Source organism: Burkholderia lata, assembly GCF_902499335.1.
GTDB classification, from domain to species: Bacteria; Pseudomonadota; Gammaproteobacteria; order Burkholderiales; family Burkholderiaceae; genus Burkholderia; species Burkholderia lata_B.
Genome location: NZ_CABVQK010000012.1, coordinates 56,091 through 170,184 on the forward strand (window position 1 = coordinate 56,091; position 114,094 = coordinate 170,184).

Sequence of the window (114,094 nt, forward strand, 5' to 3'; positions counted from 1 at the left end):
GTATGTCGTTGCGCGTTCGTGCAACTACCTGTTCCGCCACATGACCGCGACGATGCGCGACGAGCATTCGTTCGTTGCGTTGTTCGGGCTCGTGATGCTCGCGATCGCCGTCGCCCAGGCACTGAAGCTGTCGACGCTGCTCACGCTGCTGCTCGCCGGCATCATCGTGAAGAACCTCGAAGCACGCCCGCAACTGTGGCCCGAGCATTTCGGCACGGCCGGCTGGCTGCTGACGGTGGTCCTGTTCGTGCTCACGCTCACGTCGTTCACGTGGGGCGATATCGCGCTCGGCGGTCTGCTTGCAATCGTGCTGATCATTACGCGGCTCGTCGCGAAGCTGGCCGGCGTCGTCGCGTTCGCGAAGCCGAGCGGCATCGGGATGAAGCAGGGCATCGCACTCGGCATCGCGCTCACGCCGATGTCCGCGCTGTCGTACCTGCTCGTCGACGACACCTACCAGCTCTATCCGAATTTCGACCCGCACCTGCGCGCGATCGTGATGTGCACGATCGTGATCCTGCAGCTCGTCAGCCCGTTCATCGTCTACCGCTGCCTGTCGGCGGTCGGTGAGCGCAGCGACAGCAACTGATTCCGGAACCTGCCATGGCACTCGAAACCTTCGTCAATTCCGAGCCGTTCACGTTCGGCGTCGAACTGGAGATCCAGGTCGTCAACACGCACAACTACGACCTGACCAAAGCGGCATCCGACCTGATGCGCCTGATCCAGGGCGAGACCTTTCCGGGCAACATCACGCCGGAAATCACCGAGAGCATGATCGAGCTGTCGACTGGCATCTGCCATTCGCACGAGCAGGCGGTGAACGAGCTGCACGCGATCCGCGACGTGCTCGTGAAGGCGGCCGACCAGCTCAACGTCGGGCTGGCCGGCGGCGGCACGCATGCGTTCCAGCAATGGAGCGACCGGCAGATCTACGATGCGCCGCGCTTCCAGTACATCTCCGAGCTGTACGGCTATCTCGCCAAGCAGTTCACCGTGTTCGGCCAGCACGTGCACATCGGCTGCCCCGATCCCGACAGCGCGCTGTTCCTGCTTCACTCGATGTCGCGCTTCATTCCGCATTTCATCGCGCTGTCCGCGTCGTCGCCTTTCGTGCAGAACGTCGACACCGGTTTCCATTCGGCACGCCTGAATTCGGTGTTCGCGTTCCCGCTGTCGGGCCGCGCGCCGTTCGTGCTGACCTGGGACAGCTTCGAGGAGTACTTCACGAAGATGGTGAACACCGGTGTCGTCAACTCGATGAAGGACTTCTACTGGGACATCCGGCCGAAGCCCGGCTACGGGACGATCGAGGTGCGCGTGATGGACACGCCGCTGTCGGTCGACCGTGCGGCGGCGATCGCCTGCTACATCCAGACGCTCGCGCGCTACCTGCTGACCGACCGGCCGCTGAAGCTGTCGGAGGACGACTACCTCGTCTACACGTTCAACCGTTTCGAGGCGTGCCGCTTCGGGCTCGAGGGCACCTGCGTGAATCCTCAGACGGGTGAGCGCCGCACGATCGCCGAAGACATCCTCGACACGCTCGACCGGATCGCGCCGCATGCGGCCGCGCTCGGCTCGCGGGCGGCGCTCGACGAGATCGGCGCGCTGGCCAAGGCGCGCGTAAACGACGCATCGTGGTTGAGAACCGTTTTCAAACAGGAAAAATCGCTCAATGAGACGGTCCGCCAGCAGTGCTTACGTTGGCGCGAGTGAAAAAATGTTTTGCAGATTACGGGCTCGACCGAGTCGCGATTCACTGAACGACCGGCGGCCCCGATTGCGGCCGAAATCGTTGCCGGTTGTCCTGAAAATCTGTGGATAACCTGATATTCCGCTGCAAAGTCAACGATCTGTGCGCGGGATAACCCGGTGGATCATTGCGGTCGTCCCGATGGCCGATCCGAACAGGAAAATGCCCATACGCACCGTTTGGCGGGCGTTCGGCATTGCAGGCACAACGAAAAATTTTGGTTATCCAGTGATTTTCCACAGAATGAAGGGGATAACTTAGCTGTGCGATTTTCCGCTCTCGCTTAGAATGTCGGCTTTGCGGACACCGGAACGATGAGTGTCTTACCGGTCGCCGCGAACGCGACCGCCGCGTGTGCCCTCGCGACGGCCGTGCTGACGCACTCGCAAGAGCGTGTCTGTTTTGAGATAGACATTCGATCTCCACACTACGGCCGCTCGGCAAACCGGGCGGCGGCAAAGCGAAAAGACTATGAGCGAAGGCGTTTACGGGAATCAGGCTTCGGGACGTGTGACCCACAGCCTGCTGCGGTTGAGTACGGCCATGCGAAGCCAGGCATGGGATTGGGCGGAAGGCGCTGGCCTGACGCCGACGCAGGGCGAGATTCTCGTGCTGCTGCTGCAGCGCAAGGGCCCGATGCGGCTCGGCGAGATCGCGCGCGAGACGCAGCTGACCGCGGCGACCACGAGCGATGCGGTGAGCACGCTCGAGACCAAGGGTCTCGTCGAGAAGCGCCGTGCGCTGGACGATGGCCGTGCGCTGGCCGTGCGCCTGTCGGCCCGTGGCCGGACGGCCGCGAAGAAGGCGCTGCAATGGCCTGAATTCCTGACGAAAGCGGTCGGCAAGCTCGGCGCGGACGAGCAGGGCGCACTGTATCGCGCGCTGCTGAAGACGCTGCGCGAGCTGCAGGTGGCCGGTGCGACGCCGCCGCAGCGCATGTGCGTGACGTGCGCCCATTTCCAGCCGGGCAAGCTGTCGAAGAAGACCGTGCATCACTGCGCGGCGCTCGACATCTCGATGTCGGACAGCGATCTGCGTCTCGACTGCTCGGTGCAGGAAGAGGCCGACGCGGCGACGCAGAAGAAGACCTGGAAGATTTTCGCAGGCTGACGTCCGTCGATCGACCGGGAGGCCGATGATGAACGCTGAAGTCGTGGCGATCCGCCACGTGCATTTCGAGGATCTCGGGAGCTTCGAGCAGGTGCTCGGCGAACGGGGCCGGCGGGTGCGCTACGTCGACGTCGGGTCATCGCGGGTCGAGGTGCTCGACGTGCTCGAGCCTTCGCTCCTCGTGGTGCTCGGCGGGCCGCTCAGCGTGTACGACGATGCGCAGTATCCGACGATCGCGCCGCTCGCGGCACTCGTGCGCAAGCGCATCGACGCCGGGTTGCCGATCCTCGGGATCTGCCTCGGCGCGCAGTTCATCGCCCGGGCGCTCGGTGCGCGCGTCTATCCGGCCGCGCAGCACGAACTCGGCTGGGCGCCGCTGACGCTCACCGACGCCGGCCGCGCATCGCCGCTGCGCCATCTCGATGGCACGGCAACGTCGATGCTGCACTGGCATGGCGACACGTTCGATCTGCCGGGCGGGGCGATGCATCTCGCATCGACACCGGCCTGCCGTCACCAGGCATTCGCATGGGGCCAGCACGTGCTGGCGCTGCAATGCCATCCGGAAATCCGCACCGATCGCTTCGAACCGTGGCTGATCTCGAACGCCGGCGAAATCGCGGCGACGCCGGGCATCGACGCGCGCCAGTTGCGCGCCGATACCGCTCAGCACGGCCCCGCGCTCGAGGCGGCCGCGCGACGCATGTTCGCGGAGTGGCTCGACAGCGTCGGACTCTGACGCTGCCAGCGGCGGCGCCGTTCGCCGCGAAGGCGGTGCCCGGCCCGCATCCGTTGCAGGCCGGCGCATCGCCGTATGCGCTACCTTTTCCCCATTGCCGGCAACCGGCCGCCGGCCGTACCTGACCATCCGCTTACTGCCGGGTGCGCCTTCTGCACGCTTGCAGCCTGCGTGCTACGCTCGTTCGCTCTTTCCTTTCCTGGCGAGCGGCCTCCATGACTGCGCTGTTTTCCCCGTTCACGCTGCGCGGCGTGACCCTTCCGAACCGGATCGTGATCTCCCCGATGTGCCAGTATTCGGCCGAACGCGGCGAGGCGACCGACTGGCACATGATTCACCTCGGCCATCTCGCACTGTCGGGCGCGGGGCTGCTCTGCATCGAGGCGACCGCGGTGGAACCCGACGGGCGCATCACGCATGGCGACCTCGGCCTCTGGGACGATGTGACCGAAGCTGCGCTGAAGCCGGTGCTGGCCGCGATCCGCAAGCATTCGCCGGTCCGCGTCGCGATGCAGTTGTCGCATGCGGGGCGCAAGGCATCGAGCAACGTGCCGTGGCAGGGCGGTCAGCTCGTGTCGGTTGCCGACGGCGGCTGGTTGCCGCATGCGCCGTCGGCCGTGCCGCACAAGGATGGCGAAACGCCGCCGCTCGCACTCGATGCCGCGGGCCTGAACCGGATCCGCGAAGCGTTCGCGGCGTCGGCGAAGCGGGCCGCACGGCTCGGTATCGACGCGATCGAGGTGCATGCGGCACACGGCTACCTGCTGCACCAGTTCCTGTCGCCGCTCGCGAACCAGCGCACCGACGAATACGGCGGCTCGCTCGAAAACCGCATGCGCTTTCCGCTCGAGATCTTCGAGATCGTGCGCGCGGCGTTTCCGGAGGACCGGCCGGTCGGCGTGCGCGTGTCCGCGACCGACTGGGTCGAAGGCGGCTGGGAGCTCGACGATACGATCGCATTCGCGCACGAACTGAAGCGCCGCGGCTGCGACTGGATCGACGTGTCGTCCGGCGGCGTGTCGCCGCTGCAGAAGATTCCGCTGTCGCCCGGCTACCAGGTGCCGTTCTCGCAGGCGGTCAAGCGCGCGGTCGGCATGCCGACGATCGCCGTCGGCCTGATCAACGAGCCCGCGCATGCAAACCGTCTCATCGAAGCCGGCGATGCCGATTTCGTCGCGATGGCGCGCGCGATGCTGTACGACCCGCGCTGGCCATGGCACGCGGCGGCCGAGCTCGGCGCGCAGGTGACGGCGCCGCCGCAATACTGGCGCTCGCAGCCGCGCGAGCACAAGGCGTTGTTCGGCGACATCGCATTCGGCCAGCGTTGAACACCGCGCGCGCAATATTGCGCGTGATGTTGAACGAAGCAATCGTGAACGTGTAGGATGCGGGTGATTCGCCGCATGCCCCGACGCGGCACCGACCGGTGCCGCGTTTTCGTTTTGCGCGACGCCAGGCCGCGATCGCGGCCGCCTTTCATTCAAGTCGTCTTCACAAGGATTCGTTCGATGAGTTCACGCAGGATCGCGGTGCGCCGCTCGGGAGTACACGGCAAGGGCGTGTTCGCCGTGGCGCCGATCAAGGCCGGCGAGCGCGTAGTGGAATACAAGGGCGAGCGAATTTCGTGGAAGGAAGCACTGCGTCGCCACCCGCACGACCCGAGCGAACCGAACCATACGTTCTACTTCGCACTGGACGAGGGCGGGGTGATCGACGGCAAGATCGACGGCAACAGCGCGCGCTGGATCAACCACTCGTGCGCGCCGAACTGCGAAGCCGAGGAAGTCAAAGGCCGCGTGTTCATCCACGCGCTGCGCGACATCGGGCCGGAAGAGGAGCTGTTCTACGACTACGGCCTCGTGATCGATGCGAAGCTGACGAAGTCGCTCAAGCGCGAATACGCGTGCCATTGCGGCGCGGCGTCGTGTCGCGGCACGCTGCTCGCGACGTCCGACGACGGCGGAAAGAAGAAAAAGAAGAAGGACAAGAAGGACGGCAAGTCCGAGTCCCGATCGAAGGACAAGAAAAGCAAGAAGTGACGCAGGCGGCAGCGCATCGTGCGCTGCCGCTACCGTTTCAGCGGATGGCTGCCGCGTCGCGCAGCCGTGCTTTCCACCTTCCTCATCCGGCGTGCGGCCCGATCAACGGCCGCCCGCCGCGAATCGCTCAGTGTGTCGACGCGGCGGCCGGCGTCTCGCTGGCCGGCTTCTCGGTGCGCGCGATCAGCGGCACCCTCACCACGAAGCGCGAGCCGCCTTCCGATGCATCCTCGTACGATACGGTGCCGCCGTGCATCGCGATGATGTCGTGGACGATCGCGAGGCCGAGCCCGGCACCCGTCTCGACACCGTTGCCGCTTTGCGCGTCGCCGCGGAAGAAGCGCTTGAACAGGTCGGCCTGCTGGTTGGCGGGCACGCCGGGGCCGTTGTCCTCGACGACGATCTCGGCGGCCGGCTGGCCGTCCTCGAGCGCACCGCGTGCGACGTTCACCGTGATGCGCGCGCCGTCCGGCCGCGCGAGCGGCACGTACTTCAGCGCATTGTCGAGCAGGTTCGCGATTACCTCGCGCAACAGCACGGGGTTGCCGCGCACGACCAGCTTCTCGTCGTCGCCAGGATCGTCGGTGCGCTGGAAGCCGAGGTCGACGTGCGACGCGAGGGCGCGCGGCACCCATTCGGCACCCGTCTCGAACGCCATCGCCGCGAGGTCGACGTCGACGAATCGCGCGGCCTGTTCTCCCGGTTCCGCACGGGCGAGCGACAGCAACTGGTTGGACAACCGCACCGCGCGGTCGGCGGCCGCGCGCAACTCGCGCACCGCGGCGAAGGTCTGGTGCGGGTCGCGCGCAACGGCCGCCTGCTCCGCGTGCAGCTTCACGGCCGTGAGCGGCGTGCGCAACTGGTGCGCGGCGTCGGCGATGAACTTGCGCTGCGCGTCGAGCGCGGTCTTCAGGCGGCCGAGCAGTGCGTTCATTGCACTCGTCAGCGGCCGGATTTCCAGCGGCACCTCGGTTTCGTCGACCGGTTCCAGCGACGTGTGGGTTTGCCGGTTCAGCGAATCGGCCAGATGCGTGAGCGGGCCGAGCTGCTGGTTCACGACGCGCCACACGATGCCCCAGCCCGCGAGCAGCAGCAGCAGGAGCGGCATCATGATCGCGACGAGGAATTCGGCGGCGATCCGGTAGCGGTGCCGCACCGGCTGCGCGACCTCGACGACCATCGGCTTGCCGCCATCGACGTCGTCCACGCGCACCTGTGCAACCCGTACCGCGCGGTTGTCGTATTCGGCCTCGAACACGTACGCGTGATGCATGCGGCGCACGTTGATGCCCTGCAGCGGCAGTTTCGGATCGCCGGCGAGTTCCTGCTCGCCGTCGCTGATCCGGTAGATCAGCGCTTCGGCGGGATCGGAGAACATCGCCTGCGCGAGCGGCGGCACCGTGAACGGCGCGTCGGGGCCGGCGATCTGGATCTGTTTGGAAATGGCGGTCGCGAGATCGGCGAGCGAGCGGTCGATCACGTGCTGCGTGTATTGCCACGCGAGCCAGTAGGCGATCAGGCCGCTCATCAGCGCGAGCATCGACAGCGGGGCGGCGAGGCGCCGGAGCAGCGAGCGGCGCAGGCTGGTGGTCACAGCCGGATCAGGAGACATTTCGACGGGCAAATGGATAAGCGCCGCTCACGAGGAGCGGCGCGGTCTTGCGCCGGGCGGCGACGCGAAGCAGCACGCGCACGCGGACGGCACGTGGCCGCCCCGTGCGCGGCGCCGCTCAGACGCTCGCCGTCTGGCGGATTTCCTGCAGCAGGTAGCCGAAGCCGCGCACCGTGACGATTTCGACACGGCACTGCTCGAGTTTCTTGCGCACGCGGTGCACGTAGACTTCGATCGCGGTGTCGCCGAGATCGCCGCCGAAGTGCGTGAGGTGATCCTGCAACTGGGCCTTGCTGACGACGCGGCCGTGACGCAGCAGCAGCATTTCGAGCACCGCGAATTCGCGCGGCGACAGTTCGAGCGGCTTGTCGTCGTTGAAGATGCGGCGGTCGACGCCCGACAGGCGGACACCGCCGAGCGACACTTCCGGACGCGGCATGTCGCTGTGCGGGCCGCTGCGGCGCATCACCGCGCGGATGCGCGCTTCGAGCTCGGCCGGCTCGAACGGCTTGAGCATGTAGTCGTCGGCGCCCGAATTCAGGCCCTGGATCCGGTCGTTCAGCTCGTCGCGTGCGGTCAGCACGATGACGGGCGTGTGGCGGTTGGTCTGGCGGAAGCGCGTGAGCAGCGTCATCCCGTCGATGCCCGGCAGGCCGAGGTCGAGGATCACGAGTTCGTGGCGGTTCTGTGCCAGCGCCTGTTCGGCAAAGATGCCGTCATGCACCATGTCGACGGTGAAGCCAGCCTGCTCGAGGCTGCTCTGGATACCGCGTGCGATGGGGCGGTCGTCTTCAATCAGAAGGAGTCGCATGAAGTTCGCTCAAGTACAATGGGTTGGCGGTTCAGGCACGCGGACAGCACGACGCCGTTTCCACAGGGGCGCCGCAACACCTGACATCAAGCATGGCGGCCAGCGAACGATTAAATCCAAACATGTCCGATATTTCGATCAACGACCTAGAAGCCGCGATCAATTTCTGGCGCGCCCGCTCGCCGTCGAGCGGCGACGAACTCAAACTCTGCGAAGAGGCCAGCGCGCTTTCCAAGCCGTATGCGCTGCTGATTGTACAGCGCGAAAGCGCGCTACAACTGGAAGGTTTGGACCCCAAGGCGCGGAATGCGTACGAGACTTACGTGCGCCTTAAGGATGGCTTGGAAAGCTGAAGGCTTTCGCTGACTACATCCTAGAAAACGTTCATCGAAATGAAAAGTTGACGCGCCGCGCATCGAAAGACACGCGGCGGTAGAGGAAGGCCTCAGGCGGCCGGGTGCGCGTGCGCGCCGGCACGGTCGATAAACAGTGCCAGTTCGATGTCGCGTTCGGTCAGGCCGTCGGCATCATGGGTCGACAGCGTGACGTCGACGCGGTTGTACACGTTGAACCATTCCGGATGGTGGTTCATTTCCTGCGCCTTGATCGCCACGCGCGTCATGAAGCCGAACGCTTCGTTGAAATCGGCGAAGCGCAGGCTGCGCTGGATCGCGTCGCGGCCCGGTACGGCCGTCCAGAGCGGCAGGCCTTCGAGCCGGGTCTTGCGTTCTTCTGATGTGAGCTTGTGGATCATCTTGCACCTCTCTGTCGGTAACGGCGCCCGCGCGCGGCTGAGCCGCGCGGCGAAGCCGGCACCGGTCATTGTTTCATAGTTGTGCGACGGGCACCCGGGGACGCCCATCCGGGGACGGCGATCGGGAGACCGGCAGCGGCGCCCTCGAGCGTCACGCGTCGGCGTCGTCGGGCCAGCCTTCGCCCGTGCCGCGATGCAGCACGCGATCGGAATCGAGCACCGCGCCGGCCGCGAATTCGGGCAGCGCGGCGAGCCGGTCGGCCAGCGCACGGCCGTCGACATCGGCGAGCGCGAACAGCTGCGCGAAATCGTCGATCACGAAGTAGGTCTTCTGGAACGTGTCGATCCGGTACTTCGTGCGCATCACGCGCTCGAGGTCGAAACCGAGCCGGTTCGGCGCCGCGCTTTCGAGGCTGTACAGGCTTTCGCCCTTGCTCGACACGATCCCGGCACCGTAGATCGACAGCCCGTTCGCGCCGCGCGGATCGCGGATCAGCCCGAATTCCACCGTATACCAGTAGAGCCGCGCGAGGCGCGCCAGCGCTGCTTCGTCGTCGGCGACCGCGAGCGCGCTGCGGCCGTACGCCTGCATGTAGTCGGCGAACACCGGGTCGATCAGCAGCGGCACGTGGCCGAACAGGTCGTGGAAGCAGTCGGGTTCCTGCAGGTAGTCGAGCTGGTCGGGGCGGCGCATCCACCACGTGACGGGGAAGCGCCGGTTCGCGAGATGCTCGAAGAACACGCGGTCGGGCACGAGGCCCGGCACCGCGACGATTTCCCAGCCCGTTGCCGGCTTCAACTGGCGGTTCACGTCGGCGAACGACGGCACGCGATCGGCCGGCAGGTCGATCTTCCCGAGCCCCGCGACGAACGCATCGCACGCGCGCCCGCGCAGCAGTGCCGACTGGCGTGCATAGAGCTGCTTCCACACCGCGTGGTCGACCTGGCCGTAACGCGCGAGCGGCTGGTCGATGGTGAAATCGGCGCGGGTTTCGAGGCCCGCATCGAACTGCTCCTGCAGTTTCGCGGTGACGACGGTGGACATGATCTGGCTCTGCACGTAGCGGTTGGGAACCATGCAAGTGTAGAGCGGGGTGCGCGCGGAATGGGCGCAATATTGGCGTTGATTTGCCTATTGATGCGATAATCGCGCATCAAATCACGAATCAATGCGGAGAATGCTCATGCTGGAACTCGATCACTTCGATCTCGCGCTGCTGGACGTGCTGCAGCGCTTCGGCCGCGCGACGCATCAGCAGCTTGGCGAGGAGGTGCCGCTGTCGCCGTCGCAGATCGGCCGGCGGCTGCAGCGGCTCGAGGCGGCCGGCGTGATCGAAGGCTATCGCGTGATGCTGCGCCCCGAAAAGCTGGGGCTCGGCGTCACCGCGTTCACGAGCCTCAAGCTCAAGCATCACGGCGATTCGATCATCGAGCAGTTCCAGCAGCAGATCGACGTGCTGCCCGAAGTGCTCGAATGCCATGCGGTGGTGGGCGATGCCGACTACCTGCTGCGGATCGTTGCGCCCGACCTGAACGCGCTGTCGCAGTTCGTGATGAAGAAGCTGATGCGCGTGCCGGGCGTCGACAGCGTGCGCTCGAACATCGTGCTGACGACCTTCAAGCGCAACGGCGCGCTGCCGCTCGCGCACCTGGCGCCCGGCGCCGCATGATGCCGCGATAGGGCGGCGACCGGGCGGCGGCAGGGTTGAAGGCGGCGCGGGTTGCGCCGCCTTGGGGCAGGGCCGGATCAGGCCGTTTCGTGCTGCGTGTCGGCGTTCAGCAGGTCGACGTACGCGACCGCGACGAGATCGTCCTGCGATACACCGAGCTTCGCGAACACGTCGTGTGCTTCGGCCTCGCCGCCGGCTTCGTCGTCGTCGGGGCCGAGCACGACTTCCAGTTCGATGAAGTCACCGAGGCCGTCGACGCGGTCGAGGTGGATGCGGGTGCGGCCCGCGAGGTACACGTGCCGTTCCTTCGTCACGATTCCGCGCGTGGTCAGCGCGGTGGCGAGCAGCGCGTGCATCGCGTCGGGGTTCGTCACCGGGCTGCGCGTGTAGTACGACGCCTTCGGGCCGTCGCGATCGTCGCGCTGGTAGAAGATCAGTTCGGCGGGCGTGCCGTCCTCGAAGCGGCGCAGCTTCAGCCGGCCGCGCGGCACGTCATAGAAGAAATCCTGCTGGCGATAGAACAGCGGCGCTTCGGTCGCGAGGGTCGCCGCGCGTTCGCGCAGCTGGTCGAATTCGCGGGCGCGGGCTTTGATCTCGATGTTGCGGGCCATGCGGGTCTCCTTCAATCGGGGTCTCGCGGTGTGCGAACGCACAATCTAGCAAAAAGCCCGCGAAGGTGGCGTGACGACCGGCGGGACGCGGCGACACGACGCGGCCGGGAGGGTTGGCCCCGTGATTTCCCCGTTCACCCACACGCGATGGCCCGCACGGTCGCCGGCTGCCGACCGGCGATGTGTCAGGCGCTGACGCCCGGTGCGCGGCCAGCCGCGGCGCTATCAGCGGCACTCATATCGTCCACTGTGCTTCGATCAGCCGCAGCGCGGCCGCGATCGCCGGTTCGTCGCACCGCTCGGCGAGCGTCACGAACGTCAGTTCGGTCGGCACCGTCACGGGTTCGACGATCGTCAGCGCATGCGCGTGCGCTTCGGCCAGCGCCGTCGAGTCGCGCGCGAGCGTCAACCCGATTCCCGATTTGACGAGATCCAGCATCGACTGCTCCTGGTCGACCTCGGCAACCTTGAGCGGCTGCGCGCCGGCGTCGGCGAAGCGCCGCGACAGCAGCCGGTTGTGCGCGGACGCCGCCGGCGTCCAGATCCACGGCAGCGTGGCAAGCGAGCGCCAGTCGTGTGCGCGCTGCACGCGCTCCTTCCAGCCGGCCGGTGCGAGCACGCGGTACTGGAAATGCGTGAGCGTGACGGTGTGGAACAGTGCGCCGTCGAGCGGATCGTCCTCGCCCGGCCGGCCAATGTAGTAGCCGACGTCGAGCGCCTGCGAGCGCACCTGTTCGATCACCCAACCCGACATCCCGTGCCGCAGCGCCGTCTCGATCTGCGGATGGGTTTCGACGAGCGCGCGCAGGAAGCCGCCGAGCCGCAGGAAGCCCGGATCGAGGATCGTGCCGATCCGCAGCCGGCCGCGTACCTCGTGCCGCAGCGCAGCAGCGGCGCGCTGCACGTCGGCGGCCGCGGCGAGCGCGCGTTCGGCGTGCGGCAGCAGCGTCTGGCCGTCGCGCGTGAGCGCGAGCCCGCGCGACGTGCGCGTAAACAGCGTGACGCCGAGCGTTTCCTGCAGATGCTTGATCTGCAGGCTGACCGCCGGCTGCGTCAGGTGCAGCTGCACGGCGGCGCGCGTCAGGTTGCCTTCGCGCGCGACCGTCGCGAACGCGCGGAGCAGGGTGAGATCCATCGTCGTGATATGAGCGCAGCTTATAACGCAGTTCAGCATAACTCATTGGATCGGCGGCCGGCGGCCGGAGTACGCTTCATCGGTCGTGACGCGCGGGGCCGCAGGCGCGGCTCGCGACGCACTATGCTGAAAATGACGCGCGCCGTTGCGCCGCGTGACAGGAGACAAACCGTGACTACACAACGCACGCTAGAAGGCGAATTCGATTACGTGATCGTCGGCGCAGGCACCGCGGGCTGCGTGCTCGCGAACCGCCTGACCGAAGATCCCGACATCCGCGTGCTGCTGCTCGAAGCGGGCGGCAAGGACGACTATCACTGGATCCATATCCCGGTCGGCTATCTGTATTGCATCGGCAACCCGCGCACCGACTGGCTGTACAAGACGCAGCCCGAAGCCGCGCTCAACGGCCGGGCGCTGTCGTATCCGCGCGGCCGCGTGCTCGGCGGCTGCTCGTCGATCAACGGGATGATCTACATGCGCGGCCAGCGCGAGGATTACGACAGCTGGGCGCAGGAAACCGGCGACGCCGGCTGGTCGTGGGACAGCGTGCTGCCGATCTTCAAGCGCAGCGAGGATCACCATGCGGGCGCGAGCGATGCGCACGGCGCAGGCGGTTACTGGCGCGTCGAGAAGCAGCGGCTGCGCTGGGAGATCCTCGAATCGTTCGCGCAGGCCGCGCAGCAGACGGGCATCCCGGCAACCGACGATTTCAATCGTGGCGACAATACCGGGGTCGGCTATTTCGAGGTGAACCAGAAGCGCGGCGTGCGCTGGAATACGTCGAAGGCGTTCCTGCGGCCCGCGATGGCGCGCCCGAACCTGACCGTGATCACCGGCGCGCAGGCGCAGCGCGTGATCTTCGACGGGCGGCGCGCGGTCGGCGTCGAATATCACGGCGGCGGCACCGATTACGTTGCACAGGCGCGCTCGGAGGTGCTGCTGACGTCAGGCGCCGTGAATTCGCCGCAGTTGCTCGAACTGTCGGGTATCGGCGATGGCCGGCGGCTGCAGGCGCTCGGCATCGACGTCGTGCAGGATCTGCCGGGCGTCGGCGAAAACCTGCAGGATCACCTTCAACTGCGGATGGCGTTTCGCGTCGAAGGCGTGCGCACGCTCAACACGCTGTCCGCGCACTGGTGGGGCAAGCTGATGATCGGCGCCGAATATGCATTGCTGCAGCGCGGGCCGATGTCGATGGCGCCGTCGCAGCTCGGCGCGTTCGCGAAATCCGATCCGGACGATCCCGCGCTCACGCGCCCCGATCTCGAATACCACGTGCAGCCGCTGTCGCTCGAACGCTTCGGCGAGCCGCTGCACAGCTTCAACGCGTTTACGGCGTCCGTGTGCCATCTGCGGCCGACGTCGCGCGGCAGCGTGCATATCGCGAGCGCCGATCCGGGCGCGGCCCCCGCGATCGCGCCGAACTATCTGTCGACCGATCACGATCGCCACGTCGCCGCGAACGCGCTGCGGCTCACGCGCCGGATCGCGTCCGCGCCAGCGCTCGCACGCTATCGTCCCGAGGAAATCCTGCCGGGCACGCAGTACCGGAGCGAAGCCGAGCTGATCGAGGCGGCCGGCGCCGTCGGCACGACGATCTTCCACCCGGTCGGCACCTGCCGGATGGGGCGTGCCGACGATGAGCGTGCGGTGGTCGACAGCCGGCTGCGCGTACGCGGCATCGCGGGGCTGCGGATCGTCGATGCATCGGTGATGCCGTTCATTACATCGGGCAACACCAATTCGCCGACGCTGATGATCGCCGAGCGGGCGAGCGACATGATCCGTGCCGATCGCCGCGCGGCGCGCGAAGCAACGCCGGTGCGCACGGAGGCCGCGACGACGGCCGCGTGACGGGACGCTGACACGCACGACAGCGGGCCGTCATGATGACGCCCGCTGATTCGCTATGCGAAACAAGCTGCTGTTGCAGCACCGGTGCCGATGGCGCCGATTGTGCCGGATTGCCGGCAAGATCCATGCAAGCCGTGCAGCCGCACGGCTTTTTTGTTGCGTGCTTGCCGGGCCGTGCGGAGGGCAACGGTCGATGATGCACGTGTCAAAAAATCGTGGCGAAAAGCCGTGCACAGCCGCACGCGACATGGCGGCCAGCCCTATAAGTGCAAATCCCGATGATTGCACTGCACCAACGGCGAGACAATGTGGCGCAGTGTGCATACGCGTCGGCGCGGGAGACCACCCTCGAGGCGTAACACGGCGCCCGGGGCAGCCTGCTCATCCGCTGACCTGTTTCGCGGACGCTTCTCGCGGATCTTCCCGGTGCTTCGCCTGACTTCGTACGGAAGGGAACATGATTCTCGGCGACACGATTCTGGAAACACGCGGACTGACAAAGGAATTCAGGGGTTTCACGGCCGTCAACGGCGTGAACCTGCGTGTGCGTCGCGGTGCGATCCATGCGCTGATCGGACCGAACGGCGCGGGCAAGACCACCTGCTTCAACCTCCTCACCAAATTCCTCACGCCAACGGCCGGCCAGATCGTCTTCAACGGCATCGACATTACCGACGAGCGGCCCGCGCAGGTCGCGCGGCGCGGCATCATCCGCTCGTTCCAGATCTCGGCCGTGTTCCCGCACCTGACCGCGCTGCAGAACGTGCGCATCGGCCTGCAGCGCGCGCTCGGCACCGAATTCCATTTCTGGCGCAGCGAACGCACGCTGAAGCGGCTCGACGATCGCGCGATGGACCTGCTCACGCAGGTCGGCCTCACCGATTTCGCGCAAGTGCCGACCGTCGAGCTCGCGTACGGTCGCAAGCGCGCGCTGGAGATCGCGACCACGCTCGCGATGGAACCCGAACTGATGCTGCTCGACGAGCCCACGCAGGGGATGGGCCACGAGGACGTCGATCGCGTGACCGCGCTGATCAAGAAGGTCGCGAGCGGCCGCACGATCCTGATGGTCGAGCACAACATGAACGTGATCGCGGGCATCTCCGACACGATCACCGTCCTGCAACGCGGCGAGGTGCTGGCCGAAGGCTCGTATGCGGAAGTGTCGAAGAATCCGCTTGTCATCGAGGCCTACATGGGCAGCGCCGATGCGGCGCTCGCGGGGGCGCACGCATGAAGCACAGCGAACGGGAGGAACGCGAATTGAGCGGCGTCGAAAGCGGTACGCCCGCGCTGGAGATCACGGGCCTGGAGGCCTGGTACGGGGAATCCCACATATTGCACGGTGTCGATCTGACGGTGCATCGCGGTGAAGTCGTCACGCTGCTCGGCCGCAACGGCGCGGGCCGCACGACGACGCTGCGCGCGATCATGGGCCTCACGGGCCGCCGCAGCGGGTCGATCAAGGTCGCGGGCAACGAGACGATCGGCCTCGCGACGCACCGCATCGCGCATTTCGGCATCGGCTACTGCCCGGAGGAGCGCGGGATCTTCTCGAGCCTGTCGTGCGAGGAGAACCTGATGCTGCCGCCGCCGATCGGGCCGCGCGACCACGCGATGTCGATCGACGAGATCTACGCGATGTTTCCGAACCTCGCGTCGCGCCGGCAGAGCCAGGGCACGCGACTGTCCGGCGGCGAGCAGCAGATGCTCGCGGTCGCGCGGATCCTGCGCACCGGCGCGAACCTGCTGCTGCTCGACGAGATTTCCGAAGGCCTCGCGCCGGTGATCGTACAGGCGCTGGCGCGGATGATCGTCGCGCTGAAGGCGCGCGGCTACACGATCGTGATGGTCGAACAGAATTTCCGCTTCGCCGCGCCGCTCGCCGACCGGTTCTACGTGATGGAGCACGGCAGCATCGTCGAACATTTCCAGGCGGCCGAACTGGAAAGCAAGATGCCGACCCTGCACGACCTGCTCGGGGTGTGACGCCGCCCCGTCTCTCTGGCCGCTAGCCGTGGCGGCTTCAAACAACCACAACGCATCAGAACAACAGGAGACGTCAATGAAAATGAAGACCCTCGCACACGCCTGTCTCGCGCTCGCGACTGCCGCGTTCACCGCCGGCGCCGCGCAGGCCGCGGATACCGTGAAGATCGGCTTCATCACCGACATGTCGGGGCTTTACGCGGATATCGACGGGCAGGGCGGCCTCGAGGCGATCCGCATGGCAGTTGCCGACTTCGGCGGCAAGGTACTCGGCAAGCCGATCGAGGTCGTCTATGCCGATCACCAGAACAAGGCCGACATCGCCGCATCGAAGGCGCGCGAATGGATGGACCGCGGCGGGCTCGACCTGCTGGTCGGTGGCACGAACTCGGCCACCGCGCTGTCGATGAACCAGGTCGCGGCCGAGAAGAAGAAGGTCTACATCAACATCGGCGCGGGCGCCGATACGCTGACCAACGAGCAGTGCACGCCGTACACGGTCCACTACGCATACGACACGATGGCGCTCGCCAAGGGCACCGGCTCGGCGGTGGTGAAGCAGGGCGGCAAGACGTGGTTCTTCCTGACCGCCGACTACGCGTTCGGCAAGGCGCTCGAGAAGAACACGTCGGATGTCGTGAAGGCGAACGGCGGCCAGGTGCTCGGTGCGGTGCGCCACCCGCTGTCGGCATCGGATTTCTCGTCGTTCCTGCTGCAGGCGCAGTCGTCGAAGGCGCAGATCCTCGGCCTCGCGAACGCGGGCGGCGACACGATCAACGCGATCAAGGCCGCGAAGGAGTTCGGCATCACGAAGTCGATGAAGCTCGCCGCGCTGCTGATGTTCATCGACGACGTGCACAGCCTCGGCCTCGAGACGACGCAGGGCCTCGTGCTGACCGACAGCTGGTACTGGAACCGCGACGCGGCGTCGCGCCAGTGGGCGCAGCGCTACTTCGGCAAGATGAAGAAGATGCCGTCGAGCCTGCAGGCGGCCGACTACTCGTCGGTGACGACCTACCTGAAGGCCGTGCAGGCTGCCGGCACGACCGACTCCGACAAGGTGATGGCCGAGCTGAAGAAGATCAAGATCAACGACTTCTACGCGAAGGGCTACATCCGCACGGACGGCAGCATGATCCACGACATGTACCTGATGGAAGTGAAGAAGCCGGCGGAGTCGAAGGAGCCGTGGGATTACTACAAGGTGCTCGCGACGATTCCGGGCGAACAGGCGTTCGGGACCAAGCAGGAGACGCGCTGCGCGTTGTGGAGGTAAGCAGGGCGTAGCGGCGCGCGCGGGCGCGCCGCTCGGTGGCGGCTGCAGCGATGTGCCCGCTGCGCCGCCCGCGTACGCGACGCACGAAGGTTGCGTGCGCAACGAAACTCATTCTGACGGCTAAGTCGATGGAAATCTTTGGCATTCCGTTGCCGGCGATGCTGAGCCAGTTGCTGCTCGGGCTCGTCAACGGCTCGTTCTACGCGATCCTGAGCCTCGGGCTCGCGGTGATCTTCGGGCTGCTCAACGTGATCAACTTCGCGCACGGCGCGTTGTTCATGCTGGGCGCGATGCTCGCGTGGATGGGCATGTCGTATTTCGGGCTGCCGTACTGGGCGATGCTCGTGATCGCGCCGCTGGTCGTCGGCGCGTTCGGGATCCTGATCGAGCGCTCGATGCTGCGCTGGCTGTACAAGCTCGATCACCTGTACGGGCTGCTGCTCACGTTCGGGCTCACGCTGGTCGTCGAAGGCGTGTTCCGGTCGATCTACGGCTCGTCCGGCCAGCCGTACGACGTGCCGTCGCAACTGTCCGGCGCCACCAACCTCGGCTTCATGTTCCTGCCGAACTACCGCGCGTGGGTCGTCGTCGCGTCGCTCGCGGTGTGTCTCGCGACGTGGTTCGTGATCGAGAAGACGCGCCTGGGCGCCTACCTGCGTGCGGGCACCGAGAACCCGAAGCTCGTCGAGGCGTTCGGCGTGAACGTGCCGATGATGATCACGCTCACCTACGGCTTCGGCGTCGCGCTCGCCGCGTTCGCGGGCGTGCTGGCCGCGCCGGTGATCCAGGTGTCGCCGCTGATGGGCCAGCCGATGATCATCACCGTGTTCGCGGTGGTCGTGATCGGCGGGATGGGCTCGATCCTCGGCTCGATCGTCACGGGCCTGCTGCTCGGCGTGATCGAGGGTTTCACGCGCGTGTTCTACCCCGAAGCGTCGGCCACCGTCGTGTTCGTGATCATGGCGATCGTGCTGCTGTTCCGCCCGGCGGGCCTCTTCGGCAAGGAAAAATGATGCAGAGAAAAGTGCTCTACGGCGTGCTGCTCGCCGCACTGCTCGCCGCGCCGTTCATCGGCGCGTACCCGGTGTTCGTGATGAAGGTGCTCACGTTCGCGCTGTTCGCGGCCGCGTTCAACCTCCTGATCGGCTATACGGGGCTGCTGTCGTTCGGCCATGCGATGTTCCTCGCGACCGCCGGCTATGCGACCGGTTATTCGATCCAGACGCTCGGTTTCACGCCGGAGCTCGGCGTGCTGGTCGGTACCGTTGCCGCGACGCTGCTCGGGCTCGTCGTTGGATTGTTCGCGATCCGGCGGCAGGGCATCTACTTCGCGATGATCACGCTCGCGTTCGCGCAGATGGTCTACTTCATCTACCTGCAGGCACCGTTCACGCACGGCGAGGACGGGCTGCAGGGCGTGCCGCGCGGCCACCTGTTCGGGCTGCTCGACCTGTCGAACGACGTCGCGCTGTACTACGTCGTGCTGGCGGTGGTCGTCGCCGCGTGCGCGTTCATCGTGCGGGTCGTTCATTCGCCGTTCGGCCAGGTGCTCGTCGCGATCAAGGAGAACGAAGCGCGCGCGATCTCGCTCGGCTACGACACAGACCGCTTCAAGCTGCTTGCATTCATCCTGTCGGCGGGCATCGCGGGGCTGGCCGGCTCGCTGAAGGTGCTCGTGCTCGGCTTCGAGACGCTGTCGGACGCGTACTGGACGATGTCGGGCCTCGTCGTGCTGATGACGCTCGTCGGCGGGATGGGCACGCTGTTCGGGCCGCTGCTGGGCGCGGCGCTGATCGTCGCGCTGGAAGACCGGCTCGGTGACATCGGCGAATGGCTCGCATCGACCACAGGCGTCGCGTGGTTCCATTCGCTCGGCGAATCGGCGACGATCGTCACGGGGCTGATCTTCATCGCATGCGTGCTTGCGTTCCGGCGTGGCATCGTCGGCGAAATGGTCGCGCGGATCAAGCCGCTCAGGGCGTCCTGAATGCGTGCGGCGCGCGTCACATCGGGTTGATGCGAAGCACCATCCGGCATGCTCCGGAAGGGCGCCGCAGCGGGCTCGGGCCGGCGCCGCGCGGCAGGCTGGTGCCCCATTTTCGTGCGGCGATGCACCATAGGGGTAAATGCTAAGTTGTCGCAGTGTGAAAGGTCCTTTAATCTTCGTCCTAGTTCTGATGCACCGCGAAACGAATTTGCAGGTGGAGAACGAGGAGACAATCGAGGCACAAAGTGCCCGGACCCCAAAGCGCTGTTGGACGGAATCCAACAGCGCTTTTTCATTTGCGTGCACGGATTTGCGTTGATGGTGCATCGGCCGGCGCAGTGGCCGCATTCCGCGCTTGCGTTCGCACCGCGCTTCTTTCGCGCTTCGCCGCGTCCCCCCGTTTTTCCCGTTTTCCGCTTTCCCACGATTCGTTCGCAGACGATGCGCAGCCGTGCGCTGGCCGTTCGGGCTAACCCGGTTGGCGTGCGCAAAACGCGTCCGTTACACTCAGCTTTCGCCGACCGCACGGTCGGGAAAATCGGTCGGCAGTTCTCCTACAAGCAGAATGCAGAAGAGGGAGTACGGTTGGATGAGCAGCGCAGGACGATGGATCGGGGCAGGAAGGGCGGCTGGTGCCGTTCGTTCGTCGTGGGATTGGTCTGCCGTCGCCGCGGCCTTCCCGAGCCGTTCTGCGGCCTGTAGGCGCATTCCGGCGCCGTCGCCGGTCGTTGCGTGCGCATCCGTATCGGTATTCTCATCCGCATTCGCATGAGCGGCCGGCTTCCCGATCATGTGCCGCTCGCCGGCCTGGCCGCATCAGGCCGGAACGGCGCGCCTTTCCTTGATCGTTGCGCATGCATCGATTGCCCGCACGATTCCGCATTTCTCCGCTTTCTTCATCCTGACGACACCGCTGCTGCGCATCGTGACGGTCGAACGACCGTTTCGACCGCCGGCCGGTGCGTCCGCGCGCGGTGCCGTCCGGGCGCCGTTGAAGGTGAGGTGTTTCACGGGAAAACGAGCGTAGGCGTGGCAAGGCGAGATAGTTAAATTATTAACTTGTTTTGGGGACCGGGAGCCGCCCGAGCGACCCGTGGCTTTTTCGAGCAGCGTTTGGAGACAACGTAAATGAAGATGAATCGATGGATGGAGGCCGTGCTTGCCGCGGGCCTCGTGTGCGCGGCGGCAACGGCGTCGGCGCAGGTGAAGATCGGCGTGACGCTGTCGGCTACCGGGCCGGCCGCGTCGCTCGGGATTCCGGAAAAGAACACGATCGCGCTGCTGCCGAAGGAAATCGCGGGCAAGAGCGTGCAGTACATCGTGCTCGACGACGCATCCGACACGAGCCGCGCGGTACAGAACGTACGCAAGCTGATCGATGAAGATCACGTCGACGCGATCATCGGCTCGTCCGTCACGCCGAACTCGCTCGCGATGCTCGACCCTGTGTCTCAGGGCAAGACGCCGACGATCTCGCTCGCGGCGAGCGCGCAGATCATCTCGCCGATGGATGCGAAGCGCGCATGGATGTTCAAGGTGCCGCAGAACGACCAGCTGATGGCCGACGCGATCGCCGGCTACATGGCGAAGCACGGCGTGAAGACGGTCGGTTTCATCGGCTTCGCGGATGCGTATGGCGACAGCTGGTACAACACGTTCAACGCGGCGGCCGCGAAGAACGGCCTGAAGGTCGTGTCGAACGAGCGCTACAACCGCACCGACGCGTCGGTGATGGGGCAGGTGCTGAAGCTGATGGGCTCGAATCCGGATGCCGTGCTGATCGCCGGCTCGGGCACGCCGGCGGCGCTGCCGGCGAAGACGCTGAAGGAGCGTGGCTACAAGGGCAAGGTGTACCAGACGCACGGCGTCGCGAACAACGACTTCCTGCGCGTGTGCGGCAAGGATTGCGAAGGCGAGATCCTGCCGGCCGGCCCGGTGCTCGTGACCGACCAGCTGCCCGATTCGAACCCGGTGAAGAAGCCGGCGCTCGGCTACAAGGCTGCGTACGAGAAGGCGTACGGCGCGGGCTCGCTGGCGACGTTCGGCGGCCATGCGTGGGACGCGGGGCTGCTGCTGCAGCGTGCGATTCCGGAAGCGCTGAAGAAGGGCCAGCCGGGTACCGAGGCGTTCCGCGAGGCGCTGCGCGCGTCGATCGAGAACGTGAAGGACCTGCCCGTGTCGCACGGCGTGATCAACATGACGCCGACCGACCACAACGGCTTCGACACGCGTGCGCGCGTGATGGTGCAGATCGTCGACGGCAAGTGGAAGCTGCAGGGCGAGTAAGCATCACGTGAAACCGGCATGCGCGGCGCGAATGGCGCCGTGCGTGCCGTCGGCAGGGCGCCGGGCCTGACGGGCCGCGCCCGTGCCCATGTCGTGTGGAACCACCGGGGCTCGCCGCGTGGCGACCGACGCGCCGATCTTGCGGCCCGTGCGCCCCGGCCTTTCCTGTCTTTCGTTTCTCCTCAGCATTCTCGATACACGAAACGTATGGATCTCTCGATTGCAGCGATCCTCGCGCAAGACGGCATTACGACCGGCGCCATATATGCATTGCTGTCGCTGGCGCTCGTACTGGTGTTTTCCGTCACGCGGGTGATCTTCATTCCCCAGGGCGAATTCGTCGCCTACGGTGCGCTGACGCTTGCCGCGTTGCAGGCGCAGAAATTCCCCGCCACCTGCTGGCTGCTGTTCGTGATGGGCATCGCGTGCTTCCTGCTCGAAGTCGGCGGCCTGATCCGGCATCGCGAACGGCGCCATCAGCTCGGTCGCACGCTCGCGACGCTCGGCAGCCGCTACGTCCTGCTGCCGCTGGCAGTGTTCGCGATCACGCGCAGCTTTGCCGCGCAGCCGCTGCCGATGCTCGCGCAGATCGCACTGACGCTCGCGATCGTCGTGCCCATGGGGCCGTTCGTCTACCGGCTCGTGTACCAGCCGATCGCCGAAGGCACGACGCTGCTGTTGCTGATCGTGTCGGTCGCCGTCCACTTCGCGATGGTCGGCCTCGGGCTCGTGATGTTCGGCGCGGAGGGCTCGCGTACCAACGGCTTCTCGGATGCGTCGCTCGCGATCGGCAGCATGACCGTGTCGGTGCAGAGCATTCTGGTGGTCGTGACGGCGCTCGTGCTGATCGGCGCGCTCTATGTGTACTTCGGCCGCACGATCGCCGGCAAGGCGCTGCGCGCGACGTCGGTGAACCGGCTCGGCGCGCGGCTCGTCGGCATCGGCACGACCGAGGCAGGGCGGCTCGCGTTCACGTTCGCCGCGGGGCTCGGCGTGCTGTCCGGGATCCTCGTCGGCCCGCTGACGACGATCTACTACGACTCGGGCTTCCTGATCGGCCTGAAGGGTTTCGTCGGCGCGATCATCGGCGGGCTCGTCAGCTATCCGCTCGCGGCCGCCGGCTCGCTGCTCGTCGGCGTACTCGAATCGTATTCGTCGTTCTGGGCGAGCGCCTACAAGGAGGTGATCGTGTTCACGCTGATCATTCCGGTGCTGCTGTGGCGGAGCTTCGCGACGCCGCACTCGGAAGAGGAAGAGGAGTGACACGATGAAGACGATGGTACGCAACAAGACCTTCTGGGTGTTTCTCGTGGTGCTGTTCGCGCTGCCGGTGCTGCCCGGCGCGCTGCAGGTGCCTGAATATTGGATCACGCTGCTGAACTACATCGGCCTCTATGCGATCGTCGCGATCGGGCTCGTGCTGCTCACGGGTGTCGGCGGGATGACGAGCTTCGGGCAGGCCGCGTTCGTCGGCATCGGCGCCTATGCGACCGCGCTCCTGACGACGCGCTATGGCGTGTCGCCGTGGCTCGCGCTGATCGTCGGTGTCGTGCTGACGGCGCTCGTCGCGCTCGTGCTCGGCGCGGTCACGATGCGGTTGTCCGGCCACTTCCTGCCGCTCGGCACGATCGCATGGGGCCTCGCGCTGTTCTACCTGTTCGGCAACCTCGAACTGCTCGGCAAGTACGACGGGATCAACGGGATTCCGGCGCTGAACCTGTTCGGCATCACGCTCGAAAGCGGCCGCAGCCTGTATTTCCTGATCTGGGCCGTCGTGCTGGCCGCGATCGTGTCGGTGCAGAACCTGCTGAACAGCCGCCCGGGCCGCGCGATCCGCGCGCTGCGCGGCGGCGGCGTGATGGCCGAGGCGATGGGCGTGAACACCGCGTGGATGCGCGTCGTGATCTTTGTCTATGCGGCCGTGCTCGCGGCCGTGTCGGGTTTCCTGTACGCGCACCTGCAGCGCGCGGTGAACCCGACGCCGTTCGGGCTGAACCACGGGATCGAGTTCCTGTTCATGGCCGTGGTCGGCGGCGTGTCGCACGTGTGGGGCGCGGTGCTCGGTGCGGCGATCCTGACCGTGCTGCAGGATTACCTGCAGACGCTGCTGCCGAAGCTGCTCGGCTCGGAAGGCAACTTCGAGATCATCGTGTTCGGCGTGCTGATGGTGCTGCTGCTGCAGTACGCGCGCCAGGGCGTGTGGCCGTTCGTCGCCAGGTTGTTCCCGCGCGGGCCGCGTGCGCATGTGCCCGAGCATGCTGATCCGTTGCCACAGCGTGCGAAGCCGGCGGCCGGCGAGCCGCTGCTCGTCGTCGACAACGCGCGCAAGCAGTTCGGCGGGCTCGTGGCCGTCAACGACGTCAGCTTCGACGTGAAAGCGGGGCAGATCATCGGGCTGATCGGCCCGAACGGCGCCGGCAAGTCGACCACGTTCAACCTCGTGACGGGTGTGCTGAAGCCGACGGGCGGCGCGATCACGTTCCGTGGCGAGCGCATCGACGGGCTCACGTCGCGCCAGATCGTCCGCCGCGGCATCGGCCGGACGTTCCAGCACGTGAAGCTGTTGCCGGCGATGACGGTGCTCGAGAACGTCGCGATCGGTGCGCACCTGCGTGGCCATACGGGCGTATGGCGCAGCGTCGCGCGGCTCAATGCCCATGAGGAGGCGCAGTTGCTGGCCGAGGCCGCACGCCAGATCCGCCGCGTCGGGCTCGAAAAGCACATGTACGACGAAGCCGGCAGCCTCGCGCTGGGCCAGCAGCGGATTCTCGAAATTGCACGGGCGCTGTGCTGCGACCCGACGCTGCTGCTGCTCGACGAGCCGGCTGCCGGGCTGCGCTACCAGGAGAAACAGCAACTCGCCGACCTGCTGTGGCGGCTGAAGACGGAAGGCATGAGCGTGTTGCTCGTGGAACACGACATGGATTTCGTGATGAATCTCACCGACCGGTTGGTGGTGATGGAGTTCGGCACGCGGATCGCGGAAGGGCTGCCGCAGGACGTGCAGCAGGATCCGGCGGTGCTCGAAGCGTATCTGGGCGGGGTGGAGTGATGACGGACACGACGATGCCGATTCTCGAAGTGCGCGGGCTGGCAGTCCGGTACGGGAAGGTGGAGGCGCTGCACGGCGCGGCGATCAAGGTTGGTGCGGGACAGATCGTCAGCGTGATCGGCCCGAACGGCGCCGGCAAATCAACGTTGCTGAACGCGATCATGGGCGCGCTGCCGGTGAACGGGCATGCGTCGGGCGCGGTCGTGTATCGCGGTCACGACGTCGGTGCATTGCCGGTCGAGCAGCGCGTCGCACGCGGGATGTGCCTCGTGCCGGAAAAGCGTGAGCTGTTCAGCACGATGACGGTCGAAGACAACCTCGTGCTGGGTGCGTATCGGCGCAAGCAGGCCGGTGAAGCCAACTTCCTCGACCAGCTCGATCACGTGTTCGCGCTGTTTCCGCGGCTGAAGGAGCGGCGCAAGCAGGCAGCCGGCACGCTATCCGGCGGCGAGCGGCAGATGCTCGCGGTCGGCCGCGCGCTGATGGGCAAGCCCGACCTGCTGATGCTCGACGAGCCGAGCCTCGGGCTGGCACCGCTGATCGTGAAGGAGATCTTTCATATCATCAGCGCGTTGCGCGGTACGGGTGTGGCGACGCTGCTGATCGAGCAGAATGCGCGGGCTGCGCTACAGATCTCCGACTACGGCTACGTGCTGGAGACGGGCGAATTTGCGCTGGAAGGGCCGGCGGCTGAACTCGCGCAGAATCCACGCGTGATCGAAACGTACCTTGGGTTGGTGAAGAAAACGGCTTGACCGGTGATGCAGTTGGCGGGAAACGGGCGGCGTGTTTCACGTGAAACACGCCGTTTTTGTTTTTGGGGCGAGATGTGATGCCGATACATCGGCGGTTGGCAGCCAGGGGATAAGTGCCAGGGAAACAGTCGGAAGCTCTGTGTGGTGGTGGGCGACGTGATCACAGTGCGGGGGACGTATCCTGGCAGCCGCTTGGTGGTAGTTGCCGTTTGTTCCACAGACCGACGATGTGTCGAGCCACCGGGGATAAATGTCGGGCGAACCGACGGAATTTCTGTGGGGAAGAGGGCGGGTGCGGTCGCGCAGGGTGCTCCGTCCGGGATGTTGCGCGGACCACAGGCGTCGAATGGTGCGCGTATTTCACGTGGGTTTCTCGGCGACCGAATATTTACATAGGCACAAGCAGCCATGTGCGGTGGGCCGGTGATGTGTCGAGTCACAGGGGATAAGTGTTGGGCGAACCGATGGAACTTCTGTGAAGACGAGGGCGGGTGTGGTCGCACCGGGGTTCCGTCCGGGGTGTTGCGTGCGCCACAGGCGTCCGATTGGGTCGCATGTTCCGCGTGGGTTTTCCCGGCGGCCAGGACATTTGCACAGGCACAACAATGTGCAGTGAGCGGGCTGGAAGCATTGCAGGAGTGGCTCTGAGCCACAGATTCATCGGTTCATCGCCGAAAAATTGCCGAAATGCACAGACCCTACCATTCGGACGGCATTCGGGTGAAAAGCGAACCCGCTATAATTCGGCCCATACATTTCTCAGATAGGTTCGTGCGCAGCTCTGCGTACGGAATCCACCATGCTTTTTCCCACAGAATTTGACGTCATCGTCGTCGGTGGCGGCCATGCCGGCACGGAAGCCGCGCTGGCGTCCGCCCGCATGGGCGCAAAGACACTGCTGCTGACCCACAACATCGAAACGCTTGGGCAGATGAGCTGCAATCCGTCGATCGGCGGCATTGGCAAGGGCCATCTGGTCAAGGAAGTCGATGCGCTGGGCGGCGCAATGGCAGCCGCGACGGACGAGAGCGGCATTCAGTTCCGGATCCTCAATTCGTCGAAGGGCCCGGCTGTGCGCGCGACGCGTGCGCAGGCCGACCGCATCCTGTACAAGGCCGCGATCCGCCACCGGCTCGAGAACCAGCCGAATCTCTGGCTGTTCCAACAGGCCGTCGACGACCTGATGGTCGAAGGCGATCGGGTGGTGGGGGCGGTCACGCAGATCGGTATCCGCTTCCGCGCCCGTGCGGTCGTGTTGACCGCCGGTACGTTCCTCGACGGCAAGATCCACGTCGGCCTGAACAACTACACGGGTGGCCGCGCAGGCGATCCGGCGGCCGTGTCGCTGTCGTCGCGCCTGAAGGAGCTGAAGCTGCCGCAGGGCCGCCTGAAGACCGGTACGCCGCCGCGTATCGATGGCCGTTCGATCGATTTCTCGAAGCTGACCGAACAGCCGGGCGATCTCGATCCGGTCCCCGTTTTCTCGTTCCTGGGCCGCGCAGAGCAGCATCCGCAGCAACTGCCGTGCTGGGTCACGCACACGAACGAGCGTACGCACGACATCATTCGCGGCGGTCTCGACCGTTCGCCTATGTATACAGGCGTGATCGAAGGCGTCGGGCCGCGCTATTGCCCGTCGATCGAGGACAAGATCCACCGGTTCGCATCGAAGGAATCGCACCAGATCTTCCTGGAGCCGGAAGGGCTGACGACCAACGAGTTCTACCCGAACGGGATCTCGACGAGCCTGCCGTTCGACGTCCAGCTTGAGCTCGTGCACTCGATGCTCGGCCTCGAGAACGCGCATATCCTGCGCCCCGGCTACGCGATCGAGTACGACTACTTCGACCCGCGCGCGCTGAAGGCGTCGCTCGAGACGAAGGCGATCAACGGGCTGTTCTTTGCGGGCCAGATCAACGGGACGACCGGCTATGAAGAGGCGGCCGCGCAGGGCCTGCTGGCCGGCCTCAATGCGGGCCGCTACGTGCAGGAGAAGGACGCATGGTGCCCGCGCCGTGACCAGGCCTACCTTGGCGTGCTGGTCGACGATCTCGTGACGCGCGGTGTGGCCGAGCCGTACCGTATGTTCACGAGCCGCGCCGAGTATCGCCTCAGCCTGCGTGAAGACAATGCCGACATGCGTCTGACCGAGATCGGCCGCGAACTGGGTCTCGTCGACGATGCGCGCTGGGATGCATTCAGCCGGAAACGCGACGCTGTTTCACGTGAAACCGAACGCCTGAAGTCGACGTGGGTCACGCCGAAGACGTTGCCGGCGGAAGAGGCGACCGCGCTGCTGGGCAAGGCGATCGACCATGAATACAGCCTCGCCGAGTTGCTGCGCCGTCCGGGTATCAGCTACGACGGCGTGTGCGGACTGAAGGGCGGTGAATGCGGCCCCGCAGAGCCGTTGGCTGACGATCCGGTGTTGCTCGAGCAGATCAAGGAGCAGGTCGAGATCGGCATCAAGTATCAGGGCTATATCGAGCGCCAGGCATCGGAGATCGAACGCAACGATGCGAACGAGAACACGCGCCTGCCGGACGGCATCGATTACCGCGAAGTCCGCGGCCTGTCGTTCGAGGTGAGCCAGAAGCTCAACGAGTTCCGGCCGGAGACGATCGGGCAGGCGTCGCGCATCTCGGGTGTCACGCCGGCAGCGATCTCGCTGCTGATGGTGCACCTGAAGCGCCGCGGCCTGGGACGCCGTAATGGCACTGCCGAAGCGGCAACGGAGCAGGGGGACGGCGCCGTCCCGACGCAACAATGACGGCGCGTCGCGCGCCGGCGGTTAATCGGGATGTACTGGAAGGGATGCTCGTCGAAGGCACGACGGCGCTCGACCTCGCACTGACGGATGCACAACGCAACCAGCTGCTCGACTACGTCGCGCTGCTCGGCAAGTGGAACGCGGTCTACAACCTGACCGCGATCCGCGACCCGAAGCAGATGCTGATCCAGCACATCCTCGATTCGCTTTCCATCGTTTCGCATCTGCGTGGCCGTGCATCGGCCCGCGTGCTCGACGTCGGCTCGGGCGGCGGATTGCCGGGTATCGTGCTGGCGATCGTCGAGCCGGAGTGGCAGATCACGTTGAACGATATCGTGCAGAAGAAGTCTGCCTTCCAGACTCAGATGCGCGCGGAGCTGAAGCTCGCGAACCTGTCGGTGGTCACCGGGCGGGTCGAATCGCTGCAGCCGGGTGTCGAAGTGCCGGAAAAATTCGACATGATCGTCTCTCGCGCTTTCGCGGATCTGTCCGACTTCGTTAAACTTGCTCGACATCTGGTCGCGCCGGGCGGATCGATCTGGGCAATGAAGGGCGTTCATCCGGATGACGAGATTGCGCGGTTGCCGGAAGGCAGCCGCGTCAAGCAGACGATACGGTTGGCGGTGCCGATGCTCGATGCCGAACGGCATCTGATCGAAGTGGCCGTCGACGAGGCGAATTGAAGGGCAGGCGCGCAGTAGCGCGCCGTTTGTTTGAAGGTAAAGGGAACACACCAACGATGGCAAAGATCTTCTGCGTTGCGAACCAGAAGGGGGGCGTCGGCAAGACGACGACATCGGTCAATCTCGCCGCAAGCCTTGCAGCGCAGGAGCAACGAGTCCTGCTGATCGATCTCGACCCGCAGGGTAACGCGACGATGGGCAGCGGGATCGACAAGGCTGCTTGCGAAGCGACCGTGTACGAGGTGCTGGTCGACGGCGTGTCGGTGACCGACGCGCGCATCCGCCCGGAAGGCGTCACCTACGACGTGCTGCCTGCGAACCGCGAGCTGTCCGGTGCGGAGATCGAACTGATCAGCATCGACAACCGCGAGCGCCGGCTGAAGGCCGCGCTCGAGAGCGTGGCCGACGATTACGATTTCGTGCTGATCGATTGCCCGCCGACGCTGTCGCTGCTGACGCTGAATGGGCTGTGCGCGGCGCATGGCGTCGTGATCCCGATGCAGTGCGAGTACTTCGCACTGGAGGGGTTGTCGGACCTCGTCAACACGATCAAGCAGGTTCACGCGAACATGAATCGCGACCTGAAGATCATCGGCTTGCTGCGCGTGATGTTCGATCCGCGCATCACGCTGCAGCAGCAAGTTTCCGATCAACTGAAAGCGCACTTCGGCGACAAGGTGTTCGACGCGGTGATCCCGCGTAACGTGCGCCTGGCGGAAGCGCCGAGTTACGGGCTGCCGGGCGTCGTGTTCGACCGTAGCTCGCGCGGTGCGCAAGCGTATCTCCAGTTCGGTGCCGAGATGATCGACCGCGTTCGCGCGTTCGAGGTGTCGTGATCCGGACATGAGCGAAGCGAGGAAGAAAGACATGAACGCGGTACCAAAGAAGAAGGGCTTGGGACGTGGCCTCGAAGCGCTGCTCGGCGGCAGTGCCGATATCACCGAAGCGGTGAAGATCGAAGGGGCGCCGAACACGCTCGCGCTCGGCAAGCTGCAGGCCGGCAAGTACCAGCCGCGGACGCGGATGGACGAAGGCAGCCTGCAGGAGCTCGCGGCGAGCATTCGCGCACAGGGCGTGATGCAGCCGATCCTGGTGCGGCCCATTTCATCAGACAAATACGAGATCATCGCAGGCGAGCGCCGTTTCCGCGCGGCGCGCCTGGCAGGCCTCAATGAAGTGCCGGTGCTCGTGAAGGACGTGTCGGATCAGGCCGCCGCGGCGATGGCGCTGATCGAGAACATCCAGCGCGAGGATCTGAATCCGCTTGAAGAGGCGCACGGTATCCAGCGCCTGCTCGACGAGTTCGGTTTCACGCACGAACAGGCGGCCGAATCGGTCGGCCGTTCGCGCAGCGCGGTGTCTAACCTGCTGCGCCTGCTGAACCTGGCTTCGCCGGTGCAGACGATGCTGCTGGCCGGCGATCTCGACATGGGGCATGCGCGCGCGCTGCTCGCCGTCGATGCGGCCACGCAGATCACGCTCGCCCATCAGGTCGTCAACAAGCGCATGTCGGTGCGCGAGACCGAGAAGCTCGTCACGCACACGACGAAGGAAGTGCCGGCCGTGAAGGCGCGCGCGAAGGACGACGGCGGCCGCGATACGCGTCGTCTCGAGGAGGAGTTGTCTGACCTGCTCGCGTCGACGGTGAAGATCAAGCTCGGCCGCCGTGGGCGCGGGCAGGTGACGATCGACTTCGGCAACCTCGACGCGCTCGAGGGCATTCTCGTGCGACTGCGCGGCAACGTCGCAACCGAAGAGTAACGGGCAGCTAATGGAGGAGACGGGCACACCGGCGCCGCGCCGGTGGTTGGGGTGGCTTGCGAAGGAGCCCGTGCTATCGGTGCTCGCGCTTGGCCTGATTGTGCTGCAATGGGTGCGTCCGCAACCATTTTCCGTATTGGCCGATCGCGTCGACTGGCAGACGGTCGCGACGCTCGCGGGCCTGTTGATGCTGACCAAGGCGCTCGAGTTGTCCGGCTGCCTGATGTGGCTCGCACATCGCATCGTGCATCACGTGCACTCCGAACGCGGGCTCGCGATGCTGCTCGTCGGGTTTGCCGCGGTGCTGTCGATGTGGCTCACCAACGACGTCGCGCTGTTCGTCGTCGTGCCGTTGATGGTGTCGCTGCGTGCGCTGACACCACTGCCGTTCCGGCGGCTCGTGATCGTCGTCGCACTGGCCGTCAACGCGGGGTCGGTCGCGACACCGCTCGGCAATCCCCAGAATCTTTTCCTGTGGCAATTGAGCGGCGTGTCGTTCGGCCGCTTCGTGGTCACGCTCGGGCCGCTCGCGATCGCGCTGATGGCGCTGCTGCTCGTGCTGACCGCGTGCGCGTTTCGCGCGAAACCGCTCGACCTGTCCGGCGACGTCGTCGCCATTCCCGTGCAGCGCATGCACGCGTTGATCGCGGCGGTGCTGTTCGCGGCATTCGTGCTGCTTGCCGATGCGCACCATCCGCTGCCGGGCCTGGTTGCCGTCGCGATCATGCTGCTCGTCGTCAAACGTGACGCAGTCCTGAAGATCGACTGGTTACTGCTGCTGATCTTCGTGCTGATGTTCGTCGTGCTGCGCAGCGCGGCTGCGCTGCCCGTCATCCATGACGCGATTGCGCATGCGCAACTTGATTCGTCGCTGCGCGTCTATGCCGCCGGCGCGATCCTGTCGCAGGGTATCAGCAACGTGCCGGCCGCGATCCTGCTGTCGGAGTTCACGGGTGACTGGCGCGCGCTCGCGTTTGGCGTATCGGTCGGCGGTTTCGGTTTCGCAATCGGCTCGCTTGCGAACCTGATCGCGGTGCGTCTCGCGAAGGAGCCGCGCATGTGGCTGCCGTTCCACCTGGTCTCGATTCCGTTCGCGCTCGCAAGCGCGGCACTCGGTGCGTGGCTGCTCGTTCACGGTTGAGCGATGCGGGTGCGTGTGGCACAGGCGTGCCATTCGAGTGGCGGGGAGGGCGCACAGCATTCGCGTTCGTTGCGGGCTGTTGATAAGTGTGGCAATCCACAGTCGCTCGACTGTGGTGGCATGACAACTGATTGGATGATTCGCTGCGTCAGCGTCGGTCTGGAATTCGTGCATCCGGTGCGGCCGGGTGGCCGCAGTGTTTTGCCTGCCTGGGGCTTCGCGCGGCGCGCGGGCCCTGAGCCGCGTCACGGCGAGGATCCTGGGTGGCGATCGTGCCGCTCCGCCAGCGCCCGCACCGGGCATCGATTCCCCGCCATTTCATCCTCGCCGGATTTTTTCGAGCAAGAAATACCGGTGCAAAAAAGCGACCTTACAACTGTCATCGTACGTCGTCGAATCGCGAGTTTTTTCACATGATGAGGCGTCGTTTTACGCAGGTTTTTGTCGCGTCTAAAGCCTTGAATCACTTGCAACTATCGCTTACAATCGCCCGGATTTGTTAGCTAGGCACCCCTGAAAGTTTTCAGAAAGCTTGGGGCCGGGTTCAAGGATTTTGCGGAAGATTGCGATGGCGGGTCAGGCGCCGGACGACAGGCACGATGATCAGCGCACGCAACGCACCGCTTCAGCGGCCGGCGAGCGGCGCGAATTCGATGATGACTGGGATGCCGAGCAGCAAGATAACAACATCGTTCCGCTCACACGGGCAGAAGCCGAAAAGCTGTTCGGCCCGAACGTGAGCAAGCCCTCGCGCGTAACCCCCTATAAGGTGGTATTCGCGCAAGTGGTTCTGTCCCTGGTTGCAACGCTGGCGTGGTGGCTGTTTTCGAAGTCGCCGGGCGCCGCTGCGCAATCCGCGTTTCTGGGCGGAGCGATTGGCTGGGTGCCCAGTGCGTTGTTCGTGGCACGACTGAAGGCAGGTGGCTCGGCCACCGTGATGAGCTGGGTGATGGGCGAAGCCCTGAAGCTCGGCCTGACGATCGGGATGTTCGCAGCAGTGGCGTTCGGCTGGGCCGGCGTGCACTGGGTGCCGTTCCTCGTCACGTACCTCGTCGTGCTGAAGACGTACTGGATCGCGCTGGCCTGGCGGTAAGGAACAAGCAGCGTGCGGTTTCGACAACGAACCGCACCGGCCCGTTCCCGCAATAGCGTGTTGCGGAACTGGCAAAACGATTTTCGACAATTTGGGTGGCATTAACGATATGGCAGCTAGCGAAGGCACGCGCGGTCCGGATCCGTCCGAGTACATTGCGCACCACTTGCAGAATTTCTCCACCTCGCATCAGACGTCGATTTTCGACATTCACGTCTGGAATCTCGACACGCTGTTCTGGTCGATCGTTTGCGGCATCGTGACGATCCTCGTGCTGCGTCTGGCCGCCCGCAAGGCAACGTCGGGCGTGCCGGGCCGTTTCCAGTGCGCGATCGAGATGCTCGTCGAGATGGTCGAAGACCAATCGAAGGCCATCGTTCACGGCAATCGTACCTTCATCGCTCCGCTCGCGCTCACCGTGTTCGTGTGGGTCGCGCTGATGAACTCCCTCGACTTCCTCCCGGTCGACCTGCCGGGCCGCGTGATCGGCCTGCTCGGTCTGTCGGACGTGATTTCCCACCATCGCATCGTCCCGACGGCCGACCTGAACGGCACGCTCGGCATCGCGCTCGGCGTGTTCGTCCTGATGATCTACTACAGCATCAAGATCAAGGGCGCGGGCGGCTTTGTGCATGAGCTGCTGTCGGCACCGTTTGGCGCCCACCCGCTGCTGTGGATCCCGAACCTCGCGCTCAACATCGTCGAATATCTCGCGAAGACCGTCTCTCTCGGTATGCGGTTGTTCGGCAACATGTACGCGGGTGAGCTGTTGTTCCTGTTGATCGCCCTGCTCGGCAGCATGTGGAGCTTCGGTGGCGACGCAACGTTCCTCGGCTTCGTTGGCCACGTGATCGCGGGCAGCGTCTGGGCAATCTTCCACATCCTGATTGTTCTGTTGCAGGCATTCATTTTCATGATGCTGACGCTGGTGTATCTCGGCCAGGCGCACGACAAGCACTAAGCGCGGCGTGCAAGAAAGAGTTTCCGTTTTAGTTTTTTAAATCTCAGTTCCAAGTCTTTTCACAAAGGAGTGATCATGCAAGCTTACATCGCCAACATCCAGGGTCTGACCGCCATCGGTATCGGCATCATCATCGGCCTGGGTGCAATCGGCGCCTGTATCGGTATCGCGCTGATGGGTGGTAAGTACATCGAAGCCTGCGCACGTCAGCCGGAACTCATCAACCCGCTGCAAACGAAGATGTTCCTGCTGGCTGGTCTGATCGACGCGGCATTCCTGATCGGCGTGGGTGTTGCAATGCTGTTCGCGTTCGCGAACCCGCTCCTGTCGAAGCTCGCAGGCTAAGGTTTCTCGGAAACATGCGCCCGGCGCAAGCCGGCGCAGGGCGGAACGGAGACTTGGGGCGCTGATCGAATGCAACTCGATGAGCGCCTTACCGTTTCATTTTTCCGGAATAGCAGATAAGGAAACACCGTGAATCTCAACGCAACTCTGTTTGCGCAAATGGTCGTGTTCCTGGTCCTCGCGTGGTTCACGATGAAATTCGTGTGGCCGCCGTTGATCAACGCCCTCGACGAACGTTCGAAGAAGATCGCCGACGGCCTCGCCGCCGCCGAGAAGGGCAAGGCAGAACTCGACGCAGCGCACAAGCGCGTGGACCAGGAACTCGCGCAGGCCCGCAATGACGGCCAGCAGCGCATCGCCGACGCTGAAAAGCGTGCCCAGGCGGTCGCCGAGGAAATCAAGTCCAACGCCCAGGCTGAAGCCGCCCGCATCATCGCCCAGGCGAAGGCGGAAGCAGAACAGCAAATCGTGAAGGCGCGCGAAGCGCTGCGTGGCGAAGTCGCTACGCTGGCCGTGAAGGGCGCCGAGCAGATCCTGAAGCGCGAAGTCGATCAAACGGCCCACGCCCAACTGCTGAATCAACTGAAAGCCGAGCTCTGATCATGGCCGAACTTGCAACCATCGCCCGCCCTTACGCAGAAGCGCTGTTCCGCGTGGCCGAGGGCGGTGACATCGCCGCCTGGTCCACGCTCGTGCAAGAGCTGGCCCAGGTTGCGCGTCTGCCGGAAGTCCTGTCGGTCGCGTCGAGCCCGAAGGTGACGCGCACGCAAGTAGCCGAGTTGCTGCTTGCTGCGGTGAAGTCGCCGCTCGGAGCCGGCGCCGAAGCAAAGAACTTCGTGCAGATGCTGGTCGACAATCATCGCATCGCGCTGCTGCCGGAAATCGCCGAGCAGTTCGAGGCGCTCAAGAACGAACGTGAAGGTGCAGCCGACGCCGAGATCGTGAGCGCGTTCCCGCTGAACGGCGCGGATCTCGAGAGTCTCCTCTCGGGCCTCGAACGCAAGTTCAAGCGCAAGCTGAAACCGACGGTCGCAGTCGATTCGTCGCTGATCGGCGGCGTGCGCGTGACGGTCGGCGACGAAGTGCTCGACACCTCGGTTCGCGCGCGCCTCGCATCGATGCAGGCTGCGTTGACCGCCTGAGCGCCACGCCGGCACGCAACAGAATTGACTATCAGGAGCGAATAATGCAACTCAATCCCTCTGAGATCAGCGAGCTGATCAAGAGCCGGATCCAGGGCCTTGAAGCGAGCGCAGACGTTCGCAACCAGGGCACCGTGATCTCCGTGACCGACGGTATCGTGCGTATCCACGGCCTGTCGGACGTGATGCAGGGCGAAATGCTCGAGTTTCCGGGCAACACGTTCGGTCTCGCGCTGAACCTCGAGCGCGACTCGGTCGGCGCGGTGATTCTCGGCGAATACGAACACATCTCGGAAGGCGACATCGTCAAGACGACGGGCCGCATTCTGGAAGTCCCGGTTGGTCCGGAACTCGTCGGCCGTGTGGTCGATGCGCTCGGCAACCCGATCGACGGCAAGGGCCCGGTCAACGCGAAGCTGACCGACGCGATCGAAAAGATCGCCCCGGGCGTGATCTGGCGTAAGTCGGTGTCGCAGCCGGTGCAGACGGGCATCAAGTCGATCGACGCAATGGTGCCGATCGGCCGTGGCCAGCGTGAGCTGATCATCGGCGACCGTCAGTGCGGCAAGACCGCAGTGGCGCTCGACGCGATCATCAACCAGAAGGGCAAGGACCTGATCTGTATCTACGTCGCGATCGGCCAGAAGGCTTCGTCGATCATGAACGTGGTTCGCAAGCTCGAAGAAACGGGCGCGATGGAATACACGATCGTCGTCGCCGCTTCGGCTTCGGATTCGGCAGCGATGCAGTACCTCGCACCGTACGCCGGCTGCACGATGGGCGAATACTTCCGCGACCGCGGCCAAGACGCGCTGATCATCTATGACGACTTGACCAAGCAAGCCTGGGCATACCGTCAGATCTCGCTGCTGCTGCGTCGCCCGCCGGGCCGTGAAGCTTACCCGGGTGACGTGTTCTATCTCCACTCGCGTCTGCTCGAGCGTGCTGCTCGCGTGTCGGAAGAGTACGTCGAGAAGTTCACGAACGGCGAAGTGAAGGGCAAGAGCGGCTCGCTGACGGCACTGCCGGTCATCGAAACGCAGGCTGGCGACGTGACCGCGTTCGTTCCGACGAACGTGATCTCGATTACCGACGGCCAGATCTTCCTGGAAACCGACCTGTTCAACGCAGGCATCCGCCCGGCAATCAACGCCGGCGTGTCGGTGTCGCGAGTCGGTGGCGCTGCTCAGACGAAGGTCGTGAAGAAGCTGTCGGGCGGTATCCGTACCGACCTCGCGCAGTACCGTGAACTGGCGGCATTCGCTCAGTTCGCATCGGACCTCGACGAAGCGACCCGCAAGCAGCTCGAGCGCGGCCGCCGCGTGACGGAACTGCTGAAGCAGCCGCAGTACCAGCCGCTGCAGGTGTGGGAACTGGCCGTGTCGCTGTACGCCGCAAACAACGGCTACCTCGACGACCTCGACGTCAAGCAAGTGCTGTCGTTCGAGAAGGGCCTGCGCGAAAACCTGAAGACCAGCCACGCTGACCTCATCAAGCGCATCGAAGACACCAAGGATCTCTCGAAGGACGACGAAGGCGCACTGCGCTCGGCGATCGAATCCTTCAAGAAGTCCGGTGCCTATTGATCCGCGAGTGACACACTGAGGCCGCGCGGGTGCTGATGCGCCCGCGCCGCTTCGGTCAAGGAGCAAGCTATGGCTGGAATGAAGGAAATTCGCGGCAAGATCAAGAGCGTGCAGAACACGCGCAAGATCACGAAGGCGATGGAGATGGTGGCCGCATCGAAGATGCGTCGCGCGCAGGAACGCATGCGCGCCGCTCGTCCGTATGCGGACAAGGTCCGTGCCATCGCCGCGCACATGAGCCGCGCGAACCCGGAGTACCGCCACCCGTTCATGGTGGCGAACGAAGGCGCGAAGACGGCCGGCATCATCCTCGTCACGACGGACAAGGGTCTGTGCGGTGGTCTGAACACCAACGTGCTGCGTGCGACGGTGCAGAAGTTCAAGGAGCTGGAAGAGAAGGGCCAGAAGGTCGAAGCCACCGCGATCGGTAGCAAGGGCCTCGGGTTCCTGAACCGCTTCGGCGCGAAGGTGTTGTCGCAGGTCGTGCACCTCGGCGATACCCCGCATCTGGACAAGCTGATCGGCGCCGTGAAGACGCAGCTCGATCTGTACTCGGAAGGCAAGCTGTCGGCGGTTTATATCGCTTACACGCGCTTCGTCAACACGATGAAGCAGGAAGCCGTGATCGAGCAGTTGCTGCCGCTGTCGTCGGAGCACTTCGAAGCCGATGACGGTACGCCGGCCACGTCGTGGGACTACATCTACGAGCCGGACGCGCAGGCAGTCGTCGACGAACTGCTCGTGCGTTACGTCGAGGCGCTGGTGTACCAGGCCGTCGCGGAAAACATGGCGTCCGAGCAATCGGCGCGCATGGTCGCGATGAAGGCCGCGTCCGACAACGCGAAGACGGTGATCAGCGAACTGCAGCTCGTGTACAACAAGAGCCGTCAGGCCGCGATTACGAAAGAACTGTCGGAGATCGTCGGCGGCGCAGCCGCTGTTTAAGCGCGCGCCCGGACGACAACTGCGCCTTTGCGCGAGTAAAGAATCAGGTATTTAAAGGAAAAGCGATGAGTACTGCTGCTTTGGTAGAAGGCAAGATCGTACAGTGCATCGGCGCCGTTATCGACGTGGAATTCCCGCGCGACAGCATGCCGAAGATCTACGACGCGCTCATTCTCGATGGCTCGGAACTGACGCTCGAAGTCCAGCAGCAGCTGGGCGACGGCGTTGTCCGTACCATCTGTCTGGGTGCATCCGACGGCCTGCGCCGCGGCCTGACCGTGAAGAACACGGCGAAGCCGATCTCGGTGCCGGTCGGCAAGCCGACCCTCGGCCGAATCATGGACGTGCTTGGCCGTCCGATCGACGAAGCTGGCCCGATCGAAAGCGCAACGACGCGTTCGATCCACCAGAAGGCTCCGGCGTTCGACGAACTGTCGCCGTCGACCGAACTGCTCGAAACGGGTATCAAGGTTATCGACCTGATCTGCCCGTTCGCAAAGGGCGGCAAGGTTGGCCTGTTCGGCGGTGCTGGCGTGGGCAAGACCGTCAACATGATGGAGCTCATCAACAACATCGCGAAGGAACACGGTGGTTACTCCGTGTTCGCGGGCGTGGGCGAGCGTACCCGTGAAGGGAACGACTTCTACCACGAAATGAAGGACTCGAACGTTCTCGACAAGGTCGCGCTGGTGTACGGCCAGATGAACGAGCCGCCGGGCAACCGTCTGCGCGTCGCGCTGACCGGCCTGACGATGGCCGAGCACTTCCGTGACGAAGGCCTCGACGTGCTGTTCTTCGTCGACAACATCTACCGTTTCACGCTGGCCGGTACCGAAGTGTCGGCACTGCTCGGCCGTATGCCGTCGGCAGTGGGCTATCAGCCGACGCTGGCTGAAGAAATGGGCAAGCTGCAAGAGCGCATCACGTCGACCAAGAAGGGCTCGATTACGTCGGTCCAGGCCGTGTACGTCCCTGCGGATGACTTGACCGACCCGTCGCCGGCTACGACTTTCGGCCACTTGGACGCAACCGTCGTTCTGTCGCGTGACATCGCTTCGCTGGGTATCTACCCGGCGGTCGACCCGCTCGACTCGACGTCGCGCCAGATCGACCCGAACGTGATCGGTGAAGAGCACTACTCGATCACCCGTCGCGTTCAGCAAACGCTGCAGCGCTACAAGGAACTGCGCGACATCATCGCGATTCTGGGTATGGACGAACTGTCGCCGGAAGACAAGCAGTCGGTCGCGCGCGCTCGTAAGATCCAGCGTTTCCTGTCGCAGCCGTTCCACGTTGCTGAAGTGTTCACGGGCTCGCCGGGCAAGTACGTGCCGCTGAAGGAAACGATCCGCGGCTTCAAGATGATCGTCGACGGCGAGTGCGACCACCTGCCGGAACAGGCGTTCTACATGGTCGGCACGATCGACGAAGCCTTCGAAAAGGCCAAGAAGATCTCGTAAGGGTTCGAGTGAGTCGCATGGTGCGTGCTGGCCGGGATTAACAGTCGGACTGATAATCCCGGCCGGTCGCGCCGACCGCAACACGCTCAATCCGCCGTGCATGGGATCGGCGCAGGCGCGCAAGTGCCCGCTCCGATCGACAGGAGTCGATATGGCAACCATCAAAGTAGACGTCGTCAGCGCGGAAGAGCAGATCTTCTCGGGCGAGGCGAAATTCGTCGCGCTGCCGGGCGAAACGGGTGAGCTGGGCATTCTGCCGGGCCACACGCCGCTGATCACGCGGATTCGTCCGGGTGCGGTGCGCATCGAAGTCGAGGGCGGCAACGACGAATTCGTGTTCGTCGCGGGCGGCATTCTCGAAGTGCAGCCGGGCGCCGTGACGGTGCTCGCCGATACCGCGATCCGCGGCAAGGACCTCGACGCGGCGAAAGCCGAGGAAGCACGCAAGCGTGCCGAGGAAACGCTGCAGAACGCGAAGTCGGATCTCGACCTCGCGAAGGCGCAATCCGAGCTCGCGACCGCGATGGCGCAGCTCGAGGCGATCCAGCGTCTGGCGAAGATTCGCAGCCGGCACTGAGCCGCGCCGCGTATCCCGCGAAAGAAAGCAGCCTTCGGGCTGCTTTTTTTTCGTCCGCCGTGTTCGTCTGATTATTTGCGGGTCGGATCATTCCGTCCGGTCGTGCTATTTCATCCGTCCGCCGTGATTTGATGTCAGAGTGTCGTCAGCCGCGCGCGTCATCATCCGCGTGGAGGCTGTCCGTCACGATTGCGTGGCGGAGGCGGGCGCCGAAGGCGCGTGCAGGCCGATCAGACAAAAATGACGGAGACATTCATGGCAGCAGACCTTGGCGTGGGTGCGCTGATCGCGCCCGAAAACGGCTTGTCGTACGTGCGTGGCACAACCGACGTGCCGCTGTCCGAAGCGACGATTGGCCGGTTCCTGCTCGACACGGCCGGCCGCTTTCCCGATCGTCCGGCCGTCGTGTTCCGCGAGCAGCAGGTGCGCTGGACCTGGCGCGAGTTCGCGAACGAGGTCGACGTGCTGGCGGCCGGGCTGGGCTCGCTCGGCATCGTGAAGGGCGATCGCGTCGGCATCTGGTCGCCGAACCGCAGCGAATGGCTGCTCACGCAGTTCGCGACCGCTCGGATCGGCGCTGTGCTCGTCAACATCAATCCGGCCTACCGGCTGTCGGAACTCGAATACGCGCTGAACAAGGTCGGCTGCAAGGCCGTGATCGCCGCCGAGCGCTTCAAGACTTCCGCGTACGTCGAGATGCTGCAGACCATCGCGCCGGAGCTCGCGACCGCGACACCGGGCGAGCTGCATGCGGCGCGCGTGCCGAGCCTGCGCACGGTTGTGTCGATGGGCGACGTCGCCCCGGCCGGCATGTTCCGCTTCACGGACGTGATGGCGCGCGGCCGCCAGGCCGTCGATCCTGCGTTGCTCGATGCGATCGGTGCGACGCTCGCGGCCAGCGAGCCGATCAACATCCAGTTCACGAGCGGTACGACCGGCAGCCCGAAGGGCGCGACGCTCACGCATCGCAACGTCGTCAACAACGGGCGCTCGATCGCGGCGGCGATGCGTTTCACCGAGCAGGACACGCTGTGCATCCCGGTGCCGCTGTATCACTGTTTCGGGATGGTGCTCGCGGTGCTCGCGTGCGTGTCGAAGGGCGCGGCGATGGTGTTCCCCGGCGAGGCGTTCGACCCGGTCGCGACGCTCGCGGCGGTGGCCGAAGAACGCTGCACCGCGCTGCATGGCGTGCCGACGATGTTCATCGCCGAGCTCGATCACCCCGAGTTCGCGAAATTCGACCTGTCGACGCTGCGCACCGGGATCATGGCCGGTTCGCCGTGCCCGATCGAGACGATGAAGCGCGTCGTGTCGCAGATGCACCTGTCGGAGATCACGATCGCGTACGGGATGACGGAGACGAGCCCCGTGTCGTTCCAGAGCTCGACCGACGATCCGCTCGAGAAGCGCACGACGACGGTCGGGCGCATCCAGCCGCATCTGGAAGTGAAGGTCGTCGATCCGAGCGGCGGCATCGTGCCGGTCGGCGCGACGGGCGAGCTGTGCACGAAGGGTTATTCGGTGATGCTCGGCTACTGGGACGATGACGCGAAGACGCGCGAGGTGCTGGTGGACGGCTGGATGCATACGGGCGACCTCGCGACGCTCGATGTGGACGGCTACTGCAACATCGTCGGCAGGCTGAAGGACATGGTGATTCGCGGCGGCGAGAACGTCTATCCGCGCGAGATCGAGGAATTCCTGTTTCGGCATCCGAAGATCCAGAGCGCGCAGGTGTTCGGCGTGCCCGATGCCAAGTACGGCGAGGAGCTGTGCGCGTGGATCGTGCTGCGCGCGGACGAGCAGATGACCGAGGACGACGTGCGAGCGTTCTGCCAAGGGCAGATCGCGCACTACAAGATCCCGCGCTACATCCGCTTCGTCGACGAGTTGCCGATGACGGTAACGGGCAAGGTACAGAAGTTCGTGATGCGCGACCGGATGATCGAGGAGCTGAAGCTCGACGTGCAGAAGACCGCGTAGCGCGGCATGAAGGCGGGAAAAACGCGGCGGCCTGCGGGCCGTTGCGCTTTCGATGGACGAAAAAAAGCGGGCTTATTAGCCCGCTAAAAACCACACGCTACGGGGTTAGCGCGAGGAGACCAAAGATGAAACCGAGTCCGGCGGGGGGCCGGAAACGACTCCAACAGGGATGCCCCTCGGAAGGGCTTCGGTACGTGACCGACTGGCTCGCAGCGCTTCGCGTCCGCTCACACTTGGCACACGAGACCGCATCCGTGTTGAAACCGTTGAGGCCATTGTGGGCGAATTAATGACCCCTCGCGGTAACAAAGTGTTTCAGGTTGTAACGCCCGCCAGATAAGGCTTTCCGGGATTTTTTGCTGTTTTTGAGGGCCTGAGAAAGGTCATTTTTACTCATATTTTCCGCAGCGTTTTCAGCGCATGCGCGCGATGCGTTTTTAATGCGTATCAGGCTCGACGAATTGCCGATTTGCACGCGAGAAAATGCGCCTTTCGGTCGATACCGCGCATGACGATTCATTCGTCAGAAAGATTTTGAAACGTGATTGGCATGCGCGGAAGTCGGCCTTTCGGCCAATTCGGGGGCTTCCGGCCGATTTTGCCGGCGCCGGCACGCTGCATCGAAGTGTAACGGCGGCGCTTCGGCCGCCGCCGCGCAGCGACTTTTGCGGCGGTGGCCACGGGGTCGGTGCCCGCTATCGGCCGCCGCGCACGTGCCCGCTTACTTCAGCCATTTGTCCGAAATCGCCTGGTATTCGCCGGTCGACAGCGCGAGATGCAGCCATTGGTCGACGTACTGCTGGAACGCGGCGTCGCCGCGCGGCACCATGTACGCCTTCTCGCCGAACTGGAACGGCTTGTCCGGGTGCACCGAGCACAGGCCCGGATTCAGCTTTTGCTGCAGCAGCGTCTCGGACGCATCCGTCACCATTACGTCCGCCTTGCCCGCGAGGATCTGCTTGAAGATCGTTACGTTGTCCGGATAGACGGTGAGGTTCGCGCGCGTGAAATATTGCTTCGCGAAACGTTCGTTGGTGCCGCCCGGGTTCACGATCACGCGCGTTTCCGGCCGGTCGATCTGCGCGACGGTCTGGTATTTGTCGGCGTCCGCGCAGCGCGCGATCGGCGTCTTGCCGTCGACCACGTACGGCTGCGTGAAGAACACGCGCTTCTGGCGCTCGAGCGTCGTCGACACGCCGCCCACCGCGATGTCGCATTTCGCGACGAAATCGCCAGTCAGGTTCGGCCAGCTCGTCTTCACGTAGTCGGTCTTCACGCCGAGCGACTTCGCGAGCGATTCGGCCATGTCGATGTCGATGCCCTCGAAGCGGCCGTCCGCGCGGTAGTACGAATACGGCTTGTAGTCGCCCGTCGTGCACACGCGCAGCGTGCCGCGCGCGAGCACGTCGTCGAGCCGCGAGCCTGCGCCCGGTGCGGCGGCAGCGGCGCCCGCGCCGGTCTGCGCGTGCGCGGCGGCGCAGCAAAGCAGCGCGGCGGCGGCGAGCGTGGCGAATGTCTTCATCGGTCTCCTCCTTCGTTTCGTTCGATATGAGCGTCCGATCATAACGGAGCCATCGCGCGCGTCATATGGCCGCCATCGCGTCGGCATACGCAGCCCGACGGCGGCTGTCCGGTAAAATGCCGCTTTGCCTTCGCATCGTCGCTCCTACCGTGGCCCATACCCTGCTCAACGACACCTTCCTGCGTGCGCTTCTGCGCGAGCCGACCGACTACACGCCGATCTGGCTGATGCGCCAGGCCGGCCGCTACCTGCCCGAATACAACGCGACGCGCGCACGCGCTGGCAGCTTCCTGGGTCTCGCGAAGAATCCCGATTACGCGACCGAAGTGACGCTGCAGCCGCTCGAGCGCTTTCCGCTCGACGCCGCGATCCTGTTCTCGGACATCCTGACGATTCCCGACGCGATGGGGCTCGGCCTCGACTTCCAGGTCGGCGAAGGGCCGAAGTTCGCGCATCCGGTGCGTACCGAGGCCGACGTCGCGAAGCTCGCGGTGCCGGACATCGAGGAAACGCTCGGCTACGTGACGGGCGCCGTGCGCGAGATCCGCCGCGCGCTCACCGACGGCCAGGGCCGCCAGCGCGTGCCGCTGATCGGCTTTTCGGGCAGCCCGTGGACGCTCGCGTGCTACATGGTCGAGGGCGGCGGCTCGGACGATTTCCGCACGGTGAAGTCGATGGCGTATTCGCGCCCCGACCTGATGCACCGGATCCTCGACGTGAACGCGCAGGCGGTGGCCGCGTACCTGAACGCGCAGATCGAAGCGGGCGCCCAGGCCGTGATGATCTTCGATACGTGGGGCGGCGCGCTGGCGGACGGTGCGTACCAGCGCTTCTCGCTGGACTACATCCGCCGCGTGGTTTCGCAGCTCAAGCGCGAGCACGACGGCGAGCGCGTGCCGGTGATCACGTTCACGAAGGGCGGCGGGCTGTGGCTCGAGGAAATCGCGGCGACCGGCGTCGATGCGGTCGGGCTCGACTGGACGGTCAACCTCGGCAAGGCGCGCGAGCGCGTCGCGGGGCAAGTCGCGCTGCAGGGCAACCTCGACCCGACGATCCTGTTTGCGCCGCCGGCCGCAGTGCGCGAGCAGGCGCGTGCGGTGCTCGACAGCTATGGCAACCATCCGGGCCACGTATTCAACCTCGGGCACGGTATTTCGCAATTCACGTCGCCCGATCACGTCGCCGAACTCGTCGACGAAGTGCATAGCCACAGCCGCGCGATCCGTAGCGGAGCTGCCGGCTGAACGCAAGCGCTGTCATGCTGCACTGCGGTGTGACAGCGTTTCGTTGTCGGCACTAAACAGGGCGCAACCCCGCACCGGTTGCCGATTCAGTGCTTGTCAAGACTTGACTTATACACATTTTCCACGTTGCAGCGCGGTAGAGCCCTGTATCGGTCAAATTGTCTCGCTATGGTTCGGTAATTTGAATAGCAGCCTTATGGAATAAGGCTCCGCGGGGCGCCGCAACAGGCGGCGAAAATCAGCGCAAAGCGCGGCCCCGCGTGCGTTGCGGCCAGTGAGCGGCGAGTTCTCAACAAAGTTATCCACAGGCTGGGCAGGGTATACGGCGATTCCTAATGCGAATCCAAAACTTAGCGCCGAATCTGAAGTTTTACTTTAAGTTCGCTGCCCCGATGCGGGCGCGGATGCTGGCCGCCCATGTCCATTCGGCGTATGCCGCCGCCGGAGCGCCGCGATGAGCGGCACCTACCTGCGCGTCGCGCTCGACCATCCGCTCGCCACCCTGTTCGATTACCGCTGCGACGCGCAACCGGCGCCCGGGCCCGGCACGCTCGTGCAGGTGCCGTTCGGCAAGCGGCAGGCCGTCGGGCTCGTCTGCGAAGTGACGACTCACACCGATGTGCCGCCGTCCCGGCTGCGCGCGATCGACGCGATCTGCACCGACCTGCCGCCGTTGTCGCCGGACTGGCTCGCGCTCGTGTCGTTCGCCGCCGACTACTATCAGCGCGGGCGCGGCGAGGTCGCGCTGCCGGCGCTGCCGCAGGCGCTGCGCGATGCCGGGCGCTGGGGGCGGTTGCTCGCGCCCGAGGTGCGCTACCGGCCGACGGACGCCGGCCGCGCGGCGCTGCCCGATGCGTTACCCGCGCGCGGGGCCGCGCTGCGGCGGCTCGCGCAGGCGCTGGTCGACACCGGCTCGCTGGCGCTGCCCGATGCGCGCGCGCTCCACCCGAAGGCCGCGGCCACGCTCGACGACTGGGCGGCACGCGGCTGGGTCGACGTCGAGGAGATCGGCTGGGCCGATGCGCCTGTGCCCAAAGCTGTGGATAACCTGTTGGCAGCCGGTGGACGAACTGTGCCGCCGGCGCTCACGGACCAGCAGGCCGAGGCGCTCGACGCGATCCGCGCCGCGCAGGGCTTCGCGCCGTTCCTGCTGCACGGCGTGACGGGCAGCGGCAAGACCGAGGTCTATCTGCATGCGCTCGCGTCGCTGCTCGACGCGCGTCCGGACGCGCAGGCGCTCGTACTCGTCCCCGAAATCAACCTGACGCCGCAGTTCGAGGCCGCGTTTCGCGCGCGCTTCGCGGGTGCGCTCGCCGATGATGCGATCGTCACGCTGCACAGCGGGCTCGCCGAGGGCGAGCGGGCGCGCAACTGGCTCGCCGCCCATACGGGCCGCGCGCGGATCGTGCTCGGCACGCGCCTCGCGGTGCTCGCGTCGATGCCGACGCTCGCGCTGGTCGTCGTCGACGAGGAGCACGAGCCTGCGTACAAGCAGCAGGAAGGGCTGCGCTATTCGGCACGCGATCTCGCCGTGTGGCGCGCGAAGCAGCTCGGCATCACGGTCGTGCTCGGCTCGGCGACGCCGTCGCTTGAAAGCTGGTGGCAGGCCGAGCAGGGCCGCTACACGCGGCTCACGCTGTCGCGCCGCGCGGTGGCCGACGCGACGCTGCCGACCGTGCGGCTGATCGACCTCGAAGAGGAGCGGCGGCGCGGGCGCGCGTCGATGGGCGGGCTGTCGGGGCCGCTCGTCGCGGGGCTGAAGGCGCGGCTCGAGCGCGGCGAACAGAGCCTCGTGTTCCTGAACCGGCGCGGCTACGCGCCGCAGCTCGCGTGCGACGCATGCGGCTGGGTCGCCGGCTGCCCGCGCTGCAGCGCGTACGTCGTGCTGCACAAGCCCGAGCACGCGCTGCGCTGCCATCACTGCGGCTGGGAAGCGCGCATTCCGAGGTCGTGCCCCGAGTGCGGGAACGTCGACATCGCGCCGCTCGGGCGCGGCACGCAACGGATCGAGGAGGCGCTCGCCGAGGCGGTGCCGGGCGCGCGCGTGCTGCGGATCGACGCGGACAGCACGCGCCGCAAGGGCAGCGCGCAGGCGCTCTTTTCCGATGTGCACGCGGGCGAGGTCGATATCCTCGTCGGCACGCAGATGATCGCGAAGGGGCACGACTTCCAGCGCGTGTCGCTCGTCGGCGTGCTCAATGCGGACACCGCGCTGTTCTCGCACGACTTCCGCGCGAGCGAACGGCTGTTCGCGCAGCTGATGCAGGTGAGCGGCCGCGCGGGACGCGCCGGGCTGCCGGGCGAGGTGCTCGTGCAGACGCGTTACCCGCGTCACGCGCTGTACCACGCGCTCGGGCGGCAGGACTACGTCGGCTTCGCGAATTCGACGCTCGGCGAGCGCCGCGACGCGCACCTGCCGCCGTTCGTCTACCAGGCGCTGCTGCGCGCCGAAGGGCGCACGCTCGACGCGGCGCTCGCGTTCCTGCTGCAAGCCGCGGCCGCGTTGCCGGGGCTGCCGGGCGCCGATCGCGTGACCGTGTACGACGCAGTGCCGATGACGATCGTCAAGGTCGCGAACGTCCATCGAGCGCAGCTGCTGCTCGAAAGCGCGTCGCGGGCGGCGCTGCAGCATGCGCTGCGCGCATGGCAGCCGGAGCTGCGCGCGCTGAAGGGCGTGTTGCGGTGGAGCGTCGAGGTCGATCCGCTGGATATCTGAGCCGAGCGGCGCGCCATCCGGCCGTCGTGCGGCCTGCGGCTGCGTTGCACCCCGGGCCACCGGGCCGGGTACCCCCGAACCGACTCTTGCCGCTCGGCCGCGCCCGGGCGCCACACCCACCGTCACACCCAGTGCAACCCGTTTTCGTCCGCCGCCACGCGCGCGGAAGGTTGCGCACGCATGTCAAATCGGCCCGCTCAGGGAAAACACCGATCCTCCGACCACGGGCAACTCCTAGGTTGCAACCGCATAAGTGGCTGATTATATTGAGTAACTTATGGGTGCAACCTATCTCGCAATTTGGTTGCACCTTTTTATTGCGTGCCGTAGGATTTCGCGCATCCTCTCACACCATATTGCCGGGCTCGCACCGGCGCACGAACCCACCATGGCAAGCACGACTCTCGGCGTCAAAGTCGACGACCTTCTCCGCTCGCGCCTCAAGGACGCCGCCGCGCGTCTCGAGCGCACTCCCCACTGGCTGATCAAGCAGGCGATCTTCGCGTATCTCGAGCGGATCGAGCACGGCCAGTTGCCGCCCGAGCTGTCGGGCCACAGCGGCGTCACGGAGCTTGCCGACGGCCAGGCCGCGGATGGCGACGACGACAACTCGCCGCACCCGTTCCTCGAGTTCGCGCAGAACGTGCAGCCGCAATCGGTGCTGCGCGCGGCGATCACGGCCGCGTACCGCCGCCCCGAGCCGGAATGCGTGCCGTTCCTGCTCGGCCAGGCGCGCCTGCCGGCGAACCTGCAGGCGGACGTGCAGGCGCTCGCGACGAAGCTCGTCGAGGCGCTGCGCGAGAAGAGCTCGGGCGGCGGCGTCGAAGGGCTGATCCACGAGTTCTCGCTGTCGAGCCAGGAAGGCGTCGCGCTGATGTGCCTCGCCGAAGCGCTGCTGCGCATTCCCGATCGCGCGACGCGCGATGCGCTGATCCGCGACAAGATCAGCAAGGGCGACTGGCGTTCGCACGTCGGCCACGCGCCGTCGCTGTTCGTGAACGCGGCGACCTGGGGGCTGATGATCACCGGCAAGCTGGTGACGACCAACAGCGAAGCGGGGCTGTCGTCGGCGCTGACGCGCCTGATCGGCCGCGGCGGCGAGCCGCTGATCCGCAAGGGCGTCGACATGGCGATGCGCCTGATGGGCGAGCAGTTCGTCACCGGCGAGACGATTTCCGAAGCACTCGCGAACAGCCGCAAGTACGAAGCGCGCGGCTTCCGCTACTCGTACGACATGCTCGGCGAAGCGGCGACGACCGAAGAGGACGCGCAGCGCTACTACGCGTCGTATGAACAGGCGATCCACGCGATCGGCAAGGCGGCCGGCGGCCGCGGTATCTACGAAGGCCCGGGCATCTCGATCAAGCTGTCGGCGCTGCACGCGCGCTACTCGCGCTCGCAGCAGGACCGCACGATGAGCGAGTTGCTGCCGCGCGTGCGCGCGCTCGCGCTGCTCGCACGCCGCTACGACATCGGCCTGAACATCGACGCGGAAGAAGCCGACCGCCTCGAACTGTCGCTCGACCTGCTCGAGGCGCTGTGCTTCGATCCGGATCTCGCGGGCTGGAACGGCATCGGTTTCGTCGTGCAGGGCTACCAGAAGCGCTGCCCGTTCGTGATCGACTACCTGATCGATCTCGCGCGCCGCAGCCGTCACCGCCTGATGATCCGCCTCGTGAAGGGCGCTTACTGGGATTCCGAAATCAAGCGTGCGCAGGTCGACGGCCTCGAAGGCTATCCGGTCTATACGCGCAAGATCTACACCGACGTGTCGTACCTCGCGTGCGCGAAGAAGCTGCTCGCGGCGCCGGACGCCGTCTACCCGCAGTTCGCGACGCACAACGCGCACACGCTGGCTGCGATCTACCAGCTCGCGGGCCAGAACTACTACCCGGGCCAGTACGAATTCCAGTGCCTGCACGGGATGGGCGAGCCGCTGTACGAGGAGGTCACGGGCCGCGACAAGCTGAACCGTCCGTGCCGCGTGTACGCACCGGTCGGCACGCACGAGACGCTGCTCGCGTACCTGGTGCGCCGCCTGCTCGAGAACGGCGCGAACACGTCGTTCGTGAACCGTATCGCGGATAAAACCGTGGCGGTGAAGGAGCTGGTCGCCGATCCGGTCGACGAAGCATCGAAGGTCGTGCCGCTCGGCGCGCCGCACGCGAAGATTCCGTTGCCGCGCAACCTGTACGGCGACGAGCGTCCCAACTCGATGGGCCTCGACCTGTCGAACGAACACCGTCTCGCGTCGCTGTCGTCCGCGTTGCTCGCGAGCGCGCATTTCCCGTGGCGCGCGGCGCCGATGCTCGCCGACGACACGCTCGCCGACGCGCCGGCCCGCGACGTGCGCAACCCGGCCGACCAGCGCGACCTGGTCGGCACGGTCAGCGAAGCGACGGCCGAGCACGTGAGCGCGGCACTCGCGCACGCGGTGGCCGCCGCGCCGATCTGGCAGGCGACGCCGGTCGATGCACGTGCCGATTGCCTGGTGCGCGCGGCCGACCTGCTTGAAGCGCAGATGCACACGCTGATGGGCCTGATCGTGCGCGAAGCCGGCAAATCGCTGCCGAACGCGATCGCCGAGATCCGCGAAGCGGTCGACTTCCTGCGCTACTACGCCGCGCAGATCCGCGACGAATTCTCGAACGATACGCACCGCCCGCTGGGCCCCGTGGTCTGTATCAGCCCGTGGAACTTCCCGCTCGCGATCTTCATGGGCCAGGTGGCCGCGGCACTCGCCGCCGGCAACACGGTGCTCGCGAAGCCGGCCGAACAGACGCCGCTGATCGCCGCGCAGGCCGTGCGCCTGCTGCGCGAGGCCGGCGTGCCGGCCGGCGCGGTGCAGCTGCTGCCGGGCACCGGCGAGACCGTCGGCGCGGCGCTGGTGGCCGATGCGCGTACCCGCGCGGTGATGTTCACCGGCTCGACCGAAGTCGCGCGCCTGATCAACAAGACGCTGTCCTCGCGCCTCGACCCGGACGGCAAGCCGATCCCGCTGATCGCGGAAACCGGCGGCCAGAACGCGATGATCGTCGACTCGTCGGCGCTCGCGGAGCAGGTCGTCGCGGACGTGATGCAGTCGTCGTTCGACTCGGCTGGTCAACGGTGTTCGGCGCTGCGCGTTCTGTGTCTGCAGGACGATGTCGCGGACCGCACGCTGACGATGCTCAAGGGCGCGATGCACGAACTGGCGCTCGGCAACCCCGACCGGCTGTCGACGGACGTCGGCCCGGTGATCGACGGTGAAGCGAAGCAGACGATCGACACGCACGTCGCGGCGATGAAGGACAAGGGGCACGGCGTTACGCAGCTGCCGGCGCCCGAGGCCTGCGCGCACGGCACGTTCGTGCCGCCGACGCTGATCGAGATCGGCAGCATCGACGAGCTGAAGCGCGAAGTGTTCGGCCCCGTGCTGCACGTGGTGCGCTACCGCCGCAGCCAGCTCGACAAGCTGCTGGAGCAGATCCGCGCGACCGGCTACGGCCTGACGCTCGGCATCCACACGCGGATCGACGAGACGATCGCGCACGTGATCTCGAACGCGCACGTCGGCAACATCTACGTGAACCGCAACGTGATCGGCGCGGTGGTCGGCGTGCAGCCGTTCGGCGGCGAAGGGCTGTCGGGCACGGGCCCGAAGGCCGGCGGCGCGCTGTACCTGCAGCGCCTGCTCGCGACGCGTCCGTCGGGCCTGCCGCGTTCGCTCGCGCAGGCGCTGATCGCGGACGGCGCGGTGGAAGGCGACGCGCGCGGCAACCCGGCGGCGGCGCTCACGACGCTGCGCGACTGGCTGATCGAGCAGCGCGAGCCGGCGCTGGCCGCGCGTTGCGACGGTTACCTCGCGCAGGTGCCGGCCGGCGCAACCGCGGTGCTGACCGGCCCGACGGGCGAGCGAAACACGTATACACTCGGCCCGCGCGGCACGGTGCTGTGTGTCGCGGCAACGCCGGGCGGTGCACGCGCGCAGTTCGCGGCAGTGCTGGCAACCGGTAACCGTGCGCTGTTCGCGGGCGCGGCCGGCGAGGCGCTGGTCGCCGCGCTGCCGGCGTCGCTGAAGGCACATGCGGTCGTGCGCAAGCAGGCCGATGCGCCGTTCGACGCGGTGCTGTTCGAAGGCGACAGCGACGAGCTGCAGACGCTCGTGAAGGACGTCGCGCAGCGGCCGGGCCCGATCGTGTCGGTGCAGGGCGTGTCGGTGGGCACGTTCGAGAACGGCGATGCGGAAGATTACGCGCTGGAACGGCTGCTGACGGAGCGCTCGGTGAGCGTGAACACGGCCGCGGCGGGCGGCAATGCGAATTTGATGACGATCGGCTGATCATCCTTGCCGTTCGGATCAAACAAAGGAAGCGGCTAGGCGATCCCGAAGCCGCTCCATTTACCCTGGTACCAAGGAGATGCTATGCAACACACGATGAAAAAGCTGGCAGGCGCGACGTTCGTCGCGGTCATGTCGCTGGCGGGGACGGCCCATGCGGACGACGTGAAGATCGGTTACGCAGGGCCGATGACGGGCGCGCAGGCGCACTACGGCAAGGATATGCAGAACGGGATCGTGCTCGCGCTGGAAGACTTCAACGCGACGAACCCGAAGATCGGCGGCAAGCCGGTGAAGTTCGTGCTCAACACGCAGGACGACCAGGCTGACCCGCGCACGGGCACGACGGTCGCGCAGAAGCTCGTCGACGACGGCATCAAGGGCATGCTCGGCCACTTCAACTCGGGCACGACGATCCCGGCTTCGCGCATCTACGCGAACGCAGGCATTCCGGAAATCGCAATGGCGACGGCGCCGGAATACACGCAGCAAGGCTACAAGACGACCTTCCGCATGATGACGTCCGACACCCAGCAGGGCTCGGTGGCCGGCACGTTCGCGTCGAAGGATCTCGGCATGAAGAAGATCGCGATCGTCGACGACCGCACGGCCTACGGCCAGGGTCTCGCCGACCAGTTCGAGAAGGCCGCGAAGGCCGGCGGCGCATCGATCGTCGACCGTGAGTTCACGAACGACAAGGCTGTGGACTTCAAGGCAATCCTGACGAAGCTGAAGGCAGCGAAGCCGGATCTCATCTACTACGGCGGCGCGGATTCGCAGGCAGCGCCGATGGTCAAGCAGATGAAGACGCTCGGCATCACCGCACCGCTGATGAGCGGCGAAATGGTGAAGACGCCGACGTTCCTGAAGATCGCGGGCAACGCGGCCGACGGCACGATCGCTTCGCTGGCAGGTCTCCCGCTGGAAGAAATGCCGGGCGGCAAGACGTACGCGGACAAGTACAAGAAGCGCTTCGGCGAAGACGTGCAGACGTACTCGCCGTACGCGTACGACGGCGCGATGGCGATGCTCAACGCGATGAAGAAGGCCGACTCGACCGACCCGGCGAAGTACCTGCCGGTGCTCGCGAAGAGCGACATGGCCGGTGTCACGTCGACGCACGTCGCGTATGACGCGAAGGGCGACCTGAAGAACGGCGGCATCACGATGTACAAGGTCGAGAAGGGCGAGTGGAAGCCGCTGAAGAGCATCGGCGGCAAGTAAGCAGCCTGTGACGTGACGAACGGGCGGCGGCGCGTGTCGCTGCCCCGCCGATCATGCGAAAAAGCCACCGGGCCGTCGGGCCGGGTGGCTTTTTCTTTTTCCGCAGCCGCGCAAGCGGCTATTCGCGACGCACGCGCAGCAGGAACTTCTGCAGCTTGCCCGTCGGCGTGCGCGGCAGCGCCTGCGCGAACGTGAATTCGCGCGGAATCTTGTACGCGGCCAGCCGCTCGCCGCAGAACGCGCGCAGCGCGTCCGCGTCGGGCACGGTGCCCGCGCGCAGCACCACGTGCGCAACGACCGTCTCGCCCCAGTCGGGATGCGGGACGCCGACGACGGCCGCCTCGGCAATGTCCGGGTGCGCGCCGAGCACGTCCTCCACTTCCTTCGAATAGACGTTTTCGCCGCCGGTCACGATCATGTCCTTCAGCCGGTCGACGATGAACAGGTAGCCATCCTGATCGATCCGCGCGATGTCGCCGGTGCGGTACCAGCCGTCCGGCGCGAATGCGGCGCGTGTCGCGGCCGCATCGTCGAGATAGCCGAGCATCATGCTGTCGGTCTTCAGCCAGATCTCGCCGGTCTCGCCCGGTTGCGCGTCGATGCCGTCCATCCGCACGACGCGCAGGTCGACGCCCGGGCCGCCCGTGCGGCCGATCGAACCGGCCTTCGCGACCTGCTCGTCCGGATACAGCGTCGTGCCGGCCGGGCCCGCCTCCGTCATGCCGTACACCTGGAAGAACGCGTCGCTGCGATACGCGCGCGCAAGCCGTTCGGCCTGCGCGGGGCCGATCGGGCCGCCGCCGTACAGCCACGCGCGCACGCTCGACAGGTCGAACGCCGCGAAGCCTTCGATCGTGTTGAGCGGCAGCAGGTACGACACCGGCGCGCCGAAATACAGCGTCACGCGCTCGCGCTCGACGGTCTGCAGGAACCGCAGCGGATGGTATTCACGCAGCAGCACGACGGTGCCGCCCGCGACCAGCGTGCCGCCGAACCAGTTGTTGAGCGGCGACGAATGCCAGATCGGCATCGCCATCAGCGTGCGCTCGTTGCGGCCGATGCCGGTCGCGAGCGCCGCCTGCATCGCCGCGAGCGTCACGGTGCGGTGGCTGTGCACGCAGCCTTTCGGGTGGCCGGTCGTGCCCGACGTATAGAGGATCTGTGCGATGTCGCCGTCGGCCGGCTCGATGCCGGCGAGGCCGTCCATCGACGCGCACAGCGTGTCGAAGCACGGCACGCCGTCGAGCTCGCCTTCGGTCACGAGCCGCCGCGCGGGATGCACGAGGCGTTCGATCACGGGGGCGAGCGCCACGTCGAACAGCAGCGCCTTGCTGCGGCTGTGTTCGAGTACGTAGTCGACTTCCGGCGCCTGCAGCTTGTGATTGATCGGCACGAACGTCGCGCCGAGCCGCCATGCGCCGAACATCAGGTCGACGAAGGCCGGCGTGTTGAAGCACATCGCGGCGACACGGTCGCCGGCCGCGACGCCGAGCGCGCTCAGCACGGCTGCCGCGCGGTGCGAGCGCTCGCGCGCGGCGGCATAGGTGATCGTCGCGGATTCGCTGACGAGGAACGGCTTGTCGGGCGTCGCACGGGCGGCGCGGTCGAGGGCGGCGACGAGGTTCATCGGGACTCCGGGCGGGCGATCGTAGGCGAACTGGGTCGTACCAGGCTGTCCGAAACGGCGTCAGGCCGGGTACGCGCGCTGCAGCAGCGCGGCGACGTCGATCGCGTGCGGATCGAAGCCGCCTGCGATGCGGCCCCAGTCCGGCGCGGCGAGCCGCGTCGCGACGAATGCGTCGGCGACGGCCGCCGGCGCATCGCGGCGCAGCAGGCACGCCTGCGCGACCACCGCGAGCCGCTGCGCGAACACGCGGCCCGATGCCTCGAGCGTGTCGGCCGGCGCCGCGAGCATCGCGCGCAGCGCATCGAGCGCCGCGCGGATGCGCGGCTCGCCCGCGCCGAGGTCCGCGAGTTCGGCGAACAGCGCGGCGGCCGCGTCGGGCTCGCGCGACACCGCGCGCAGCACGTCGAGGCACATCACGTTGCCCGAGCCTTCCCAGATCGAGTTGACGGGCGCTTCGCGGAACAGCCGCGCGATCGGGCCGTCGTCGACGTAGCCGTTGCCGCCGAACACTTCCATCACCTCGCCGGTCAGCTCGACTGCGCGCTTGCACACCCAGAATTTCGCGGCGGGCGTGACGATGCGCTTCCATGCGCGTTCGAGCGGCGAGTCGTCGCGCTCGAACGCGTCGGCAAGACGCATCGAGAGGGACAGCGCCGCTTCGCTTTCGAGCGCGAGATCGGCGAGCACGGTGCGCATCAGCGGCTGCTCGGCGAGCGCGCGGCCGAACGCATGGCGCTGGCGCGTGTACGCGATCGCCTGCACGACGCCCTGGCGCAGCATCGCCGCGCTGCCGAGCACGCAGTTCAGCCGGGTGTAGGTGGCCATCTCGATGATGGTCGGGATGCCGCGGCCTTCGTCGCCGAGCATGATGCCCCATGCGTCGTTCAGCTCGATCTCGCTGCTCGAGTTGCTGCGGTTGCCGACCTTGTCCTTCAGCCGCTGGATCTCGACCGCGTTCTTCGTGCCGTCCGGCCGCCAGCGCGGCACGTAGAAGCACGACGGGCTGCCGGCTTCGGTGCGCGCGACGACGAGGTGCGCGTCGCACATCGGCGCCGAGAAAAACCACTTGTGGCCGCGCAGCCGGTATTCACCGCCGCGTCCGCCCGCGCCGACGGCGGTCGCGAGCGTCGTGTTCGCGCGCACGTCGGAGCCGCCCTGTTTTTCGGTCATGCCCATGCCGAACCAGATCGAGCGCTTGCTGGCGACCGGCACGTCGCGCGGATCGTAGTCGTCGCTGTAGAGCTTGTCGCGCAGCAGCGCCCACAGCGCGGGCTCCTTCTGCAGCACGGGGATCGCGGCCTGTGTCATCGTCGCCGGGCACAGCGTGCCGGCCTCGATCTGGCCATGCAGGTAGAAGCCGGCCGCGGTCGCGGCCCAGCGGCCGCGGCGCGACTCGCGGAACGCGAGCGACACGAAGCCTTCGTGGCGGTACTGGCTGAGCAGCGCGTGCCACGCCGGGTGGAAGTCGACGCGGTCGATGCGCCGGCCGCGCCGGTCGAAGGTGTGCAGTTCCGGCGTGTGGCGGTTCGCTGCGTCGGCGAGCCGCGCGGTGTCGGCGCTGCCGAGCCGCGCGCCGTATGCGTCGAGCTGCGGCACGGCCCAGTCGGCGCCCGCGCGGGTAAGCGCGTCGCGCAGCGCGATGTCCGTCGCGAAGAGGTTATAGTCGACCAGTTCGTCGAACTGGTTCGTGACGGCGTGAGTCGATTCGGTCATCGAGGTTGTCTCCGGTCTCATGCTTCGCGGGCGGCCGGCGCCATGCCGCCCGGATGGTGCTTCGGCGCCGGCTCCAGCCCCCGGTGAAACGCATTCCCTGCTGATTTCCAGAGTAGCAAATATGCCGCCGCGACATGTTCAGGTTCCGGCGCCGCCCGGGCAGCCGGCGGCGCAACCCGCGCCCGCCTTGCGCCGCCGGCCGCGTCAGCCGCGCGCGCAGGCGAGTTCCGACGCGCTGCAGCAGGCGTTCGTTCAGCTTTTGCTCGAACGCGGCTACGCGAAGGCGACGATCCGCGAGATCGCGGCCGTCGCCGGTGTCAGTATCGGCACCTTCTACGAGTATTTCGGCGACAAGCAGAGCCTCGCGGCGCTCTGCATCCACCGGCACGTGGCGGCGTTGGCCGACCGGCTGCGCGACACCGTCGCGCGGCTGCGCGGCGCGCCGCGGGCCGAACTCGCCGCCGCGCTCGTCGACCTGCAGGTCGAGGCGATCGGCGCCGACGCGGCGCTGTGGGGCGCGCTTTTCGCGCTGGAGCGGCAAGTGTCGCCGCTCGCGGCGTACCGCCGGCATTACGACGCGTATGTCGCGCTGTGGCGCGACGCGCTCGCGCACGCGGCCGATCCGCCGCCCGCCGCGCGGCTCGACGGGCTCGCGCGGATGGCGCACACGATCTGCTACGGCGGGCTCTCGCAGGCGTTGCTGACGCTCGGGCCCGCGTTCGACATCGCCGCGCTGCGCGGCGAACTGCGGGCCGTGCTGCTCGCCTATCTGGCGGCGGCCGGCCGGTAATCCCCTAGGGGAAATGCCTGATTCGCATGTCGCGCCGGCAGGCTAGCCTTGCCGCTACGCGCCCCTCTCCACGAGCCATGAGAAAAATGCATGGCCGCCATGACGAACTTTCGATTGTCCGCCGATATTGGCTCGGGCTAAATCGTGCGGCAGATGCTGGTCGTGCGTGTCGCGCGCGGCCGCCCGAAGGACATCAGAAGGAGGAGTCATGCGAAGCGCGACCGCGCCCCGTTCGAAACTGCCCGACGTCGGGACGACGATCTTCACGGTGATCGGCCAACTGGCTGCTCAGCACGATGCGTTGAACCTGTCGCAGGGGGCGCCGAATTTCGCGCCCGATCCGGCGCTCGTCGAAGGCGTTGCGCGCGCGATGCGCGACGGGCACAACCAGTACGCGCCGATGGCCGGCGTCATGGCGCTGCGCGAGCGGCTCGCCGAAAAGACCGAGGCGCTGTACGGCACGCACTACGACCCGGCCACCGAGATCACGGTGATCGCGAGCGCGAGCGAAGGGCTCTACGCGGCGATCAGCGCGCTCGTGCACCCGGGTGACGAGGTGATCTACTTCGAGCCGTCGTTCGACAGCTATGCGCCGATCGTGCGGCTGCAGGGCGCGACGCCGGTGGCGATCAAGCTGTCGCCCGAGCATTTCCGTGTGAACTGGGACGAAGTCGCCGCGGCGATCAACCCGCGCACGCGGATGATCATCGTGAACACGCCGCACAACCCGACCGCGACCGTGTTTTCCGCCGACGATCTCGAACGGCTCGCGCAACTCACGCGTGATACCGGCATCGTGATCCTGTCCGACGAAGTCTACGAACACGTCGTGTTCGACGGCGCGCAACACCAGAGCATGGCGCGCCATCGCGAGCTGGCCGAGCGCAGTGTGATCGTGTCGTCGTTCGGCAAGTCGTTCCACGTGACGGGCTGGCGGGTCGGCTATTGCGTCGCGCCGGCCGAGCTGATGGACGAGATCCGCAAGGTGCACCAGTTCATGGTGTTCGCGGCCGACACGCCGATGCAGGTCGCGTTCGCGGAGATCCTCGCGCGGCCGGACAGCTATCTCCGCCTGTCGGCGTTCTACCAGGCCAAGCGCGACCTGCTCGCGCGCGAGCTGGCCGATTCGCGTTTCGAGCTGCTGCCGAGCGAAGGCTCGTTCTTCCTGCTCGCGCGCTTCCGGCACTTCTCGGACGAAAGCGACAGCGATTTCGTGCTGCGCCTGATCCGCGACGCGCGCGTCGCGACGATTCCGCTGTCGGCGTTCTACACCGACGGCACCGACGCCGGCGTGATCCGGCTCAGTTTTTCGAAGGACGACGCGACGCTGGTCGAAGGCGCGCGGCGGTTGCGTTCGCTGTAAGTCCCGTATGGAAACCGGCGACGGGCATCCGGCGACGGGAGCGTCGCATCGACCAGACACAGGAGATCACGATGAAGCACACGACCACCCTGAAACTCGCGTTCGCACTCGCGTGCGCAATCGGCTCGGGCGCCGCGCTCGCCGACGCGCAGACGCTGCGCTTCGGCCTCGAGGCGCAATACCCGCCGTTCGAATCGAAAGCGCCGAACGGCGACCTGCAAGGCTTCGACATCGACGTCGGCAATGCCGTCTGCCAGACGGCGAAGCTGTCGTGCAAATGGGTCGAGACATCGTTCGACGGCCTGATTCCCGCGCTGCAGGGCCGCAAGTTCGACGCGATCAACTCGGCGATGAACGCGACCGAGCAGCGGCGCCAGGCGATCGACTTCACGACGATCATCTATCGCGTGCCGACCCAGCTGATCGCACGCACCGGCAGCGGCCTGCTGCCGACGCCGGAATCGCTGAAAGGCAAGCGCGTCGGCGTGCTGCAGGCGTCGATCCAGGAAACCTTCGCGAAGGCGCACTGGGAGCCGGCCGGCGTCGCGATCGTCGCGTACCAGGACCAGAACCAGGCTTACGCGGACCTCGTGTCGGGCCGTCTCGATGCGACGCTCGTGCTCGCACCGTCGGGCCAGCGCGGCTTCCTGTCGCGTCCGGACGGCAAGGGCTTCTCGTTCGTCGGGCAGCCCGTGCACGACGACAAGATCCTCGGCAGCGGCATCGCATTCGGGCTGCGCAAAGGCGACAGCGCACTGAAGGCGAAACTCGACGCGGCGATCGACAAGCTGAAGGCGGACGGCACGGTGAAGTCGCTCGGCCTGAAGTATTTCGGCGATATCGACATCTCGACGAAGTAAGCGGGGCCGCGCGCGATGCAGAACCGGAACACGGCCGCCGCGGGTGGCGAACAGGACGGCGCGGCGTTGTCGGGCGATGCGCTCGAAGCCGTGCTCGTCGCCGAACTGGGCGACGCGCTCGTCACGCGCTCGGCCGACATCGAGCCGCGTTACTTCACCGCGTACAACGAGCCGGCCGGCGTGCGGCCGCGTGCGCTGGTGCGCCCGCGCAGCGTCGACGACGTGTCGCGCACGCTCGCGCTGTGTGCGCGGCTCGGCCAGCCGGTCGTGCCGCAAGGCGGCCTGACGGGGCTCGCGCGTGGCGCAGTCGCGCTCGGCGGCGAGGTCGTGCTGTCGATGGAACGCTTCGCGGGCGTCGAGGCGCTCGACGCGGCGGCCGGCACGATGACGGTACGCGCCGGAACGCCGCTGCAGACGGTGCAGGAAGCCGCGGAAGCGGCGGGTTTCACGTTCGGCGTCGATCTCGGTGCACGCGGCTCATGCCAGATCGGCGGCATGCTCGCGACCAATGCGGGCGGCACGCGCGCAATCCGCTACGGGATGATGCGCGAGCAGGTGCTCGGGCTCGAAGCCGTGCTCGCGGACGGCACGGTCGTGTCGTCGATGAACCGGATGCTGAAGAACAACGCGGGCTACGACCTGAAGCAGCTGTTCATCGGCAGCGAGGGGACGCTCGGCGTCGTCACGCGCGCCGTGCTGCGGCTGCATCCGTTGCTCGCCGCGCCGGCCACGGCGCTCTGCCGCGTGCGCGACTACGCCGCGGTGGTCGCGCTGTGGAACCGCGTGCGCACGCTGCCGGAAGTCGTCAGCTTCGAGGCGATGTGGCCGTCGTTCTACGACTACGTCGCGCGTCATACGCCGGGTGTTTCGGCGCCGTTTGTCGGCGACGAGGGCTTCGCGATACTGATCGAATGCGCGACGAGCGCACCGGGCGGCGATGCGCACCAGGCGCTGGAAACCGGTCTCGCGGCGGGGTTCGACGCAGGGCTCGTGGAGGACGCGGTGCTCGCGACTTCGGAGCGACAGGCGCGTGACTTGTGGACGCTGCGCGAAGGCCTCGCGATCGACGCGCTGCCGCATCTCGTCAACTTCGACGTGAGCCTGCCGACGGGCGAACTCGGCGCGTTTGCCGAGCGCTGCGAGGCGGCGTTGCGGGCCCGCTGGCCGGACGTCACGTGCCTGTTCTTCGGCCATGTCGGCGACGGCAACGTGCATATCGGCGTGTCGCTGGCCGGGATGACCGAGGCCGACCTCGATGCGCTCGATCACTGCGTGTACGCGGTGGTGCGCGACATGGGCGGCTCGGTGTCGGCCGAGCACGGGATCGGTGTGCTCAAGCGTCCCTATCTCGCGCTTACGCGCAGCGACACGGAAATCGGATTGATGCGACGGCTGAAGGCCGCGCTGGATCCGCTCGGCATCCTGAATCCCGGCAAGGTGCTTTGACCGGGGCGATGCGCGTTGCCGGCGGGAGCCCGGCCTGCGTGACCCGTCAGCCGTCCACCCAGCGCAGCGCGCCGATCTTCAGGTGTTCGACAACGCTGCGCGCCCATTCGAGTTCCGCATTGAGCAGCACGAGCGCGTGCTCGTTCTGCAGCAGGAACAGGCGCGGCACCTGGTCGGCCTGCGCGGTGGCGCGCAGCGTTTCGAGGCGTGCGCGCTCTGCGTCGAGTCGGGTGATCCGAAGCTCGAGCTGGTGGCGTGCATCTTCGGCGTCGAGCAGCGGCAGGAACGCGAGACCGGCGCTGAACGCCGGGAATTCACGCGCGGGCTCCGCGAGCAGCGCATGCAGCCACGCCTGCCCCGCCGTGTGCCCGGTCTCGGTCAGCGCATACAGTGTGCGCTCCGGAAACGCACCATCACGCTCGGTGTCGTGCACGGTGATCAGCCCGTCGCGCAGCAGCCGGTCGATCGTCTGGTAGAGGCTCGTGCGCTGCCGCACGTTGACGACTTCGTCGTACCCGCGAGCCTTCAGCTGCTGCAGCATTCCGTACGGATGCATCGGCGTTTCGGTGAGCGTCGCGAGGACGGCCAGTGCAAGCGGAGACGGACGGATAGTGGACATGAATAGTTATTGCATATCTAGTAATAATATAACTATTCTCAATCAGACTATCATATTTCACAAGGGTTTCAGCCGAGGTGCGAGCGCTTCGCGGCCGGTGCGACGGTTTCCATCGTCGCGAGGCCGTGCACGATGCCGCAATCCTCGACCGAATGCTCGCCGACGCACTGGCGGCGCAATTCGGTGAGCTGGTTGCGCAGATGCGTGAGTTCCGCGAGGCGTGCGTCGACGTGCCCGATGTGATCGTCGAGCAGCGAATTGATCGAATCGCAGGGGTCGGCCGGCGTGTCGGTGAGCCGCAGCAGCGCGCGGATTTCGTCGTGCGCCATGTCGAGCGCGCGGCAGTTGCGGATGAAGCGCAGCCGTTCGACATGCACGTCGGTGTAGTTGCGGTAGTTCGAGTCGGTGCGCTCCGCATCCGGCATCAGCCCCTCTTTCTCGTAGAAACGGATCGTCTCGGGTGTGCAGCGGGCCGCTTTGGCCAGTTCGCCGATCTTCATGACCTTTCTCCGTGTAAGGGTTGACCTTGTAGTGGCTTCAGGGTGTTAACTCTACACCGTCAAGCCACAAAGGAGGTTGTCATGACCGACGCCAAGCGTACCCACGACCCACGACACCGTCATGCCGGCGGCGCCGATACGTGCTGCGCCGACCCGCGCGACACGCAGCTGGCGACCGTTGCCGGCGCGGCGCCGGCGGCCGGCGAGCACGCGCACGGCAAGGCTGCCTCGGGCGGCCACAACCATGACCACGATCACGGCGGCGCGCACGTTCACGACCATGCACACGGTGAAACGCATGTGCACGGTGGGGCGTGCTCGCACGGGCATGCCGAGCATGGCGAAGCGGGCCACGATCACGACCATGCACACGACGACACGCATGTGCACGGCGCCGCGTGCTCTCACGATTACGCCGCGCATGACCATGCCGGTCACGACCACGACCACGACCACGACCACGACCACGACCACGACCACGACCACGACCACGACCACGACCACGACCACGCGGCCGGCGATTGCTGCGCGCCTGCCGCGCTGACGCTCGCGCCGCTGCCGGTCGCGCAGGCGACCGCGTCGGGCCACGTGCGCTCCGCGTTCCGGATCATGCAGATGGACTGCCCGACCGAGGAAACGCTGATCCGCAAGAAGCTCGGCGGGATGAGCGAAGTATCGGCGCTCGAATTCAACCTGATGCAGCGGATGCTGACCGTCGACCACGTGCCGGGCGCGCAGCCGGCGATCGAAAGCGCGATCCGCACGCTCGGGATGACGCCCGAGGCGGCAACGGCCGGCGCACCGGCACCGCGCGTCGCCGATGCGCCCGCGAAGCCGTGGTGGCCGCTGGCGCTGGCCGGCGTCGCCGCGATCGCGTCCGAAGGCGCGACCTGGGCCGGCCTGCCCGTGTGGCTCGCGGCGGCGCTCGCGCTCGCGGCGGTGCTCGCATGCGGGCTCACCACGTACAAGAAGGGCTGGATCGCGATCCGCAACGGCAACCTGAACATCAACGCGCTGATGAGCATCGCGGTGACGGGTGCGATGGCGATCGGCCAGTGGCCGGAAGCCGCGATGGTGATGGTGCTGTTCACGATTGCCGAGCTGATCGAGGCGAAGTCGCTCGACCGGGCGCGCAATGCGATCCAGGGCCTGATGCAGCTCGCGCCGGACACCGCGACCGTGCAGGACGCCGACGGGTCGTGGCGCACGATCGAGGCCGCGCAGGTGGCGCTCGGCGCGGTCGTGCGCGTGAAGCCGGGCGAGCGGATCGGGCTGGACGGCGAAGTCGTCGCGGGCCGCTCGACGGTGAACCAGGCGCCGATCACCGGCGAGAGCCTGCCCGTCGAAAAGACGACCGGCGACGCCGTGTACGCGGGCACGATCAACGAATCGGGTTCGTTCGAATATCGCGTGACGGCTGTCGCAGCCAACTCGACGCTCGCGCGGATCATCCACGCGGTTGAAGAAGCGCAAGGCGCGAAGGCGCCGACGCAGCGCTTCGTCGACCAGTTCGCACGCGTCTACACGCCGATCGTGTTCGCGGTCGCGCTGCTGGTCGCGGTGGTGCCGCCGATCGTCATGGGTGGTGCGTGGCACGACTGGATCTACCGCGCGCTGGTGCTGCTCGTGATCGCGTGCCCGTGCGCGCTGGTGATCTCGACACCGGTGACGATCGTGTCGGGGCTCGCGGCCGCGGCGCGACGCGGGATTCTCGTGAAGGGCGGCGTCTATCTGGAAGAAGGGCGCAAGCTCGCGTGGCTCGCGCTCGACAAGACCGGCACGATCACGCACGGCAAGCCGGTGCAGACCGACTTCGACCTGCATGCGGACGACGCCGATGCGGCACGTGTACGGCACCTCGGCGCGAGCCTCGCGGCGCGCTCCGATCACCCGGTGTCGCAGGCGATCGCAACTGCAGCGCGTGACGCCGGCACGACGGCCTTCGCCGATGTGCAGGACTTCGAAGCGATCGTCGGGCGCGGCGTGCGCGGCACGATCGACGGCACGCGCTACTGGCTCGGCAACCACCGGCTCGTCGAGGAGCTCGAGCGCTGCTCGACGGCCCTCGAAGCGAAGCTCGATGCGCTCGAGCGGCAGGGCAAGAGCGTCGTGGTGCTGGTCGACGAAGCACGCGTGCTCGGCATCTTCGCGGTGGCCGACACGATCAAGGACACGAGCCGTGAAGCGATCGCCGATCTGCATGCACTCGGCATCCGCACCGCGATGCTGACGGGCGACAACCCGCATACCGCGCAGGCGATCGCGCAGCAGGCCGGTATCGACGACGCGCGCGGCAACCAGTTGCCGGAAGACAAGCTCGCGGCGGTCGAGGAACTGTCGGCCGGCGGCGCGGGCGCGGTCGGGATGGTCGGCGACGGCATCAACGACGCGCCGGCGCTCGCGCGCGCCGACATCGGCTTCGCGATGGGCGCGATGGGCACCGACACGGCGATCGAGACGGCTGACGTCGCGCTGATGGACGACGACCTGCGCAAGATTCCCGCGTTCGTGCGGCTGTCGCGTGCGACGCACCGCGTACTGGTGCAGAACATCGGCTTCGCGCTCGGCGTGAAGATCGTGTTCCTCGGTCTAACGGTCGCGGGGCTCGGCACGATGTGGATGGCGGTCTTCGCCGACGCGGGCGCAAGCCTGATCGTCGTGGCCAACGGTTTGCGGCTGCTGTCGTCCTCCGGGGCGTTCGGCGGCGCGCAGGCCAAGCGTTGAGGAGCAGGCGATGAGCTTTCTGAAACGAATCCTGGGCGGCCACGGCGGTGGCCATGGCGGCGGGCACGGCAACAGCGGCCACGGTGGCGGGCATCACGGCGGGCAGCGCCAGGACGGGCATGGCGGCCACGATGCGCGCGGCCGCGATCGCTACGGCTGGGGCTGGCAGGCGCCGGCCGACAGTCGAAGCGGGCAGGCCGGTGGCAACGTGCCGCTGAGCCAGCTCGCCTGTGCGGGCTGCGGCGCGCTCAATGCGTCGGATGCGCGTTTCTGCGCGCAGTGCGGTGCCGCGCAACGCGGCAAGTCCTGCAGCCGTTGCCACTCGGCGCTGGCGGACGACGCGCGGTTCTGTCCCGGGTGCGGGACGCAGGCTGCGTAAGTTTGCCGGCCATTCGCGCCGGCGGCGTGTGAACGCCGGCCGGCGCGCTTCGTTTCACGGCCGGGGCAGGCGCACCGGCCTTTCGATCAGCGCAGCGGCAGGTAGATCTCGGTGCGCAGGTCGGCCGGCGCCGCATCCATCGGCGTATTGAGGTACAGCTCGAACGGCGGCGCGTCGGCGGCTTCGCGGCCCGAGTGACGCAGCCAGTCGCCGTAGAGCCATTGGTAGGCCGCCTTCAGGTCCGCATACGGCCCGGTATGCAGCAGCACCGCGTATTCGCCACCCGCCACCGTCGCGCGCTCCACCGGCGGCGCGGGTTCGATGTCCGGCGTGCCGTCGGCCGGCATGAAGCACGCCTTCGCGCGCAACTGCGCTTCGGGCGTCGTGTCCGGATCGTCGTAGAAGATCCCGAGCATCTTCGCGCCCGGGCCGATCAGCCCGCGCGGGCCGGCCCACGCACCGATCCGCGCGAACGCGTCACCGACCTTCAGGTACGACCCGGTATGCGCCACCGCATAGCCGTGCAATTCCGGCAGCCGCCGGATCTCGACTTCATGCTTGAACATGTCTTCTTCTCCTCGCTGTAGCGGATAGATGGGGCGGTGGCTGCCCGCGCGCCGCGCGACCTCGTCGATCGGCCGCGCCGTGCACACGAGATCCTCGGACGCGCGCACGATCCGCATCCGCCGCACCGTCAGCACGATCGACTCGCCATACAGCGCGCGATAGACGCGCTGCCAGTGATACGGCGACAGGCACGCGACTTCGGCGAGCCGGTTCAGGTCGAGCGGGCCGTCGAGGTGCGCGCGGATGGTCTCGTGGACGCGCGCCACGCTGGCCGCGTAGCGAAGCCAGGCGGGCTGGTCGAGTTTGGTTTCGACGGTCATCGGCGCGTCCGGGCGGGTACCGACGTCACGGTAGCACGGCCCGAATCGATAAACCTTGCGGAAATCCGTAGGAGGCCGACAAGTCAGGCCCTTTTATATTTCGGCGAAATGGGGTCTTGCCCCCCAGCGATCTATGACTAAAGTTAAAGACGGTGAAATCGGGTGATCGCGTCATTTTTCTCGGGTAAGTTGCTCCGTCGGGGCAGCACGTTTTTCGAAGTACGCAGGTAGTTCGTCGATGTTCAATCGCAACACCACGTTTTCGGGAGAAGAAGAAATGGATGCTTCCAGCTTCATCACGTCGCTGCAGACCACGCTAGGGGGGTATCTGCCAAAGATCGCCGGCGCGATCGGCATCCTGGTGATCGGCTGGCTGATCGCCGTCGTGGTGCGGGCCGGCGCGATGCGCCTGCTCGGCGCGCTGAAGGTCGATCAGCGGATCAGCGAAAGCACCGGCCAGGGCGCCTGCGTCGAGCGCATCATCGCCGGTGGCCTGTTCTGGCTCGTGCTGCTCGTCACCGCGGTGGGCATCTTCAACGTGCTCAACCTGTACGCGGTCTCCAATCCGTTCTCGCTGCTCGTCACGCACATCGTCAACTACCTGCCGAACCTGATCGGCGGCGGGGCGCTGACGCTGATCGCGTGGCTCATCGCGTCGCTGCTGCGCAGCCTCGCGAACCGCGCGCTGAAGGCGAGCAAGATCGACGACAAGCTGTCCGAAGGGGCCGGCATGCAGCCGATGAGCGGCTATCTCGGCGACGTGCTGTTCTGGCTCGTGATCCTGATGTTCCTGCCGGCGATCCTCGCGTCGTTCGCGTTGTCGGGGCTGCTGTCGCCGGTGCAGGGGATGGTCGACAAGCTGCTCGCGATCGTGCCGAACCTGTTCGCGGCCGCGGTGATCGGCATCGTCGGCTGGATCGTCGCGCGCGTGCTGCGCGGCCTCGTGACGAACCTGCTCGTCGCCGCCGGCGCCGACCGCCTCACGCAGGGTCTCGACAGCCCGACGCCCGTGCGCGTGTCGAGCCTGATCGGCACGATCGTCTACGTGTTCGTGTTCGTGCCGACGCTGATCTCCGCGCTCGACGCGCTGAAGATCGACGCGATCTCGGTGCCGGCCACCAACATGCTGAACCAGTTCCTCGGCGCGGTACCGGACATCGTCGCGGCGATCGTGATCGTGCTGGTGACGTTCTACTTCGCGCGCTTCGTCGCGTCGCTCGCGCAGAAGCTGCTGGAAGCCGCGGGCGCCGACGGGCTGCCGGCCGTGCTCGGCGTCGAGCGCGTGTTCTCGGGGATCCTGCAGCCGTCGGTGCTGGTCGCGCGGCTGATCGTGTTCTTCGCGATGCTGTTCGCGTCGGTCGAAGCGGCGAACCGGCTCGGCTTCTCGCAGGTGCGCGACGTCGTCACGCTGTTCATCGAATTCGGCGGCCACGTGCTGATGGGCGGCGTGATCCTCGTGATCGGCGTGTGGCTCGCGGGCCTCGCGCGCCGCGTGATCGAGCAGGCCGACCGCGAGCACAGCGTGCTGTTCGCGCGCATCGCGCAATTCGCGATCCTCGGCCTCGTGTTCGCGATGGGGCTGCGCGCGATGGGTATCGCGAACGAGATCGTGCAGCTCGCGTTCGGCCTCGTGCTCGGTGCGATCGCGGTGGCGGTGGCGCTGTCGTTCGGCCTCGGCGGCCGCGAAGCGGCCGGCAAGCTGCTCGACCGCTGGTTCAACCAGCGCGGCGGCGGGCAGTAAAGCCACCGTCGAGCATCCGTCCGGCCGCGCTGCGTGGCCGGACGGCGCCGCGGCAGCGTGTGTATCCAGCCGGGCGAGAACGGCACGCGACAGCGTTCGTTCGTGCGGCGACGCCAGCACCCGAGCGTCGGTGAAGGCTGCCGCCGCGCAACCTTCGCCGCGTCGGCCCTTTGCCGACCGGCGTCGTCACCCGTCCCGTGCCGGCATTTCCGTCAGCGAAATGTCAGCCGCGATCTTTGCCGAATTTCGATAACACGTCGTTTAATGACTCTCTAGCATCGATTCTCAGTCGCGCAGGCCGCCAGGCCCGGCGCCTTTGAGGAGAGAGTCCGATGAAAGCAGAGTCGAATGGCCGGCCCGCCGCCGGCGCCAAGTCGTCCGGCCAGCCCGCGCTGCAGCAGACGCTCGGGACCTGGCAACTGTGGGGCATCGCGGTCGGCCTCGTGATTTCAGGCGAGTACTTCGGCTGGAGCTACGGCTGGGCGAGCGCAGGCACGCTGGGCTTCGTCGTCACCGCACTGTTCGTCGCGGCGATGTACACCACCTTCATCTTCAGTTTCACCGAGCTGACGACGTCGATCCCGCATGCGGGCGGCCCGTTTGCCTACGCGCGCCGTGCGTTCGGCCCGACCGGCGGTTATCTCGCCGGGGCTGCGACGCTCGTCGAGTTCGTGTTCGCGCCGCCCGCGATCGCGCTCGCGATCGGCGCCTACCTGCACGTGCAGTTCCCCGGCCTTGAGCCGAAGCATGCGGCGATGGGCGCGTATCTCGTGTTCATGGCGCTGAACATCGTCGGCGTGCAGATCGCCGCGACCTTCGAGCTGGTCGTCACGCTGTTCGCGATCTTCGAGCTGCTGGTGTTCATGGGCGTCGTGTCGCCGGGCTTCGCGTGGAGCAACTTCATGAAGGGCGGCTGGTCGGGCGCCGATCATTTCAGCGTGGGCGCGTTCCACGGGATGTTCGCGGCGATCCCGTTCGCGATCTGGTTCTTCCTCGCGATCGAAGGTGTCGCGATGGCTGCCGAGGAAGCCAAGAACCCGAAGCGCTCGATCCCGATCGCGTACGTGGCCGGGATCCTGACCCTCGTTACACTCGCGATCGGCGTGATGGTGTTCGCCGGCGGCGCGGGCGACTGGACCAAGCTCGCGAACATCAACGACCCGCTGCCGCAGGCAATGAAGTACATCGTCGGCGCGAACAGCGGCTGGATGCACATGCTCGTGTGGCTCGGGCTGTTCGGGCTGGTCGCGTCGTTCCACGGGATCATCCTCGGCTATTCGCGCCAGATCTTCGCGCTGGCCCGCGAAGGCTACCTGCCCGAATGGCTCGCGAAGGTGCATCCGCGCTTCAAGACGCCTTACCGCGCGATCATTGCGGGCGGCGTGGTCGGCATCGCGGCGATCTACAGCGACGAGCTGATCCAGTTCGGCGGGCAGACGCTGACCGCGAATATCGTGACGATGTCGGTATTCGGTGCGATCGTGATGTATATCGTGAGCATGGCGTCGCTGTTCAAGCTGCGCCGCTCGCAGCCGAATCTCGAACGGCCGTTCCGCGCGCCGCTGTACCCGATCTTCCCGGCGTTCGCGATCCTGGCCGCGCTCATTTGTCTCGGAACGATGGTGTACTTCAACGGGCTGGTCGCGCTGGTGTTCCTTGGCTTCCTCGCGCTCGGCTACGCGTACTTCCTCGCGACGCGTTCGCAGCGTGCGAGTGCACCCGGCGACGCGCTGCTGGAGGAGTGAGCAAGGTGAAGGTGAACGTGAAAGGCCGTTCCTGACGGCATCCGGCGCGCCCCGTCGAACGGGCGCGCCGTCGGCTTTTGGCAAGGAGACTCGCAGATGTCCTATACGGAGACGATCGGTCCGCGCACGTACCGTTTCGCGGACCTGAAGACGCTGCTCGCGAAGGCGAGCCCGCTGCGTTCCGGCGACCAGCTCGCCGGTGTCGCGGCGGCGAGCGAGGAGGAGCGCGTCGCCGCGAAGATCGCGCTCGCGGGCGTGCCGCTGAAGGCATTCCTGAACGAAGCGGTGATCCCGTATGAAGACGACGAGGTCACGCGCCTCATCGTCGACGATCACGACGCACTCGCGTTCGCGGAAATCTCGCACCTCACCGTCGGCGATTTCCGCAACTGGCTGCTGTCGCCGGCGGCCGACGGCGCGGCGCTCGAACGGATCGCGCCGGGCCTCACGCCCGAGATGGTCGCGGCCGTGTCGAAGCTGATGCGCAACCAGGACCTGATCGCGGCTGCCAGGAAGCGCCGCGTCGTCACGCGTTTTCGCAACACGGTCGGGCTGGCCGGCCGGATGTCGGTGAGGCTGCAGCCGAACCACCCGACCGACGACGTGAAGGGCATCGCCGCATCGATGCTCGACGGGCTGATGTACGGCTGCGGCGACGCGATGATCGGCATCAACCCGGCCACCGACAGCCTCGCGGCGATCGTGAAGCTGCTCGCGATGATCGACGGGTTCCGCGAACGCTACGGCGTGCCGACGCAGTCGTGCGTGCTCACGCACGTGACCAACACGATCGCGGCGGTCGAGAAGGGCGCGCCGGTGGATCTCGTGTTCCAGTCGATCGCGGGCACCGAGAAGGCGAACGCGAGCTTCGGCATCTCGCTCGCGCTGCTCGGCGAGGCGCGCGAGGCCGCGTTGTCGCTCAAGCGCGGCACGGTCGGCAACAACCTGATGTACTTCGAGACGGGGCAGGGCAGCGCGCTGTCGGCGAATGCGCATTTCGGCGTCGACCAGCAGACCTGCGAAGTGCGCGCGTATGCGGTCGCGCGCAAGTTCGAGCCGTTCCTCGTGAACACGGTAGTCGGCTTCATCGGGCCCGAATACCTGTACGACGGCAAGCAGATCATCCGCGCCGGGCTCGAGGATCACTTCTGCGGGAAGCTGCTCGGCGTGCCGATGGGTTGCGACATCTGCTACACGAACCACGCGGAAGCCGACCAGGACGACATGGACACGCTGCTGACGCTGCTCGGCGCGGCCGGGATCAACTTCATCATGGGGATTCCGGGCGCGGACGACGTGATGCTGAACTACCAGAGCACGTCGTTCCACGACCAGCTGTACGTGCGCGAGGTGCTCGGGCTGCGCCGCGCGCCGGAGTTCGAGGAGTGGCTGGAGACGATGGAGATCGCCGACGCGCACGGCGCGTTGCGCGCCGCGACGTCACGCGTGCCGCTGCTCGCGGGCGCGAACGACTGGATGGGGATTTCGGCATGAGCGACGCCGTCGAAAAGAACCCGTGGGCGCAGCTGAAGTCGTTCACGAACGCGCGGATCGCGCTCGGCCGCGCGGGCAACAGCCTGCCGACCGCGCCGCTGCTCGCGTTCAACCTGTCGCATGCGCAGGCGCGCGACGCGGTGCACCAGCCGCTCGATAGCGACGCATTGCGGCGCGAGCTCGATGCGGCCGGCTTCGCGACGCTGGGCGTGCAGAGCGCCGCGCCCGATCGCCAGCATTACCTGCGCCGGCCCGACCTCGGCCGCAAGCTGTCGGATGAAGGGCGCGCGCTGCTGGCCGCGCACGGCGACGCGGTGAGCGGCGACGGCCCCGACGTCGTGTTCGTGGTCGGCGACGGGCTGTCGGCGTTCGCGGCCGCGAAACAGGCGTTGCCGTTGCTGCAGGCCGTGCGGACGCGGCTCGATGCGGACGGCTGGCGGATCGGCCCGGTGGTGGTCGCGACGCAGGCGCGCGTCGCGCTCGGCGACGAGATCGGCGAGCTGCTGCGCGCGAAGGTCGTCGCGATGCTGATCGGCGAACGGCCGGGGCTCAGCTCGCCGGACAGCCTCGGCGTGTACCTGACGTGGGCGCCGAAGGTTGGCTGCCACGACGCATTGCGCAACTGCATCTCGAACGTGCGTCCCGAAGGGTTGCCGTACGCGGGGGCCGCGCACAAGCTGCATTACCTGATGACGCATGCGCGCCGGCTCGGGCTGACGGGTGTCGGGCTGAAGGACGACAGCGATGCGTTGCTGCCGCAGGCGGAAGCGGAGCGGATCGGGGCGGACTGAAAAGGGGCGCGCGCTGGTGGCTGCCGCGTGGCGGCATTCGCGCAGTTCGAGCGGCCTGCGGGGCGGCTACCGGAACAGCCGCTCGCACAGAAAATCGACGAACACGCGCAGCTTCGGCGACAACTGCCGGCTCGACGGCCACACGATCGAGAACTGCCCCGGCGCGATCCGGTAGTCGTCGAGCACGGTGACGAGCACGCCGTGCTCGAGCGCGTCGCGCGCGAGGAAGTCGGGCATGTAGCCGATGCCGAGCCCCGCGAGCACGGTGCCGCGCAGCGCTTCCATGTTGTTGCAGGTCAGCGCGGTGCGCAGCTTCAGCGGCGTGCCGTCGTCGGCCGCGAGTGCCCAGTCCTGCAGTTTGCCGGTGGTCGGGAAGCAGTAGCGCACGCAGTCGTGCGCTTCGAGATCGTGCGGCGTGCGCGGCGTGCCGGCCTGCGCGAGATACGTGGGCGTCGCGCACAGCACGAACGCGAACGGGCCGAGCCGCCGCGACATCAGGCTGGAATCGGACAGCGGGCCGCTGCGGATCACCGCGTCAAAGCCGCCTTCGACGACATCCACCATCCGGTCGTTGAAATCGAGATCGAGCTCGACGTCCGGGTAGCGCTGCCGGAATTCGGGCAGCACCGGCAGCAGGAACCGGTAGCCGATCACCGGCAGGCTCACGCGCAGCCTGCCGCGCGGGCGCTGTGCGGAGGCCGTCACGGTCGCTTCCGCATCGCGGAAATCCTCGAGGATCCGCTGGCAGCGTTCGTGGAAATGCCGCCCTTCTTCGGTGAGCGTGACGCGCCGCGTCGTGCGGTTGAACAGGCGCACGCCGAGCGACTGCTCGAGTTTCGCGATCGTCTTGCCGACCGCCGACGCCGAGATGCCGAGCGTGCGGCCGGCCGCGACGAAGCTCAGCGCTTCGGCGGTGCGGACGAAGGCGACGATGCCGGTCAGGTTTTCCATCGAATCGAAGGGCGCGCGCCGACGCGCGTAGTCGGGTGAATTGCGGAATTTTAATCCGTTATATGCGGAGCTTTGCATAGTTTTTCACGGATTGAATCGGATTTATCTTCTGTCGCTCTGACGGCGCATCTGCGCCGGCTTTTCGAGGAGCGATGATGGATCACCTTTTTTCAGCCGCTTCAGACCCGTCGGCACGCCGGCGCGCGTGGGTGCTGGGCGCCGTCTGCATGGCCGCCGTCGCGCTGCCGCTGTCGTTTTCGGGCGGCGCGGTTGCGACGCCCGCGATCGGCCGCGACCTGCACGGCGGGACGGTCGCGATGAACTGGATCACCAACGCGTTCATGCTCGCATTCGGCAGCTTCCTGATGGCGGCCGGCGCGCTGGCCGACCAGTTCGGCCGCAAGCGCCTGTTCGCGATCGGCGTCGGCGGCTTCACGCTGATGTCGGTCGCGCTCGCGTTCGCGCCGTCGATGCTCGCGGTCGACCTGCTGCGCGCCGCGCAAGGGCTCGCGGCGGCCGCGGCACTCGCGGGCGGCACGGCCGCGCTTGCGCAGGAGTTCGACGGCGCGGCGCGCACGCGCGCATTCAGCCTGCTCGGCACGACCTTCGGCATCGGGCTCGCGTTCGGGCCCGTGCTCGCCGGCGTGCTGATCGGGCATTACGGCTGGCGTGCGATCTTCGTGACGAGCGCGGTGGCCGGCGGGCTGTCGCTCGTCTTCGGGCTACCGCGCATGCACGAGTCGCGCGACCCGCACGCGACGGGGCTCGACTGGCCCGGCACGGCCGCGTTCACCACCGCGCTGACGCTGTTCACGTTCGGCGTGATCGAGGCGCCCGCGCGCGGCTGGACGAGCGCGCTGGTGATCGCTCTGCTGGCGGGCGCGGCGCTCGGCGCCTGCGCGTTCGTCGCGATCGAGACGCGCGTTGCCCGGCCGATGCTCGACCTGTCGCTGTTCCGGATCGCGCGCTTCGTCGGCGTGCAGGTGCTGCCGGTGTCGACCTGCTGTTGCTACATCGTGCTGCTCGTCGTGTTGCCGCTGCGCTTCATCGGCATCGACGGCTTCACCGAGATCGACGCCGGCTGGCTGATGCTCGCGATTTCCGCGCCGATGCTGGTCGTGCCGCTCGTCGCGGCGACGCTCACGCGCTGGCTGTCGGCCGGTGTGATCTCGGGGCTCGGGCTCCTGATCGCGGCAGCCGGGCTCGTGTGGCTGGGCATCGCGCTGCACGGCGGCGCAGGGGCCGCGGCGATCGCGCCGATGCTCATGATCGGCGTCGGGGCCGGCATGCCGTGGGGGCTGATGGACGGACTGTCGGTGAGCGTCGTGCCGAAGGAGCGCGCGGGGATGGCGACGGGGATCTTCAGCACGACGCGCGTGGCCGGCGAGGGGATCGCGCTCGCGATCGTCGGCGCGGTGCTGGCCGGGCTCGCGCGGACGGGGCTGACGCAGGCGGCTGGTGCCGCCGGCACGCCCGACGCGACGCTGCGTGCAGCCGCGCGGCTCGCAACCGGCGATCTCGCGGGTGCGGCCGCCGCGCTGCCGGGTATCGGGCATGCGGCGCTGCTCGCGAGTTACACGCATGCGTTCGATCGGTTGCTGATCGGGCTGGCGGTCGTTACGGTGCTGTGTGCGGTGGTAGTGTTCGCGTTTCTCGGTGGGCGGCGGGTGGCTGTCGAAGCGGGTGAAGACACCGGCGGGCACACTCATGCCGACGTACCGGTGCGCAGCCGGATCGAAGCGGCTTGTGCGGAGACGCACGGGCGTTGAGCGTCGAGTTATCGCGTACGGGCGCTTCGGTCACGGTGGCCGGAGCGCCTTCCTGTTGCGTCGTCGCTGCATTCGCACGCTGACGATCCGTCGCGCGCATCAAGCCAGCACCAGCGGCGGCAGCGCCGCATCCGCCCGTGCCTGCGCCTGTTCCACTTCAACCACCACATAGCGTCGCGCATCGGGCCACTGATGCGCACGGCTTGCCGCATCGTCGTCGATCGTTGCACGGCCCTGCACGAGCCAGGTCGTCTGGCGCACGAAGTCGACGAACAGCAGCGCGATGGCCGGATTCACGAGCAGGTTGCCGATCGTGTTGAACAGGTTGTTGCCCGCGAAGTCGGGCAGCACGAGCGTGCGGCGGTCGGGCATGTCGACGAGCGGCTCGAACGAGCCGTCCGCGCGTGGCTGGCGGCCGCGGTACGAGCAGTCGCTGTTGCCGGCCGCGTCGGCGGTCGCGACGATCAGGAACGCCTGCTCGCGGATGAACGCGATGGCGTCGTCGGTCAGGGGGCCGCAGTCGTTCATGTTGTGGTCCGGCGCACGCGCCGTTGCGTGGGAATGCGCATTGCGCACGCAAGCGACATGCCACGCATCGAGGCCGGCGTCCGCATGCAGGCGCATCAGCGCACTGTGGAAATTTCGAACAGCTGCCCGGCACGCTGCGCAACCACGCTGTTCAGAATCGGCACACCCGCCATGCTGCATCGGTGAACACGGCACGGCGCGTGCTCGGGCCGGCCGTGGTCGCCGCGCTTCCGTCCGGTTTGGCACGCATGTTGCGTAAACGAGGGCAGCGCAATTCCAACCGGCGCTGTACTCACACAAGCACGATGAACAGGAGACATGTATGAACCCGTTTGACCTGAAGCAACTGGGCCTCGACGTCGAATACCCGTACCGTCAGCAATACGACAACTACATCGGCGGCAAGTGGGTTCCGCCGGTGAAAGGTGAGTACTTCGAGAACGTGTCGCCGATCAACGGCCAGCCATTCTGCCGCGTGCCGCGCTCGGGCGCCGACGACATCGAGCTGGCGCTCGACGCCGCGCATGCCGCGCGCCGCAAGTGGGGCAAGACGTCGGTAGCCGAGCGCGCGAACCTGCTGCTCGCCGCCGCCGACCGGATGGAAAAGAACCTGAAGCTGCTGGCCGTGGCCGAGACGATCGACAACGGCAAGCCGCTGCGCGAGACGATGGCGGCCGACCTGCCGCTCGCGGTCGACCACTTCCGCTACTTCGCGGGCTGCATTCGCGCGCAGGAAGGCGGCATCTCCGAAATCGACGACAACACCGTCGCGTATCACTTCCACGAGCCGCTCGGCGTCGTCGGCCAGATCATCCCGTGGAACTTCCCGCTGCTGATGGCCGCATGGAAGCTCGCGCCGGCGCTCGCGGCCGGCTGCTGCGTGGTGATGAAGCCGGCCGAGCAGACGCCCGCGTCGGTGCTGGTGCTGATGGAACTGATCGGCGACCTGTTCCCGGCCGGCACGATCAACATCGTGAACGGCTTCGGCAAGGAAGCGGGCGAAGCGCTCGCGACCAGCAAGCGCATCGCGAAGATCGCGTTCACGGGCTCGACGCCGGTCGGCAAGCACATCCTGCGCGCCGCGGCCGACAGCCTGATCCCGTCGACGGTCGAACTGGGCGGCAAGAGCCCGAACATCTTCTTCGCCGACGTGCTCGACCAGGACGACGCGTTCCTCGACAAGGCGCTCGAAGGGCTCGCGATGTTCGCGTTGAACCAGGGCGAAGTGTGCACGTGCCCGTCGCGGATCCTGATCCAGGAATCGATCTACGAGAAGTTCATCGAGAAGGCCGTCGCACGCGTCGAGCGCATCAAGGCCGGCCACCCGCTCGACCTGCAGACGATGATCGGCGCGCAGGCATCGCAGCAGCAGCTCGACAAGATCCTGTCGTACATCGACATCGGCCGCGGCGAAGGCGCGCAATGCCTGACGGGCGGCGAGCGCACGGCACCGGCGGCGGAACTCGGCACGGGCTACTACGTGAAGCCGACGATGCTGCTCGGCAACAACAAGATGCGCGTGTTCCAGGAAGAGATCTTCGGGCCGGTCGCGTCGGTGATGACGTTCAAGGACGAGCAGGACGCGATCGAACTCGCGAACGATACGTTCTACGGGCTCGGCGCGGGCGTGTGGACGCGCAACGGCACGCGTGCGTACCGGATGGGCCGCGAGGTCGAAGCCGGCCGCGTGTGGACCAACTGCTACCACCTGTATCCCGCGCACGCGGCGTTCGGCGGCTACAAGCAGTCGGGGATCGGCCGCGAGACGCACAAGATGGCGCTGTCGAACTATCAGCAGACGAAGTGCCTGCTGGTGAGCTACCAGGCCGAGGCGCTCGGGTTCTTCTGATCGCCGCAGCGGTGGCGAAGCGCCGGGGGCGGCCGGCAGTGCAGCGCCGGCTGGCCGTCCCCGGTTGCCGGTGATGACGGGCGTGGTGCGTCGCGTGGATGCGATGCGCCGACGCCGGTCGTCCGGCACTTCGCCATTTTCGACTTCGACATTCGACACCCGGCGCGGGCCGCGCATCGCCGCATCCCGCGCCGGACACGATACCGGCAGCCGCATGCTCGCGGCGGCACGGTGCGCCGATGCGTGCGACAGAAACCAGCATGGCAGAACCGCCCCGATCCTTTCCGCGCCATCCCGTGTTTCACGCGGGCGAACTCGACGCGCAGCACCGCTTCGGCGTGGCCGACGAAGCCGAGCAGATGAGCGATGTGGTGACGACGCGCGTGAGCATCGGCGTGCGGCAGTTCGTCGAGTCGCAGCCGTTCATGTTCGTCGGCATCGCATCCGGGTCGCATCCATCCGTGACCTGCGACATCGTGCAGAGCAGGCGGGACGCGAACGGCGATCTGCTGCCGGTCGTCCGCGTGATCGACACGAAGACGTTGCGGTTCGCGTTGCCCGCTTCCGGCGACGGTGGCCGGATCGACGCGGCGGCATGCGACGGCAGCGGCGTCGGGTTGCTGTTCGTCGATTTCGTGCGCGGTATCCGCTACCGGATCAACGGTCGCGCGACGCTGCGTGCCGATCTGCCGGACGCGGACGCCGCGCCCTGGCCGGCGGGCAGCGCGATCGTCGAGCTGGCGGTCGTGCAGGCGTACGGCAACTGCGGCTCGCGGGTCGTGCGGCTGAAGCCGGCCGGGTAGCCGGCAAAAGGCGGGCATCGAGCATGCGCGGTCGTCGCGCGGATCGCACCGGCGGCGTGCGCGGCACGCTGCGTTCGGGTGCGCCCGGATGGCGCGTACCGGCTGGGCGACGTGGAATGACGGGCTGTTCGCCGGACCCCGCGGTTCGGCACGGGACTTGCGTGACAGGCGCGGTTCCGGGCAGGTGAGGGAGGACACGATGGACCAACACGTGGCGTACAGCGAAGAACCGACGGCCGAAGACACGCGGCGCAACGCGCAGGGTGACGATGCGCTGGCCGGGCAGGCGGTCGTCAGCGTCGCACATGACGCCGACGAGCAGGCGCGCAACCTGATCGGCTGGCGGCAGACCTACGACCAGCTCGCGGCTGGCCGCTTCGTCGGCACGCTGACCGAGCTGCCGCTCGACACGATGAAACTGTTTCGCGAATCGACGAGCCACCTGCTGCGCCAGGCGTGCGAGGTGCGCGGCGATGCGTACTGGTTCGGCATCCCGCTCGTAAGCGACGGCACCGCGCGCGTCGATGCGTGCCGCATCGGGCCCGGTGCGCTCGCATTCCGGCCCGGCAACGTCGAATTCGAGCTGGTGACGCCCGCGCAGTTCTCGATCTACGGCGTCGTCGTGCGCGGCGACGTGCTGCGCCGCTATGCGGAGGAGGTCGAGCGCTGCGCGCTCGACGAGCGGCTGTTCACGCAACGCGTGATGCAGGTCGGCGATGCGCGGCTCGCGCGCCTGTGTGCGCTGCTCGGCCGCCGGCTCGACGGGGCCGTGGCGATGGCCGGCCCGCTGGCCGACGCGCAGCGCGACGACCTGCAGGCCGAGGTGCTGGCCGCGCTGTTCGACGTGTGCGCGCAACCGGCCGACGACGCCGCCGGCCGTGCGCCGTCGATGCGCCGCTGGATCGTCGAACAGGCACGCGACTACGTGCTCGCGCACCGCACGCGCCCGGTCGGCGTGCCCGAGCTGTGCGAGCAGTTGCACGTGAGCCGGCGCACGCTGCAGTACTGTTTCCAGGACGTGCTCGGCATGGCGCCCGCTACCTATTTGCGCACGCTGCGGTTGAACGGCGCGCGGCGTGACCTGTGCGGCCGCGCGGCCGGCTCGGTGCAGGACGTGGCGGAGGCGTGGGGCTTCTGGCATCTCAGCCAGTTCGCGACCGATTACCGGCGGCTGTTCGGCAAGCGGCCGTCGGAGACGCTGCGCGATCGCGCGGTGATGGTGGCGGTGGGGTGAGCGCGGGGCGGTAGTCGACGCGGTTCTGGTTTCGGCATCGGCTCAGGCTCAGGCTCAGGCGGCTCGTACACGCAGCTACGTTTTCAGCCTCGCAACCGGCCGCCGCACCGTTTCCCTATTCGGCCGTAGTCGCCGCTTTGCGCGGCGCGGGCCACGCCAGCGCATCCCAGTCGATCGCGCGATAGGCGGCTTCGACCACCGCGAGATCGGCCGGCCGCTCGCTGCGATGCACGCCGCGCAATTCGGCGGGCACGTCGAGCGCGACCGGCACGCAATGCGGATAGTCGCGCACGCGCAGCGCCGGCCCGATCGACGTGAAGCACGCGAGCGTCGGCACGTCGAAACCGTCGGCGAGATGCAGCGCGGCCGTGTCGGGCGCGAACAGCAGGCTGGCACCCTTGACCCATGCAATGAACCGGGCCGTACCGCCGGCCGCATCGGCGCTCACGTCGACATACGCGGGATGCGCGACGGGCCAGAACCCGGCTACCGGCAACCCGTAGCGCTGCACGAGCTGCTCGACGATCGTTGCCTGCAGTGCCGGCGGCACGCTGCGCAACGCGGTGCTCGCGGTCGCGCAGAACAGCACATACGGGCGCTGCCATTGCGCAGGCAACGCCGGCAGCGGCAACTGCGCGAGCCAGCGGTTGCGCTTGGCAGACGTAGGCACCGACGCGGGTTCCACGCCGAGCGCGTCGAGGAAGAAATCGATCATCGGCAGCCGCGCGAACGCGGGCCAGTACAGGTGATTGCCGACGTCGATGCACGGCGCGTCCGCCGGCAGCGCGCCGGCGGGGTACGGCAGCGCGTGCGACGGCGCGACGATGTCGGCCGCGAGCGCATACAGCGCCTCGACATAACCCGGCGCACAGGCCGGTCGATACAGCGTGAAGTGCAGGCCCGGGTGCGCGGCGCGCAGCGCGGCGAGGGCCGTGAGCCCGATCACCGAATCGCCGAGCGTGACGCCCATCCCGTTGATCACGTGCACGTGCCGTGCGCTGTCGTAGTCGAGCCGGAACGGCTGGTGCGCGGCGTGCAGCAGGCCGCGCGCGGGCGCGGCCGGCACGTGGCCGACGGCACGCGCGCCGCCGTACTCGAGGTCGTAAGGCGCGACGAGCGTGCCGTCCGGCGCGAGCAGCGTGCCGGGGAACGCGAGTGCGTCGTCGTGCGACAGCGCGACGCCGGGCGGCGCGGCGTGCGTGTCCACCGTCATCCGCCGCGCGCGCGGCGGCCCTGTTCGCGGATCTGCTCGAGTGTCGCGGCCGGCGTGCTGGCGTCCTGCGGGATGCGGATCTCGATCAGCGCGGGCAGCCCGCAGGTCAGCGCGCGTTCGAGCGCGGGCGCGAAATCGGCGGTGCGCTCGACGGTCTCGCCATGCGCGCCGAACGCGCGCGCATACGCGGCGAAATCGGGATTCGTGAGCCCCGTGCCGTGCACGCGTCCCGGGTAGTTGCGCTCCTGATGCATGCGGATCGTGCCGAAATGCCCGTTGTTGACGACAATCACGACGATGTTCAGCCCGTACTGCATCGCGGTCGCGAGCTCGTTGCCGGCCATCATGAAGCAGCCGTCGCCCGCGAGCGCGACGACGGCGCGCGACGGATACAACGACTTCGCGGCAAGCGCGGCCGGCACGCCGTAGCCCATCGCGCCACTGGTCGGTGCGAGCTGCGAGCGGAAGTGCCGGTACGCGAAGTGGCGATGCAACCAGATCGCATAGTTGCCGGCGCCGTTGGTGAGGATCGCGTCATGCGGCAGGCGCTCGCGCAACTGCACCATCACGTCGCCGAGCTGGACGTCGCCGGGCATCGGCAGCGGCGCATGCCATTCGCGATACGCGCGATGCGCGTCGGCGGCCGTGCCGGCCCAGGCGGGGTGCTCGGGTGCTTCGAGCGCGGCGAGCGGCGCGGCGATCTCGGGCATGCCCGACACGATCGGCAGGTCGGCCGCATACACGCGGCCGAGCTCGTCCGCGCCCTGGTGCACGTGGATCAGCGTCTGGCGCGTCTTCGGGATGTCGAGCAGCGTGTAGCCGCCGGTCGTTGCTTCGCCGAGGCGCGGCCCGATCACGAGCAGCAGGTCGGCGTCGCGGATGCGCTTCGCGAGCGCGGGGTTGATCCCGAGCCCGACGTCGCCCGCGTAGTTCGGGTGCGCGTTGTCGATCGTGTCCTGGTAGCGGAACGCGCAGGCCACCGGCAACTGCCAGCGCTCGACGAAGGTGCGCAGGTTCGCGCACGCGTCGGGCGTCCAGCCGCTGCCGCCGACGATTGCAAACGGCCGATCGGCGCGCGCGAGCCGCTCGCGCAGCTCGTCGACCTGTGCGGCCGACGGCGCGGCCGCGACGCGTTTCGCGGTCGGCACGACGGGCTGCGGTGCGCACGCTTCGGACAGCACGTCCTCCGGCAGCGCGAGCACGACCGGGCCGGGACGGCCGGACGTCGCGACATGGAACGCATGGCTCAGATATTCGGGAATGCGGCGCGGGTCGTCGATCTGCGCGACCCATTTCGCCATCTGGCCGAACATCCGCCGGTAGTCGATTTCCTGGAAGGCTTCGCGGTCGAGGTGCTCGCGCGCGCACTGGCCGACGAACAGGATCATCGGCGTCGAGTCCTGGAACGCGGTGTGCACGCCGATCGACGCATGGGTCGCGCCGGGCCCGCGCGTGACGAACGCGATGCCGGGGCGGCCGGTCAGCTTGCCGACGGCCTCGGCCATGTTCGCGGCAGCCGCCTCGTGGCGGCAGACGACCGTCTGGATGCGCGCGGTGTCGTCCGCCAGCGCATCGAGTACGGCGAGGAAACTCTCGCCCGGCACGCAGAACACGCGTTCGACGTGATTGGCGAGCAACGCATCGACGAGCAGTCGTGCGCCGGTGGTGGCGTGCTGCTCGAGATCCTTGGAATGCGACATGGGCTGCCGTCTCCCTGGGTAGCGGGACGTACAGCTTACGCCCGTTGAGGGGGCGCCGGTACGCCGGCCGGTGAAAAGTGTCGGAACACGTAGGGATTCAGGGCACGCACGTCGGTTTCGGCCGAACGGCCAGCTTGTGCGTGCATCGCCGACACTGAAAAATCGAGCGCTACGAATGTCGAGCCGGCCCGCTTGCCGTGGGCGCCGCAGGTGGTGCCCTATCCGGAATGAAAAGAACGGCGTGCCGGCGTTCGCTTTCAAATCGAAACCGAGGTGAGTGCGCATGTACACACATGGATTTACATCGTCGGCCGAGCGGATATACTGTACATCCACAGTACATCCGGATGTTGGGGGCGACATGCATACGACGAAGGTATTTCGGAACGGCAACTCGCAGGCCGTGCGAATTCCTGCCGACCTTGCCTATGAGCGCAGTGATATCGAACTCGAAATCGAGCGGATCGGTGACGAAATCCGTATTCGTCCGGCGCGGCGGCCTTTGACTAACGTCCTCGAGAAGTTCGCGAAATTCGGGCCGGATTTCATGGCCGAAGGGCGTGGCGACCACGAGCAGGCCGAACGCGAGGGTTTGTGATGCCGCGCTACATGCTCGACACCAACATGTGCATCTACCTGATGAAGAATCAGCCGGAGCAGGTTGCGAGACGGTTTGCGCAGTGCTACACGGGCGACGTCGTGATGTCGGCGATCACGTACGCAGAGCTCGAGTACGGCGTCACGACGTGCGCGAGCCCTGCGCGGGAACGCTGCAATCTTGCCGCGCTGATCGGCGACATTCCGGTCGCACCGTTCGACGTCGCGGCCGCGCAAGCGTACGGCCCGGTCCGCGAGGCAACCCGCGAGCGGAAGAAGGATCACCTCGACAAGCTGATCGCCGCTCATGCGGTGTCGCTCGATGTCGTCCTCGTGACCAACAACGAGCGGGATTTCGACAGCTATCCGGGATTGCGACTGGAGAACTGGCTGGACGATTAGTGCCGGGTACCGTGTCCGGCGGTCATGCGGGATATTGATCCATCTCGCGTGGCCACCGGATCCGGCATCAGCACTCGACGATATTCACCGCCAGCCCGCCGCGCGACGTTTCCTTGTACTTCGTCTTCATGTCGGCGCCGGTTTCGCGCATCGTCTTGATCACCGAGTCGAGCGACACGTAGTGCGAGCCGTCGCCGCGCAGCGCCATGCGCGCCGCGTTGACCGCCTTCACCGACGCCATCGCGTTGCGCTCGATGCACGGGATCTGCACCATCCCGCCGACCGGGTCGCAGGTGAGGCCGAGATTGTGTTCCATCCCGATCTCGGCCGCGTTCTCGACCTGGCGCGGCGTGCCGCCGAGCACGGCCGCGAGCGCGCCGGCTGCCATCGAGCACGCGACGCCCACTTCGCCCTGGCAGCCGACTTCCGCACCGGAGATCGACGCGTTGAGCTTGTAAAGAATGCCGATCGCGGCGGCCGTGAGCAGGAAGTCGATCACGCCCTGTTCGTTCGCACCGGGCGTGAAGCGCGTGTAGTAGTGCAGCACAGCCGGGATGATGCCGGCCGCGCCGTTGGTCGGCGCGGTGACGACCCGGCCGCCGGCCGCGTTTTCCTCGTTGACCGCGATCGCGTACAGGTTGATCCAGTCGATCATCGACAGCGGATCCTGCAGCGCACGCTCCGGGCTGCCCGTCAGCGTGCGGTACAGCTGCGGCGCACGGCGCTTGACCTGGAACGGGCCGGGCAGGTTGCCGTCGGCTTCCGGGTTGCCGATCCCGCAGCCGCGCGACACGCACGACTGCATCACGGCCCAGATCTTCAGCAGACCGTCGCGCGTCTCTTCCTCGGTGTGCCACGCGCGCTCGTTTTCCCACATCAGCTGCGCGATCGACTTGCCGGTCGACTCGGTCAGCGCGAGCAGCTCGGCGCCGGTGCGGAACGGGTGCGTCATCTGCTCGGCCGCGCTCAGCACCTTCGTGTTCGGTGCGCCGGCCGTCACGACGAAGCCGCCGCCGACCGACAGGTAGGTGCGTTCGACCAGCACGTTGCCGCTCGCGTCGGACGCGCGCAGTTTCATCCCGTTCGGGTGCTCGGGCAGCGCCTGGCGGTAGAACGCGATGTTCTCCTTCAGCACGAACGGCACCGGATGCGTGCCGAGCAGCGCGAGCTTCTTCGATTTGCGGACGTCTTCCAGTCGCGCGTCGATGGTTTCGGGATCGACGGTGTCGGGCGCGTCGCCGAGCAGGCCGAGCATCACGCCGCGGTCGGTACCGTGGCCCTTGCCGGTCGCGCCGAGCGAGCCGTACAGCTCGACCTTCACGTGGGCCGTTGCGTCGAGCTGCCCGTCGCGTTCGAGGCCCTGGACGAACATCAGCGCCGCGCGCATCGGCCCGACCGTATGCGAGCTGGACGGACCGATACCAATCTTGAAGAGGTCAAAGACGCTGACTGCCATGTTGATTCCTGCCTTGCTATAAGAATAATGCTAGCGCGCCTGCAATGGCAGGCACGCGGCGAGCCATGCGGGCGGCGTTGGGGAAAGCTGCTGCGCGACGCGGGCATAGCGCCCGTCGAGCCGCGCGGCCAGATGAAAGAGTTCGGTGGCGTTTTTCGGGTCCCACTGCCCCGTGTAGCCCGGCAGGCCGGCCTCGCGGCGCTTCGCGTCGAACGGCACCGGCGAATTCACGAATTCCTCGTGCGTTTTCTCGCCGAGCGCGTACGGCACGAGCCAGTCGAGCGCGGCCGCGAGCGTCGCGCCGTTCGCGCCCCGTTCGCGCAGCCAGTTGCGGTTGAAGCGGCGCGCGGCGAGCGCGGCCGTCACCAGCGGCTGCAGGTCATAGACCGCGTAGTGCAGCGCATCGCGTTCCTCGAAGTCCCAGGTCTTGCCGTCCGGGCCGATGTTGTCGGCGAGATGCTCGACGAACAGCCGCTGCGCGGCGTTCATCATCTTGCGGTCGCCGAGCGTGAACGCGGACAGCGCGATCAGCTTGATTCGGTGGCTCTGCCAGTTGTTGCGCCAGGTACCGGTGAGCGGGCGCTTCTGCGCGTCGATCTGCGCGACATAGCCGGCGCCGAGCTTCGCGATGAACGCGGCCGTCGCATTGCGGGTCTTCACCGCCAGCGCGCTCGCGGTCATGTCGTACGCGACGATCAGGCTTTCGAAACGCGTCTCGTCGATCGGGTTGAAGCTCGGCTGGTAGGTCGCGACCCACGCGGACAGGAAGCGGTCGACGAGCTGCAGGTAGCGCGGCGCGTTCGTCACGCGCCACGCGAGCGCGGCATCGCGCATCAGGTCGAGATCCTTCAGCGCGGCGGCACTCTGGTCGTAGATGCCTTCGTGCGGCAGCGTGCCCTCGGTGTGCACGCGCGCCATCGCCTTCGGCTGCTCGCCGATGCGCGCGTCGACGCTGCGGATCAGCGCCTGGACGCCCGGCTCGGCCTGTGTCGTCTCGCTCGCCTGCAGTGCCGGCGCCGCGCAGAAATTCATCGCGGCGCGCGCGCTGCCGGACGCGCCGAGACCGGCGGCGGCAAACGACAGCGACGCGACGAGCATCGGCACGACGCGGCGCGCGCGCGGCCGCCTTTGCATTGCACCATGGCCCGGAAACATCGGACGCACCATGCGGAACTCCTTCATTGGCTGGATCGCGTGTGATGTTAGCCGGATTGGCGGACGAACGTGAACCGGTTCGAGCGGCGAACAAAAAAACCGCACGCAACCCCGGGTTGCGTGCGGTGCGTTCACCATCGGACGGTTCCTGGCCTGGCGCGCGTTATGCGTATTCCGACATCGGCACGCACGAGCAGAACAGGTTGCGGTCGCCGTAGACGTTGTCCGCGCGGCCGACCGGCGGCCAGTACTTGTTCGTGCCGAGCGATGCGACCGGGTACGCAGCCTGCTCGCGCGAGTACGCGTGCGGCCATTCGTTCGCGGTGACGACGGCTGCCGTGTGCGGTGCGTGACGCAGCGGGTTGTCCTCGCGGTCGGCGCGGCCTTCCTCGACTGCACGGATTTCGTCGCGGATCGCGATCATCGCGGCGATGAAGCGGTCGAGTTCCTCCTGCGATTCCGATTCGGTCGGCTCGACCATCAGCGTGCCCGGCACCGGGAAGCTCATCGTCGGCGCATGGAAGCCGTAGTCCATCAGGCGTTTCGCGACGTCGTCGACGCTGATGCCGCTCGATTCCTTGATCGGACGCAGGTCGAGAATGCACTCGTGCGCGACCAGCCCGCCCGGGCCCGAATACAGCACCGGGTAGTGCGGCGCGAGGCGCTTCGCGATGTAGTTCGCGTTGAGGATCGCGGTTTCCGTCGCGGCGGTCAGGTTCTTCGCGCCCATCATCGCGATGTACATCCACGAGATCGGCAGGATCGACGCCGAGCCGTACGGGGCGGCCGATACCGCGCCGATGCCGTCTTCTTCACGCGTGTAGCCGGTCGAACGCTGGTTCGGCAGGAATTTCGCGAGGTGCGCGCCGACCGCGACCGGGCCGACGCCCGGGCCGCCACCGCCGTGCGGGATGCAGAAGGTCTTGTGCAGGTTCAGGTGCGACACGTCGCCGCCGAACTGGCCCGGCGCGGTCAGGCCGACCATCGCGTTCATGTTCGCGCCGTCGACGTACACCTGGCCGCCGTGCGCATGGACGATCTCGCAGATCTCGCGGACGTTCTGCTCGAACACGCCGTGCGTCGACGGATACGTGATCATGATCGCCGCGAGGTCCTTCGCGTGCTCGTCGGCCTTCGCCTTCAGGTCGGCGATGTCGACGTTGCCCTGCGCGTCGCATGCGACGACCACGACCTTCATGCCGGCCATGTGCGCGGATGCCGGGTTCGTGCCGTGGGCGGACGCCGGGATCAGGCACACGTCGCGATGGGCTTCGCCGCGCGATGCGTGGTAAGCGTGGATGATCAGCAGGCCCGCGTACTCGCCCTGCGAGCCCGCGTTCGGCTGCAGCGACACGGCTGCGTAGCCGGTGGCCGCAACGAGCATCTGCTCGAGCTGGTCGATCATCTCGCGGTAGCCGACGGTCTGGTCGGCCGGTGCGAACGGGTGGATGCCGCCGAATTCGGGCCACGTGACGGGCAGCATTTCCGACGTCGCGTTCAGCTTCATCGTGCACGAGCCGAGCGGGATCATCGAGCGGTCGAGCGCGAGATCCTTGTCCGACAGGCTGCGCAGGTAGCGCAGCATTTCGGTTTCGGAATGGTGGCGGTTGAACACGTGGTGCGTCAGGTACGCGCTCGTGCGCTCGAGGCCGGCCGGCAGCGCGGCGACGCCGGCGAGGCCCGCGTCCAGCGCGTCGACGGCCGGTGCGGTGCCGCCCGCGGCTTGCGCGAACACGGCGAGGAGATCGGCGAGGTCGTCGCGCGTCGTCGTTTCGTCGACCGATACGCCGACTTGCGTGTCGCTCACGCGGCGCAGGTTGATGCGCTTCGCCTTCGCGAATTCGTGAACCTGCGCGGTGCGCGCGCCGGTGTCGATCGTCAGCGTGTCGAAGAACGTGTCGTTCACGGTCGCGAAGCCGAGCTGTTTCACGCCGGCGGCTAGCAGTGCCGCGATGCGGTTCACGCGCAGCGCGATCGTCTTCAGGCCGTGCGGGCCGTGGTAGACCGCGTACATGCTGGCCATGATCGCGAGCAGCGCCTGCGCGGTACACACGTTCGACGTCGCCTTCTCGCGGCGGATGTGCTGTTCGCGCGTCTGCAGCGCGAGGCGCAGCGCGGGCTTGCCTTGCGCGTCGACCGTCACGCCGACGAGGCGGCCCGGCATCTGGCGCTTGAATTCGTCACGCACCGCGAGATACGCGGCGTGCGGGCCGCCGAAGCCCATCGGCACGCCGAAGCGCTGCGTGTTGCCGATCGCGACGTCCGCGCCCCAGTCGCCGGGCGGCGTGAGCACGGTCAGCGCGAGCAGGTCGGCCGCGACGACCACGTGGCCGCCGGCCGCGTGGATCGCTTCGGTGAGCGCGCGGTAGTCGCGCACGTCGCCGTTCACGCCCGGGTACTGCAGCAGCACGCCGAACGCATTCGATTGCGCAGCGTCGGCGGCCGGGCCCGTCTTGACCTCGATGCCGACCGGCAGCGCGCGCGTGCGGATCACTTCGAGCGTTTGCGGCAGCACGTCGTCGGCGACGTAGAACACGTTCGACGTCGGCTTGCCGGTGCGCTGCAGCAGCGTCATCGCTTCGGCGGCGGCGGTGGCTTCATCGAGCAGCGATGCGTTCGAGATCGCGAGGCCCGTGAGGTCGGCGACCATCTGCTGGAAGTTCAGGAGCGCCTCGAGGCGGCCCTGGGAAATTTCGGGCTGGTACGGCGTGTAGGCCGTGTACCACGCCGGGTTTTCGAGCACGTTGCGCAGGATGACGGCCGGCGTGTGCGTGTCGTGGTAACCCTGACCGATATAGGAGCGGAACACCTGGTTCTTGTCCGCGAGAACCCGCAGCGCGGCGAGGGCTTCGGCCTCGCTCTTCGGCTGCGCGAACGGGCCGAGCGGCAGCGTTTCGGCGCGGCGGATCGAGGCCGGGATCACGGCGTCGATCAGGGCGGCGCGCGACGCGAAGCCGAGCGTGTCGAGCATTGCCTGCTGGCTGGCGGCGTCGGGGCCGATGTGGCGTTCGGCGAACGCGTCGTGCGTTTCGAGCGCGGCGAGCGAGAGGGGCGTGCGGTTCATCAGGCGGTCCGGGTGTTCGAGCTTCATGGCGTTCCTTGGTCGGCCCAGGCGAGCGCTGCAGCGCTGACTCGGGCCCCATGCTTTGCGGTCGACCCGGGGCGGCGCTTGACGCCGGCCCGGGTTCCGCGCGGGGCAGGGCGGCTGACCGGCCCCGCGCGATTCAGGGAGGGTTAGTCGATCAGCTTGCTGTAGGCGGCAGCGTCGAGCAGGCTGTCGGTCGATGCGCCGGCCGCGAGCTTGATCTTGAACAGCCATGCGTCATACGCATCGCCATTCACGTCTTCCGGCGTGTCGACCACGTCGGTGTTGATCGCGACGACTTCGCCGGTCACGGGCGAGTAGATGTCCGACGCGGCTTTCACCGACTCGACGACGCCGATCGCGTCGCCTGCCTTGACCTGCGTGCCGACTTTCGGCAGCTCGAGGAACACGATGTCGCCAAGCGTGTTCTGCGCGTGATCGGTGATGCCGATCGACAGCGTGCCGTCTGCTTCGGTGCGGATCCATTCGTGTTCGTCGGTGTATTTCAGATCGGCCGGGACGTTGCTCATCGGATGCTCCTGATTTAAAGGGTTTGTTCGTTTTGCTGGCGCGCCGCCGGGGCGCGCCGGGTGTGGTGTTGCGCCGGGCGCCATCTCCCGGCTTCCCGGGAGGCGGGCCTCCCGGCCGTTACGCAGCGAGGACCTTGCCGTTGCGCACGAACGGCAGTTTTACCACGCGCGCGGGAAGATTCTTGTCTCGAATTTGCACCTGGACCAGGTCGCCGATCTGGACGGCCGCCGGCACGCGCGCGAACGCGATCGATTCCTGCATCGACGGCGAGAACGTGCCGCTCGTGATCTCGCCTTCGCCGTGCGGCGTGACGACTTTCTGGTGCGCGCGCAGCACGCCGCCCGCCTTGCCGTTTTCCTTTTGCAGGATCAGGCCGACGAACGCGGCGCGGGTGCCGTTGGCTTCCAGTGCGGCGCGGCCGACGAAGTCGCGCGGCGCGGAGAGGTCGACCGTCCACGCGAGGCCCGCGTCGAGCGGCGAGACGGTGTCGTCCATGTCCTGGCCGTACAGGTTCATGCCGGCCTCGAGGCGCAGCGTGTCGCGTGCGCCGAGCCCGCACGGGCGCACGCCGTTTTGCTGCAGCGCGTTCCACAGCGCTTCGACGTGCACGGCCGGGACGATCACTTCGAAGCCGTCTTCACCGGTGTAGCCGGTGCGCGCGACGGTGAGATCGCCGAACGGCGTGCCGGCGACCTGTGCGGCATTGAACGGCTTCAGTTCGCTCGTCGCGGCACGCGCGGCGGGCACGGTCGACCAGGCCTTTTCGCGTGCGTTCGGGCCCTGAACGGCGACGATCGCGAAATCGCGGCGCGGCGTGATGGTGACGCCGAAGCCGCCTTGCTCGTTCAGCTGGTTGAACCACGCGATGTCTTTCTCGGCCGTGCCGGCGTTGACGACGACGCGGAAGAATTCTTCGGTGAAGTAATAGACGATCAGGTCGTCGATGACGCCGCCCTGCGGATTGAGCAGGCACGAGTAGAGTGCCTTGCCGGGCGTCTTGAGCTTGCCGACGTTGTTCGCGATCGCATGCTCGAAGAACGCGCGCACGCGGCTGCCGGTGAAATCGACGACGCACATGTGCGACACGTCGAACACGCCGGCGTCGGTGCGCACGGCTTCATGTTCTTCGATCTGCGAGCCGTAGTTGACGGGCATGTCCCAGCCGCCGAAGTCGACCATGCGGGCATTGAGCGCGCGGTGCGCGGCGTTGAGCGGGGTGTGATTCAGTGCAGTCATCGAGGCCTCAGGCAAGGCGCTTGCGCGCGGATCAGAACGGCCATGTGCCGACCACCGCGGCCGACGGCCTGCGAGCGATCCGGTACATGCCCCTCTGTCCTCGATACCTGAGAGATTGCGCTGCCGGCCAAGCCTGGCGAACGCGCGCCCCTTCGGTGGGCAGCTTGCCCGCGCAGCTGATGCGCTGCGGGCTACTGCCGCTCTCCAGAGTGCGGGGAGAGTGGGCCCGCGCAATGCGCGGACGGGATTCCCCGACGCGGTCGGTCCTTTTGCCTGAGAGTTTGCGGGTGTGCCCCTTCGGCGGTGCAACCGGTGTTGAAACAGCACGGTGACACGCTCTCCCGACGCGTGCGGGCGACTGTACGCGAGCGGGTGGGCCTTGTCAATTTGAGCAAAAGAATGTCGCTTCGCGACAAGCGGCGGCAGCCGGTGCCGCCGCTTTTTCCGCTCCGGCGGGCGCCGGTGCGTTACTCGCCGATCGCGCGCGCGGCCGTGTCGAGTTCCTGGTTCAGCACGCGCTGCTCGTCGCCGGACAGGCCGCCGCTGTGCTGCGCGGACATGTCGTTCGATTCCTGGCGGATCACGTCGAGGCGGTGGTGAAGCTGTGCGCCGTACGGCGGCGGGTAGTAGCCGCCGTTTACACGCGCATCGATGCGGCGGTGCAGGTTATCGATCCGGCCCTGGATCTGCTGCATCCGCTCGTTCGCGACGACCTGCGGATTCGGCCGCGGCGGGGGGGCCGGGCGGACCGGCTGCTGCGGCTGCACGATACAGGCCGCAAGCGAGGAAACCAGAGCGCAGCACACTGCCGCGCGAATCAACCGTTGCATCAACATTCTCCTGACGGATTGGTGTCGGATCGACTTTTTTGAGAAACGCGTCAGACCGGTCGGACGCTGACTTTCGTTCCCCCGGCATTTGTAACCGAATGTTCCGGCTGATCCAAATGCGCGTGCGCCGGCCGGTCGCCACCGGCCGGCGCACGGTGTCAGATCGTGCGGCGTACGAACGGCAGCCGGCGGCCGTCGTGCTCGCTCTGCGCGGCGAGCTCGATGATCGTCATCACGTCGACGGCGTCCTGCGGGGTGACGGGGAACGGCGCGCCGTCGCGGATCGATGCGGCGAGCGCCCGGTAGAACTCCGCGTACTGGCCGTCGAGCGTCGGCACCGGGCGCTCGACCTCGACGTCGCCGTCGAGCACGCGCAGCAGGCCGGGCGGGTTGCCGCCGCCGAATTCGACGTCGTCTGCCGTGAGGCCGGCCTTGAGCTGGTCTTCCTGCGTGTCGAGCCCGAACTTCTGGTAGCTGCCGCGCGTGCCGTGCAGTGTGAAGCGCGCGGGTTCGATCGCCGACAGCGCGCTCGCATGCAGCGCGACGTCCTTGTCCGGATAGCCGAGTTGAAGGTGCACGAAATCGGGCGCGGTGCCGTTGTCGCGGCGCGTCTTGACGGTCGCGCCGACCGTTTCCGGCAGGCCGAACAGCGCGAGCGCCTGATCGATCAGGTGCGGGCCGAGGTCGAGCAGCAGGCCGCCGCCGCGGGCGGGCTCCTCGCGCCAGCGCGTGCGCGGCGTCGGGCGGAAGCGGTCGAAGTGCGATTCGAAACAGGTAAGCCGGCCGAGCTCGCCCGATTCGACGACGCGGCGCACGGTGAGGAAATCGCCGTCCCAGCGGCGGTTGTGGAACGGCGCGAACAGCCGGCTGCGCGCGTTCGCGAGCCGCGCGAGCGCGAGCGCCTCGTCGGCGGTGAGCGTGACGGGCTTGTCGACGACCACGTGGCGGCCGGCTTCGAGCACCTGGCGCGCGAGCGCGAAGTGCGTGTCGTTCGGCGTGGCGATCACCACGCACTCGATGTCGTCGAGGCCGAGCAGTGTGTCGAGATCGGGGACGACGCGCGCGCCCGGATACGCAGCCTGCGCGCGATCGGGCTGACCCGTCGCGATCGCGGTGACTTCGGTACGGCCGCTCGTGGCAATCACGGGCGCGTGGAACGTCGCGCCGGCGAAACCGAAACCCATCAAACCAATCCTGAGCAATGACGACATGGCAATCCCTGGCTGCGAAGGAAACTAAAGGATGGTGCGCCGAGACGGCGCGAAGACGACCGGCTATTTTGGCATGGCGCCGCCGCTTGCACCGGCGCGTTCGGGCGAAACGCGCGGTGCGATGCGGCGCTTGCGCAAGGAAAGACGGCATTTTGCGCGGGCCCGCGTGTCGTGCGCACGGGGTTGCCTGCCAGCCCGTGCGATGAACGGCTGCCGCAGGGGCGCCGCCCGGAGCGTCATGCGGTTGCCCGCTGCAGCACGGCGGCGGCGACCTGCGAGGCCCACACGGCGCAGGCGGTTGCGCCGGGATGGAAGCCGTCGGTGGCCATCAGGTGGTGCTCGAGCGGCAGCTCGACGCGCAGGAACGTGCAGCGCGGCTGCGTGGCGGCCCAACCGGCGAGCGCCGTGTTGAGTCGCTTCGCGCGCAGCCCGAGATACCACGCGAGCGGCTGCGGCAGCGCTGGAAAGCGCTCCATCGGCGGCACCGCCGACAGGATCGCGTGCCCGACCCGGAAGCGTGCGGCGAGCAGCCGGACGAGCTCGGCCTGCTGCGCCTGCCAGCGGGCCGGCGGCACGCCGCCCGTCACGTCGTTAACGCCGAGCGACGTGACGGCCACGTCGAACGGCTCGGCCGGCTCGGCGGCTAGCCAGTCGACCAGCTCCCGCGTGGTCAGGCCGGTGCGCGCGAGCAGCTTCCAGCTCACGCGATGGGTGGCCGCGAGCGCATTCGCCAGTTGCCCGGACAGCGCATCGCGCTGCGTCGCGACGCCGACGCCCGCGGCGGCCGAATCGCCGACCACCAGCACGCGCAGCGGCGGGCCGTCGCCCGCCACGCCGTCGCGCGGGCCGGCGGCCTCGGGCAGCCGCGGCGTGACGCGGCGCACGTAGCGCCCCTGCGCGAACAGCAGCGGGCCAAGGGCGGCGGTGGCGAACGGGTATCCCATGATGTCGATCCGGTAGCGGTTCAGGTGAGGCAAACAGCCCGGCGCGGGGCGGCGCCGGAGTGGACATATTGTGGCCGATCGGTGCGCGAACGGGGCTGGATTGGCCGGACGGACAGGGGGCGGCCGGCCAGTCGGCCCGCGCAGCCCCGCCCGGCGGCGCTCCGGAAAAGCACGCCGCCGACGTGTTAACATGCCCGTCCTGCCCGCGTGTCCGCCTGCTTCGCCAGCCTGCCGCGCACGGCATCCTCCCGGCGTTCCGCCGTCAACCGCAACACCATCCGTCATCATGTCCGCAGGCCTCAATCCCGCCCAGAACGAAGCGGTGCGCTACCTCGACGGCCCCTGTCTCGTGCTCGCCGGCGCGGGCAGCGGCAAGACCCGCGTGATCACGCAGAAGATCGCGCACCTGATCGAAGCGAAAGGCTTCGAGCCGCGCCACATCGCCGCCGTCACGTTCACGAACAAGGCGGCCGCCGAAATGCGCGAGCGCGTGTCGAAGCTGCTCGAGGGCAAGACGCTCACCACGCCCGGCAAGGAAGGCCGCAAGGTGCCCGTCAACCAGCTCACCGTCTGCACGTTCCACTCGCTCGGTGTGCAGATCCTGCGCCAGGAGGCCGAGCACGTCGGCCTGAAGCCGCAGTTCTCGATCATGGATTCGGACGACTGCTTCGGGATGATCCAGGAGCAGATCGGCACGACCGACAAGGGCCTGATCCGCAAGATCCAGAGCACCATCTCGCTGTGGAAGAACGGCCTGATCATGCCCGAGGAGGCGATGACGATCGCGGCCAACGAGGACGAGCACCAGGCCGCGCTGGTCTACCGCAACTACGTCGCGACGCTGCATGCGTACCAGGCGGTCGACTTCGACGACCTGATCCGCCTGCCCGCCGAGCTGTTCGCGAAGAACGAGCAGGTGCGCGACCGCTGGCAGAACAAGCTGCGCTACCTGCTGATCGACGAGTACCAGGACACCAACGCGTGCCAGTACGAGCTGCTGAAGCTGCTCGCGGGCCCGCGCGCCGCGTTCACCGCGGTGGGCGACGACGACCAGGCGATCTACGGCTGGCGCGGCGCGACGCTCGAGAATCTCGCGCAGCTCGGCAAGGATTTCCCGAAGCTGCACCTGGTCAAGCTCGAGCAGAACTACCGGTCGACGGTGCGCATCCTCACCGCCGCGAACAACGTGATCGCGAACAACCCGAAACTGTTCGAGAAGAAGCTGTGGTCCGAGCACGGGATGGGCGATTCGATCACCGTCACGCCGTGCAACGACGAGGAGCATGAAGCCGAATCGGTCGTGTTCCGGCTGTCCGCGCACAAGTTCGAGCGGCGCGCGCAGTTCCGCGACTACGCGATTCTGTACCGCGGCAACTTCCAGGCGCGGATCTTCGAACAGGTGCTGCGGCGCGAGCGGATCCCGTACGTGCTGTCGGGCGGCCAGTCGTTCTTCGACAAGGCCGAGATCAAGGATCTGTGCGCGTACCTGCGACTGATCGCGAACGCCGACGACGATCCCGCGTTCATCCGCGCGGTCACGACGCCGCGCCGCGGGATCGGCAACACGACGCTCGAAGCACTCGGCTCGTTCGCGGGCCAGGCGAAGGTGTCGCTGTTCGAGGCCGTGTACATGGGCGGGATCGAGGCGCGGCTGTCCGCGCGGCAGGTCGAGCCGCTGCGGATGTTCTGCGACTTCATCCAGCGCCTGACCGAGCGCGCGGACAAGGATCCTGCCACCGCCGTGCTCGACGACATGATGGAAGCGATCCACTACGAGGCGTACCTGTACGACGCGTTCGACGAGCGGCAGGCGCAGTCGAAGTGGCAGAACGTGCTCGAATTCCTCGAATGGCTGAAGCGCAAGGGCACGAAGCCCGAGACGGAGGCCGTCGACGGCGAGGCGGAAGGCTTCCACAACGCGGACGGGCTCGCCGATACGGGCAAGAACCTGCTCGGCCTGATCCAGACCGTCGCGCTGATGTCGATGCTCGAGGGCAAGGACGAGGATCCGGACGCCGTGCGGCTGTCGACCGTCCATGCGTCGAAGGGGCTCGAGTATCCGCACGTGTTCCTGGTCGGCGTCGAGGAAGGCATCATGCCGCACCGTGGCGGCAGCGAGGACGACGGCCCGATCGACAACGAGCGGATCGAGGAGGAGCGCCGGCTGATGTACGTCGCGATCACGCGTGCGCAGCGAAGCCTGCACCTGAACTGGTGCAAGAAGCGCAAGCGGGCGCGCGAGACGGTCGTGTGCGAGCCGTCGCGCTTCATCCCCGAGATGGGGCTCGACGACGCGCCGCCGCCCACGCCCGAGGAGGCGCCGATGTCGCCGAAGGACCGGCTCGCGAGCCTGAAGGCGTTGCTGCAGAAGTGATGCGGCGGTGCCGCCGGGCGCACGGCGTTTTCCGGCAATCCGGTAGTCCGCCAGCCAAACAAAACCCCCGCGATGCGTGTGCGTCGCGGGGGTTTTTTACTGGACGGCGGGGCCGGCGTTACTTCGACGCGTTGACCATGTAGTCGACGGCGGCCTTCACGTCGGCGTCCGACGCGTTCGACCCGCCCTTCGGCGGCATCGCGCCCTTGCCGTGCAGCGCGTAGTTGTAGACCGTATCCATCGAGTCCTTCAGGCGCGGCGCCCAGTCTTCCTTGCTGCCGAACTTCGGCGCGCCGAGCACGCCTGCCGCGTGGCAGGCCTGGCAGGTCGACGTGTACAGCGCCTTGCCGGCGTCGGCGCCGGCCGGGGCGGCCGCGGCTGCGGGCGCTTCGCCGGCCTTCGGGATCGCGGCGATCGCCGCTTGTGCCGCGGCGACTTGCGCGCTGGCGGCGTCGGCTGCGCCCGATGCCGCTGCGGCACCGCCGGCGGCCGGTGCGGCATTGGCGGCAGGCGCGGCAGGTTCGGGGAAGTTCGCGCCGTCGTTGTTCGCCATATAGACGATCGCACGGGCGATTTCATAGTCGCTGACGTCGTCGGGGCTCGTGCCGCCGCGCGGCGGCATCGCGCCCTTGCCGGCGAGGGCCGTCTTCAGCAGTGTGTCGAAGCCTTGCGAGATGCGCGGCGCCCAGTCGTCCTTGTTGCCGAACTTCGGCGCGCCAGCGGCGCCCGTGCCGTGGCAGGTCACGCAGACGGCCTTGTAGACTTCCTCGCCGGTCTTGTACGTGCGGGGCGCGTTGGCGTCCTTCACGTCGACCTTGGCGAGCGGGGCGACACGCGCGGCGACCTGTTCGTCGGATAGTGCGTCCGTGCCGGCGCCGTAACGGAACGCATGGTTCGCATAGTTGGCGAACAGGACGATCAGGATGATCGGAATCGCGAACGACGCGATGATGACGGCAATCAGCTGCCCGGGGGTTTTGACGGGAGATTCGTGGGGTGCTTCGCTCATGCTTGCCTCGTCTCCATGAATAGGAATTGTGAGCGCGGTGCAACGGCAAATGGCAGTCCAATGAAGCCCGGTCGATTATAGACGGAACGTTTACATCACGGCGAGCGGTGCGATGGCGCGTGTTTACCCGCACGCAGCGCGGCCCGGCGAGGATTCGTCGGGCAAGGTGGACGCGTCATGGGAAACCGGGTATCCTTGCCGTCTTGCCAATCGTGGGCGGCCTGTATATTGGGGTCGCTTCACTGTCACAGGCGCCCGTAGCTCAATGGATAGAGTACTGCCCTCCGAAGGCAGGGGTTGCTGGTTCGATCCCAGCCGGGCGCGCCAAGCCTAGTCAGGCTCTCAGCGGTTTTCTCCTTTCGTCGCACTGTCTCGTTGCAGCTGAATTGCAGCTGGCACCGGCACGGGCTCGGCCGTCAGCGGCGTGACCCACTGCGCGAGGTGGTCGGCCGACAGGTGCGCGTACCGCTGCACCATTTCCATCGTCTCCCATCCGCCCAGCTCCTTGAGTACCTGCAGCGGCGTGCCGCGCTGCACGTGCCAGCTCGCCCAGGTGTGACGCAGGTCGTGCCAGCGGAAGTCGCTCAGGCCGGCACGCTGCAGCGCCTTGGCCCATGCGGCCGTTGCCGTCTGGTAGACCGGCCTGCCGCGATAGGTGAACACGCTGTCCGCACATTCCGGCGCGCGCGGGTTCGCGCGCTGGCGGCGCAGCACGGCGATCGCGGTATCCGAAAGCGGCACCGTGATGGCCTTGCGCGCCTTCGCCTGATCCGGGTGGATCCACGCGACGCGCCGCGCAAGGTCGACTTGCGACCACCGCAGCCCCGTCACGTTGGAGCGGCGCAGGCCGGTCTCGAGACTGAAGCGCGCCATGTCGGCGAGATGCGCGGGCAGTTCGGCGAGCAGCCGCTCCGCTTCCGCCGGTGTTAGCCAGCGGATGCGTTTCGAGACGATCTTCGCGCGTTTCGTGACTGGCGCGCGCTCCAGCCATTCCCATTCGACAGCCGCATTCAACACGGACTTCAGCACGCCGATCACGCGACGCACGGTGCCGTCGCTCACGGCGCGGTCAGTCTCGACGATACCGTGCCGCGTGCGCACCATCCGCGGCTCCTGGCGCTTGGCCTGCGCGATCGCGTCGACGCGGTTCCGGTCGATATCGGCGAGCGCGACGCCGGACAGGTGCCGATCGAGCCAGCGCAGGTGAATCTTCGATGTTTCGAGGCTGGCGAGGCTCGCGCGTTCGCCGACGTAGCGCACGACCGCGTCGTTCCACGAATGGCGCGGCTTCGTGCCGAGCCGCGCCTGATTCCACAGGTCGACCTTCAGCCGGTCGTGGAATTCCTGGGCCTGCGCTTTGTCGCGGGTGCCAGTGCTTCCCTGTATCGGCGTTCCGCCGCCAGGGGGGTACAGCTTGTATTGCCAGTTCGGGCTGGTTTTGCGTTTGTAGAGCGACATGGGTGATTTTCCTCTGGCTGATCGTTCTGGGCGACGGGCGGGAACCATTCGCCGGCGAGATAGCGCTGCAGGGCGGCGATGGAAAAGATCCAGCGCTTGCCGACCTTGCGGCCGGGCAGGGCGCCGGCGCGGGCCTTCAGGCGCACCGTTTCGGGATGCGCGCCGAGCAGGGCCGCGGCGCCGGCCAGGTCGACGGTTGCCGTGGTCGTGTCGCCGCCATGACGCACGCCGGGCGGGCACGCAGCGCAACTCGTGGAGTGGTGGATCGCGTGTGAAGGGTGCATAACACGTTGATGTTCAAGAGTTTTGTTTGCCATCGGTTGCCATCATTCACGCGTGGCGGCCGCGCAGAACCCATGGCGCGAAACCGCTGCGTCGTCTGCGACCGATGGCGGTGCGCACCTGACTCGTGGTGCGCGATGGCGGATGCCCGCGGCGGCTTCCCGGCTCTCTTTCTTCTTTTTCTTCAATGAGTTGAAGAGAGAGAAAGAAGCAGGGACTGCAGCCGCCGCGCCAACCGGACTCGTGGCAAAAGCGGCATGACACGTGGCGAACCCGGTGCGACGCAAGGCGGTAGTTCCTTCAGGAATCAAGGGCTTGCGAGCTGGCATCCGCGATAACCACGACTCGCGTGCGCTGCCTGCCGGCTCCCGACGGCCGCCGCCGCGCGGTGACTGGCCTGACAGGGCGCGGCTCATGCGCGGCCTCCGTGCAGCGCGTCGGTCGCCAGGTCCTCGCGCACCGACACGTGCAGGCCGAAGGCGGCCAGACGCTCGAGCGACACCGGCGTCAGGTACGGCACGCGGCGCATGTAGATGCGGCGCTCGACCTCCTTCTCGCCGACCACGACGCCGGCGTGCTTGAGCTGCGCCTTGAACACGCGATCGGACTTCACCGGCAGACCGTTCCACTTGTCGCGCAGCGCGCTCGTGTGGGCGAGGTGATCCATCACGTGCCCGGTGCGCAGCAGCAGGCAGAATTCGCCGTCGACGGTGTCGAACGTGTACGGATGCTTGTAGTTGCCGCCGTCGATTTCCGACAGCACCGTTTCCATGATCCAGACCCACGGCTCGCGGTCGGCGCTCGTTTCGGCGACGTGGCCGTTCATCTCGGCGATCAGGTCGCGCGGGAAATCGCCTTCGCTCGGGTCCATGCCCGCGAATTCGCACAGGTAGCGCCAGGCAAGCCCGATGGCCGCGTAGTTGCCGGCCATGCGCCGCGCGCCGTCGTCCTCGCCGCTCGCGCGGCAGCCGGCGAGCGCCTTGTCGCGCAGCGTCGCGTACTGGTCGAGCGCGGTGCGCCGGTCAAGCCCGGTCAGGAACTCGAGCCATTGCCGGACCGGGAAGCGCGGCAGGTCGTCGGGGAGAAGCGGCCCGCGCTTGCCGGTCAGCGTCGTGCGCACGAGCTTGCCGAGTAGGCTGCGCACGGGCACGTCCTCGCCGGCGAGCATTACCGGCGCGCACAGCAGGTATTCAGTCATGTCGGTGCCGCGCCGCGTCACCGTGTACTGGTAGTTCTCCTGCAGCAGCCCGACCGCCTTGTCGATCACGTCCTGCCGCCGCGCCGACAGTTCTTCCCAGCCGACCGGGTGGCTCGTGTGACTGATGCTGGTCAGCAGCCGGAATTCGGTCTGCAGCGACTGCCCCGAGAACATCGTGAACGCGAGTGAGCGTTCGAGCCGCTTGATGAGCGTCGACTTGCCCGCGCCCTTGTTCGCCTGGATCGTCAGATGCGGCCAGAAGCCGAGCAGCGCCTTCAGGTGGCCGCCGAGCGCCCACACGAGCGGGATCGTCGCGGCGTTCTGCCGGAACGTCGTCTGGTAGGCGGCGATCACGCGGCGCGCATCGCTCACCGGGCCGCCCGGGAACGTCAGGTTGTGATACGGGCACTGCTTGTCCGCTTCGGTGAAGTAGCAGTCGGGGCCTTCGTTGACGATCAGCCGCCCGTCGCGCCACGCGAGGCCGACGAAGTTCGCGGCGCGGCGCGCGCCGAGGTCGGCGCCGCGCTCGAGGATGTTCACCATCCGCTTGAACGGCGCCGGCGCCCAGATCGGGCCGAACTTGCTCCACTGGTCGACGTTGTGCAGCTGGTCGTCGAGCATCACGCGGCGGATCAGCTGCGCACCGTGCCGCGGCGCCTGCACCGACACGGCGAAGTAGACGGTGGGCGCCTGGTCGGCGTCGCCCGTCATCGTCGACGTCGCGCTCGCGACGGCCACGCGGCTGATGCCGGCGATGCGGAAGCCGCACAGGTCGGTCATCACGGGCGTGTCGACGCCGGATTCCTCGTTGCGATCCATCTTGGTGATGTAGTTCGTGAAGTCGGGCCGGACGCGGAACCGCCAGTACTGCGCGAAATCGTGCGCCGGCAGGAAGATGCGCGGCCGGCCGCGGCGCGATGCGTCGCCCGGCAGGCCGGCGACGAGCCACGGTTCGAGCTGGTCGAGCGCACGCGCCAGGTCGGCCGGTCCGCGCAGCTGCAGGTAGTCGTTCACGTCGTTAATCGGTGTGCGCGTGGCGTCGCCGTCCGCCAGATCCGCCAGCCAGTCCGACTGGTCGACCAGCACGGCGCTGATGTCGAGCGCGGTCAGCCGTTCGTGGAGTGCCCACGCGGCCTCGGGGCCGGGGCGCTGCCCGGCGCGCGGGTGGCCTTCCGCGAACGGCTCGTCGTTGTCCAGGCAGATCGTGACCTGCTTGCCGCGCAGGAACGCGAAGTCGATGCGCTCGACGTTCGCGAGGCCGCGCAGTGCAAGCGCGGCCGTGCCGGGGAGGGCGCACGTGTCGATCGACAGCGCGTTGATCGCGCTTTCGACGATGACCACGCGTTTTGCGCGGTCGAGCCGGCGCGCGTCGGCGGTCCAGCCGTAGCCGGCCTTGTCGCCCTGAGTCTGCGTCTTGACGCCGCCGTTGAGCGCGGGGTCGACGTAGCGCATGTCGACCGCGACGACGCACGCATCGCCCGGCGCGCGCACCACGAACGCGGCGGCGGGGCCGCCGTGGCCGACGTCGCCGGCGGCGATCTTCGGGCTCGTCCACGTATTGAAGCCGAGTGTGCGCGTCGCGAACGCAACGTCGATCGCAGCGGCGGAAATGCCGCGCCCGCCGAGGTAGTCGCGCACGCGATCGCGCTCGGCCGTACAGCGGTCGGCGATGTATTCGACGGTGGATTTCTCGCGGCGCTCGGCTGGCGCAGGGCGCTCGGACGGGAGGCCGTACGCGTCGTGGAGATAGCGGACGGCGTCGGCAACCGTGCCGCCGCGCGCGTGGATCACGAGGTCGATGCACGAGCCGCCGGCGTCGGCGCTGTGATCGCGCCAGCCGGTGCCGTACTTCGGATGATTCGCATAGATCGACAGCGACGGGCTCCGGTCCGCGTGCTGCGGCGAGTGATAGAGCGCGCGGTCGCCGCCGCGGCCGCGTTTCAGTCCGAGACGGCCGGCGAGGTCATGCAGGTCGATGTGTCGTTTCAGTTCGTCGATCGAGGCCATCTGGGTCATTGCTGCCGTTCGGGTTGCGGTGGTGCGGGCGGCGTGGCCGGCGACCCGGCGAGTGCGCGCAGCGCAGCGGCGGATTGCGGGAAACCGAGCGCGAGGCGATCGGCGAGCGCCGACACGAAGCGGCCGAGCGTGCGTTGTCGCTCGGGGTTGTCCGGCGGGGCGTCGAAGCTCAGCGTGTCGGCGGCCGCCGCGATAGCGGCGCGCAGCGCGGCGTCATGCGGCGCGGGTTCGGTGGCGTGGCGGTTCATGTGCGTGCCTCCGGGCAGTCGACCCGTACGCAGTGCGCGGGGCGGCGGACAATCGCCGGGCTGGCGGGGCATCGGACGGTGCGGCCCGCTTGGATCGAGATCATGAGGTGTCCTTTTCAATGGCAAAGACGATCCCTCGCGCCGTTCAGGCACGATGCGAGGGAAACGCGGGAACGAGGGGTTAGGGCGTCAGACCGGCAGCTCGAGTTGCGCGGCCAGGCGTTCGCGGACGTGCGGCGAGAGCGGCAACTGCAGCGAGAGGTTCGGGACGGCGGACGGCGACAGCGTGCGGGCGAATTCCATGTTGACGACGTACGTGTGGCCGCACTCCGGATTCGCGCACTGGAAGGTGATTTCGCGGAACGTCAGCGACATTTCGCGGCTGCTGCGTGCGGTGGCGCGGGTGCGGCAGTGCGGGCAACGGTTCAGGATTCGCATGGGGGCGTGCTCCGGGCGAGTGTCTGAGCATGGCCGGGCCGGCAGTGGGCGGCGCGGGCGATCCGGCTACCTCGCTGGCCGATCGGCGGATTGGTGCGGGCGTGCGCGCGGCTCACAATCGACGCTGCGGGCACGGACGGTCGGGCGCGTTCGACGGTGCGGAACATGAGGGCGCCCGGTTCAACGGCCGACGGTGCGCGAGCGCGGCGTCGCGATCGCGCGCAGGTGGCTCGCGCCGATGCGGATCAGCTCGCGCGCCATGCTGGAAATCGAGCGGTTGCGCTGCGCCGCGAGCTGCTCGAGTTCGCCGCGCTCGACTGGCGTCAGCCCCACGTAGACGGGTTTGTCCGACATCGTGCCGCGCGGCGAACGGCGCGCGCCTTTGGGAGTAGTCATGGTCGGTATACTTTGTGGAGATAGTCTTGCGTTACGGTAAGGCCAGTGTAATGAGCAAAAAACGGCGCGTCAATTGTTAATGGGTAATTTATGACACAAATCGGGAGTCGCTTGCGGGACGAGCGCTTGCGGATCGGGCTCAGCCAGGACGAGTTTGCGACCGTGGGCGGTGTCGCGAGGCGCTCGCAGTCGGCGTACGAGTCGGATGAGCGCTCTCCCGACGCGTCCTATCTGCTGGCCGTTCGCGAGATCGGTGTCGATATCGGCTTCGTGCTGACCGGCGAACGGTCCGCCGCAGGCGAACCCGCGTCGGAGGCCGGCGGCCACGACGCGGATGAAGCCGACGTGCTGGCGATGTACCGGCAGCTCAACGACGCCGGCAAGGCATCGCTGCACGCCTTTCTCGCCAGTTGCATCAGCACGGGCGCGATGGTCCAGACGGCGGCGCCGCGGCGCGCGAAGCGCCTGCCGGAGAATCGCCGTGCGGCACTCGATCAGCGCACGGCGGAAAACGTCGAGCGGGCCATGGCCGAGGTCGAACGGCTGAAGTCCGAGCGCGCGGCGAAGCAACCGAAGAAATAAGCGGCCAGCGCGGCCCTGGCCCCTGCTGCTGCCGCGCGACCCGCGCTCGCTCGCTGCCCGATTCGAGCCGCAGCGCGTGCGGCGGTGCGGGCGGCACGTCTGCGTTCCGTTTCACGAAGCCATGGCGGTGTGCTGAGCGCGCCGCGCAAGCGCATCGGATAAAATCGGACGAATCACTGTATATCCATACAGTATTGGTTTAGCATTCTGAAAGCCGGCGAGCTGGCGGCGGGGCGTTCCGAGGCGACCCGTCGTGTCAGGCGGCCCCCGGTGGATGACTGAGTTTGCGGAGACCGGAAAAATGGACACCAACAGGAAGCACGACATCGGGACGATCGGCGCGTCGGCACACGCCGACCATCGCGCGGACACGCGTGGATTGACGATGGGCCCGCCGCGATATCGTCCGGACCTGACCGACGGCGAGCGGGCCGATGCGCACGCGGCGATCGACAGCGCGATGCTGTCGGTCGGGCAGGTGCTCGAGGCCGCGCTGCAGGCGATGGCCAATTTGCGCGATGCGCGCGCCACATTGCAGCAATGCGGCGACGTGCGGGACACGCGCATGACGCTCGGCGGGCGTCAGCAATCGAGCTGACCCACCGCGACCCATCCCCGCCGGCCGGCATTCGTTCCGGCCGCTGCATCGAACCCGAGCCGCGTATCCCGCGCGTTGCCTCGCCCCGCCCCCCGAGATCCTGAATTCGCCACCGCGATCGTCGTCACGCGATCGCGTGCCGGGCATCGCGGCACCGGCCGTTACTTCACCTGTCAGCGCTTGCCGGCTCGACCCGACTGTTTCGGCGCGTCGCGTACCTCGAGCTCGAGCGCGGTGGTGAACCCGCCGTCGCCGATCGTATGCGTCGCCTTCTTCACGAGCCACGGCGTGTCGTCGATTTCCGGCTTGAACCCCGTCACGGTGACGGGCATCTCGGGAAACAGTTCGGGCCGACCGAGCGCGAGCGTATAGCTCAGCGTCGACTGGCCGCGCTGCGTACGCGCGTATTCGGCCTGCGCGGCCGCCCGGGCCTCGGCTTCCGTCGCGTAATCCTCGGGCAGCACCTTGACGTTCTTGCCTTTCGCGTCGCCGGCGACCACCGACAGCCGCCGCGCGCTGCCGTTCGAGTGATAGTGCGCGCGCACCGACGTGTAATCGTCGCGCTGCGCGATGTGGTAACGATGCTGGTCGCCGCTCGCGCGCGTGATGGCGAGCACGTCGAGCGGCTTGCCGCTGACGGTCTTGCCGCTGCCGATCGGCGTGAACAGCAGACGCTTGTCCTTCACGGTCATCACCGCGTCGTAGCGCTTGGCGAGGCGCGTGAGGAACGACATGTCGGATTCCTGCGTCTGGTCGACATGGTCGATCCGCGTCGCGGCGAGCGTGGCGTCGACGGCGGCCGTGAGCCCGTAGCGCGTCGCGATGGTGCGCACGATCGCGCCGATCGTCTGCCGGTGCCAGCTCTTCTCGCGGCGCTCGTGCATGCCGTTCGTCATCGATGCGGAGCGTGCGCGGATCGTGATGACGTCCGGTGCGCCGCCGTGCTCGACTTCGTCGACCGTGAACGCGCCCTTGTCGACGAGCGGCTCGCCGACCCAGCCGATCGACAGCTTGATGCTGGCGCCACGCTTCGGAATCGCGAACGTGCCGCGCGCGTCGTCGAGCACCAGGTCGAGCATGTCGGCCTCGTCCGCGCGCGATTCCGACAGCGACAGGCTGATGAGGTTGGGCGCGATCAGGCGCGACAGGTCGCGGCCGTCGAGCGTGATGCGATAGTCGGCCTGCGGCTGCACGCGCCCCGCGCGGGCCTGCGCGTCGCCCGGCTTGCGTTCCAGCGTGCTCATTGCTCGTCCGCTCCGCTTTCGTCGTCCTGCTGCGGCTCGGACAGCACGCCGTCGTCCACGCGCTTGAGCGTCAGCGTGAACGCGATCTTGCGGGCGATGCCTTCCTTCGTGTGATACGTGGCCGTCTCGTTGAGGCTGTCGATGACGTACGCGCCGTACACGTTGCCGTTCCCGTCGACGAGCACGTAGGCGTCGCCGGCATCACCCATCCGGGCGAGCGCTTCGATCGACGCGATCTCGCCGATGCCGTTGTCGGGGGCGACGATGCCGGAAAGGGTGATCGTGTCGTCGCCGGCGCCGGTGAACTGGCTCGCATCGCGCACGCCGATGCGTGAGCTGGTGCGGTGCTTCCAGTTGCGCTGGCGCTGAAGCTCCTGGTAGGGCGTGGTCGCCAGGCTGAAAACGAACTGGTCGAGCGACATCATCATGGGCGGGTTTCCTTCAACGAACGATCAATCGGACAGGCGCGAGCCGGTGCGCGACGCCTTCGCGCGTTCGGCACGTTCGAGCTCGGCGCGCACCATGCGCGCGATCTCGGCCGCATCGGCGCCGGGCGGCGGCGCGATGTTGATGGTGACGGGGCCGGCCGCGGGCGCGGCGCTGGCCGCGGCGGCCGGCGCCGTGAGCGGCGGGCGGTAGTCGAGCGACACGTTGTAGCGCTCGAGCGGCGCGGCCGCGGCGATTGCCGGGCTCGCGGCGAACGCGGGCGGGCCGACCAGCGCGGCGGTGGTCGTGAGTGCGGCGGCGGTGCGGGCCATGAGCGACGGGGCGCCGGCAGCTGCGCCGGCCGTGCCGTCGTCGGGCGTGGTCGAAGCCTGCAGGCCGAGCTTTTCCTTGATCCAGCCGAGCGCGGAGCTGCCCAGGCCGCTGATCGTCTCCTTCAGCGCGCTGTAGCGGCTCTTGATGCCTTCGACGAGCCCCGACACCACGCTGGCGCCGACTTCCTGGAAGCGCGTGCCGAGGTCGCCGAACCAGTCGCCGATGCCGCCGATCGAGGTCTTTACCCACTCGACGGTGGCGTCCCATTTCGCGGTGATCCAGTCGCCGGCCGCGCCGAATGCGTTCTTGATGGTTTCCCACTGCGCGATGAACTTCGGGCCGAGCGTGTCCCAGTGCTGCCACACGTAGATGGCGGCCCCCGCGATCACGCCGATCACGAACATCAGCGGATTCGCCAGCGCGAGCCGGCCGAGCACCATGAATGCCTGCCCGACGAGCCTGAGCGCACCGACAATCGACGTCGCGAAGCGGAGCACGTTCACCGACCCGAGCACGTTGCCGAAAACGCTCGCCAGCGTGCCCACGACCGTGAGTACGCCGCCCAGCCCTGCGAAAGCCGTGGCGAGGATGCGGGTGGCCGTGCCGTGTTCGCGCACGAACTTCACGATCTTCTCGAGTACGGTGGCGGTGACGTCCAGTGCCGCGTTGTACATCGGCGTGATCTTCTCGCCGATCTCGAGCTTCAGGTCGCGCAAATGCGCGAGGACGATGAGCTCGCGACCCGCGGTCGAATCCGCGGCTTTCGCCCGCATGCCGGTGATGCCGTCGGCGGCGGCGCTCTGCCGCTCGGTGTCGTGGATCTGCTCGCGCTGGTCGTACATCGTCGTGAGCAGGTTCCCCGCGGCCTTGTCGGGGAACAGTTTCGCCAGCTCGGCCTTGACCTTGTCGGGGCTCGTGATCCCCTTGGCGGCGAGCTTCGGCAGCAGCACCTTTTCGAGCCACTCGAACGGCGACGCCTGCAGCATGGCGCTGCCCGTCAGCGCGCCAGGCTTGAGCCCGGTGATCGCGCCGTTCGTCTTGTGCTGGACCAGCTTCGGATCGACCAGGCCGAGCGCCATCATCCGCTGCGCGGCGGCCCCGGCCGCCTTGCCCTGGAGCGTGCTGCCGTTCAACGCCGCGAGGCCTGCACCGGCCGACTTTCCGCCCAGCTTCTCGATGATCGGCTGCATCTGGTAATAGAACGCGTCGATGCGCAACTTCTTGGCCGCAGCGCCACCCGATTCGGCAAAATTGTTCCACTCGTCGCTGCTGACCTTGCCGCCGGTCGCCGTCTGCATCTTCTGCACGATGTTCGCTTCGGCGAGGACCGCCGCGTCATCCTTCGTGCCGCTGCGCAGGTCGATCACCTTCACCATGCCCATGAACTGGTCGACGTTCTTCTTCGCGTCTTCCTTGCCGAACAGCGCCTCGTTCGCGAATTTCATGGCCTCGAGCACCGGCATGGCGACCCGTGCGCGTTGCTCGTCGCCGCCCACCGCCGACAGCGACTCGCGCATCAGGTTCAGGTTGTCGATGGTCGACAGGCCATAGGCCTGCTGCGCGCGCGCGAACTTCACCGCATCGGCCGACGCACCCGCCGCGCGCATGCGCAGCGTTTCGCTCTCGGCCTGCTTCGCGGCGTTGAGCGGCTCGGACAGCATGCCGAGCATATCCTTGCCGACGCCTTTGACGGCCTTGCCGCGTTCCGCCCACTTCTCGCCGGTGCCGCGCAGCGCGTCGATCCTGGCACGCCGGGCGTCGGCTTGCTGCTGGCGCTGGGCGTCGTACCCGCGTACCCCCGCGTCGATCATCGACGCACGCGACGCCATCGTCGCGCGCAGGTTGCGCTCGTCCCGCGACAGGTTGCGCGTGTCGATGCCCGCGCCGGCGAGCTGGGTGCGCATGGCTTGTACACGGCCGGCCTGGTAGTGGTGCGCGGACGCCAGGTTCTCGGCCGCGCGTTGCGCCTTGTTGAAGTTGCTGATCATCTGTTGCGACGGCGAGCGGGTCGCGCGCAGCGACTGGGCGAGTGTGTCGACGCGCGCGCGTGCCGCCGAGAGATCCGATGCCGTATTGGCGAGGCCCTTGCGCATCTCGCGAAACTCGCCGATGCGCTTCTGCGTCTTCGCCATGTCATCCAGCTCGCGGCGGGTGGCCCGCAGCGAGTCGGCCAGCCCCTTGTTGCCGGTCAGCATCATTTGCAGGGGCTTTGTCATGTTGTCGACCATGTCGAACATGACGCGCAGTTTCGTGGTGTTGTCCATCGTCGATCGTTTCGCTCATTGGGCGCCGGCGCGTACTCGTGCGCGCTCGCGCCAGTCCATCAGCTCGGCCAGGCTGAAGGCACCCATCACGGGCGGTGTCCAGCCGAACACCGTCGCGATGTCTGCCATCGGGTCTTCTACGCGGTCTGGGAGGCCAGTCGGGATTTCACGGCCTTCGGCATCAAAAAACCGGCGAAGATGCCTCCCAGCTGCACGAGGTCGGCGGGGTCGATGCCGGCGACGTCGGCTTCGGTCAGCATCGGCGAGCTGATGCGCGGCAGTACTTTCGACAGCGCGACGACGTCGAGGCTGACGAGGTCGGACAGCGATACGCCGCGCAGCTCGCCCGATTTCGGCTTGCGCAGCGTGATCGACGTGATCGTCTGGTTGCCGCGCACGAGCGGTGTGTCGAGCGTGTGGGTGGCCGGATCGTCCTGGTCGGGCGCTGCGATCGCGGTGACGGTGGACGCATCGGCCTGCGAGTCGTTCGCGGCCGGGTCGGATTGCATCGGATTCATGGTGGTCCTGTCGGTGATCTGTCGGGGGGGAAGTGCGGGGGCAGGCCCGGCCGGCGTAACCGGCCGGGCGGCGGATTACAGGCCGATCGCGTTGCGCAGCGCCGCGAACAGGTCGTTGCCGTTGACCTTCTCGATCATGTTGACGAAGTCGATCTCGATCACGTCCTGGCCGTTCACGGACAGCTTGTAGTAGCTGGCGACGGTCGTGACCTTGAACGCGGTGTCTTCCTTCGACTTCGCGGTGCCCGGGTCGATTTCGCTGTGGCGGCCGCGGATGACGATCTCGATTGCGTCGACGTTGGTCGAATCCTCGGACTGGTAGCCGCCGGCGAAGCGCAGCAGCACGCCGTCGTGCTTCGTGATCGCGTATTGGCCGAGCACGGAGCGCATGAAGCCGCCGCAGGTCCATTCGAGCTGGATCCCTTCCTGCCCGAAGTCGACCTTGATCGGGCCGCTCATGCCGCCGCCCTGGTAGTCCTCCATCTTGCGCGTGAGCTTCGGCAGCGTGACTTCGACAACCTGGCCGACGAAGTTCTCGCCGTTCTGGAACAGGTTGAATCCCTTGAGTTTGCGAGGCATACCCATCGTGTTTGACTCCTGGTGAGGCCGGTCGTTACGCGCTGACGCGCGCGGCGAAATCGGCGAGGTAACGGTCGGTGATGCGCTGGCGCAGCATCAGGTTTTCGAGCGGCGGAACCGGCGTGTATTCGTAGTCGAGATACGCCTTGCCGGACTTCAGCACATCGGTCGTGTTCGGCTCCGGGTCGTACCAGGCCGAGCCGCCGATCAGGTAGCCCTGCGAGATCCATTCGCGGAACTTGGCGTTGATGGTCTCGATGATGTCGCGCGGCAGCGACGGGTTGAGCGGGCCGTCGATGATGGCCATCTGCGCTTCGGCGATCGAATCGGCGATGACCTGCGCGGTGCGCGTGTAGTTCTCGAACGCGAACAGCGGATCGTCCGAGCACGTGCGCGAACCCCAGAAGCGGAAGCCGTTGCGGTTCACGAGCGTCGTCACGTCCTGCTCGTTGAGGAAGCCCGCGTCCGTCGCCGGATCCTGCAGGTCCCACGACACGTCGGCACTGATGCCCGTGACGCCGTTCACGCCGACGTTCGACAGCGTCTTGTGCCAGCCCGTGTCGTTGTCGATTTTCGCGCGCAGGCCGGCCGCATACGCGGTGGCCGGCACGACGATGGTCTTGTTGGTCGTGTCGTCCCACGCGAGGAAGTCCGGCCAGACGACCATCAGTTCGCGCTGGCTGAACTGCTTGCGATAGGCGACGGCTTCTTCCTTCGTCTTGCAGCCGTTGGCCGACACGTATGCGAATGCGCGCAGCGACTGCGCGATCGACGCGAGCGCTGCGGCGACGGGTTGCGTGTCGAGGCCCGGCGTCGCGAGGATGCGCGGCTTCACGCCGAAGCGCGCCTGTGCGCCGAGCAGCGCCTTCATGCCGGTGTACTTGCCGTCGGCCGTGACGGTGCCGATCACGTTGGTTGCCGTCTCGGCGGCGTCCTTGCCTTCGGCGACGCGCACGACGATCGTGACGGGCTTGGTCTGCCGGCCGATCGCATCGAGCGTGCGGCGCAGCGTGCCTTTGGTGCCGGCCTTGCCGAGCGCGGCAACGACGTTGGTCAGCAGGACGGGCGTGTCGAGCGGGAATGCGGTGGCGTCGGCGTCGGATGCGGTGCAGACGATGCCGACGACGGCCGTCGACACGGTGCGGATCGGGCGCGAGCCCTCGTTGATTTCGATGACGCGTACGCCGTGGTGATAATCCTGCGGCATGGTGTGTGGCTCCTGTGTGTGCAGATCAGATGAAAGAGAACGGGAGAAATCCCGTGCGGATCAGGCCGCGGGGTCCGCGACCGGAGCTGCAGGTGCGCTTGGCTCGTTGGGCTGGGGTTGCGGGTCCGGCTGCGGCGTCGGCTGCGGCACCGGCGTCGGTTCGGGCTGCGGAGGCGGTACATACGGCGCCGGGGTAGCCGGCCACGTCACCGAATCGGGGAACGTGTCGGCCTGGATGACCGAAACGAGTGCCATCTGGTAGGCCGACCAGGCCTTGAAGTAGTAGATGCCTTCGTCATCGAGCAGGCCCGCTGCGTAGGCGTCGGCCTTGCCGGCGTTGGCCTTGCGTGCGGCTTCCAGCCGGCGCTCGAACTCGGCCATCGCGGCGTCGCGTTTTTCGCGCTCGAGCAGCTCGGCCGGGATCGCCCATGCGCCGTTGATCCATGCGTGGCGCGGAGACGGTTGCGATTCGGTCGTGAGGCCGAGTTCGTCGGGTGTCTTGCCGGCGGTCGCGATTTCGACGGCTTCGCCCGTATCGGTGCGATAGCAGATACGGCCACGGAAGTCCGGCAACAGCGTCCACGTGCCATCGCGGTAGAACGGCCAGGTCGTCGGCGTGCGCGCGGGCGGCTCGTCGAACGTTGCCCATGACGGCACGAGCCAGCGTTCGGGGTTGCGCGGATCGGCGTCGGGTTGGCTGCTGCTCAGGTATTCGCCGGTCGACTGGTTGTAGTGGTGAATCAACATAGGTTGGAGTCCGAGAGTTAGTAAGCGCGGATCATCGCGAGCAGCGCGATATTGCGCGGCCGTGCTTCGTTCCCGCCGTCCGCGTTGACGGTGATGGCGTGGCTGTGATTGCCGGCACCGCCGATGCCGACGCTGTGGTCGTGAGTGCCGGCGCCTTCGGTGTTGAATTCGTGGCCGTGGTCGCCGACCCCGACGATGTCCTGGGAGTCGCCGGCACCGACTGCTTGTTCCGACCCGCTGCCTGCCTGATCGGAACCGGTCAATGAACCGCCGTAGGGCGGACGCAGCAGACGGCTGAATGCGCCATTGTTGTGGTTGTGTCCACCCGCTCCGCCGGTCCAGCCATGGTGACCGTGCCAGCCCCGTGCATCGGTCCACGCGGAGTGCACGTGGTCGCCGACTGCGGCCGCGCTCGCGCCGTGCGTGTGCGATCGGTTCTGGGCGCCTTGATACGAACCGATGGCGCGTTGCGCGTCGATGTCGTCGCGACCGTCTGCCCAGCAGCGGATGAATTCGCCGCGCAGCTCCGGAAGGCGGAACGTCGTCGAACCGTCACCCAACGAGAAACAACCCCACCGCTCGTTGCGCCATTCATCGTCGGAGACGAGCGTGCCGCTGGCCTGTGCATAGGCCCAAAGCGCGGGGTAGTCAGCGCGATTGACGAGCACGCCGTTCGCTTTCAGGAACCCGGCGCGCGGCAGCGTGCGCGGTTCGAATACGATCTGTCCGACCGTCGCCGTCGAGAGGGCGGCCAGTACCCATTCGGTCGTGGCGAGCGCCTTCGAACGATCGCCCGGTGCGGGTGTCGGGCCTTGCACGGGTGTCTGGAAGACCGTTCCGCCCGGCGTGAACGAAACCTGCGGAATCCCGTTGCAGGTCACGCCGAACGAACCGTCGTTGATGTGGTACAGGCCGGTGTCCGGCGCGCCGTCGTTGATGAACGTGAGGGACGGTACTTTCGCGCTGCCTTCGGACAGGAACAGCCGCTTGCCCGGATCGAACCAGAGATCGCCCGACATCGTGCCGCCCTTCGTGCGGTCGAGCGGTGTGAGGTTGCCCAAGTGCCACACGGGGTTACCGTCAATGCGGAAAGTGCGATCGGCGATGTAATACTGGAATGCGCCCTTTGTCGGCGTCCACCAGCCATAGCCATCGTTGTTCGAATAGAGGAAGCCATCGACAGGGCCGACACGAATCGAACCTTGAGCCTGACTGGTACCAACCGAAAGCTCGCCGCGGACGTTTGCGTTGCCGCCGATCGTCGTACCGGCGCCTTGGCCGTCGATCGTGACGAGACCGGTCGCGAGATTCCATGCGAACGGGCGGAAATCGTTCCACTGCCCTTCCGGGTTGCCCTTGTTCGTCGACAGCAGATACATGTTCGTGCCGTCGTTGCGCAGGAAGGCGCCGTAGTCGTTGGAGATCGCGCGGAAATGCGCACCGTTGACGTCCATTTCACGGGAGGTCAACCCGCCCTTGAACGTGGCGTTTCCTCCGACCTGGATCACGTTACGGCCGTCGTCGCCGATGTCGCCGACGGTCAGGCGCTTGGTTACGCTCACGGTTCCCGTGTCGCGTCGAATGAACAGGCGGCGCGTTTGGTTGCCGCTGTCGTCAAACGAATTGATGCCGAAGTGGGAACCAGCATTGCCGACGCCCTCCACCGAATCTTCTTTGTACACCGTCCAGCGCACTTTTGAGGAATCCGGATTGGTGAGGAACAGGGTCGCGTAGCCCGTGCCAGAACCCGCGGCCTGAATCGATGATGCCGTGGAATAGAGCGTTCCCGACGCCTTGGCGTTGCCTGCGACCTGTAGCGTCGAGTTGCCGTCGTCCACGCCGCCATTACCGACCAGCACCCGGCCGCCGTACGTGACGCGCACGGCGCGTGCCTGGTTCGCGTCGGTCTGGGGGTCATTGCCGGTCTTGTTGATCCAGAGGTCGAGGTACTCGCGCCCCCACGCGCCATTGTCGAAGCCCGCCCGCATCGTCGCGATCAGGCGCGTCCCGGTATCGGCGTTGTTGCCGCCGAACGTGCCGTGCAGGCGCACGCGGCTTTCGCGGCCGGTCTGGCCCGACGGCGGGCGTATCGAGACGTGCGCCGTATCCGGACCCGCATCGAATTCGGTGACGACCGGGCCGGTGAATCTTGCCCCGGTCAATGCCGCGTATCGCGACGCGGCGGTTTTCGGCGTCACTGCGCGCGTATCGTCCGCACCGGCGTTCACTTCCGCCTGCGTCGCCAGCTCGACCACGCCTTGCCGTTCCGTGGTCGCCGGTGGATTCAGGAACGACGCGTCGCCGAACACGAGTTTCGTCGCGTCGATCGCCGTGAACTGCATGTCGGACGACAGCAGCAGCAACGCGGCCGGCGACTTCTCCATGATCGGCGTCGTCTGGCCATACGCGGCCAGCAGCACGCCGTTCTCGAGGTAGAGGCCGAACCCATAGAGCGAGTACTGGTCTGTCGAGTCGTCCTTCAGCGTCGTGTGAATCGTGTCCGGCGCGACGTTGGCGCCGCCGAAGGACTTGATCCGCTTCAGCTCGTTCGGCAGCTTCGCGAGCCCCTTGTCGGCGACGAACGGCGCGTTCGCCAGGCCGATTTCCACGACCTGGTGGGCATTCGTGCCGCCGTTGCCGGCGGCGACGAGTGCGGCACGGCCGGTGTCGGTGATGATGATCTGGGTTGCCATGTGCGATCAGTAGTCGGTGAGGTTCAGGCGGCGATAGGCCGCCACGCGCGCGGCGGCGCCGACCGGTTGTCGGCCCCGCATCTCGAAGCCCTGCGTGAACGTGTAGTGCGCCCGTACCGGCTTGGTCCGGTCGATTTCCGCGAGGATGTCGGCGACGTATTCGGCGGTCGGCGGTTTGCCCTCCTGGCCGCTGACTGTCATCACGAGGTCGAACGTGCCGGGCCGGCCCGGCGGGCGCTGCTCGAACCATTCACGCAGGACGATGTTTCCGCCGAAGGCCGCGACGACTTCGCGCACCGCGGCGGCGGTGCCCTTGCGGCGGGCGATCGGAATCGCCTGGCTGACCCGTGCGCGCTTCACGTACTCGGGCCAGTAGTCCTTCCAGGCATCGACGCCGA

The 114,094-nt window shown here is 67.1% G+C and carries 100 protein-coding genes, 1 tRNA gene and 2 riboswitches (2 of these 103 only partly in view); of the genes, 59 read left to right on the forward strand and 42 right to left on the reverse strand.

From position 1 onward, the window contains the following. The 6 genes from BCO18175_RS27455 to BCO18175_RS27480 all read left to right on the forward strand — a co-directional run. On the forward strand, nt 1-589 hold the end of the coding sequence (locus BCO18175_RS27455) for a cation:proton antiporter (RefSeq protein WP_174985728.1). The gene continues 626 nt to the left of window position 1, outside the view; only the last 589 of its 1,215 coding nucleotides appear in the window; its start codon lies beyond the left edge, outside the window; the stop codon is at nt 587-589. Nucleotides 590-603: 14 nt separating this feature from the next. Then, nucleotides 604-1,719, forward strand: a complete 1,116-nt coding sequence (locus BCO18175_RS27460; protein ID WP_174985730.1) for a YbdK family carboxylate-amine ligase — start codon at nt 604-606, stop codon at nt 1,717-1,719. Between the two features lie 508 nt (nt 1,720-2,227). Beyond that, a complete protein-coding gene (locus BCO18175_RS27465) occupies nt 2,228-2,866 on the forward strand; it encodes a MarR family winged helix-turn-helix transcriptional regulator (RefSeq protein WP_043184842.1) in 639 nt (212 codons plus the stop codon). Nucleotides 2,867-2,894: 28 nt separating this feature from the next. Further along, entirely contained in the window at nt 2,895-3,605 is a 711-nt protein-coding gene (locus BCO18175_RS27470; RefSeq protein ID WP_174985732.1) for a glutamine amidotransferase, read from the forward strand. A gap of 215 nt (nt 3,606-3,820) precedes the next feature. Beyond that, nucleotides 3,821-4,933: an NADH:flavin oxidoreductase/NADH oxidase gene (locus BCO18175_RS27475; protein WP_174985734.1), complete on the forward strand. Its 1,113-nt coding sequence runs from the start codon at nt 3,821-3,823 to the stop codon at nt 4,931-4,933. Between the two features lie 180 nt (nt 4,934-5,113). Next, on the forward strand, nt 5,114-5,644 hold the full coding sequence (locus tag BCO18175_RS27480; protein WP_174985736.1) for an SET domain-containing protein: 531 nt from the start codon (nt 5,114-5,116) through the stop codon (nt 5,642-5,644). A gap of 127 nt (nt 5,645-5,771) precedes the next feature. On the opposite strand, the gene BCO18175_RS27485 is transcribed toward BCO18175_RS27480, so the two are convergent. Then, entirely contained in the window at nt 5,772-7,256 is a 1,485-nt protein-coding gene (locus BCO18175_RS27485; protein ID WP_174985738.1) for a sensor histidine kinase, read from the reverse strand. Between the two features lie 118 nt (nt 7,257-7,374). Continuing rightward, nucleotides 7,375-8,067: a response regulator gene (locus BCO18175_RS27490; protein ID WP_006401494.1), complete on the reverse strand. Its 693-nt coding sequence runs from the start codon at nt 8,065-8,067 to the stop codon at nt 7,375-7,377. Between the two features lie 122 nt (nt 8,068-8,189). Here BCO18175_RS27490 and BCO18175_RS27495 point away from each other — a divergent pair, with 122 nt between their 5' ends. Beyond that, entirely contained in the window at nt 8,190-8,420 is a 231-nt protein-coding gene (locus BCO18175_RS27495; RefSeq protein ID WP_039351485.1) for a DUF3717 domain-containing protein, read from the forward strand. Between the two features lie 92 nt (nt 8,421-8,512). On the opposite strand, the gene BCO18175_RS27500 is transcribed toward BCO18175_RS27495, so the two are convergent. Continuing rightward, complete coding sequence (locus BCO18175_RS27500) at nt 8,513-8,821, reverse strand: 4a-hydroxytetrahydrobiopterin dehydratase (protein WP_048247945.1); 309 nt, start codon at nt 8,819-8,821, stop codon at nt 8,513-8,515. Nucleotides 8,822-8,972: 151 nt separating this feature from the next. Further along, the gene (phhA, locus tag BCO18175_RS27505; RefSeq protein WP_217483931.1) at nt 8,973-9,866 is read right to left on the reverse strand and encodes a phenylalanine 4-monooxygenase; all 894 of its coding nucleotides are present in this window, start codon (nt 9,864-9,866) and stop codon (nt 8,973-8,975) included. A 139-nt stretch (nt 9,867-10,005) separates the two neighbouring features. Here phhA and BCO18175_RS27510 point away from each other — a divergent pair, with 139 nt between their 5' ends. Beyond that, a complete protein-coding gene (locus BCO18175_RS27510) occupies nt 10,006-10,491 on the forward strand; it encodes an Lrp/AsnC family transcriptional regulator (RefSeq protein ID WP_006408082.1) in 486 nt (161 codons plus the stop codon). A 77-nt stretch (nt 10,492-10,568) separates the two neighbouring features. Here BCO18175_RS27510 and BCO18175_RS27515 read toward each other — a convergent pair whose 3' ends face one another. Continuing rightward, on the reverse strand, nt 10,569-11,102 hold the full coding sequence (locus BCO18175_RS27515; RefSeq protein ID WP_174985742.1) for a class IV adenylate cyclase: 534 nt from the start codon (nt 11,100-11,102) through the stop codon (nt 10,569-10,571). A 235-nt stretch (nt 11,103-11,337) separates the two neighbouring features. Further along, nucleotides 11,338-12,237, reverse strand: a complete 900-nt coding sequence (locus BCO18175_RS27520) for a LysR family transcriptional regulator (protein ID WP_174985744.1) — start codon at nt 12,235-12,237, stop codon at nt 11,338-11,340. A 171-nt stretch (nt 12,238-12,408) separates the two neighbouring features. Between BCO18175_RS27520 and BCO18175_RS27525 the strand changes: the two genes are divergently transcribed. From BCO18175_RS27525 to BCO18175_RS27550, 6 genes are all read left to right on the forward strand, one after another. Then, nucleotides 12,409-14,094 carry a GMC family oxidoreductase gene (locus BCO18175_RS27525; RefSeq protein ID WP_174985746.1) on the forward strand — a complete coding sequence of 562 codons (1,686 nt, stop codon included), beginning with the start codon at nt 12,409-12,411 and terminating at the stop codon, nt 14,092-14,094. A 457-nt stretch (nt 14,095-14,551) separates the two neighbouring features. Then, nucleotides 14,552-15,331, forward strand: coding sequence for an ABC transporter ATP-binding protein (locus BCO18175_RS27530; protein WP_021160426.1), 780 nt, complete (start codon nt 14,552-14,554; stop codon nt 15,329-15,331). Continuing rightward, complete coding sequence (locus BCO18175_RS27535) at nt 15,328-16,083, forward strand: ABC transporter ATP-binding protein (protein ID WP_059682652.1); 756 nt, start codon at nt 15,328-15,330, stop codon at nt 16,081-16,083. Before BCO18175_RS27530 ends, BCO18175_RS27535 begins: the two co-directional genes overlap by 4 nt. A 76-nt stretch (nt 16,084-16,159) precedes the next feature. Continuing rightward, nucleotides 16,160-17,359 (forward strand): ABC transporter substrate-binding protein, encoded by a 1,200-nt coding sequence (locus BCO18175_RS27540; protein ID WP_174985749.1) that lies wholly within the window; start codon nt 16,160-16,162, stop codon nt 17,357-17,359. Between the two features lie 128 nt (nt 17,360-17,487). Next, nucleotides 17,488-18,372: a branched-chain amino acid ABC transporter permease gene (locus tag BCO18175_RS27545; RefSeq protein ID WP_174940246.1), complete on the forward strand. Its 885-nt coding sequence runs from the start codon at nt 17,488-17,490 to the stop codon at nt 18,370-18,372. Further along, entirely contained in the window at nt 18,372-19,346 is a 975-nt protein-coding gene (locus BCO18175_RS27550) for a branched-chain amino acid ABC transporter permease (RefSeq protein WP_174970778.1), read from the forward strand. The genes BCO18175_RS27545 and BCO18175_RS27550 overlap by 1 nt, the downstream gene beginning before the upstream one ends. Before the next feature lie 507 nt (nt 19,347-19,853). Here BCO18175_RS27550 and BCO18175_RS27555 read toward each other — a convergent pair. Next, nucleotides 19,854-20,138 (reverse strand): hypothetical protein, encoded by a 285-nt coding sequence (locus tag BCO18175_RS27555; protein ID WP_174985671.1) that lies wholly within the window; start codon nt 20,136-20,138, stop codon nt 19,854-19,856. A 336-nt stretch (nt 20,139-20,474) separates the two neighbouring features. Between BCO18175_RS27555 and BCO18175_RS27560 the strand changes: the two genes are divergently transcribed. The 19 genes from BCO18175_RS27560 (at nt 20,475) to BCO18175_RS27650 (ending at nt 41,886) form a co-directional block, all read left to right on the forward strand. Continuing rightward, entirely contained in the window at nt 20,475-21,632 is a 1,158-nt protein-coding gene (locus BCO18175_RS27560; RefSeq protein WP_174985751.1) for an ABC transporter substrate-binding protein, read from the forward strand. Nucleotides 21,633-21,839: 207 nt separating this feature from the next. After that, nucleotides 21,840-22,895, forward strand: a complete 1,056-nt coding sequence (locus tag BCO18175_RS27565) for a branched-chain amino acid ABC transporter permease (protein ID WP_174985753.1) — start codon at nt 21,840-21,842, stop codon at nt 22,893-22,895. A gap of 4 nt (nt 22,896-22,899) precedes the next feature. Continuing rightward, a complete protein-coding gene (locus tag BCO18175_RS27570) occupies nt 22,900-24,684 on the forward strand; it encodes a branched-chain amino acid ABC transporter ATP-binding protein/permease (RefSeq protein WP_174985755.1) in 1,785 nt (594 codons plus the stop codon). Next, on the forward strand, nt 24,684-25,439 hold the full coding sequence (locus tag BCO18175_RS27575; RefSeq protein WP_174985757.1) for an ABC transporter ATP-binding protein: 756 nt from the start codon (nt 24,684-24,686) through the stop codon (nt 25,437-25,439). The genes BCO18175_RS27570 and BCO18175_RS27575 overlap by 1 nt, the downstream gene beginning before the upstream one ends. 799 nt (nt 25,440-26,238) lie before the next feature. After that, on the forward strand, nt 26,239-28,209 hold the full coding sequence (gene mnmG, locus BCO18175_RS27580; RefSeq protein ID WP_174985759.1) for a tRNA uridine-5-carboxymethylaminomethyl(34) synthesis enzyme MnmG: 1,971 nt from the start codon (nt 26,239-26,241) through the stop codon (nt 28,207-28,209). Next, nucleotides 28,206-28,892, forward strand: a complete 687-nt coding sequence (gene rsmG / locus BCO18175_RS27585; protein ID WP_174985761.1) for a 16S rRNA (guanine(527)-N(7))-methyltransferase RsmG — start codon at nt 28,206-28,208, stop codon at nt 28,890-28,892. Before mnmG ends, rsmG begins: the two co-directional genes overlap by 4 nt. Before the next feature lie 56 nt (nt 28,893-28,948). Next, on the forward strand, nt 28,949-29,728 hold the full coding sequence (locus BCO18175_RS27590) for a ParA family protein (protein WP_174916787.1): 780 nt from the start codon (nt 28,949-28,951) through the stop codon (nt 29,726-29,728). 31 nt (nt 29,729-29,759) lie between these two features. Then, nucleotides 29,760-30,653, forward strand: a complete 894-nt coding sequence (locus tag BCO18175_RS27595; RefSeq protein ID WP_174916786.1) for a ParB/RepB/Spo0J family partition protein — start codon at nt 29,760-29,762, stop codon at nt 30,651-30,653. A 10-nt stretch (nt 30,654-30,663) separates the two neighbouring features. Next, nucleotides 30,664-31,794: an SLC13 family permease gene (locus BCO18175_RS27600; RefSeq protein ID WP_174985763.1), complete on the forward strand. Its 1,131-nt coding sequence runs from the start codon at nt 30,664-30,666 to the stop codon at nt 31,792-31,794. Nucleotides 31,795-32,362: 568 nt separating this feature from the next. After that, the gene (locus BCO18175_RS27605) at nt 32,363-32,887 is read left to right on the forward strand and encodes an ATP synthase subunit I (RefSeq protein WP_174916784.1); all 525 of its coding nucleotides are present in this window, start codon (nt 32,363-32,365) and stop codon (nt 32,885-32,887) included. Nucleotides 32,888-32,996: 109 nt separating this feature from the next. Then, entirely contained in the window at nt 32,997-33,848 is an 852-nt protein-coding gene (atpB, locus tag BCO18175_RS27610) for a F0F1 ATP synthase subunit A (RefSeq protein ID WP_011350522.1), read from the forward strand. A gap of 75 nt (nt 33,849-33,923) precedes the next feature. Beyond that, nucleotides 33,924-34,193, forward strand: coding sequence for a F0F1 ATP synthase subunit C (gene atpE / locus BCO18175_RS27615; protein WP_006482730.1), 270 nt, complete (start codon nt 33,924-33,926; stop codon nt 34,191-34,193). A 129-nt stretch (nt 34,194-34,322) separates the two neighbouring features. Further along, nucleotides 34,323-34,793, forward strand: a complete 471-nt coding sequence (locus BCO18175_RS27620) for a F0F1 ATP synthase subunit B (RefSeq protein WP_011350523.1) — start codon at nt 34,323-34,325, stop codon at nt 34,791-34,793. Nucleotides 34,794-34,795: 2 nt separating this feature from the next. Next, nucleotides 34,796-35,335 carry a F0F1 ATP synthase subunit delta gene (locus tag BCO18175_RS27625; protein ID WP_174985766.1) on the forward strand — a complete coding sequence of 180 codons (540 nt, stop codon included), beginning with the start codon at nt 34,796-34,798 and terminating at the stop codon, nt 35,333-35,335. 44 nt (nt 35,336-35,379) lie between these two features. Then, complete coding sequence (atpA, locus tag BCO18175_RS27630; protein WP_021160444.1) at nt 35,380-36,921, forward strand: F0F1 ATP synthase subunit alpha; 1,542 nt, start codon at nt 35,380-35,382, stop codon at nt 36,919-36,921. A gap of 69 nt (nt 36,922-36,990) precedes the next feature. Continuing rightward, on the forward strand, nt 36,991-37,866 hold the full coding sequence (atpG, locus tag BCO18175_RS27635) for a F0F1 ATP synthase subunit gamma (RefSeq protein WP_011350526.1): 876 nt from the start codon (nt 36,991-36,993) through the stop codon (nt 37,864-37,866). A gap of 65 nt (nt 37,867-37,931) precedes the next feature. Further along, nucleotides 37,932-39,326, forward strand: a complete 1,395-nt coding sequence (gene atpD, locus BCO18175_RS27640) for a F0F1 ATP synthase subunit beta (RefSeq protein WP_174985768.1) — start codon at nt 37,932-37,934, stop codon at nt 39,324-39,326. 151 nt (nt 39,327-39,477) lie between these two features. Further along, nucleotides 39,478-39,903, forward strand: a complete 426-nt coding sequence (locus BCO18175_RS27645; RefSeq protein WP_006477288.1) for a F0F1 ATP synthase subunit epsilon — start codon at nt 39,478-39,480, stop codon at nt 39,901-39,903. 255 nt (nt 39,904-40,158) lie between these two features. Beyond that, nucleotides 40,159-41,886, forward strand: coding sequence for an AMP-binding protein (locus BCO18175_RS27650; RefSeq protein WP_174985770.1), 1,728 nt, complete (start codon nt 40,159-40,161; stop codon nt 41,884-41,886). 721 nt (nt 41,887-42,607) lie between these two features. Here BCO18175_RS27650 and BCO18175_RS27655 read toward each other — a convergent pair. Then, entirely contained in the window at nt 42,608-43,408 is an 801-nt protein-coding gene (locus BCO18175_RS27655) for a transporter substrate-binding domain-containing protein (RefSeq protein ID WP_174985772.1), read from the reverse strand. 149 nt (nt 43,409-43,557) lie between these two features. Here BCO18175_RS27655 and hemE point away from each other — a divergent pair, with 149 nt between their 5' ends. The 4 genes from hemE (at nt 43,558) to BCO18175_RS27675 (ending at nt 52,913) form a co-directional block, all read left to right on the forward strand. Then, nucleotides 43,558-44,652: a uroporphyrinogen decarboxylase gene (gene hemE / locus BCO18175_RS27660; RefSeq protein ID WP_302478512.1), complete on the forward strand. Its 1,095-nt coding sequence runs from the start codon at nt 43,558-43,560 to the stop codon at nt 44,650-44,652. A gap of 454 nt (nt 44,653-45,106) precedes the next feature. Then, entirely contained in the window at nt 45,107-47,368 is a 2,262-nt protein-coding gene (locus BCO18175_RS27665) for a primosomal protein N' (protein WP_174985774.1), read from the forward strand. 388 nt (nt 47,369-47,756) lie between these two features. Continuing rightward, nucleotides 47,757-51,689, forward strand: a complete 3,933-nt coding sequence (gene putA, locus BCO18175_RS27670; protein WP_174985776.1) for a trifunctional transcriptional regulator/proline dehydrogenase/L-glutamate gamma-semialdehyde dehydrogenase — start codon at nt 47,757-47,759, stop codon at nt 51,687-51,689. A gap of 84 nt (nt 51,690-51,773) precedes the next feature. Continuing rightward, the gene (locus BCO18175_RS27675) at nt 51,774-52,913 is read left to right on the forward strand and encodes a branched-chain amino acid ABC transporter substrate-binding protein (RefSeq protein WP_174985778.1); all 1,140 of its coding nucleotides are present in this window, start codon (nt 51,774-51,776) and stop codon (nt 52,911-52,913) included. A 118-nt stretch (nt 52,914-53,031) separates the two neighbouring features. Here BCO18175_RS27675 and BCO18175_RS27680 read toward each other — a convergent pair whose 3' ends face one another. Further along, nucleotides 53,032-54,540 carry a class I adenylate-forming enzyme family protein gene (locus BCO18175_RS27680; protein ID WP_174985781.1) on the reverse strand — a complete coding sequence of 503 codons (1,509 nt, stop codon included), beginning with the start codon at nt 54,538-54,540 and terminating at the stop codon, nt 53,032-53,034. Nucleotides 54,541-54,600: 60 nt separating this feature from the next. Beyond that, nucleotides 54,601-56,253 carry an acyl-CoA dehydrogenase family protein gene (locus BCO18175_RS27685; protein ID WP_174985783.1) on the reverse strand — a complete coding sequence of 551 codons (1,653 nt, stop codon included), beginning with the start codon at nt 56,251-56,253 and terminating at the stop codon, nt 54,601-54,603. A 121-nt stretch (nt 56,254-56,374) separates the two neighbouring features. On the opposite strand from BCO18175_RS27685, the gene BCO18175_RS27690 reads away from it, so the two are divergent. From BCO18175_RS27690 to BCO18175_RS27705, 4 genes are all read left to right on the forward strand, one after another. Next, nucleotides 56,375-57,043 (forward strand): TetR/AcrR family transcriptional regulator, encoded by a 669-nt coding sequence (locus BCO18175_RS27690; protein ID WP_174985785.1) that lies wholly within the window; start codon nt 56,375-56,377, stop codon nt 57,041-57,043. Nucleotides 57,044-57,251: 208 nt separating this feature from the next. Further along, nucleotides 57,252-58,406: a pyridoxal phosphate-dependent aminotransferase gene (locus BCO18175_RS27695; protein WP_174985787.1), complete on the forward strand. Its 1,155-nt coding sequence runs from the start codon at nt 57,252-57,254 to the stop codon at nt 58,404-58,406. Nucleotides 58,407-58,477: 71 nt separating this feature from the next. Beyond that, nucleotides 58,478-59,266 (forward strand): ABC transporter substrate-binding protein, encoded by a 789-nt coding sequence (locus tag BCO18175_RS27700; protein WP_174985789.1) that lies wholly within the window; start codon nt 58,478-58,480, stop codon nt 59,264-59,266. Nucleotides 59,267-59,281: 15 nt separating this feature from the next. Further along, nucleotides 59,282-60,712 carry an FAD-binding oxidoreductase gene (locus tag BCO18175_RS27705; protein WP_174985791.1) on the forward strand — a complete coding sequence of 477 codons (1,431 nt, stop codon included), beginning with the start codon at nt 59,282-59,284 and terminating at the stop codon, nt 60,710-60,712. Nucleotides 60,713-60,758: 46 nt separating this feature from the next. On the opposite strand, the gene BCO18175_RS27710 is transcribed toward BCO18175_RS27705, so the two are convergent. Both BCO18175_RS27710 and cadR read right to left on the reverse strand, forming a co-directional pair. Beyond that, nucleotides 60,759-61,331, reverse strand: coding sequence for a PadR family transcriptional regulator (locus BCO18175_RS27710; RefSeq protein ID WP_174985793.1), 573 nt, complete (start codon nt 61,329-61,331; stop codon nt 60,759-60,761). 68 nt (nt 61,332-61,399) lie between these two features. Then, nucleotides 61,400-61,831: a Cd(II)/Pb(II)-responsive transcriptional regulator gene (gene cadR / locus BCO18175_RS27715; protein WP_174985795.1), complete on the reverse strand. Its 432-nt coding sequence runs from the start codon at nt 61,829-61,831 to the stop codon at nt 61,400-61,402. Between the two features lie 81 nt (nt 61,832-61,912). Between cadR and BCO18175_RS27720 the strand changes: the two genes are divergently transcribed. Further along, on the forward strand, nt 61,913-64,555 hold the full coding sequence (locus tag BCO18175_RS27720; RefSeq protein WP_174985797.1) for a heavy metal translocating P-type ATPase: 2,643 nt from the start codon (nt 61,913-61,915) through the stop codon (nt 64,553-64,555). A 10-nt stretch (nt 64,556-64,565) separates the two neighbouring features. After that, the gene (locus BCO18175_RS27725) at nt 64,566-64,934 is read left to right on the forward strand and encodes a zinc ribbon domain-containing protein (RefSeq protein ID WP_174970606.1); all 369 of its coding nucleotides are present in this window, start codon (nt 64,566-64,568) and stop codon (nt 64,932-64,934) included. A gap of 86 nt (nt 64,935-65,020) precedes the next feature. On the opposite strand, the gene BCO18175_RS27730 is transcribed toward BCO18175_RS27725, so the two are convergent. Then, nucleotides 65,021-65,821: an AraC family transcriptional regulator gene (locus BCO18175_RS27730; protein ID WP_174985799.1), complete on the reverse strand. Its 801-nt coding sequence runs from the start codon at nt 65,819-65,821 to the stop codon at nt 65,021-65,023. A gap of 277 nt (nt 65,822-66,098) precedes the next feature. Here BCO18175_RS27730 and BCO18175_RS27735 point away from each other — a divergent pair, with 277 nt between their 5' ends. The 4 genes from BCO18175_RS27735 to eutC all read left to right on the forward strand — a co-directional run bounded on the left by BCO18175_RS27735 (nt 66,099) and on the right by eutC (nt 71,592). Next, nucleotides 66,099-67,562, forward strand: a complete 1,464-nt coding sequence (locus BCO18175_RS27735; protein WP_174985802.1) for a mechanosensitive ion channel — start codon at nt 66,099-66,101, stop codon at nt 67,560-67,562. A 332-nt stretch (nt 67,563-67,894) separates the two neighbouring features. Beyond that, the gene (gene eat, locus BCO18175_RS27740; RefSeq protein ID WP_174985804.1) at nt 67,895-69,307 is read left to right on the forward strand and encodes an ethanolamine permease; all 1,413 of its coding nucleotides are present in this window, start codon (nt 67,895-67,897) and stop codon (nt 69,305-69,307) included. 96 nt (nt 69,308-69,403) lie between these two features. Further along, complete coding sequence (locus BCO18175_RS27745) at nt 69,404-70,801, forward strand: ethanolamine ammonia-lyase subunit EutB (RefSeq protein ID WP_174916762.1); 1,398 nt, start codon at nt 69,404-69,406, stop codon at nt 70,799-70,801. Continuing rightward, nucleotides 70,798-71,592: an ethanolamine ammonia-lyase subunit EutC gene (eutC, locus tag BCO18175_RS27750; protein ID WP_174985806.1), complete on the forward strand. Its 795-nt coding sequence runs from the start codon at nt 70,798-70,800 to the stop codon at nt 71,590-71,592. Before BCO18175_RS27745 ends, eutC begins: the two co-directional genes overlap by 4 nt. Nucleotides 71,593-71,658: 66 nt before the next feature. On the opposite strand, the gene BCO18175_RS27755 is transcribed toward eutC, so the two are convergent. Continuing rightward, entirely contained in the window at nt 71,659-72,543 is an 885-nt protein-coding gene (locus BCO18175_RS27755; RefSeq protein WP_174985808.1) for a LysR family transcriptional regulator, read from the reverse strand. A gap of 155 nt (nt 72,544-72,698) precedes the next feature. Here BCO18175_RS27755 and BCO18175_RS27760 point away from each other — a divergent pair, with 155 nt between their 5' ends. After that, nucleotides 72,699-74,312 carry an MFS transporter gene (locus BCO18175_RS27760; RefSeq protein ID WP_174985810.1) on the forward strand — a complete coding sequence of 538 codons (1,614 nt, stop codon included), beginning with the start codon at nt 72,699-72,701 and terminating at the stop codon, nt 74,310-74,312. 99 nt (nt 74,313-74,411) lie between these two features. Here the strand turns inward: BCO18175_RS27760 and BCO18175_RS27765 are convergent, their stop codons facing one another. Next, nucleotides 74,412-74,936: a pyridoxamine 5'-phosphate oxidase family protein gene (locus BCO18175_RS27765; RefSeq protein WP_174985813.1), complete on the reverse strand. Its 525-nt coding sequence runs from the start codon at nt 74,934-74,936 to the stop codon at nt 74,412-74,414. 226 nt (nt 74,937-75,162) lie between these two features. Between BCO18175_RS27765 and exaC the strand changes: the two genes are divergently transcribed. The 3 genes from exaC (at nt 75,163) to BCO18175_RS27780 (ending at nt 78,726) form a co-directional block, all read left to right on the forward strand. Further along, nucleotides 75,163-76,689, forward strand: coding sequence for an acetaldehyde dehydrogenase ExaC (gene exaC / locus BCO18175_RS27770; protein WP_174916759.1), 1,527 nt, complete (start codon nt 75,163-75,165; stop codon nt 76,687-76,689). Nucleotides 76,690-76,949: 260 nt separating this feature from the next. Then, entirely contained in the window at nt 76,950-77,492 is a 543-nt protein-coding gene (locus tag BCO18175_RS27775; protein WP_174985815.1) for a hypothetical protein, read from the forward strand. Nucleotides 77,493-77,691: 199 nt separating this feature from the next. Beyond that, entirely contained in the window at nt 77,692-78,726 is a 1,035-nt protein-coding gene (locus BCO18175_RS27780; protein WP_174985817.1) for a helix-turn-helix domain-containing protein, read from the forward strand. 115 nt (nt 78,727-78,841) lie between these two features. Here the strand turns inward: BCO18175_RS27780 and BCO18175_RS27785 are convergent, their stop codons facing one another. Continuing rightward, nucleotides 78,842-79,939 carry an ADP-heptose--LPS heptosyltransferase gene (locus tag BCO18175_RS27785; protein ID WP_174985819.1) on the reverse strand — a complete coding sequence of 366 codons (1,098 nt, stop codon included), beginning with the start codon at nt 79,937-79,939 and terminating at the stop codon, nt 78,842-78,844. Beyond that, entirely contained in the window at nt 79,936-81,639 is a 1,704-nt protein-coding gene (locus BCO18175_RS27790; protein WP_174985821.1) for a thiamine pyrophosphate-binding protein, read from the reverse strand. The genes BCO18175_RS27785 and BCO18175_RS27790 overlap by 4 nt, the downstream gene beginning before the upstream one ends. A 361-nt stretch (nt 81,640-82,000) precedes the next feature. Here BCO18175_RS27790 and vapB point away from each other — a divergent pair, with 361 nt between their 5' ends. Further along, complete coding sequence (gene vapB, locus BCO18175_RS27795; RefSeq protein ID WP_174985823.1) at nt 82,001-82,237, forward strand: type II toxin-antitoxin system VapB family antitoxin; 237 nt, start codon at nt 82,001-82,003, stop codon at nt 82,235-82,237. Further along, nucleotides 82,237-82,638 carry a type II toxin-antitoxin system VapC family toxin gene (locus BCO18175_RS27800; RefSeq protein WP_174985825.1) on the forward strand — a complete coding sequence of 134 codons (402 nt, stop codon included), beginning with the start codon at nt 82,237-82,239 and terminating at the stop codon, nt 82,636-82,638. The genes vapB and BCO18175_RS27800 overlap by 1 nt, the downstream gene beginning before the upstream one ends. A gap of 67 nt (nt 82,639-82,705) precedes the next feature. On the opposite strand, the gene BCO18175_RS27805 is transcribed toward BCO18175_RS27800, so the two are convergent. The 8 genes from BCO18175_RS27805 to BCO18175_RS27840 all read right to left on the reverse strand — a co-directional run bounded on the left by BCO18175_RS27805 (nt 82,706) and on the right by BCO18175_RS27840 (nt 93,086). Beyond that, nucleotides 82,706-84,094: an L-serine ammonia-lyase gene (locus tag BCO18175_RS27805; RefSeq protein WP_174985827.1), complete on the reverse strand. Its 1,389-nt coding sequence runs from the start codon at nt 84,092-84,094 to the stop codon at nt 82,706-82,708. A gap of 30 nt (nt 84,095-84,124) precedes the next feature. Continuing rightward, entirely contained in the window at nt 84,125-85,261 is a 1,137-nt protein-coding gene (locus BCO18175_RS27810) for an alginate lyase family protein (protein WP_174985829.1), read from the reverse strand. A 151-nt stretch (nt 85,262-85,412) separates the two neighbouring features. Then, nucleotides 85,413-88,340, reverse strand: a complete 2,928-nt coding sequence (gene gcvP, locus BCO18175_RS27815; protein ID WP_174985831.1) for an aminomethyl-transferring glycine dehydrogenase — start codon at nt 88,338-88,340, stop codon at nt 85,413-85,415. A 143-nt stretch (nt 88,341-88,483) separates the two neighbouring features. Beyond that, complete coding sequence (gene gcvH / locus BCO18175_RS27820; RefSeq protein ID WP_174985833.1) at nt 88,484-88,864, reverse strand: glycine cleavage system protein GcvH; 381 nt, start codon at nt 88,862-88,864, stop codon at nt 88,484-88,486. A 118-nt stretch (nt 88,865-88,982) separates the two neighbouring features. After that, nucleotides 88,983-90,101: a glycine cleavage system aminomethyltransferase GcvT gene (gene gcvT, locus BCO18175_RS27825; RefSeq protein ID WP_174985834.1), complete on the reverse strand. Its 1,119-nt coding sequence runs from the start codon at nt 90,099-90,101 to the stop codon at nt 88,983-88,985. Nucleotides 90,102-90,185: 84 nt separating this feature from the next. Further along, nucleotides 90,186-90,319, reverse strand: a riboswitch (glycine riboswitch). Nucleotides 90,320-90,352: 33 nt separating this feature from the next. Continuing rightward, nucleotides 90,353-90,455, reverse strand: a riboswitch (glycine riboswitch). 113 nt (nt 90,456-90,568) lie between these two features. Continuing rightward, nucleotides 90,569-90,931, reverse strand: coding sequence for a hypothetical protein (locus BCO18175_RS27830; RefSeq protein ID WP_039351336.1), 363 nt, complete (start codon nt 90,929-90,931; stop codon nt 90,569-90,571). 158 nt (nt 90,932-91,089) lie between these two features. Next, on the reverse strand, nt 91,090-92,142 hold the full coding sequence (locus tag BCO18175_RS27835) for an oxidoreductase (protein WP_174985836.1): 1,053 nt from the start codon (nt 92,140-92,142) through the stop codon (nt 91,090-91,092). A 236-nt stretch (nt 92,143-92,378) separates the two neighbouring features. Then, nucleotides 92,379-93,086, reverse strand: a complete 708-nt coding sequence (locus tag BCO18175_RS27840; RefSeq protein ID WP_174985838.1) for an SGNH/GDSL hydrolase family protein — start codon at nt 93,084-93,086, stop codon at nt 92,379-92,381. A gap of 286 nt (nt 93,087-93,372) precedes the next feature. Here BCO18175_RS27840 and BCO18175_RS27845 point away from each other — a divergent pair, with 286 nt between their 5' ends. Further along, entirely contained in the window at nt 93,373-95,460 is a 2,088-nt protein-coding gene (locus tag BCO18175_RS27845) for a UvrD-helicase domain-containing protein (RefSeq protein WP_046547468.1), read from the forward strand. Between the two features lie 118 nt (nt 95,461-95,578). Here BCO18175_RS27845 and BCO18175_RS27850 read toward each other — a convergent pair whose 3' ends face one another. Further along, nucleotides 95,579-96,469, reverse strand: coding sequence for a c-type cytochrome (locus tag BCO18175_RS27850; protein ID WP_174985840.1), 891 nt, complete (start codon nt 96,467-96,469; stop codon nt 95,579-95,581). 251 nt (nt 96,470-96,720) lie between these two features. Here BCO18175_RS27850 and BCO18175_RS27855 point away from each other — a divergent pair. Next, nucleotides 96,721-96,796: transfer RNA gene (locus BCO18175_RS27855), tRNA-Arg, on the forward strand. Nucleotides 96,797-96,811: 15 nt separating this feature from the next. On the opposite strand, the gene BCO18175_RS27860 is transcribed toward BCO18175_RS27855, so the two are convergent. Both BCO18175_RS27860 and BCO18175_RS40670 read right to left on the reverse strand, forming a co-directional pair. Beyond that, nucleotides 96,812-97,882, reverse strand: a complete 1,071-nt coding sequence (locus BCO18175_RS27860; RefSeq protein ID WP_254599309.1) for a tyrosine-type recombinase/integrase — start codon at nt 97,880-97,882, stop codon at nt 96,812-96,814. Next, nucleotides 97,795-98,046, reverse strand: a complete 252-nt coding sequence (locus BCO18175_RS40670; protein WP_254603746.1) for a DNA-binding protein — start codon at nt 98,044-98,046, stop codon at nt 97,795-97,797. The genes BCO18175_RS27860 and BCO18175_RS40670 overlap by 88 nt, the downstream gene beginning before the upstream one ends. On the opposite strand from BCO18175_RS40670, the gene BCO18175_RS27865 reads away from it, so the two are divergent. Continuing rightward, complete coding sequence (locus BCO18175_RS27865) at nt 97,930-98,202, forward strand: hypothetical protein (protein ID WP_217483934.1); 273 nt, start codon at nt 97,930-97,932, stop codon at nt 98,200-98,202. The genes BCO18175_RS40670 and BCO18175_RS27865 overlap by 117 nt on opposite strands. Before the next feature lie 419 nt (nt 98,203-98,621). Here the strand turns inward: BCO18175_RS27865 and BCO18175_RS27870 are convergent, their stop codons facing one another. The 4 genes from BCO18175_RS27870 to BCO18175_RS27885 form a co-directional block, all read right to left on the reverse strand. Beyond that, nucleotides 98,622-101,414, reverse strand: a complete 2,793-nt coding sequence (locus BCO18175_RS27870) for a toprim domain-containing protein (RefSeq protein ID WP_174985994.1) — start codon at nt 101,412-101,414, stop codon at nt 98,622-98,624. 5 nt (nt 101,415-101,419) lie between these two features. Continuing rightward, entirely contained in the window at nt 101,420-101,671 is a 252-nt protein-coding gene (locus BCO18175_RS27875; protein ID WP_174985842.1) for a hypothetical protein, read from the reverse strand. A gap of 189 nt (nt 101,672-101,860) precedes the next feature. Continuing rightward, a complete protein-coding gene (locus tag BCO18175_RS27880) occupies nt 101,861-102,109 on the reverse strand; it encodes an ogr/Delta-like zinc finger family protein (protein WP_174916740.1) in 249 nt (82 codons plus the stop codon). 180 nt (nt 102,110-102,289) lie between these two features. Then, a complete protein-coding gene (locus tag BCO18175_RS27885; protein ID WP_174916739.1) occupies nt 102,290-102,505 on the reverse strand; it encodes a hypothetical protein in 216 nt (71 codons plus the stop codon). A 162-nt stretch (nt 102,506-102,667) separates the two neighbouring features. On the opposite strand from BCO18175_RS27885, the gene BCO18175_RS27890 reads away from it, so the two are divergent. Continuing rightward, the gene (locus tag BCO18175_RS27890; RefSeq protein ID WP_254599307.1) at nt 102,668-103,087 is read left to right on the forward strand and encodes a transcriptional regulator; all 420 of its coding nucleotides are present in this window, start codon (nt 102,668-102,670) and stop codon (nt 103,085-103,087) included. 301 nt (nt 103,088-103,388) lie between these two features. Then, on the forward strand, nt 103,389-103,685 hold the full coding sequence (locus BCO18175_RS27895) for a hypothetical protein (RefSeq protein WP_174916737.1): 297 nt from the start codon (nt 103,389-103,391) through the stop codon (nt 103,683-103,685). 173 nt (nt 103,686-103,858) lie between these two features. Here the strand turns inward: BCO18175_RS27895 and BCO18175_RS27900 are convergent, their stop codons facing one another. The 9 genes from BCO18175_RS27900 to BCO18175_RS27940 all read right to left on the reverse strand — a co-directional run bounded on the left by BCO18175_RS27900 (nt 103,859) and on the right by BCO18175_RS27940 (nt 113,366). Beyond that, nucleotides 103,859-104,929 carry a phage late control D family protein gene (locus BCO18175_RS27900; protein WP_174985844.1) on the reverse strand — a complete coding sequence of 357 codons (1,071 nt, stop codon included), beginning with the start codon at nt 104,927-104,929 and terminating at the stop codon, nt 103,859-103,861. Further along, nucleotides 104,926-105,357 carry a phage tail protein gene (locus tag BCO18175_RS27905; protein WP_174916735.1) on the reverse strand — a complete coding sequence of 144 codons (432 nt, stop codon included), beginning with the start codon at nt 105,355-105,357 and terminating at the stop codon, nt 104,926-104,928. The genes BCO18175_RS27900 and BCO18175_RS27905 overlap by 4 nt, the downstream gene beginning before the upstream one ends. Nucleotides 105,358-105,381: 24 nt before the next feature. Beyond that, entirely contained in the window at nt 105,382-107,952 is a 2,571-nt protein-coding gene (locus BCO18175_RS27910) for a phage tail tape measure protein (RefSeq protein WP_174985846.1), read from the reverse strand. Nucleotides 107,953-107,967: 15 nt separating this feature from the next. After that, complete coding sequence (locus tag BCO18175_RS27915; RefSeq protein ID WP_174985848.1) at nt 107,968-108,081, reverse strand: GpE family phage tail protein; 114 nt, start codon at nt 108,079-108,081, stop codon at nt 107,968-107,970. A gap of 8 nt (nt 108,082-108,089) precedes the next feature. Continuing rightward, nucleotides 108,090-108,470, reverse strand: a complete 381-nt coding sequence (locus tag BCO18175_RS27920; protein WP_217483932.1) for a phage tail assembly protein — start codon at nt 108,468-108,470, stop codon at nt 108,090-108,092. Nucleotides 108,471-108,545: 75 nt separating this feature from the next. After that, on the reverse strand, nt 108,546-109,055 hold the full coding sequence (locus BCO18175_RS27925; RefSeq protein ID WP_048251463.1) for a phage major tail tube protein: 510 nt from the start codon (nt 109,053-109,055) through the stop codon (nt 108,546-108,548). A 28-nt stretch (nt 109,056-109,083) separates the two neighbouring features. Further along, on the reverse strand, nt 109,084-110,256 hold the full coding sequence (locus tag BCO18175_RS27930; protein ID WP_174985850.1) for a phage tail sheath protein: 1,173 nt from the start codon (nt 110,254-110,256) through the stop codon (nt 109,084-109,086). A gap of 60 nt (nt 110,257-110,316) precedes the next feature. Then, nucleotides 110,317-111,003, reverse strand: coding sequence for a tail fiber assembly protein (locus BCO18175_RS27935; RefSeq protein ID WP_174985851.1), 687 nt, complete (start codon nt 111,001-111,003; stop codon nt 110,317-110,319). Between the two features lie 17 nt (nt 111,004-111,020). Further along, nucleotides 111,021-113,366, reverse strand: a complete 2,346-nt coding sequence (locus BCO18175_RS27940) for a phage tail protein (RefSeq protein WP_254608181.1) — start codon at nt 113,364-113,366, stop codon at nt 111,021-111,023. 133 nt (nt 113,367-113,499) lie between these two features. Here BCO18175_RS27940 and BCO18175_RS40675 point away from each other — a divergent pair, with 133 nt between their 5' ends. Next, entirely contained in the window at nt 113,500-113,709 is a 210-nt protein-coding gene (locus BCO18175_RS40675; RefSeq protein WP_254608182.1) for a hypothetical protein, read from the forward strand. Here the strand turns inward: BCO18175_RS40675 and BCO18175_RS27945 are convergent. Continuing rightward, a protein-coding gene (locus BCO18175_RS27945) for a phage tail protein I (RefSeq protein WP_174916730.1) crosses the window boundary here: on the reverse strand, nt 113,703-114,094 show its 3' portion. The gene runs 151 nt beyond the window's last position; only the last 392 of its 543 coding nucleotides appear in the window; its start codon lies beyond the right edge, outside the window — the gene reads right to left on this strand; its stop codon occupies nt 113,703-113,705. The two genes, BCO18175_RS40675 and BCO18175_RS27945, sit on opposite strands and share 7 nt — an antisense overlap.

Coding starts and splice junctions, on each gene's coding strand:
- BCO18175_RS27460 (WP_174985730.1), top strand. CDS start 604: ATGGCACTCGAAACCTTCGTCAATTCCGAGCCGTTCACGTTCGGCGTC.
- BCO18175_RS27465 (WP_043184842.1), top strand. CDS start 2,228: ATGAGCGAAGGCGTTTACGGGAATCAGGCTTCGGGACGTGTGACCCAC.
- BCO18175_RS27470 (WP_174985732.1), top strand. CDS start 2,895: ATGAACGCTGAAGTCGTGGCGATCCGCCACGTGCATTTCGAGGATCTC.
- BCO18175_RS27475 (WP_174985734.1), top strand. CDS start 3,821: ATGACTGCGCTGTTTTCCCCGTTCACGCTGCGCGGCGTGACCCTTCCG.
- BCO18175_RS27480 (WP_174985736.1), top strand. CDS start 5,114: ATGAGTTCACGCAGGATCGCGGTGCGCCGCTCGGGAGTACACGGCAAG.
- BCO18175_RS27485 (WP_174985738.1), bottom strand. CDS start 7,256: ATGTCTCCTGATCCGGCTGTGACCACCAGCCTGCGCCGCTCGCTGCTC.
- BCO18175_RS27490 (WP_006401494.1), bottom strand. CDS start 8,067: ATGCGACTCCTTCTGATTGAAGACGACCGCCCCATCGCACGCGGTATC.
- BCO18175_RS27495 (WP_039351485.1), top strand. CDS start 8,190: ATGTCCGATATTTCGATCAACGACCTAGAAGCCGCGATCAATTTCTGG.
- BCO18175_RS27500 (WP_048247945.1), bottom strand. CDS start 8,821: ATGATCCACAAGCTCACATCAGAAGAACGCAAGACCCGGCTCGAAGGC.
- phhA (WP_217483931.1), bottom strand. CDS start 9,866: ATGTCCACCGTCGTCACCGCGAAACTGCAGGAGCAGTTCGATGCGGGC.
- BCO18175_RS27510 (WP_006408082.1), top strand. CDS start 10,006: ATGCTGGAACTCGATCACTTCGATCTCGCGCTGCTGGACGTGCTGCAG.
- BCO18175_RS27515 (WP_174985742.1), bottom strand. CDS start 11,102: ATGGCCCGCAACATCGAGATCAAAGCCCGCGCCCGCGAATTCGACCAG.
- BCO18175_RS27520 (WP_174985744.1), bottom strand. CDS start 12,237: ATGGATCTCACCCTGCTCCGCGCGTTCGCGACGGTCGCGCGCGAAGGC.
- BCO18175_RS27530 (WP_021160426.1), top strand. CDS start 14,552: ATGATTCTCGGCGACACGATTCTGGAAACACGCGGACTGACAAAGGAA.
- BCO18175_RS27535 (WP_059682652.1), top strand. CDS start 15,328: ATGAAGCACAGCGAACGGGAGGAACGCGAATTGAGCGGCGTCGAAAGC.
- BCO18175_RS27540 (WP_174985749.1), top strand. CDS start 16,160: ATGAAAATGAAGACCCTCGCACACGCCTGTCTCGCGCTCGCGACTGCC.
- BCO18175_RS27545 (WP_174940246.1), top strand. CDS start 17,488: ATGGAAATCTTTGGCATTCCGTTGCCGGCGATGCTGAGCCAGTTGCTG.
- BCO18175_RS27550 (WP_174970778.1), top strand. CDS start 18,372: ATGCAGAGAAAAGTGCTCTACGGCGTGCTGCTCGCCGCACTGCTCGCC.
- BCO18175_RS27555 (WP_174985671.1), bottom strand. CDS start 20,138: ATGATCGGGAAGCCGGCCGCTCATGCGAATGCGGATGAGAATACCGAT.
- BCO18175_RS27560 (WP_174985751.1), top strand. CDS start 20,475: ATGAAGATGAATCGATGGATGGAGGCCGTGCTTGCCGCGGGCCTCGTG.
- BCO18175_RS27565 (WP_174985753.1), top strand. CDS start 21,840: ATGGATCTCTCGATTGCAGCGATCCTCGCGCAAGACGGCATTACGACC.
- BCO18175_RS27570 (WP_174985755.1), top strand. CDS start 22,900: ATGAAGACGATGGTACGCAACAAGACCTTCTGGGTGTTTCTCGTGGTG.
- BCO18175_RS27575 (WP_174985757.1), top strand. CDS start 24,684: ATGACGGACACGACGATGCCGATTCTCGAAGTGCGCGGGCTGGCAGTC.
- mnmG (WP_174985759.1), top strand. CDS start 26,239: ATGCTTTTTCCCACAGAATTTGACGTCATCGTCGTCGGTGGCGGCCAT.
- rsmG (WP_174985761.1), top strand. CDS start 28,206: ATGACGGCGCGTCGCGCGCCGGCGGTTAATCGGGATGTACTGGAAGGG.
- BCO18175_RS27590 (WP_174916787.1), top strand. CDS start 28,949: ATGGCAAAGATCTTCTGCGTTGCGAACCAGAAGGGGGGCGTCGGCAAG.
- BCO18175_RS27595 (WP_174916786.1), top strand. CDS start 29,760: ATGAACGCGGTACCAAAGAAGAAGGGCTTGGGACGTGGCCTCGAAGCG.
- BCO18175_RS27600 (WP_174985763.1), top strand. CDS start 30,664: ATGGAGGAGACGGGCACACCGGCGCCGCGCCGGTGGTTGGGGTGGCTT.
- BCO18175_RS27605 (WP_174916784.1), top strand. CDS start 32,363: ATGGCGGGTCAGGCGCCGGACGACAGGCACGATGATCAGCGCACGCAA.
- atpB (WP_011350522.1), top strand. CDS start 32,997: ATGGCAGCTAGCGAAGGCACGCGCGGTCCGGATCCGTCCGAGTACATT.
- atpE (WP_006482730.1), top strand. CDS start 33,924: ATGCAAGCTTACATCGCCAACATCCAGGGTCTGACCGCCATCGGTATC.
- BCO18175_RS27625 (WP_174985766.1), top strand. CDS start 34,796: ATGGCCGAACTTGCAACCATCGCCCGCCCTTACGCAGAAGCGCTGTTC.
- atpA (WP_021160444.1), top strand. CDS start 35,380: ATGCAACTCAATCCCTCTGAGATCAGCGAGCTGATCAAGAGCCGGATC.
- atpG (WP_011350526.1), top strand. CDS start 36,991: ATGGCTGGAATGAAGGAAATTCGCGGCAAGATCAAGAGCGTGCAGAAC.
- atpD (WP_174985768.1), top strand. CDS start 37,932: ATGAGTACTGCTGCTTTGGTAGAAGGCAAGATCGTACAGTGCATCGGC.
- BCO18175_RS27645 (WP_006477288.1), top strand. CDS start 39,478: ATGGCAACCATCAAAGTAGACGTCGTCAGCGCGGAAGAGCAGATCTTC.
- BCO18175_RS27650 (WP_174985770.1), top strand. CDS start 40,159: ATGGCAGCAGACCTTGGCGTGGGTGCGCTGATCGCGCCCGAAAACGGC.
- BCO18175_RS27655 (WP_174985772.1), bottom strand. CDS start 43,408: ATGAAGACATTCGCCACGCTCGCCGCCGCCGCGCTGCTTTGCTGCGCC.
- BCO18175_RS27665 (WP_174985774.1), top strand. CDS start 45,107: ATGAGCGGCACCTACCTGCGCGTCGCGCTCGACCATCCGCTCGCCACC.
- putA (WP_174985776.1), top strand. CDS start 47,757: ATGGCAAGCACGACTCTCGGCGTCAAAGTCGACGACCTTCTCCGCTCG.
- BCO18175_RS27675 (WP_174985778.1), top strand. CDS start 51,774: ATGCAACACACGATGAAAAAGCTGGCAGGCGCGACGTTCGTCGCGGTC.
- BCO18175_RS27680 (WP_174985781.1), bottom strand. CDS start 54,540: ATGAACCTCGTCGCCGCCCTCGACCGCGCCGCCCGTGCGACGCCCGAC.
- BCO18175_RS27685 (WP_174985783.1), bottom strand. CDS start 56,253: ATGACCGAATCGACTCACGCCGTCACGAACCAGTTCGACGAACTGGTC.
- BCO18175_RS27690 (WP_174985785.1), top strand. CDS start 56,375: ATGCCGCCGCGACATGTTCAGGTTCCGGCGCCGCCCGGGCAGCCGGCG.
- BCO18175_RS27695 (WP_174985787.1), top strand. CDS start 57,252: ATGCGAAGCGCGACCGCGCCCCGTTCGAAACTGCCCGACGTCGGGACG.
- BCO18175_RS27700 (WP_174985789.1), top strand. CDS start 58,478: ATGAAGCACACGACCACCCTGAAACTCGCGTTCGCACTCGCGTGCGCA.
- BCO18175_RS27705 (WP_174985791.1), top strand. CDS start 59,282: ATGCAGAACCGGAACACGGCCGCCGCGGGTGGCGAACAGGACGGCGCG.
- BCO18175_RS27710 (WP_174985793.1), bottom strand. CDS start 61,331: ATGTCCACTATCCGTCCGTCTCCGCTTGCACTGGCCGTCCTCGCGACG.
- cadR (WP_174985795.1), bottom strand. CDS start 61,831: ATGAAGATCGGCGAACTGGCCAAAGCGGCCCGCTGCACACCCGAGACG.
- BCO18175_RS27720 (WP_174985797.1), top strand. CDS start 61,913: ATGACCGACGCCAAGCGTACCCACGACCCACGACACCGTCATGCCGGC.
- BCO18175_RS27725 (WP_174970606.1), top strand. CDS start 64,566: ATGAGCTTTCTGAAACGAATCCTGGGCGGCCACGGCGGTGGCCATGGC.
- BCO18175_RS27730 (WP_174985799.1), bottom strand. CDS start 65,821: ATGACCGTCGAAACCAAACTCGACCAGCCCGCCTGGCTTCGCTACGCG.
- BCO18175_RS27735 (WP_174985802.1), top strand. CDS start 66,099: ATGGATGCTTCCAGCTTCATCACGTCGCTGCAGACCACGCTAGGGGGG.
- eat (WP_174985804.1), top strand. CDS start 67,895: ATGAAAGCAGAGTCGAATGGCCGGCCCGCCGCCGGCGCCAAGTCGTCC.
- BCO18175_RS27745 (WP_174916762.1), top strand. CDS start 69,404: ATGTCCTATACGGAGACGATCGGTCCGCGCACGTACCGTTTCGCGGAC.
- eutC (WP_174985806.1), top strand. CDS start 70,798: ATGAGCGACGCCGTCGAAAAGAACCCGTGGGCGCAGCTGAAGTCGTTC.
- BCO18175_RS27755 (WP_174985808.1), bottom strand. CDS start 72,543: ATGGAAAACCTGACCGGCATCGTCGCCTTCGTCCGCACCGCCGAAGCG.
- BCO18175_RS27760 (WP_174985810.1), top strand. CDS start 72,699: ATGGATCACCTTTTTTCAGCCGCTTCAGACCCGTCGGCACGCCGGCGC.
- BCO18175_RS27765 (WP_174985813.1), bottom strand. CDS start 74,936: ATGCGCCTGCATGCGGACGCCGGCCTCGATGCGTGGCATGTCGCTTGC.
- exaC (WP_174916759.1), top strand. CDS start 75,163: ATGAACCCGTTTGACCTGAAGCAACTGGGCCTCGACGTCGAATACCCG.
- BCO18175_RS27775 (WP_174985815.1), top strand. CDS start 76,950: ATGGCAGAACCGCCCCGATCCTTTCCGCGCCATCCCGTGTTTCACGCG.
- BCO18175_RS27780 (WP_174985817.1), top strand. CDS start 77,692: ATGGACCAACACGTGGCGTACAGCGAAGAACCGACGGCCGAAGACACG.
- BCO18175_RS27785 (WP_174985819.1), bottom strand. CDS start 79,939: ATGACGGTGGACACGCACGCCGCGCCGCCCGGCGTCGCGCTGTCGCAC.
- BCO18175_RS27790 (WP_174985821.1), bottom strand. CDS start 81,639: ATGTCGCATTCCAAGGATCTCGAGCAGCACGCCACCACCGGCGCACGA.
- vapB (WP_174985823.1), top strand. CDS start 82,001: ATGCATACGACGAAGGTATTTCGGAACGGCAACTCGCAGGCCGTGCGA.
- BCO18175_RS27800 (WP_174985825.1), top strand. CDS start 82,237: ATGCCGCGCTACATGCTCGACACCAACATGTGCATCTACCTGATGAAG.
- BCO18175_RS27805 (WP_174985827.1), bottom strand. CDS start 84,094: ATGGCAGTCAGCGTCTTTGACCTCTTCAAGATTGGTATCGGTCCGTCC.
- BCO18175_RS27810 (WP_174985829.1), bottom strand. CDS start 85,261: ATGGTGCGTCCGATGTTTCCGGGCCATGGTGCAATGCAAAGGCGGCCG.
- gcvP (WP_174985831.1), bottom strand. CDS start 88,340: ATGAAGCTCGAACACCCGGACCGCCTGATGAACCGCACGCCCCTCTCG.
- gcvH (WP_174985833.1), bottom strand. CDS start 88,864: ATGAGCAACGTCCCGGCCGATCTGAAATACACCGACGAACACGAATGG.
- gcvT (WP_174985834.1), bottom strand. CDS start 90,101: ATGACTGCACTGAATCACACCCCGCTCAACGCCGCGCACCGCGCGCTC.
- BCO18175_RS27830 (WP_039351336.1), bottom strand. CDS start 90,931: ATGCAACGGTTGATTCGCGCGGCAGTGTGCTGCGCTCTGGTTTCCTCG.
- BCO18175_RS27835 (WP_174985836.1), bottom strand. CDS start 92,142: ATGTCGTCATTGCTCAGGATTGGTTTGATGGGTTTCGGTTTCGCCGGC.
- BCO18175_RS27840 (WP_174985838.1), bottom strand. CDS start 93,086: ATGGGATACCCGTTCGCCACCGCCGCCCTTGGCCCGCTGCTGTTCGCG.
- BCO18175_RS27845 (WP_046547468.1), top strand. CDS start 93,373: ATGTCCGCAGGCCTCAATCCCGCCCAGAACGAAGCGGTGCGCTACCTC.
- BCO18175_RS27850 (WP_174985840.1), bottom strand. CDS start 96,469: ATGAGCGAAGCACCCCACGAATCTCCCGTCAAAACCCCCGGGCAGCTG.
- BCO18175_RS27870 (WP_174985994.1), bottom strand. CDS start 101,414: ATGGCCTCGATCGACGAACTGAAACGACACATCGACCTGCATGACCTC.
- BCO18175_RS27875 (WP_174985842.1), bottom strand. CDS start 101,671: ATGAACCGCCACGCCACCGAACCCGCGCCGCATGACGCCGCGCTGCGC.
- BCO18175_RS27880 (WP_174916740.1), bottom strand. CDS start 102,109: ATGCGAATCCTGAACCGTTGCCCGCACTGCCGCACCCGCGCCACCGCA.
- BCO18175_RS27885 (WP_174916739.1), bottom strand. CDS start 102,505: ATGACTACTCCCAAAGGCGCGCGCCGTTCGCCGCGCGGCACGATGTCG.
- BCO18175_RS27895 (WP_174916737.1), top strand. CDS start 103,389: ATGGACACCAACAGGAAGCACGACATCGGGACGATCGGCGCGTCGGCA.
- BCO18175_RS27900 (WP_174985844.1), bottom strand. CDS start 104,929: ATGAGCACGCTGGAACGCAAGCCGGGCGACGCGCAGGCCCGCGCGGGG.
- BCO18175_RS27905 (WP_174916735.1), bottom strand. CDS start 105,357: ATGATGATGTCGCTCGACCAGTTCGTTTTCAGCCTGGCGACCACGCCC.
- BCO18175_RS27910 (WP_174985846.1), bottom strand. CDS start 107,952: ATGGACAACACCACGAAACTGCGCGTCATGTTCGACATGGTCGACAAC.
- BCO18175_RS27915 (WP_174985848.1), bottom strand. CDS start 108,081: ATGGCAGACATCGCGACGGTGTTCGGCTGGACACCGCCCGTGATGGGT.
- BCO18175_RS27920 (WP_217483932.1), bottom strand. CDS start 108,470: ATGAATCCGATGCAATCCGACCCGGCCGCGAACGACTCGCAGGCCGAT.
- BCO18175_RS27925 (WP_048251463.1), bottom strand. CDS start 109,055: ATGGGTATGCCTCGCAAACTCAAGGGATTCAACCTGTTCCAGAACGGC.
- BCO18175_RS27930 (WP_174985850.1), bottom strand. CDS start 110,256: ATGCCGCAGGATTATCACCACGGCGTACGCGTCATCGAAATCAACGAG.
- BCO18175_RS27935 (WP_174985851.1), bottom strand. CDS start 111,003: ATGTTGATTCACCACTACAACCAGTCGACCGGCGAATACCTGAGCAGC.